Raw genomic sequence first — 115,343 nt, forward strand, 5'->3', positions numbered from 1 at the left:
GCGCTTCGCCGCCCGCCGAAGTCCCGGAGAAGCGGGTCAGAACAGCGGGTCGTGGCGGATGTTCTCGGTGGAGGTGCCGGCCGCCATGAGCCGGAACTTGGTGGTCTGCACCATGGACGGGGCTCCCACGATCTGCACGTCGCGGTCCTCCCAGGAGCCGTGGCTCGCCACGATCTTGCCGATCTGACCGACCACCCGCGGCTGCAGGCCCGGGTATTCGCGGGTCTCCTCGGAATTGTCGAAGTGCCACCACGGGTTCTCGGTGGACTCGGTGACCGGGTGCACGGAGAGCCACTTGTTGGCGCAGGCCAATTGGCTGAGCACCTCGAGGTCGTAGAGGTCGCACGGGTAGTGGCCGCCGACGAACAGGTCCACTTTGGGGTTGGACCGTCGCGTTGTCATGGCCATGAGCTGGGCGCGCAGCGGCGCGATGCCGGTGCCGCAGCCGATCATCAGCATCTTGCGGCGGGTGTTGCGGGGCACGCCGAGACCGCCCAGCGGCGATCCGATCAGCCACTGCTCGCCGACCCGGCTGTGCCCGACCATGGCCGGGCTGACCCAGCCGCCGGTGACGCCGCGGATGTGGAATTCCAGTTCGCCGTCGGCGTTGGCGGGGATGGCCGGGGACAGGTAGCGCCACATGCGGGGACGGGACGGGATCTGCACGCTCATGTACTGACCGGCCGCGTACTGCATGGGCTGATCCAGCTTCAGGCGCACGACCGCCAGGTTGCGCAGCACTTCACGGTGCTCGATGACGGTGCCCGTCCACACCGGCGGGGTGGTCTCGCCGTCGGCGGCCTTGATCATGGTGCCGGCGATGATGCCGATGCCCTCGTCCCAGGCGCGGCCGACCTCGTCGGTCCAGATCTCGGTGCCCGCGTAGGCCTCGAGCGCGCTCTTGAGCGATTTCCCCACGGCCGCATAGTGATCGGCCACCACGCCGTACTTGCGGTGGTCGCGGCCGAGCTGCGCCAGGAAGGGCAGCAGCCGGTCGGGTTCCTCCAGCCGGTCCACCACGTAGGCGATGGCCTTCACCAGCCGGTCGCGCTGGGCGTCCAGGGCTGCGGGGAAGAAGTCCCGCACGTGGGGGTACTCCGTGAAGAGGATGGCGTAGAACGACCGCGCGAGTTTCTCGGGGCCACCTTCTTCCGCAGCAACCGCCTTGAACGTTGTTCTTATCAATGCGACGGTCCGCGAATCCATTTGTGTCACAACCCCATTTCGCAATCGAACGCAGGCGTGACCGGCGAGTGAAGTGCTGCGGGACACTCGACAGCAGCCGTTGCCAAGCAAGTGTAAGCGAGGTTAGCCAGCAACGGAACGGGACGTTTCAATAACAGGCGCTTTATTCCTCGAAAACGTGAACGTTGCGGGCCTTCCGAGCCGAAAACCGACTGATCAACTGGAAAACGCCGTGCGACACGGGTTTTCAGTCGTCGATTATGGCTGATCCGTTTTGCAAGACTCAGGAAAACAGCGATCCCGCCGCAACTACGTCAGGCCATGAATTCCCCTGCAGCATACGGACAAAACTCACGATCGGCAGCAATCAATAACCTACCGGTCCGTTTGTTATAAACAGCCCCACCGGACTTCGCCAATCACACAGTTCTCTGTCGCAACTCAGCACATCGGCCGCAACAATCGCAACCGGGCGAACGTCGGCAAGCGGTATCCGGACAGCAGAAAGGCGGCGCCCACTCGGGACACCGCCTTCCGGCTTGTCTTGCCCTACTGCGGCTTACGCCGGTTTCGGGGCTGCCACACCACGAGAGCGGTGCTGGGCTGAGGGGTCAGGTGCGCGGGCCGGTACCCGGCCCGCAGCCTTTCCGCCTCGGCGGCCAGCTCACTCACCCGCTGTTGCAGCTCGTCCACCTGGTTGGTGAGTTCGATGATCCGTTTGATGCCGGCCAGGTTCACGCCCTCGTCCTGGGACAGGCGCTGCACCTCGCGGAGCAGCTCCACATCCCGGTTCGAGTAGCGCCGCCCGCCGCCCGACGTGCGTTGCGGCGTAACCAGACCCAGCCGGTCATAGGTGCGCAGCGTCTGGGCGTGCATGCCCGCCAGCTGCGCGGCCACCGAGATCAGGAAGTACTGGGCCTCGGTCTGCTTCGGATCGGAACTCATTACGCACCTGCCCATCCCGCACGGGGATCGAATCCACTGGTCTTCTCCGCCTCCGCGTAGCGCCGGAGCGCCTCGGTGGCATCGTCGTCCAGTTTCTGGGGGACCGCGACCTTCACGGTGACCAGCAGGTCACCCGCGCCGCCGTCACGCTTGGGCACACCGCGCCCGCGCACCCGCAGGGTACGGCCGTCGGCGGTGCCCGGCGGCACCTTGACGCCCACGCGGCCGTCCAGCGTCGGCACCGACACCGTGGTGCCCAGCACCAGTTCGGCGTAGGAGACCGGCAGCACCAGGGTCAGGTCGTCGCCATTGCGGCCGAAGACCTTGTCCTGACTGACGTGCACGGTGACGTACAGGTCGCCCGGAGGCGCGCCGCGCAGGCCCGCCTCACCCTGACCGGCCAGCCGGATCCGCTGCCCGTCGCGCACGCCCGGGGGAATGCGCACGGTGATGGTGCGGGTCCGGTTCTGGATGCCCGAGCCGCGGCAGTCGACGCACGGGTCGTCGATGATCGACCCGGTGCCCCGGCAGTCCTCGCACGGCTCGCTGAAGCCGAACGCGCCCTGGTTCCGGCTGACCACGCCGGCCCCGTTGCAGTGCGGGCAGACCCGCGGACTGGTGCCGGGCTTGGCACCACTGCCGTGGCAGGTGGTGCAGGCGGCCGGGCTGGTCATGCGCAGCGGGACGGTCACGCCCTGGGCGGCCTCGCGGAAGCCGAGGGTCGTCTCGGTCTCCACGTCCGAACCGCGCCGGGGACGCGAGGACGCCCGCGTGCCGCCGCGATTGAACAGTCCGCCCAGCAGGTCGCCCAGGCCGCCATCCGCGCCGCCCGCGCCACCGGCGCCGGCCCCGAAGATGTCACCCAGGTTGAACTCGCCACCGGAGAACCCGCCGCCGGGCTGGCCGTAGCCGCCCCCGGGCGGGAATCCGCCGCGGCCGAAACCGCCGCCCGCGAACAGCTTGCGGGCCTCGTCGTACTCCTTGCGCTTCTCCGGATCCGACAGCACGGCGTTCGCCTCGCTGACAGCCTTGAACCGCTCCTCGGCCTTGCTGTCCCCGGGGTTCTTGTCCGGGTGCAGGTCTCGGGCCAGTTTGCGGTAGGCCTTCTTGATCTCGTCCTGGCTGGCGCCGGAGGAAACACCCAGATCCTTGTAGAAGTCCTTCTCGAGCCACTCTCGATTCACCGGGCATCTCCTCCTTTCTGTGTTGTCGGTGACGCCGGAGGCGTCGGTGTTGTCGAGGACGCGGGGTGCGTCCGATTGCTGTTAATCAGTGCCAGCGGCATCGGTGCCAGCGTTCTGCGAATCCGGCTGCGCCGCAGACAGATCCGCCACACCGTCGGTGACGCCGACCAGCGCGTGCCGCAGCACGCGATCGCCGAAGCGGTAGCCCTTGCGCATCACCATGCCCAGCACGGGGTCCGCACCGCTGCCCTCGTGCTGCACGGCCTCGTGCAGGGTCGGGTCGAAAGGCTCACCCTCCGAACCGAATTCCTCGAGGCCCTGCTTCTGCAGGGCGGTGACCAGCTTGTCGGCGACCGACTTGAGCGGGCCGTTGTCCAGGTCACCGTGCGCGCGAGCGCGGTCCAGATCGTCGAGCACCGGCAGCAGTTCGCTGACCACCGCGGCCTTGGCGGTGTCGATGGTGACCTTGCGGTCCCGCTCGACCCGGCGGCGGTAGTTGGCGTATTCCGCGGTCAGGCGCTGCAGATCGGAGGTGCGCTCGGCCAGTTCGGCCGTGATCGCGTCGGCGAGGACGTCCTCGCTGACCTCGGGAGTCCCCTCGGCCCCCGCGGCCGCGGCGGTGTCCGCCGCGGCCTCGAAGACCTCACCCGTGGCCGGATCGACCATGTTGTCCGGGTTCTGGTTCGTCACTTCTTCTCCGGCTCCTCGACCACCTCGGCGTCGACGACGGTGTCATCGGACTCGGGCGCGCCCGCGCCGTTGCCCTGCGCGGCCTGGTCGGCGGCCGAGGCCTCGTAGATGGCCTGGCCCAGCGCCTGCGACTCGGTGGCGAGCTTCTCCACCGCGGTCTTGATGACCCCGATGTCGGTGCCCTTCAGCGCGTCGTCGGCTTCGGCGATGGCCGCCTCGACCTTGGTCTTGACGTCGGCCGGGACCTTGTCCTCGTTGTCCTTGATGAACTTCTCGGTCTGGTGCACCAGCGACTCGGCCTGGTTGCGGGTCTCCGCCTCCTCGCGACGCGCCTTGTCCTCGGCGGCGTGCGCCTCGGCGTCCTTCACCATCCGGTCGATCTCCTCCTTGGACAGGCCGGAGCCGTCCTGGATCTTGATCGTGTTCTCCTTGCCGGTGCCCTTGTCCTTGGCCGTCACGTGGACGATGCCGTTGGCGTCGATGTCGAAGGTGACCTCGATCTGCGGCACGCCGCGCGGGGCCGGCGGGATGCCGGTCAGCTCGAACGATCCGAGCAGCTTGTTGTGCGAGGCGATCTCACGCTCACCCTGGAAGACCTGGATCTGCACCGACGGCTGGTTGTCGTCGGCCGTGGTGAAGGTCTCCGAGCGCTTGGTCGGGATCGTGGTGTTGCGCTCGATGAGCTTGGTCATCACGCCGCCCTTGGTCTCGATGCCCAGCGACAGCGGGGTGACATCGAGCAGCAGGACGTCCTTGACCTCGCCCTTGAGCACACCGGCCTGCAGGGCGGCGCCGATGGCGACGACCTCGTCCGGGTTCACACCCTTGTTGGGCTCCTTGCCGCCGGTCAGTTCCTTGACCAGGTCGGACACGGCGGGCATACGGGTCGAACCACCAACGAGCACAACGTGATCGATGTCGCCGACGGAGATACCGGCGTCCTTGATGACCGACTGGAACGGCTTGCGGGTGCGGTCCAGCAGATCGGAGGTGATCTTCTGGAACTCGGCGCGGGTCAGCTGCTCGTCGAGGAACAGCGGGTTCTTGTCCGCGTCCACGGTGATGTAGGGCAGGTTGATCGAGGTCGACTGCGAGGACGACAGCTCGATCTTGGCCTTCTCGGCAGCCTCGCGCAGGCGCTGCATGGCCATCTTGTCCTTGGTCAGGTCGATGCCCGAGGTGCCCTTGAACTTGTCGACCAGCCAGCCGACGATGCGCTCGTCCCAGTCGTCGCCACCGAGGTGGTTGTCACCGGAGGTCGCGCGGACCTCGACGACGCCCTCGCCGATCTCGAGCAGGGACACGTCGAAGGTGCCGCCGCCGAGGTCGAAGACCAGGATGGTCTGTTCCTTGTCGCCCTTGTCGAGGCCGTAGGCCAGCGCGGCCGCGGTGGGCTCGTTGACGATGCGCAGGACGTTCAGGCCCGCGATCTGCCCGGCCTCCTTGGTGGCCTGGCGCTGCGCGTCCTCGAAGTAGGCGGGGACGGTGATGACCGCGTCGGTGATCTCCTCACCGAGGTACGCCTCGGCGTCGCGCTTCAGCTTCATCAGCGTGCGCGCGGAGATTTCCTGCGGGGTGTACTTCTTGCCATCGATCTCGACCGACCAGTCCTCGCCCATGTGGCGCTTGACGGACCGAATGGTGCGGTCGACATTGGTGACGGCCTGGTTCTTGGCGGGCTGCCCGACGAGCACCTCACCGTTCTTGGCGAACGCGACGACCGAGGGGGTCGTCCGCGATCCTTCCGAGTTGGCCACGACGACCGGCTCGCCGCCTTCGAGAACGGCGATGACAGAGTTCGTGGTCCCGAGGTCGATACCGACCGCACGAGCCATGGTGATTCCTCCTAGTTGGCACTACATCTCAGTGACACTGAGCGTGGTCGGCTCAATCCTGCCTCCGCCGGCGGCGGTGCGCAACTTTAACTTGAGTCCAACTCGCTCAACCTTGCTGACCTGTCCCAACGGGCGGCGCGCGTCATCTATTCCACGAGTCACAGAAAATTTCTTCGGGAGCGGGCGCGGCCCGACGCCCGCGGTCGAGGCGCGGGCTCTGCCATTGTGTCCATACCGGCCGGTCGGGAACCACGGATGGATCCGGATCGTGACCGATCAGGAGGGCCAGTTGAGCATGATCGGCTCACCGGTGGCGGTGACCTTGATGTAGCCGGACTTGGCGCCGTCCACGGCGTACACCGTCACCATCGGCCCGCCGTCCTTCCCGCGCCCGATGATGATGTGACTGATCCGGCCGTTCGGCACGCCCGCCGACTTCGGCGCGCCCGCGAGCAGGCCCGCGATCTTCTTCAGATCCAGGACCGACAGGTCGATGATGTCGGTGCCCGGCGACCGCGGAATGTCGCCGGTGCTCCGGAAACTGCCGTCGTAGCGGTAGTAGTCGTCCCGCGGCGCGTTCGGATCCGCCGGACGCCGCTCGATGACCGCGTAGGTGGGGAACAGGGTGACCTCGTCGGCCTTGGTATCGCCGAAGTGGTCCTTGTAGGCCTCGACGAAACTGGCCAGGCCCTGACCCGTGGTCGGATCCGGCAGATCCGGCTTCGGCGTGGCGACCCGGGCCACGCAGCCCGCGAACGCACCCAGCAGGGCGGCCGCCACCACGATCGCGGCCGCCACCTTCCAGCGGGTGGACGGGCCGCGCCGATTCGCCCGCACCACCGGCGAATTCACCAGATTGGCCGGGATCTGCAGATCGTCGAGTACCGCGTCCAGATCGCCGAAGGTCTTGGCCGCCATGGCTTTCGCGGTCCGGTGCGCGTGTTCGGCCTCGGTGAGCTCGCCCGCGTCGCGCGCCGAATCGAGCAGGGTGCAGGCGTCCACGCGATCGGTGTCGCGGGCCCGGACTCCCCGGGAACGTGCGTCGGCCATGGTCTCGCCTATCCCCCGAACGCCACGGTGCGCGTGACCCGGCCGTCGAGGGCGGCCTCGACGTAGCCGGTCTCCTTGGCCTGGTTGCCGACGTAGATCCGGACCACCGGCCCGGTGCCGCTGCCCTGGATGTCGATGTAGTTGACCACGCCCTGATCGACCTTGGTGAAGGCGGGAGCCTGAGCCGCCAGCGCCGCGACAGCCTGCACGTTCAAGGCCGCCAGGTCCACGGTCGGGGTCTTCGGGTCCCGGGTCTGGGGTTGGTCGGTCTGGTCGAAACCGCCGAAGTAGTTGTAGTGCACCTTCCGATTGGCCTGCGGCGCGCGCGTGAACACCGCGTAGCCGGGGTAGAAGTCCACCTCGTCGAGCACGGTGTCGCCGAACTTCGCCCGGTAGACGTCACGGAAGTAGGAGATGCCCTCGGCCTCGGTGAGTTTCGGCCGGGGCAGCACCAGCGGCTGGATGATGCCGAGGTCCACCGCGGGCGGCCCGGCGGGCGGGGTGGCCGGGCGGGCCACGGCCAGGAAGGTGCCCACCGCCACCGCGATGCTCATCGCCGCGACGCCGGCGGCGAACCAGATCTCGCGCCGCGACTTCGGCGGGACCGGGTCGGGGGCGGCGTCGGCGTGCCGCTGCAGATCGTCGGTGAGCTGGGACAGATCGCCGAGGGTCCGGGCCTCGCCGGCCAGTTCGGTGAGGGTGCGGTGGTCGGCGGTGGTCAGCTGGCCGTCCGCGAGCGCGGCGTCGAGCAGGACGCAGGTGGCCTGCCGATCGGCGTCGCGGGCCCGCGTCCGCGGCGGGTAACCGCCCGAGGCGGGCCGCCGCGACCACTTGCGCGCGGGGGTGAGGTCGGCGGTCTTGGTGCTCGGCTGCAGATCGGCGATGAGCCGCTGCAATTCGCCGAGGGTCTGCGCGGACTGGGCCTGATCGGACCGCTGGTGATATTCGTCGGCCCCGAGCTCACCCTCCGCGTAGGCGGCGTCGAGCAGCGTCCGCGCGTTGACGCGGTCGATGTCCCGCGCCCGCATCCGCCCGGCCGCGGGCGAATCCCCGGCCGATCCGGACGTTTTCGAGCTCACGCGGGGATCGTAGACGGATTCCGGTCCGGTCGCGCGCCTTATCCACGCCCGAATCATCTACGCCCGAGTCGGGTGGCTCATCCGATGCGGAGGTCGTCCTTCAGGCCGTGGTCCAGTGTGACGCGCACCAGGGCCGCGGCCAGTTCGGCGTCGCGGCCGGCCGGAGCCAGGGCGGCGAGGGCGGACGGATCGGTGGGCAGGCCCAGGTCACGCGCGCCGCGACGGGCCCGCTCGTCGAAATAGGGGCGGAGCCAGGTCCAGGTGTCCTGCACCTCGCGCAGGTAGATGTCCGCGCCGACCGGGCCGATGCCCCGGAAACCTTGGAGCAGCTCGGCCAGGGCGGCGGGGTCGTGCCCGGATTCGATTGCGAGCCCGCGCATATCGCCGTGCCACCGATCGATCAGCTCGGCGGCATTGGCGATCAGGCGGGTGGCGTTGGATTCGTCGTAGCGGACGTAATGCGCCCGGCCCAGCGCGGCGACCAGATCGGACCACTCGGCCACGGCGACGTGGTGGGGGGTGGTGTAGCCGGACTCGCGGAGTTCCCGGGCGGCGGCCACCGCGATGCGGGCCGAGATCCGGGTACTGAGCAGCTGGGCCAGCATCAGGAGTTGGTAGAGCGGCGCGGGCTTGTCGGCCAGCCGGATTCCGGCCTCGGCGGCATAACCGGTCCCGGCCCGGGCCAGCAGCGTGCGCACGGTGTCCTGCGCGGTCATCGGCATCGCCTCCTCTCTTCCCGGCATACCCACGGACACGCCCGAGATGCGTGTCGAGGTCCGAAATGCCGGGGTTGCGCTCGGTGGCCCACGAAGATCAGAAGTATGGATTTCCCCTGGTAGAGGAGGTTCTATGCAGGCCCGGTTCGGTATTTCGATCCCGCCCGTCGCGTCCGCGCTGCCGGACGTCATCGACATGGCCCTCGCCGCCGACGCCGAGGGACTCGATCTGGTCGGCATCCAGGACCACCCGTACAACGCGCAGTTCGGCGACGCCTTCGCGGTCATCGGGGCCTGCCTCGCCGCGACCGGTCGGGTCAGCCTCTATCCCGGGGTCGCGAACCTGCCGCTGCGGACACCCGCCATGCTCGCCAAACAGGCCGCCACCTTCGACATCCTCAGCGGCGGACGCTTCGAATTGGGTTTGGGGGCGGGCGCTTTCGAGAGCGGTGTGGTGGCCATGGGCGGCCCCGCCCGCAAAGGCCGGGCCGCGCTCATGGCCATCGCCGAGGGCATCGCCATCATCCGGGCCGAATGGCGGCCCGGACAACCGGTGTCGGTGGTCGGCACCGAATACACGGTGCAGGGGATCGAGGGCGGACCCGCGCCCAGGCATCGGATCGGGATCTGGCTGGGAGCCATGGGCCCGCACGCCCTCGACCTGATCGGGGCGACCGCCGACGGATGGGTTGCGCCACTGCCGAATTGGCTGCCGTGGGAGCAGTGGGCCGCGGCCAATACCCGCATCGACGCCGCCGCCCGCGCGCACGACCGCGACCCCCGCTCCATCGCCCGGCTGGCCGCACTGCCCGGAGTGGTCAGCGACCGCGCGCTGCACCCGAATCCGCAGGGCACCGACCCGATTCACGGATCGCCCGAAGAATGGGCGAGCATCATCGCGAACCTCGCGCACACGGGCGGATTCGACACCTTCATCTACTGGCCGCCCGGGTTCGACGTCGACCAGGTGCAGCGTTTCGCGCGACAGGTGGTGCCTCTCGCGCGAAAGCTTTTGGCGGAGTTCTGATTTGACCCCGCTCGGTTCCGATTCAGTTCTGCGCGGCCGCCGCGGCGGCGGCCTCGGCCTCGACCTGGCCCGGGAACTCGCTGGGCTGGCCGACGCCGGTGGTGACCAGGTCGCGCAGGCTCTCGGTGATGTAGAAGGTCCAGGCCGGGGAGCACGCGTCGTAGCACTCGTAGTCCGGCACCAGGCCGACGTGGGTGAAGGTGAGTTCGGTGCCGCCGTCGGTCGCGGCGATATCGAAGCGCATCTCGGTGTTCACCCATTCGGTCTGGTCCTCGATGAAGGACATGAAATTGTCCTTCACCAGCCAGACCACGCGCTCGTCCGGCACCACCTCGGTCAATTCGATCTCGCTGCGGTGCACACCGGGAGCCTCGAAGACGAAACGGTCACCCAACCGCTCGGTGCCGCCCTTGATACCGGGCGACCACCAGCCGCGGGCGTTCAGGACGGCCGCGAAGACCTCGGCGGGGGTCCGGTCGACGGTGATGGAGGTGGTGAAGTTCTGATCAGTCATGGCAGGTCCCGACTCTTCTCTCAGGGGTCAGCGGGTTGATGAGGACTGTCTCGCGAGAACTTACTTTCATGACGATAGCGTTGTTGCTTGCATCACACAAGCGGATAAGTCACCCTGGAGTCATGTTGGGACGCATGTACGACGGGGAGGTCTGCTCGGCGGCGCGCACGCTGGAACTGGTCGGCGAGCGCTGGAGCCTGCTGATCGTGCGCAATGCCATGTTCGCGGGCATGACCCGGTTCACCGAGTTCCAGCGCGCGCTCGGCATCGCGCCGAACATCCTGACCAAGCGGCTCGCCGAATTCGTCGAGGCCGGGATCTTCGAGCAGCGCACCAACGGCGGCCATCCGGAATACCTGCTCACCGACAAGGGACTCGACCTGAAACCGGTCATCCTGGCGCTCACCGAATGGGGCGACCGCTGGGCCGCGCCGGACGGGCCGCCGGTCACCTACCGGCACACCGGATGCGGCGGGAAAGTCGCCCTGCGCCTGGAATGTTCGGACTGCGACGCCACCCCCGAGCTGTCGGACGTGACCGCGGAACTCGCGCCGTGGGCGTACGAAATGAAGTACGGGACCTCGGCGTCGCTCTCCTGACCGAGCCTCATCCCGGAGCGAACCTCACTCCAGGAGCGGGAACCGGCCCGAGGCCAGCAGCCCGGCGATGGCCTCCATCTTCGCCTGCGGCGCGGCGTAATCCGGGTGCGCGCCCAGCACGGCCGCGGCGTCGTGCAGCCGGATCATCTGCCGCTCCGCCTCCGCCACACTCCGCCCGCCCGGCGTCACCGGGTGCGCGGCGAAGGCCGGGCGCTTCGGATCCACCCGCCCCAGGTCGACGGCCTTCTCCACCCGCCGCGAGCACCGGCAGAACGCCTGCGGATTCGCCAGGCCACACGTCGACCGCAGGAAGTTGCCGAGCCGTTTCTTGGCCCGCTCCACCCGTTTCCGATACGCGGCCGGTGTCGCGCCGACGATCCAGGCCGCCTCCTCCGAGTTCACCTCGAACACATCGGAGAGCACGTACGCGACTCGTTCGTCACGCCCCAGGCATTGCAGCATCGCCTGACTGCAATTGAGGCGGACCTCATGGGTGAGCAGCGTGGCCTCCGGACCGCGATAGTCCTCCTCCGCCAAGCCGTCCCGCAGTCCCTCGCCGAACTCGTCGAGGCTGAGCTGCCGCTGCTCCTGCGGCGTCTGCCGCTTCAGATTCAGCAGATAGTTGACGCCGATGCGGTACGCCCAGGTGGTGAGCTTGGCCTCGCCCCGCCAGCTCGCCAGATTGCCGACCGCGCGCAGCAGGATCTCCTGGGTGGCGTCCTCGGCGTCGGCGGGGCGCCACACCATGCGCAGCGCCAGCCGGTAGATCGGATCCTGCAGCAGCCGAACCACATCCGCGACGGCGGCGCGATCACCGCCGACGGCCCGCGCGACGAGATCGCGCTCGTCGATCTCCGATCCGGTCTCCATACCGCCAGCATAGGGGCCGGGTCCGACATCGCGGGGCCGTCAGGCCGGCCGCCACTCAGGCGACAGCGGGCGCGGTGAGCAGAGCGTGCGCGCGCAACCAACCGGCGACAGCCAGGCCGATGGCGTCGGGCTGATCCTCCGGGCAGTGGTGCCCGGCCGGGCCGATGTTCGCGAGCTCGGCGGACGCGAAGGTGCGCACCGCCCACTCCATCGCCTCCGGCGAACCCAGGCCGACCCCGTCCTTGACGTGCATGAGCAGCTTGGGCACCTCCGGGCTGTCCGCCATCCAGGCGTCGTAGTTCTCGATGATGGCGACCACGTCGGCGGGCTCGCCGTCGAGCGGGAACTCCCTGGGCCACACCAGCATCGGCTTGCGCGACTCCGGCGTCGGGTACGGCGCGCGGTAGGCGTCGAGCGCCTCCGGGGTGAGGGTGCGGGTCGAGGCGGGCAGGTTGAACTCGATGAACATGTTCTTCTCCAGCACCATCTCCTCACCCTCGGGGGAACGGAAGCGGCGGAACAGTTCCGCGCCCTGCGGCGGCATGTCCGACCAGCTCATGGGACGCAGGAAGGTCTCCACCACGGCGATCCCGCGCACTCGCTCGGGATGGCGCGCGGCCCAGTCCATTCCGAGCGCGCCGCCCCAGTCGTGGCCGACGATGACGACCTGGTCCAGGCCCAGAGCCTCGAACCAGGCGTCCAGGTAGCGGGCGTGATCGACGAAGCGGTAGTCGCTGTCCGGCTTGCCGGAGGCGCCCATGCCGATGAGATCCGGTGCGAAGACGCGGGTTTCACCGCTCACGTGCGGGATCACATCGCGCCAGATGTAGGACGAGGTCGGGTTGCCGTGCAGGAAGACGACGGGGACGGTCCCGGCCGCGACGGGACCGCTGCCGGTGTCGGTGTAGTTGATGAACGAGTCCAGAACGTCGATGGTGGCCATCGTGGTGTCCTTCCGGGTGAGTTGCCTACACCTGGTTGGACACGCGCCGGAGCGGCTTGTGACAGCCCTCAGCTGTGACCTGGGTCATACATCGGCAGGGTGCCCGGCTTCATCGTCAGACCTGGGTGGACGCCCGGAGTGAGGCCGTTGCCGACGGCCAGGCGCTGCAGCATGGCCAGCATCCGCGGCCGATCCTCCGGTTCGAGCGGGGCCAGCAACTCGGCGTTCAGCTGTTCGGCGAGTTCGGCCGCACGGGCGATGGCCTCGCGGCCGGCGGGCAGCAGATGCACGGCGTGGGCGCGACGGTCGGCGGGGTGGCGGCGGCGCTCGACCAGACCCCGCTGCTCCAGGGCGTCGATCAGGCTGACCATGACATTGCGGTGGATTCCGAGCGTGTCGCACAGCTGCTGCTGGGTGCGGCCGTCATTGGCCTCGAGCAGCCGCAGTGTGCCGTACTGCGGGGGCTTGATCCCCAGGGGCGCGAGCAGCTGATCGAACCGGTACGCGGAATGCGATCCCAACTGTCCCAAGAGGAATGCGGGACTTTCGAACAGCGGCGAGTGCTGGGGATCGGCATCGGTCACCGGCACAGACTACAGCAATGCCCGAGCCATGATTGCCCTCTTGATTGATAATCACTTCAGGTGCATAGTTTGAAGCGGACCTCCACCCACACCGAATCGAAGAGAGTTCGCAGTGGATACCGACAACACCCCCACCCTCGATCCACGCCGCTGGATCGCCTTCACCGTCGTGCTGGCCGCGGGATTCATGGACCTGCTCGACGTCACCATCGTCAATGTCGCCGTCCCCAGCATCCAGAAGGACCTGGGCGCGGCCTACTCGCAGATCGAATGGATCATCGCCGCGTACGTGCTGTCCTTCGCGGCGGTGCTCATCACCGGCGGCCGTCTCGGCGACATCTACGGCCGCAAACGCCTGTTCCTGATCGGCGTCGCCGGATTCACCGCGGCCTCGCTGGCCTGCGGCCTGGCGACCTCGCCCGGCATGCTCATCGGCTCCCGGTTCGTGCAGGGCGCGATGGCCGGGCTCATGGTGCCGCAGATCCTGGCCATCATCCGGGTCACCTTCCCGAAGGACGAGCGCGCCAAGGCGATCGCCGTGTACAGCGGGGTCGGCGGGTCCGCGTCGGCGGTCGGGCTGTCACTGGGCGGGCTGCTCGTCGAGTGGAATCTGTTCGACCTGGACTGGCGGCCGATCTTCCTGGTGAACGTGCCGGTCGGGCTGCTCGCGCTGGGCGCGGCCGCCGTCGTCATGCGGGATTCGCGGTCCACGCACGCGCCGCGGCTGGACATCATCGGCATGGCGCTGGCCATCTCCGCGGTGCTGCTGCTGGTGTACCCGCTCACCGAGGGCCGCCGATTGGATTGGCCCGCCTGGACTTTCGTCATGATCGGGGCGGCGGCGGTGACCTTCGCGACCTTCCTGGTCTACGAGCGGTGGCGGGCCCGCACCACCGGGTCGCCGCTGATCGACCTGGAGCTGTTCCGGTCGCGGCCGTTCACGGTCGGCCTGGCCAGCTGGCTGCTGTTCTGGATCGGATTCGGCGGATTCTTCCTGATCTGGACCCTGTTCATGCAGGCCGGGCTCGGCTGGTCGCCCATGCGGGCCGGACTCACCTCGGCGTTCTTCGCGGTCGGCGCGGGCATCGGGGCGGGCGTCTCGGTGAGCACCCTCGCGCCGCGGTTCGGCAAGTGGGTGCTGCTGGGCGGCGGGCTGATCACCGCGGGCGGATTCGCCCTCTACGGTGCGCTCGCCACCCGGTACGAATCCGATTTCGCCTCCTGGCAGATGGTGTTCCCGCTGGTGGTGACCGGTATCGGATTCGGCATCGTGGTCGCGCCGACCATCGACATGCTGCTCGGGCAGATTCCCGACCGTGAGGCCGGGGCCGCGTCCGGGCTGCTGAACACCGGACAGCAGCTGGGGCTGGCGCTGGGTGTGGCGCTGGTCGGGATCCTGTTCTTCGGGCAGCTGGATCACGACTCGGCGCGCGGCGTGGATTCCGTTGCGGCACAGACCCGCACGGAGTTGGCCACCGCCGGGGTGCCGGACGGTGCGCGGGAGCAGATTCTCGCGGGCTTCTCCGCCTGCGTGCGGGACCGCTCCGGTGCGGTGGATCCATCGGTGGTTCCGCCCAGCTGCCAGTCGGCTCCCGCGGACCCCGCGATCGGCGGGATCCTGACGCGGGCGGGCGAAGACGCCAATGCGGTCAACTTCGCGCACACCTTCGAGTACACGCTGTGGTGGGGTATCGGGCTGATGGCCCTGGTCTGCGTCGGATTCCTGGCGCTGCCGCGCGACACCCGGCTCGAACAGCACGAGATGGCGGCCGAGGAGGACCTCGTCGGGGTCTGACCGCCACGCGCGCCGGCCGCCGGTTCGGGGAATTCCTCCGACCGGCGGCCGCTTCCGGGGAAGAATTCAGACGAATCACCGACTTCCGACAGGAGCCAGTCATGCGCGCGGCCGTGGTCAGTAAGGGCGAATTCCAGGTCGAGGACCTCCCGACTCCCGTGCCGGGGCCGGGCCAAGTGCTCATCTCCGTCACCCGCTGCGGCATCTGCGGCTCCGACCTGCACGCCCGCCTGCACTGCGACGAACTCGCCGACGTGGCCGCCGCCACCGGCTACGACCGGTTCATGCGGTCGGAACAGCGCGTCGTCATGGGTCACGAATTCACCGGGGAGATCGTGGAATACGGTCCCGGCACCCGGCGGCGCTGGAAGCCCGGCACCCCGGTGGTCGCCCTGCCGATCCTGCGCACCGGGCGGCAGCCCGAACTGACGGGACTGTCCGTGCACGCGCCGGGCGGCTACGCCGAACAGGTCCTGATCCAGGAACCCATGACCTTCCCGGTCCCCAACGGCCTCTCCCCCGACCACGCGGCCCTCACCGAACCCATGGCCGTGGCCTGGCACGCGGTCCGCAAGAGCCGGATCACCAAGGGCCAGACCGCTTTCGTCATCGGCTGCGGGCCGATCGGCCTGGCCGTCATCTCCATGGCGAAGGCCGCGGGCGTCCACACCGTCGTCGCCAGCGACTTCTCCCCCCGCCGCCGGGAACTGGCCGCGGCCTGCGGAGCCGACGTGGTGGTCGACCCTGCCACCGCGTCCCCGTGGGAGTCGACTCCGAAGAAGTCCCGCATCACGGGCGCCGCCGACATTCTCAACCTCGGCTTCGACGCCATGGAACGCCTGCGCCGCATCCCCGCTGTTCCGTGGTGGTACCTGTTCCGCGCGGCCCACACGCTCCAGCGCGGGCCCTCCGGTCCGGTCGTCTTCGAATGCGTCGGTGTCCCCGGCATCATCGACCAGATCCTCACGGCCGCACCGCCGTTGACCCGGGTCGTGGTCGTCGGCGTGTGCATGCAGCAGGACGCGTTCCATCCCGCCACCGCGATCAACAAGGAGATCGAGCTGCGCTTCGCGCTCGGCTACGACCCGGGCGAATTCCGCGACACCCTGCACATGATCGCCGACGGCAAGGTGGACCCGTCACCGCTGATCACGGGCACCGTGGGCCTCGACGGTATCGACACCGCTTTCGCCACCCTCGCCTCCCCCGAGCACCACGCCAAGATCCTCATCGACCCGCGCAGCGACCGCACCGCGCCCTGACCGGGGACGTTATCGGCCGGGGCGCAGGGCCGGGAACGGGGTCGTCGGGGGCTCGTGCAGGATTTCCAGCAGGCCCTCGGCGCTGCGCGCGGCGGTGAGGCAGGCATTCGCGGTGAACTGATCGGCCAACGGGTGGCGGGCCCGGTTCCGCCACTTCTGAACCGCCGCCAAGGCCGCTTCGCGCTGGGTGGGGACGTCGGTGTGGGCGGGCAGGCCCAGGCGGAGGGTGGGGGCCACGCCGGTGCCGCCGATCAGGCGGTTGAGTTCCGCGAGATCCTCCGGGGGCAAAGGGAGTTCGTCGGAGCGGAGGTGCGACAGCAGACGTAGTTCGGCGAAGCCGTGGACGTCGGCCAGCAGGGTGCGGACGCGCGGGAGCAGGACGTCGGCCGGGGAACCTTGATTGGCGGCGAGAATACGGGCCAGCGCGGTCAGCGCCGAGTGGGCCTTCAATTCGTCCGCGCGCTGGGCGAATTGAACATCCAGGACGGTGCGGAGTTCGTCGAGGCCGCTGCGGCTGGAGAGTTCGGCGGCCAGCGCCTGCGAACCGCGGACACCCAGGCGGATCAGGGTGACGGCCAGCCGGATACCGAACAGGCCGAATCGCGCGGCCAAGTGGGCGCGCAGGTCGGCGGGGACCGGGAGGGGCAGGTCGGGGTGGGCGAAACGGTCCGCCGACAGCAGGGCGGTGGTCAGGTCGTCGACGGGGATGGCGGCCAGCGCCTCGAAGGCGTCGTACTCCCGCTGCCGGAGGGTGGCGGCCGCGAAGGCCAGCAGACCCGCCACCGGAATCACCGACTGGCACAGGCCCGTTCGCTCCAGTTCCGTCGCGAAACGGGAGGCCACATCGCGCGCCGAATGCAGGGCGTCGATGCGGCCCGCACCGATCTCATCGGCCCGCGACACCACGCCGACCACACCCAGCGGCCCCGAGAAACCCTGCGGCGCACTGCTATTACCGCTGTGACCGCCGCCGATCCGCTCCAGGAAATCGACATCGGCGGCGTCCAGGCGGCGCAGGAGATAGAGCACGGCGTCGGCGGGCGGCAGCGCCGGACCCGGGCCGCCGGGGGTCAGCAGCCGCGACGTGCGGGCCGACACCTCCCGCGACAGCGACGAGATGCCGGGGGTGTCGATGATGGTGGTCTGCGCCAGTTCGGCCGACGGCCACTCCACCGCCAGCTGATCCACCTCGCGCGGAGCCGGCGAATTCCAGCGCAGCGCCGACAGATCGAAGGTGAGACCGTGCGCGCCGGGCAGCCCCTCGGCCCCGCGGCCACGACGCACCACCACATCGGCGCGGGCGCCGTCCACGCTGTACGCGGTGACCCGGGGCGCGGTCCCATTGCGATACCAGGTGACCAGGCGGGTGCACTCGGTGGCGTCGGTGGGCGCGATGTCCTGCCCGACCAGAGCGTTCAACAGGGTCGACTTGCCCGCCTTGAGCTGACCCGCCAGGGCCACCCGCAGCGGCTCGTCCAACCGCCGCGCGCACTCGTCCAGTTGAGCCCGCACCCGCGGCTGCTCGCCGAGCGCCCGTCTGGCCGCGGCCAGCAGCCCGCGCGTCTCCGGTACCAGCCCGTATCCGACACCGCTCGCGTCGTCCCTCATAGGCTCCCGATTCCGAAGCACACCGCACCTCCACGCATCCGCAAGGCATTCGCCGGGACACGCGGAATCGTTATCAGACCCCGCCGGGTCTCACAGCCGATTCCCAGTCCCGGGCATCGGCCCGCGCCGCCCGGGAACGCGACTCCGTCCGCCACACCCTGATCTTGCCCGGCCCGGAGCGAATCCCCCCGACCCGGCCTCGGTGTGCCGCACCGGCCGGCGCCCGGGCCTCCCCGCGCGCACCAAGCCCCCCTGCGGCTCGGCGCGCGCGACGGGTTCAGCGCGCGGCGGGCGGGAGCTGGGGGTGATTGCCCGGCGGCAGCGCGCCGGGCGACTCCGGGCCGAGGAGCGCGCCCGCGTGGCGGCGGAGTTCCCCCACGACGTGCAGGCGGCGTTCCAGTTCGGCGGCCCGCTCGGTGCGGCGCGCGGCCTCCACGTTGGCGGCCTCCTGGGCGGCGCGCAGGGACTCGTCGATGGAGCGCAGGGTGCGGTCGGCGATGGCGGTGAAATGGTCGCGCAGCAACCGGTGGATGCGGTGCAGGCGGTCCTTGGTCTCCTTGCCGCTGTGGAAGGCGATGTCGTCGAGATAGCGGCGAACCGCCATCTTGGCGTCGGCGCGGCGCTTGGCCAGGCGGGCCTTCTTGTCGTCGCTGAACGCCTTGCCGCCCAGCAGGACTCCCGCGCCCAGTGAGAGCGGATTGATCAGCGCCATCCCCGCCATGGTGCCGACCATGCCCGCCATGATCACGCCGCCGTACGAGCCGCGCACGCCCACCAGCAGCTTGTGGCTCAAGCCCAGATCCGGTTCCAGATCGGCGAGGGTGCACGACCCGGTGCGGGAGTCGTCGTCGAGGGTGTCGCGGACCTCGGGCAGATCCACCGCGCCCAGATCGGTGAAATGGGTGGCGACCCGCTCGGCCAGTTTCACCGCCCGGGTGCCGGTCCACACCAGGTTGTCCCCGACCGCGGAACCGACGGTGGCCGTGAGCCATTCGTCCATGCTGTCCCAGTGCTTGCCGGGATCGTGGTCGTCGATCCAGTCCTCGGCGGTGCGGGAGATGTCCCGCAGCCGGTTGCGCAGATCATGGTCGATATCGCCCGCCAGATCGGTGATGCCGTCGCCGAGGGTCTGCTGCCACGCCGCGGTGTGGCGGTGCAGCTTCTCCGCCTCCGCCTTGGCGGCGTGCAGTTCCCGGATGGCGGCCGCGCCACGGGCCGGATCCCGCAAGGCGACCAGCTCACTGCCCAACGCCAGCGCGAGATGCTCCGCGGCGGAGGAGATGTCGAGGGCGACCGCGCGCTGCATGGCCGCCTGGTCCCGCGCCACCACCTGCTCCCGCAGGAACTGGAAGACCAGACCGAACCCGGACTCGCGGCCGAGCCCCTCGTCCTGCAGGCGCATGGCGTGGGAGCGCAGCACCGCCGAGACCGGCAGGATCGGCATCTCGATCTCATTGGCACGCAGATGCTTCCGGTTCGCCTCGAACACCTGCCGCCAGTGCGGGTACAAATCGATCTTGGTGACCAGCACCGCGACGGCCGGGCACAGTTCCCGCACCTGCCGCAGGAAGTCCACCTCGGGATCGGTCAGCTCGGTGGAGGCGTCGGTGAGCACCAGCACGGCGTCGGCGGCCGGAGCCTGCGCGAGAACGCCTGCCGCGCCGGTGGTTCCGTGCGCGCCCAGTCCGGGCGTGTCCACCACCACGATGCCGTCGGCGAGCAGCTGACTCGGGGCCTCGAGTTCGACGCGGAGCACGGCGCGGCCCTGCGGGCTGCGGGCGGTGAGCGCGGGGACGGCCTCGAACGGCACCGCCTCCCGGGTGTTCTCGCCGCCGTCCGCGCCCGCCGCGACCACCGTCGCGCGCGGCTGCGGACCGTAGGACAGGACGGTGGTGACGGCGGTGGCGATATCGTCGGCGACCGGGCACACATCCAGATTGACCAGCGCGTTGACGAATCGGCTCTTGCCCTGATTCCCCAAGCCCGCCACCAGGATCCGGCGGCGCGGATCGCGCACCTTGCCCGCCACCGTCTCCAGGCGCGCGACCAGGTCGCCGCGTTCCGCGGCCCGCGCCACCGCGATGGTCTCCGAGACCATCGTCAACAGCGGATTCGCCGCCACCATGCCTGTCACAGCTTGCTCACCGACCTGCTCCAGCCGTCCGTGTTCCGAGTGCACCGTCGAGAGACTGTCGCTCACCACGGCGAACCCGCGGTGAGCGACCCCTCGCGTCACGAGTGCAGGATGTCGCCGACGACATCGCCGCCCGCGTGCGCCCCGAGATCCACCCCGGTGTGCGCGCCACCGTCGCCGAACAGCGACGCGTCCGGACCGGTGGTGTGCACCCCGCCGCCGAAGGCCTGCGAAACATCCACTCCGGCCCAGGGATTCGCACCCGCGCCGTGCAGCCCGGCGTCCACCGCGCTGCCGCCGTGCACCCCGGCATCCAGACCGGTCCCGACCTGGGCCCCGCCGCCGACCTGCGTCGCCCCGGTGACCCCGGTGTCGAGCCCGGCCACCGCGTTCCCGACCCCGGTCAGCCCGGTGCCGAGACCCGCGCCGACCTGCGTACCCGCACCGACCGCCGAGTGCACCCCGGCATCCAGACCGGTCCCGACCTGAGTCCCGGCGCCGACAGCGCCGTGGAGGCCGGTGTCGAGCCCGCCCTGCACACCGGTGCCGATTCCGGTCGCCGCACCGCCCACGCCGGAAATGCCTGTCTCCAAACCACTTCCGACCTGCGCGCCGAGCCCGGTACCCACAGTCGCCGCGCCATTGAGCCCGGTCTCGAGCCCCGCGCCGACCTGCGTACCCGCACCAACCGCGGTGTTCAGCCCGGCGTCGAGACCCGTACCCAGCTGCGCACCGGTGTGCAGCCCGGTGTCCAGGCCCGCCCCCAGTTGCGTCCCGAGGTCCGCACCGGTGTGCAACCCGGCGCCCAGGCCCGCACCGAGCTGTGTCCCGAGGTCCGCACCCGTGTGCAACCCGGCGTCGAGGCCCGTGCCCAGCTGCGCACCCGTGTTCAGGCCGGTCTCGAGACCCGCGCCCAGCTGCGTGCCCGCGCCGACCGCGGTGTTCAGCCCCGCGCCGAGACCGCCGCCCAGCTGCGTGCCGAGATCCGCGCCCGCCTGGAGTCCGGTGTTCAGCCCCGCGCCCAGCTGGGTTCCGGCGCCGACAGCGGTGTCGACGCCCGCGCCGAGCTGGGTGCCCGCGCCGAGGAGGGCGTCGGCCGCGCCGGAGAGGCCGGTCTCCAGGCCGGTGCCGACCTGGGTGCCGAGAGCGGCCCCGGTGGTCACCGCGCCGTTGAGGCCGGTCTGCAGACCGACGCCGGTGTTGAGGGCGCCGTTCAGGCCGGTCTGCAGGCCCGCGCCCGCGGTGGTGACGGCGTTGACGGCGGTGGAGAGTCCCGCGCCGAGGCCGGTCTCCAGGTCGGCGGCGGTGGTGATCGCGCCGGTCAGGCCGGTGGCGAGGTCCGCGCCACCGTGGGCGACCGCGTCGAGCGCGCCCTGCAGGCCGGTTTCCAGGCCCGCGCCGGCCGCCAGGCCGCCGGTGAGGGCGGAGGTCAGGTCGGCGGCGGCCTGGGCGCCGAGGACACCGCCCAGATTGGCTTCGACACCGGCCGCGACGTCGGCGGCCGCGCCGAGCGCACCGCCGAGTCCGGCGGTCAGGCCCGCGCCGAGACCGGCGGCCGCGTCCACGGCCGCGCCGACGCTGTTGGCGAGCCCCAGCTCCAGCCCGGCACCGACCTCGGTGCCGAGGTTGACCTGGGTGGCGGCGAGGGTGGCGGCCCCGAGGTTCAGAGCCGCGTTGTCGACGAGACCGGCGCCCACGTTCGCACCGACTCCGGTGGCCGCGCCCACGCCGGCGTTCGCGCCGAGGCCCGCGTCCGCGCCGAGCCCGGCGTCCAGACCGGTGCCGGCGCCGAGGCCGCCGGCCCCGCCCGCGGCGATGATGCTCGACAGCTGCGAACCTCCGGCAACCAGCGCGGATTCCGCCACCATCGGCGCCACGGCCGCGATGTCCTCCGGGGTCACGGTGTCCAGGCCGGCGGCGGCGAGGGCCGCGCCCGGATTGGTGCAATAACTGACGGCGGCCTCGTGGTCGCGCAGCAGGTTGAGGATGAACTCGAGAATTGCGTTGGGGCTCATGATCAATCGTCTCCCTGGTGGGGCGGGCCCCGTTGACCCGCACTGCTCGAATTGACTTTCCTGTTGGGAAGACGAGTTGTTACGCGTGCGGGGTGAACTCCCCCACTTTCCCCATCGACCACCTTGGGGGTCCTGCGAACATTAGGGGAATTTCCCCAAACCTGCCGGGGAATCGGTAACGAGAACCCCCCAGCAACCGACAGGCTCGGTGGGCCGCCCGGCCTAACAGAGGGTTTTCAGACATATCGGACCAAGAGCTTTCGAGCGGCACGCGCAACACCCACCGCGTGTCCGGTAATGACAGGGGAACTCGAATGAGTCAGGGGCTGGCGCTCGGCATCACGGTCGGGTCGTCGAACACGGTTGCCGTGACAACTTCGGGGGGACAACACAAGCTCCATACCCGACCCAGCACGCTGGGCGCGGAGACGGAGGTTCCGGAGAGTTTCCTGTCCCGGGTCGGGGACCCCGTGGACATCCGCACCCGCGACGGCTCCGTCGTCCGGGCCGCGGACCTGGTGGCGACCATCATCGGCCGCGTGGTGACGGATATGGGCCCGGCGGGCGCCTCGGTCGCCTGCTACCCGGCCTGGTGGTCGCAGCACACCGTGGAAACGCAGCGGACCGCGCTGGACGAGGCCGGACTGGGCGAGGTCGCCCTGGTCCCGGAACCGGCGGCGGCCATGCGCTGGCTACAGGACGTGCACGGCTCCAGCCGTGACGGCGCGATGGTGGTGTACGACCTCGGAGCCACCGGGCTGACCGTCTCGGTGGCGCGCACGGGCGCCATGTCGGGCCTGCGCGGCGAACCGGTCCGCAGCACCGCGGTGGCGGGTTCGGAATTCGATCTGCTGACGATGAGATATGTCCTCGCCTATGCGGTCGGCGAAAAAGATTTCGATCCTTTCGACCCGGAAGTGGAACAAGAATTGTCGGCGCTCCGGGAACGCTGCAAAATTGCGAAAGAAACTCTCTCCACAAATACCGCCACCATGGTGCCGGTGCGTTTGCCCATGCTCGGCGTCGCCGATGTGCGACTGGTTCGCGACGATATCGAGGAGCTGCTGCGGGGTCCGCTCCTCGGTTCGACCGACCTGGTCCGCGAGGCGCTGCGCCGCGCCGGACTGACCGCCGCCGATCTGGACGGCTTCCTGCTCACCGGCGGCGGCGCGAGCATCCCGCTGGTAACCGAGGTGCTGTCCACCGAGTTCGGCATCCCGGTCGCGGCCGCCGCCGACCCGGCCCACCTGAGTGCGCACGGCGCGGCCCTGCTGGCCGCCGACCTGCTCGCCGACATCACCGAGACCGAGGCCCACCCGGCCATCGCGATCGGCGGCCCGACCTACGCCGAGGCCGACGGCAGCACCACACTCATTCCGCCCCGGACCGCCGCGGGCGTGCCCCGCCGCATCGGGGGCGGCTCCCTACCCGAACCCGCCGACACCGCTCCGCCTGCGGTCGCCGGACCCGAGACGACGACGGAACCCGCTGTGGCTCCGCGTATCCCGCTGCTGCCCGAACTGCCCGTCGAGGAACCCCGGAGCGGCTTCCGGCACTGGAAGCGGCTGGCCGTGTTCGGCGCGGCCGCCATCGCGGTGGCCGCCGTGGCGACCGGCACGCTGGCCATGGGCACCGGCGACCGGTCCACCCCCGCGAATCCCGCGGGCACACCGGCCCCTTCGACCTCGGCGGTGGCCCTGGACAAGGCCGCGCCGAACGGCGGGGCCACCCCCTCCGGCACGCCCGCCGCAGCCGTGCCGGGCAGTCCGATCGCCGCGGTGAACTCGCCGCAGCAGCCCGGAGCCACCCAGCCGGGCGGCGCCCAGCCCGGCACGCCGGCCGCCGGCGACCCCGTGGGCGCTCCGGCCGCCCCGGGCGGCCAGTCGGATACCCCTGCCCAGCAACAGAATCCGGCACCGGACCAGTCGTCGCAGACCCAGCAGGCGCAGCCGCAACCCGCGCCGCAGACCCAGCCGCAGCCCGCCCCGGCGCAGCAGCAGCCGCCGGTGCAGACCATGCAGCTGCCGCAGCCTCCCGTGCCCGCCCCCGTGCAGGTGCCGGCGCCCCAGCTCCCGACGGGAGCCTTGAACAACGCCGTCGACGGACTCGGGAAAATTCCCGGTACGCACGGCTGAGAGTTGGTTCCTCGTGACAGGCGTTACCCCAGTCGCGCTCGATTCACTTCCGGGCGCGCGAGAGATATTCCGGGACTTGGATTCCGGCGACTCCGGTGCGGTGCTGTACCTCATCCGCGGCCGTTCCGGCACCGGTAAGTCCACCCTGCTGGGCGCGATCCGGGCGCGGCTGCGCGCCCGCGGCGTCACGCTCACCGACCATCCGGCGCAGGCCCCGCGTCCCGGCGGCGCGGAGACCGGCCGCCCCCGGACCGCCCTGGTCGTCGACGACGCGCACACCCTCGGCGCGGCCGAGTTCGATCTGCTCCGCGCCGCAGCCGAATCCGGGGAGTTCCCGGTCGTCATCTCGCTGCGCTCGCGGCCGCACGACGCCCGGCTGCGCGCGCTCACCGATCTGGTGGCCCGCCGCGGCCGCGTGATCGATCTGCGCGCCCTGGGCGCGACCGAGATCGCCCCGTTCGCACGGGAATTGGGCATGATGGTGCCGCGCGGGCTGGCCCAGCACATCCATCGCCAGACCGGCGGCATCCACGGCGGCGTGGTGGCCGCCCTGACCGCCGCCTGCGCGACCCGCCTGGACGCGGGCGTGACGGCCGTCGATCAAGCGGTGACCGCGTGGGCCCGGACCCGGCTCGACGACTCCGACCCGGACCTGCTCGACGCCCTGGTGGTGGCCGCCATCGGCGCGGGCCTGGACACCGGCGAACTGACCGAGGTCCTCGACCTCTCCTCCGCCGACGCCCAGAGTCTGGTGGACCGGGCCCGGGGCAGCGCCCTGGTCACCGATGCCGATCTGCTGCTGGCCCCGGCGGTCGCGCCGCTGCGCACCCTCGTCGGTGACCGCCGTTTCCTGACCGTCGCCCGCCGCCTGCTGCACGCCCGCCTGGACGCCGGACTGCTGCGCGACCACACCGCGCTGCTGCTCGCCGAATCCGGGCTCCGCGACGAGCGGCTGGCCGGGTTCCTGTGCGCCGCCGCGGAACGCGCCGGTGACGAGGCCGTCCGCTACTACGCGTCCGCGGCCGCCGCCGGTGCGGACCCGGAGGCGCTGGCGGTCCGCTGGGCCGACGCCGCGGCCCGCAGCGGCGACGGCGACACCGCGCTGCGCCTGGCCGAACCCAGCCTGGCGAATCCGTCGATCCCGCTCACCGATCTGGCCGTCGCGGTCCGTGTCTGCGCGGGCGTCTGGACCCGGCGCGGTCTGGCCGATCGAGCGGCGCAGCTCTACACCTGGCTCGGGCCCGCCCGGGTGGGCGCGGACTGGGCGGTGGCGGCCACCGTGCTGTGCCTGTCCGGCGATGTCCGAGGCGCACAGGCCCTCTCGGTCAATGCCGGGCAGTGGCCGCCCACCGAGGCGACCTCACGGGCCGCGTCCATCGCGCACGCCCTGTCCGATTCGATCGGATCGCCCGGAGCCCAGACGGCCCAGCGCCCCCACGCCACGCAGCACGGAGTGGCCGCGTCCGGAGCGCTCGGCGGCGGGCGTTCCGGGACCGGACAGCCGTCGCCCGGCGCGGCCGGCAACGGTCGCACCGGAACCGAATACTCCTCGGCGCCCGCGTCTTTCCACCGCCCCGCGCCGGGGACCGACCCGGCCCGCGGCGCGTACGACGCGGTCGCCGCGCGCAATGGCGGACCCGGCGGTGCGGGTGCGCTCGCCGCCGGTGACCACCGCGGCCACACCGTCACGGGCGCCCGACCGCCTTCGCCGGCACCGGTCAGCGACTTCGGAACCGTCTCGGCCCCCACCGGTTTCACCGCGGAGATGCGGGCGGTCCCCCCGGCGACCCTCGCCGGGCAGCGTTTCGCCAATCCGGCGCAGGCCCGCCGCGGTGCGGCCGTGTCGGCGGCATCGGCGCTGATCCACGCGGCGCACTCCGGTCCGGCCCCGGCCGACGACGGCGGCGACCGCTTCCTGCCGTGCTCGGCGGTGTCGATCGCGGTGCTGCTGTGCCTGAGCATGGGCGACCCCCGCCGCGCCGCCGACGCCCTGCGCGGCGCGAGCCCCACGCCGCAGAGCCTGGTGCTCGGCGCCTGGGTGGCCATGCTGGGCGGCGACGAGCATTCGGCCGCCACCCTCATGTCGGAAGTGCCGGTGGCGGAACTGGATCCGCGTGATCGCCTGCTCGCACACGGCGTGATCGTCGGCCTGGCCCGCCGCAGCGGCGACCATGCCGCGCTGGCCCTGGCCTGGCAGCAGGCCTACCCGCTGTTCGACGAGGTCGGCGCGGACCTGCTGGCGCTGCTGCCCATCGGCGAACTGTGGCTGGCCGGAATCCGTTTGCGCGACGAGGCGCGGATGACCGCCCTGGTGACCGGCGCCGACGAACTGCTGCGCCGCCTCGGCGAACCGCCGGTCTGGTCGAATGCCTTCCACTGGTACGCGATTCAGGCCGCCATCGCCCAGGAGAGCCCGGAAGCGCTGCTGCCGCACGCCCATCGGCTGAAGACGGCCGCCTCGGCGGGCGATCCGCAGGCCGCCGTGCTGGCCGACGCGGGCCGCACCTGGGTGCTGGTGCTGCGCGGACAGGTGCTGCGGGATCGGGTCGAGGGCGCGGTGGCGCGACTGGCCGGGCTCGGCTTGCGCTGGGACGCGGCCCGGCTGGCCAGTGAGGCCGCGCTGGCGGCGAGCGACGCCGCCACCGCGACCGCCCTGCTGAAGCTGGCCCGCACGGTGCGCGCGCAGTCCCGGCCGCCGGAATCGCCGGTCCGGGTGCCCGAGCCCGCGGCCCCGCAGGCGCGCCCGGAACCGGTCACCGATACCGTGCTGAGCGAACGCGAACGCGAGGTGGCCGAACTGGTGCTCCTGGGTTTGACGTACCGGGAGATCGGGGCCCGGCTCTACATCTCGGCCAAAACCGTGGAACATCACGTGGCCCGGATGAGACGTCGAATCGGTGCGGGGTCGCGTTCGGAGTTATTGTCAATGCTCCGCGCCATGGGTCACGGTTCACTCCTGGTCTGATCCGGGCGCGGAGAGACCGGACGCACCGAGTGAGGTAACGAGGATGGCCACTGGCGTGGGCCTGCGGATCGCGGACGACGAATCCGTCGTAGCCGTGGTGACCGGCGACGACGCCACGCTCCCGGTGCATTACACCGTGCGTGAATCGGTGCTGCACATGTCCGACGACGGGGACGCCGTGCTGGGCGGGGACGCGCCGGAGGGCTATTCGCACTCCATTCGCGGCTTCGTCGGCGCGGTCGGCGACCCGGCCGGGCTGCCGGTGGACGACGGCGAGGCGTACCGCGCCGAGGACCTGATGGCCACGGCGGTGTTCTGCCTGATCAGTCAAGCCGCCGAACACCTCAACGGGCCCGCCGAGTTCTATCTCGCGCATCCGACCGGCTGGACCGACCCGCACGTGCGCTCGCTGCGCGAGGCCCTGGACTACCTGGGCCTGAAGTCGGTGGTGCTGGTCAGTGAGCGCGACCTACCGCAGGCGGACGCGGAGACCGGCAAGACCCTCGCCTACAACGCGGCCCGTGCGGCCCTGGCGGCGGTGCTGTCCACTCCGGCCGGGCTGACCCCGCCCGATGCCACCGCGTCCGCCGTGAACGCCGCCGACGTCACCGATGTGCTGCCCGCGCTGAAGTCGTCCGAGCCACTGGCGCAGGCGTATTCGGCCGCGGTCGCGGCGGTTCCGGCCGCCACCGCCGCCGAGCCGGTGGTCACCCGGTCGATTCCGGCGGCCGCGGTCACGCACGCGCCCCGGGCCTCCCGGGGCCCGTACATCATCGCCGGGGCGGCCGCGCTGATCGGTTTGCTGCTCGGTGGCGTCGGAGTGGCGGCGGTGTTGCGCCAGGACGACTCCACCCCCGGCCCGCCGCGCGGCGAGGTCCGCAACGAACCGGACGCCACCGCGGGGGTCGCCCCGCCGCTGCTACCGCCGACCGGTTCGCTGCATCCGACCGCGGCCGCGCCCGTCGATCCGGCCGATGCCCCGGTGACCTCCGAGGCGCCGACCACGACGCCGCCGACGACCACTCCGGAGCCGACGACCACCCTGCCGCCGGTTCCGGCGACCACGGTGCCGCCCACCACCACCCGCCCGTATCCGCCGATCTATCAGAATCCGCCGGTACCGACATTCGGCCTGCCGCCGGCTCCGGTGCTGCAAGACCCGTGGGGACAGAGTCAGCGCTGATTTCGTAGCGACCATCCGAGGTTTGTGCCCTAAAGTGGTGCGCTGACCGACCTTCCGGAAGGTAACCCGGAACCTTTCCCCGCCGAAGCCGGTCTGCTGGTGCACTACGAAGGGACTCCATGCGCAAGTTCATGGCGCGCCGCGCCGCGGTCCGAGCAGCCACCGTCGCCGTTGCCTCGACCGTTCTCATCGGGCCCCTTCTGAGCACCGCCACCGCAGACCCGGCCTCCCCGGATCAGCTTGCCGCCGAGAGCCTTCCGGCCGAACTGGTGACCGCCATCCAGCGCGATCTGAAGATGACTCCGGCCGAATACCTGGACCGCGCGGCCAAGGCCCAGCAGTTGCGGGACTACGCCAGCGAATTTCGCACCCAGCGCCCCGACGACTTCGCGGGCGCCTGGATCGGGACCGACGGCAAGCCGGTCCTGGCCGTCACCTCCCTCGACGCCGCCAAGGTCGCCGCGGCCGCCGGATACCAGACCCGGCTGGCCCCGATCAGCGCGGACGGCCTGGAGAACTCGGTCGATCAGCTGAACCAGTGGATCACCACGCTGCCGCGGGAGATCTCGGGCGCGATCAATTCGGTGGCCATCGACTTCCTCAACAGCCAGCTGGTGCTCAGCGTCGCCAACACCCCGGGCGGCCATTTGCTGAATCTGCCCACCCTGATCGCCAATATCAAGGTGATCCTGTCGCCGAACTCCGGTGGCCCGGTGGAGCGGCGGCCGATGGGCGGCGACACCTACATCACCGCGCCGACTCCGCTCGACACCTCGCTGCACGGGGTGGATGTGTGCTCGTTCGGATTCAACAGCGTCGATTCCGCGGGCAATGCGCTGAACATCAGCGCGGGGCATTGCAATCCGAATGTGGACAAGGGCACCGGCGCCGAGGTGTACCTGCCGAATGTCAAAAACCTGTTGTCCAGTCCGAAGGTCGGCACTTTCGTCACCTCGAACCTGGGCGGCAGCAGCGCGCTGGACTATTCGGTCATCAAGCTCAATGACGACGCGGTGAAGGCGGGCATGGATCAGCCGTCGGTGCGCGGCGCCAACGGCACCACCCTCACCATTACCGGTGTGGCCGACCCGATCACGGGCGCGCCGGTCTGCAAGTCGGGCCAGTCGTCCACGTTCACCTGCGGTTTCGTGGTGGCGGACCGGGTCGAGACCCAGCTCTACACCACCGAGGGCAATTCGAAGACGATCCGCGGCTTCGCCTCCAGCGCCTGCACCCTGGGCGGTGACAGCGGCGGCGCCATCGTCACCGGCACCCTGGCGCTGGGCATCACCAGCGGCTCCAACGCGGCGGACGCACCGAACTGCAACGAGGCCAACACGCAGCTCGCGCAGTACGGCGGCACCGCGTCGCTGGGCATCCCGCTGCGCCCGATTCTGAACGAAATCGACGCCAATTCGGGCGGCGGCGTCGGCAGCGGAATTCAGGTGCGGACTCGCTCGCACACGTGAGTGATTCACTTCGTGCGTGATTCATGCCGAGTGACGGATTCGCGGCCCGGTGCGACGGGCCGCGAAAATCGGACATCCCCCGCATTGGGGGGCCAATCTCCCATGCCTGCCGTTTGCTCTGCGAATACCGAAACGTCATCTGGCAATAAGTAGGCATAACGGGCCGGACACCATATAGTCGGGGCCATGCTCCTGCCACGTATGCGCGCCTCCATGCCTGCCGCGGGCCGACGCCCACGGTCCCTTGTCCGAACTGCGGCGATCGCGGCTACCGCGGTTCTCGTCGCCGGACCCTTGGCGGCGAGCGCGCATGCGGAGCCCGAGACCCCCGCGACCCCGAACCTGCCGGCCGAGCTGATCAACGCGATCACCCGTGACCTCAAGATCTCCCCGCAGGACTACCTGAACCGCGCCGACGTCGCGCAGAAGGTGGCCAGCTTCGCCACCACCGCACAGCGCCAGTTCCCGGATGTCTTCGGTGGCGCCTGGCTGGACGAGACCGGCAAGGCGATCGTGGCGATCGCCCCCGGCGACGCGCACGAGCAGGCTCGCAAGGCCGTGCAGGACGCCGGCTTCACCGCCAAGGACGTCGCCAAGAGCGAGACTACCCTGCGTGGCGAGAAGAACGCCTTCCAGCAGTGGCTCAAGGACCAGCCGGAGTCGGTGTCCAAGTCGATCCGCGGCGTGGCCGTCGACACCCTGAACAACAGCATCGCGGTCCGCGTGGACAAGGCCGACATCCCGCTGCCCGGTTTCGTGGACCCGGCGCGCGTCATCGTCATGGCCGCCCCGCCGGTCGGCGGCGAGGGCCAGGACGTCCCGAAGGCCGCGGAGATCGCCGGAGCCGGCCCGCGCGCCATGGCCGCCGGTGACGCCTTCGCCTCGGTGGCCGGTCGCATGTCGCTGCGCTGCTCGCTGGGCTTCAACGGCGTGGACGGCAACGGCAATGTCGTGAACATCACCGCGGGCCACTGCAACCCGAACATCCCCGCCACCGGCGGCGCCAACTCCCCCGGCGTGTTCCAGCTGGTCGGCGAGAGCATGGGCCCGCAGATGGGCTCGTTCCAGAAGTCGGTGCTGGGCAACCAGGACTACTCGATCGTCGGCATCAACGACCAGTTCCGGGACAGCTTCTCCAACCCGCTGGTGAGCGTCCCGAACGCGGCCCCGATCACCGTCACCGGTGTGGCCGTCCCCGTGGTGGGCGCTCCGGTCTGCAAGTCGGGCGCGCGCGCCGGCTTCAGCTGCGGCGTGGTGAACGCCGTCGACCAGACCGTCCAGGTCGGCGACCGCCTGCTCACCCAGTCGTTCTCGTCGAATATCTGCGCCCTGCCCGGTGATTCGGGCGGCCCGCTGGTGACCGGCACCCTGGCTCTGGGCATCTCCAGCGCCTCCTCGGTCGCCGACTACCCGATCTGCGAGATCCCGAACCTGATCGGTCTGATCACCGGCAACACCCCGCAGCTGTTCGCGCAGCCGATCAGCACGGTGCTCTCCGACAACCCGGGTCTGCGGGTGCGCACCAGCTAGGCACAGCATCCTTGGAAAGGCCGGTAGCTCAACCGCTACCGGCCTTTTCGCTTTCTTGGGTACCGGGGGCCCTCCGAGGGGCAGCGATGGGGCGGTGGGTAAGCAGTGGGACGGGAGTGACCGGGCGTGGTCGCGGCCCGGCCGCTTCGGGCATCCTGGAGTCATGTGTTTGGCGTTGCTCGGCTGGCGAGCGCATCCGGACTACCGGTTGATCCTCGCCGCCAATCGGGACGAGTTCTTCACCCGCCCAACGGAATCGCTGCGCCGCTGGGACGAGGTGCCGGGCCTGCTCGCGGGCCGGGATCAGGGTGCGGCCGGTCCGGTGCCCGGCACCTGGCTGGGCGTGCTGCCCGACCGGCACCGCGTCGCCACGGTCACGAATGTGCGGCTACCCGGCGAGTTCCGCACCGACGTCCGCTCCCGCGGCGCGCTGCTGATGGATTTCCTGCGCGGCGACGCGGTGCCGGAGAAGTTCGCGCGCGGCATCGCGACCGCCCCCGACGACTACAACGGCTTCAATCTGCTGGTCTCGGATCTGGAAACGCTGTGGTGGCACAGCAATCGGAGCGAGGGCGGCCCCCGGGAACTGCCGCCCGGCTTCCACGGCGTCTCCAACAACGCACTGGTCGGTTCGCTGACACCGGACGGCACGGTCGTCACCGACACCGATGCCCCCGTGTGGCCGAAGGTCCGCAATGGCGTGCGCGCGCTGGCCGCGGTGCCGCCGGGCGATGTCGCGGGCTACCTCGGGGTGCTGGCCGACCGCACCGCGGCCCCCGCCGCCGAACTGCCCCGCACCGGCCTCGACCGGCTCACCGAACGCTCGGCCTCGGCGCGTTTCGTCAACCATCCCGTGCACGGAACCCGCTGCAGCACAGTCCTTCTGGTGCGCGAGGACGGACGCTACGTGATGACCGAGCGCACCTTCGCCCGCTTCGGCCGCCGCCGCGACACCGTGGTGTTCGAGGGCCGGATGGACCTCCCCGCCTGACAAAGCACCAGGCCCGCCTCCGACGAGCGAGGCGGGCCTGGTGTTCGAACTTGCCGGGGCGATGCCCCGGCGACGTCACTAGTTCGGGGTGACCTGCTGCTGGGCAGCGGGAGCCCACTTGGTGGTGCCGTCCGGCGCCTGCATGGTGTTCAGCAGATCGATACCGGCCGCGACCAGGGTCGGGCCACCCGCGGCGATGGTGCCGAGGATGCCGCCGATGCCGGCGCCCGCGACCAGACCCGGCACGCAGCCGGCGACGATGGTCACAACGCAGCCGATGATCGCGCCGAGGGCGGTGCCCACGAAGCTGCCGATGCCCAGCGCGAGGCTGAACTGGGTGGAGAAGTAGCTCATCGCCTTCTGGTTCTCGTCAGAGGAGGCGATCGGCTTGGCGGAGGCGACCGGCGCGGCGGCCAGCACCTGGGTGCCGGGGTTGAAGTCGGCCGGCTTCTCCGGAACGACCTCGAGCACCTTGCCGTCTTCCTTGACCTCGGACTTGACCGGGATCTGGGTGCCCGCCGCGGTGTAGGACAGCGGGAACGAGATCACGACCGCGCCCTGCTGATCCTTGACGTTGACCACCGTCTGCTTCGGGTCCTCGGGCGTCGCGCCGTCCTGCTGCGCGAGTTCGAAGGTGCCGTTCTTCAGGGTGGAGACGATCGTCTTGCCGTCGACCAGCTTGGTGGAGTAGTTGATTCCAGCAGGCTGTGCAGGAGCGTTGTCGGCGTGAGCGGTCGTCATCCCGATGGTCATTGCGCCGATGACCAGGGCAGCAGCCGCAGTGGTACTGCGAAGCTTCATTTGGTTGGTTTCCAATCCGTCATCAGGTATCCGCTGTGCGCTCTTCGCCACGCGAGGCCCGGCTTCCCTCGGGCCATGCCTCTACGCGCTAGGACGAGTCCTCCCCGAGCATGTGAAGACGCGCACAGCTGTCGGACAGCGTGAGCCTAGTCGATCACATTACGATTTGCGAGATTGGTTTCTTTCTGCACGCCACCATCTTTAGAAGTAAGCCTGCCCTTGGTTAAGGGCGTGATTTGCCGGGATTTACGGTGTGGGAAACCCTGGACAACTAAGTTACCGGTGGGTAACTTACCGTCCATTAGGATACGAGCATCTCGAGGCGTACCAGGCTGCCTCGCGAAACGCTCGGAGAACCGTAAGAGAGGTCGCGACATGAATGCCCTGACAGTGACGCTGGGCACGATTGGGGCGGTGTTCACAGTCTTCTGTTGGGCATCGTTCATCGGAGGCGTGCGAAATATCGCGCGCACCATCATGGTCGGGCAGTCCGCGCCCGATCGCTGGCGGCCGTTCTTCCCCCGCTTCAAGACCATGATGGTGGAGTTCATCGCGCATACGCGCATGAACAAGTTCCGCACTGTCGGCTGGGCGCACTGGCTGGTCATGATCGGCTTCCTGCTCGGCTTCATCCTGTGGTTCGAGGCCTACGGCCAGATCTTCGACCCCGAGTTCCATTGGCCGATCATCGGCGGCTGGGGCATCTACCACCTGGTCGACGAAATCCTCGGCATCGGAACGGTTGTCGGCATCGTCGTGCTGATCGTCATCCGCCAGCTGAACCACCCGCGGGTGCCCGCGCGCCTGTCGCGCTTCAGCGGCTCGAAGTTCGCGCCCGCCTACGTGATCGAGTCCATCGTCCTCGTCGAGGGCCTCGGCATGGTCTTCGTGAAGGCCGGCAAGATCGCGACCTACGGCGAATCTCACACCTGGAGCGACTTCTTCACCGAGCAGGTCGCCAAGCTGCTGCCCGAGTCGATCGCCCTGGTGTCGGTCTTCGCGTTCATCAAGCTCTGCTCCGGCGCGCTCTTCCTGTTGCTGGTCGGCCGCAATGTCACCTGGGGTGTCGCGTGGCACCGCTTCGCCGCGTTCCCGAACATCTACTTCAAGCGTGAGGCCGACGGCGACGTCGCCCTGGGTGCGGCCAAGCCGATGATGTCCAAGGGCAAGCCGATCGAGATGGAGACCGCTGATCCGGACAATGACACCTTCGGTGTCGGCAAGTTCGAGGACTTCTCCTGGAAGGACATCCTCGACGTCACCACCTGTACCGAGTGTGGCCGTTGCCAGTCGCAGTGCCCGGCCTGGAACACGGGCAAGCCGCTCTCGCCGAAGCTGTTGATCATGTCGCTGCGTGATCATGGTTACGCCAAGGCCCCGTACCTGCTGGCCGGCGGCCGCAAGGACATGGGTGGCGACGAGATCGGTCTGGTCGATGCCGAGGGCAAGCCGAACGAGCGCGCGCTGGCGCAGATCTCGGAGGCCGCCCGCGCCGAGGCGGAGCGTCCGTTGGTCGGTGGCGAGGATGTCAACGGCATCATCGATCCGGAGGTGTTGTGGTCGTGCACGACGTGTGGCGCCTGTGTGGAGCAGTGCCCGGTGGATATCGAGCATGTCGATCACATCATCGATATGCGCCGCTATCAGGTGTTGATCGAGTCGGAGTTCCCCTCCGAGCTGGCGGGTTTGTTCAAGAACTTGGAGAACAAGGGCAACCCGTGGGGTCAGAACGCCAAGGATCGCCTGAACTGGATCTCCGAGGTCGACTTCGAGGTTCCGGTCTTCGGTAAGGACGCGGACTCCTTCGACGGCTACGAGTATCTGTTCTGGGTGGGTTGCGCGGGCGCGTATGAGGACCGCGCGAAGAAGACCACCAAGGCTGTCGCGGAGCTGCTGGCGACCGCGGGCACCAAGTTCATGGTGCTCGGGCAGGAGGAGACCTGCACCGGTGATTCGGCTCGCCGCGCGGGCAACGAGTTCTTGTTCCAGCAGTTGGCGATGCAGAACATCGAGTTGCTGAACTCGGTGTTCGAGGGTGTCGAGCAGGCCAAGAAGAAGATCGTCGTGACCTGTGCGCATTGCTTCAACGCGCTCAACAACGAGTATCCGCAGGTGGGTGGCACCTACGAGGTGGTGCACCACACTCAGCTGCTGAACCGTCTGGTGCGGGGCAAGGCGTTGGTGCCGGTGTCGCCGGTCGCGCAGAACGTGACCTACCACGACCCCTGCTATCTGGGCCGGCACAACAAGATCTACAACGCGCCGCGTGAGTTGATGGAGGCCTCGGGCTCGACTCTGGTCGAAATGCCGCGTCACGCCGAACGTTCCATGTGCTGTGGTGCCGGTGGTGCGCGCATGTGGATGGAAGAGCAGCTCGGCAAGCGCATCAACATCGACCGGGTCGACGAGGCGCTCGACACGCTCAAGGGCGGCAACGAGCCGTCGATGATCGCGACGGGTTGCCCGTTCTGCCGGGTCATGCTGACCGACGGTGTGACCGCCCGTAAGGACGGCGGCGAGGTCGGTCAAGGCGTCGAGGTCGTCGATGTCGCGCAGCTGATGTTGCAGTCCATCAACCGTGTGGACGCCGCGACCCTGACCGAGAACTTGAAGGTCATCCAGACCCCCAAGGCCGAGCCCGAGCCGGAGCCCGCTCCGGAGCCGGTCAAGGCCGCGGTCGCGGTCGCGCAGGCTCCGGCCGAAGCCGCCCCGAAGGCCGCTCCGGCCGGTGGCGGCCTGGGCATGAAGGGTGGCCTCAAGCCGCCGGGCGGCGGCAAGGGCCTGGCCATGAAGGGCGGGCTCAAAGCTCCGGGCGCGAAGACCGAGGCTCCCGCCGCCGATGCCGCTCCGGCGGCCGAGGAGACCGCCGCCCCGGCTCCGGCCAAGGGCCTCGCCATGAAGGGCGGCCTCAAGGCCCCCGGCGGCAAGGGTCTGGCCATGAAGGGTGCCGCCAAGGCTCCCGGCGCGAAGGCCGAAACCGCTTCCGCCGCCGCGGCTCCCGCCGAGGCCGCTCCGGCCGAGGCCGCCGCCGCTCCGGAGGCTCCGGCCGCCAAGCCGGGCGGGCTCGCCATGAAGGGTGGCCTGAAGGCTCCTGGCGGCAAGGGTCTGCAGATGAAGGGCGCCGCCAAGGCTCCGGGCGCCAAGCCCGCCGCCGCGGCCGCCCCCGTCGAGGCTCCCGCGGCCGCCGCTCCGGCTCCGGCCGCCGAGGCTCCCGCCGCCCCGGCCGCGGAGGCCAAGCCGTCCATCGCGCCCAAGGGTCTGGCCATGAAGTCGGGTCTGAAGCGTCCCGGCCCGAAGGCTCCGGGCGCCGCCGCTCCGGCCGCCGCCGCGGCGCCGGAAGCGCCTGCGGCTCCGGCCGATTCGGCTCCGGCGGCCGCTCCGGCGCCCGAGGCCGAGCCCGCCGCCCCGGCCGAACCGGCCGCGTCGGAGAGCAATGGCGTCTCGGAGAGCAATGGCGCTTCGGAAGGCAATGGCGCGACGCCGCCCGCCGCGAAGCCGGGTGGTCTGGGCTTCAAGTCGGGCATGAAGGCTCCGGGCCGCAAGAATTAGGCTCCGGCCCGAAACACCGGGCTGCCGAACCTGATTGACCAGGGCGGCGCTACCGAATGGGTAGCGCCGCCCTCGTCGTTTCCGGTCACGGTGTGGCCCGGTTCACGAGGCGTTCACCGCCCAGCGGCTAATCTCGGGCAACAAACTTGGCGGGAGTTCGCCATACTGCAAGGTATGACGGATGCGCGGGCGGTGCGGGTCGAGATCGGGGTGGAGTCTCTGGGCGGGGTCCGGATCGCCGAACAGGCGGGGGCGGCGCGCGTGGAGTTGTGTTCGGGCCTCACGGTCGGGGGGCTCACACCGGGTCCCGCGCTCATCGAGGCGGCCGTGGCCGCGGCCGGGCACACCCAGGTGCACGTCCTGATCCGGCCGCGCCCCGGTGATTTCCGCTATACCCCCGACGAGGTGGCGCTCATGCGCGCCGATGTCGAGCGGGTCCGCGCGGCGGGCGCGCACGGCGTGGTGGTCGGCGTGCTCGACGAGGACGGGCACGTGGACCCGGCCGCCAATACCGAACTGCTGGCCGCCGCCGACGAGCTGGAGGTCACCTTCCACCGCGCGTTCGACGTGTGCGCCGATCCCTACGCGGGGTTCGACCAGCTGCTGGAACTGGGTTTCACCCGGCTGCTCACCTCCGGCCGCCAGGAGTCGGTGCTGGACGGCGCGTCCCTGATCGCGCGCATGGTGAGCCTGTCCGACGGCCGCATCGACGTGATGGCCTGCGGCGGCCTGCGCGCCGACAACGCCCGGCGGGTGATCGAGTTGACGGGCACGCGGGATCTGCATGCGGCCGTGCGCATTCCGGTGCCGGGCCGCCCGCAGCCGGATACCGAGGTCACCTTCGCCGAGTTCGGGGTGCCGAGCGGTTTCGACCATTTCGCCACGGACGCCGACGGAGTCGCGGCGCTGTGTGAAGCGGCGAGAACAGCTGTCTGACCGGGCGCGAACTCCACTGCGATTCAACAAGTTTGCTGCGACACCCCTGAAGTTTGCTACACAAAGGGATAATTCGGTCATCTGAGATAGGACGCTTGACCAAAGCGTTGCCGAGTCATATCTTTTTGAGCACGCTCTTGCTACAAAGTGGTCTGGATCACATCACAGATCCGTCACGGGACAGCACGCCGGCCTCCGCTGCCCCACTCTCTCTAGGGGTTTCACGTTGATAGCTAGAAGAAGTCTGTCCCTGTTCGGGGCCGCCGGCATCGCACCGCTGCTCGTCGCTGTCCTGCCCGCCGCCCCGGCGAGCGCCCACGGTTATGTGGCGTCACCGCTCAGTCGCCAGGCCCAGTGCGCGAAAGGTCTAGTGCCCTGCGGCGACATCCAATACGAGCCGCAGAGCGTCGAAGCGCCCAAGGGCTCGGACAAATGCAGCGGCGGCAACTCCCGCTTCCCGGAACTGGATGACGACAGCAAGCCGTGGAAGGTGCAATCCGTCGGCAGCACAGTGACTTTCACCTGGACGTTCACCGCCCTGCACCGCACCCTGAACTGGGAGTACTTCATCGGCGGCACCCGGGTCGCGGTCTTCGACGGCGGCAACACCCCCCCACCCCAGGACGGCGTCAGCCACACCGTGGACCTGAGCAAGTACAGCGGCCGCCAGAAACTGCTGGCGGTCTGGAACATCGGCGACACCGTCAACGCCTTCTACTCCTGCGTCGACCTCCAGATCGGGGGCGGTGGCGGCGGAACACCCACCACCACAAAGCCTCCCGCCACCACGACGCCCCCTGCCACCACCACGACAGCGCCGACCACCACGCACAGTCACCAGCCGCCGCCCAGCACCACCCACAGCCATCAACCCCCAGCCACCACCACGGCGCCGCCGAGCGCGGGCGCGTGGACGGTCGGCGAACACTACGCGGTGGGCGACGTCGTCACGTACAACGGCAAGCGCTACCGCTGCCTGCAGGCGCACACGGTGTACGACCCGGGCTGGACGCCGACCGCCGCGCCCGCCCTCTGGCAGGCGCTCTAGAACCCCCGCGCCGCGAGTGAGGGGTACGGTGACCGCCGAATCCGAACCCGGAGACGACTCGCGGAACGGGAGAGGGGCGTGTTTCCTCGGAAACACGCCCCTCGCACCATCTTTCGCCCCAGCAGCCCGTTCGATCAGGAGTCGGGCCGCGAATGCCGGCCGCCGCGCGGCGGTTCGGGTGGCGGCCCCGGGTTCCGCGCACCCGGCTCCGACCACGGCTCGTCGGGATGGAACCAGGACGACGTGGTGTACCGCGGCTCCTGGGGCGGCGCCCCGCCCTCGAACCACGACTGCTGCGGCGGCGGCGCGGGCTCGACCGGAGTCGGACCCGGTTGCACCACACTGGTTCTCGGTACCGTCGGATCCCCGTCCCCGGACTCGGCAGGGGCCTGGGGCGGTGCCGGCTGCGGCCCGGTGCGCGGGTCGCCGGTATCCGGTCCGAGCCGCACCACGAACTGCGAACCCGAGCGCGGTGCGTTCGGATCGCCGCCGCGCCGCGCCGTGGGCTGTCCGCCGGTGCGCGGGCCGCCCGCCGGTCCACCGGTTCGCCGCGGCGTATTCCGTTGCGGCCCACCACTCCGTGGACGATTGCCGCCCGTGGCCGCGACCGCGCGCGCCGTACCCGGCGGTCGCGCCAGCAGCACCGCGATGGCGGTGGTCAGTGGCACCGACAGCGCCAGCGCGATACCGCCGACCGCGGAGCGCGCGATCTCGATGCCCACCGCGTCGCCGGTCAGCACGTCGCGCATGGACCGCCCCGCCACGCTGAACAGCATCAGCAACGGCAGCGCGCCACCGGCGTAGGCGAGCACCAGGGTGTAGACGGTACTGGCGATATGGTCCCGCCCGACCCGCATGGCCGCGGCGAAAATCCCGCGCCGCGTGGACTTCTCGTCCAGCGCCGCCAGCTCGAAGGCCGCGGACGCCTGGGTGATCGTGACGTCGTTGAGCACACCCAGCGAGCCGATGATGAACCCGGCGAGCAGCAGCCCGGTGATGCTCACATGCTGCAGATAGGTGGCGACATTGGTGTTCTGCTCTTCGGAGAACCCGGTCAGATGGGTGATCTTCAGTGCCGCCCAGGACAATACGGCCGCCAGCACCATCGCCGACAGCGTGCCCAGCAGCGCCGAGCTGGTACGCAGATTCACCCCGTGCGCGAGATACAGCACCGCGTACAGGATCACCGCGCCCGCGACGAGTGCCGTTGGGATGGCGGGTTTTCCGTCCAGCAGCGCGGGCAGCAGGAACACCACCAGGACGCCGAAGGCGACCACGAGTCCGAGCAGCGCCCGCAGTCCGCGCCACCGCGCGACCGCGATGATGACGACGGCGAACACGATGCCGATGATGGTCAGCGGCAGTCCGCGCGCGTAGTCGTCGAACGAGTAGGTGGTGACCAGGCTGGGGTCGGCGTTCTTGTCGGCCTTCGGATCCACTTGGCGCACGATGCGGATCTTGTCGCCGGCGCGCAGATCGGGTTGACCGGGCCCGGGCGCGATCTCGAAGAGCGTCTTCTCACCCCGGCTGGGTCCGGAGTCGATGGTGACGATGCTGCGCTGGCACGAGTAGCCGTTGGCGCGCGGGGCCTGTGGTTCGTCGCTGAAGACCCGGCCGTTCGAGGGGCTGCCGCAGGGTCCGATGTCCTGCTTGATCACGGTGCCGGCCTCGGTCTGCACCGCACCGCCGCCGCCGTTCTGCATGGGCAGGGGGATGTCGATGTGCTGAGCGCTGGGCCAGAGCCAGATCAGCCCGGCCACGACCGCCACGCCGATCAACGCGAGCAGTCCGATCACGACCTTGGCCGCGTTGGCGCCGATCGCGATGGGTCCCGAGTGGTCGTGATGGTGGTGATGGTGATCGCTCACGCGGAGAGCCTAAACGAAAACCATTTTTGACATGCTGAGAGGTCTCGGCATTGTGCCAGGTGAGGCGGTCGCGATCGCGAGAATTTTTTAGGGGGCGGCGGAGAGCAGGGGGATGTCTCCGCCGCCCGGGGTCAGCGGCCCAGGGGGGGTAGGCCGACTAACCAGGGCCGGACGGCCCAGGGGGGGTAGGCGGTCCGGCCGGGCACTCGAAGTGCCGAGGCCCACTGTACACAAAAGACGGTTCTTTGCGCTAGCTAAGTCTCTAAAAACCCAACTTTTTCGTACCAGCGGTTTGTTTTAGCCAGAGTCCCACCTGCGCCACGCCCCGCGAGGGAGGGTGTCCGCTCCTGGACAAAACCGTATAGGCGCAGGTCGAGAGAGCTCACGGGATACCCCATGAACCCTACCGGTAGATATTTCCGCCCGGAAGTTATTGGCGGTAGCTGGACAGGAAGTTGCCGAATCGTTCGATGGCGACCGACAGATCCCGCGCCCACGGCAGCGTCACGATGCGCAGATGGTCGTGATGCGGCCAGTTGAAGCCGGTGCCCTGCACCATCAGGATCTTCTCCTGCAGCAGCAGATCCAGCACCAGCTTCGAATCGTCGTGGATCTCATGGACTTCCGGATCCAGCCGCGGGAACGCGTACAGCGCGCCCTCCGGCTTCACACACGACACACCCGGAATCGTGTTCAGCTTCTGCCAGGCCACATCCCGCTGCTCCAGCAGCCGCCCGCCCGGCAGCACCAGATCGTCGATGCTCTGATGTCCGCCCAGCGCCACCTGAATGGCATGCTGCGCGGGCACATTCGGACACAGGCGGGTGGAGGCCAGCAGGTCGATGCCCTCCAGGAAGCCGCCCGCGTGATCCTTCGGACCGGTGATGACCAGCCAGCCCGAGCGGTAACCCGCGACCCGGTAGGCCTTGGACAGGCCGTTGAAGGTCAGGCACAGCAGATCGGGGGCCAGCGTGGCCAGCGACACGTGCTTGGCGTCGTCGTAGAGGATCTTGTCGTAGATCTCGTCGGCCAGCAGCAGCAGCTGATGCTTGCGGGCCAGGTCCACCACCTGCTGCAGCACCTCGGCGGAGTACACCGCCCCGGTCGGGTTGTTCGGGTTGATCACGACAATCGCCTTGGTCTTGTCGGTGATCTTGGATTCCATGTCGGCGATGTCGGGCTGCCAGCCGTTGGACTCGTCGCACAGGTAGTGCACCGGGGTGCCGCCGGCCAGCGAGGTCATCGCCGTCCACAGCGGGTAGTCCGGCGCGGGGATGAGCACCTCGTCGCCATTGTCGAGCAGCGCCTGCATGACGATGGTGATCAGCTCGGAGACGCCATTGCCCAGGTAGACGTCGTCCACATCGAATTCCGGGAAGCCCGGCACCACCTCGTAGCGGGTGAAGATGGCCCGGCGCGCCGACAGGATGCCCTTCGACTCGCTGTAGCCCTGCGCGTACGGCAGCGCCGCGATCATGTCGCGCATGATCACGTCGGGGGCGTCGAACCCGAACGGCGCGGGATTGCCGATGTTCAGCTTGAGGATGCGATGCCCCTCGGCCTCCAACCGCGCCGCATGCGCGTGTACCGGCCCCCGGATCTCATAGAGAACGTTCTGGAGCTTGGTGGATTGCTCCAGCATGCGCGGGGACCGATGCGAAGGGTGACTCTGAGGGCTCACCCCGTCAATGGTGCCATTAGCCCGCAACCAGCTTTTTTCAGCGCGAGGTATCGGGCGGCAACACGCTGCGGGCGGCGGTGGAGCCGCAGAACTCCTCGATTCTCTCGTCCAGATCCTGTGCCTCGCCCGCGGCGCGGAACTCCGGGCTGGCGAGGCGCCGGCGGAGGACGGACAGGCGTTCCTCGAGTTGGGCGATGCGTTTGTCCTCGTCCAGTTCGAGCACCGGTTCGAGGGCGGCGGCCGCGCCGTCCAGGCTGCCGTTGATCAGGTGCGCGGCGGCGTTGTCGACCCGGGCCAGCGACTCCGCGCCGTAGGAGCGCTTGTCGGTGGGTCCGTTCACATACAGGTCGATGGCGCGGCGGGTGGCGTCCAGCGCGGGTTCGGCCTGGCCCAGATGGATGTAGGTGGCGCCCGCGTAATAGTGGCTCTTGGGCTGGTTGAAGCCGAAGACGCCGCCGACGTCATCGTGCAGGGTGTCGCTGGAATCGCCGTCGCGGGCCTCGTCGGCGGCGCGGATGCAGCGTTCGGTGTCGGCGGCGCTGCCCAGCCGCGACCAGATGCGGGCCTCGATGTTCAGCAGCCGCACCTTCGAGGTCGCGGATTCGGTGTAGCGCTGGCCGCTCTGGGCCAGCAGCACCGCGCGGCGCGGGCGTTCGGAGCGGTACTCGATGAGCGCCTGCATGCCGCGGGTCCAGGCGCGCAGCGGATTGTGCTCGCACAGTTCGGCGTAAGCCCATGCGGCCCTGGCCTGTTCACCGGCCGCGTCGAAATAGCCCAGATCCGTACTGGCATTCGCCAGCAGCCCGGACAATGTTCCCGCCAACAGATACAAATGCGCCGTATCCGACGGCCGCTGATGGCCTTCCAGCAACCGGTACACGCGCCGCCGGACCCGCAACATCTCCACCATCATCGGCACCGGAGGCATGTGCACGTAGTCGTTGGCGATGCGCGTGACATCGGCATCGAGCTGTTCCAGCAGGGTGGCACCCACATTGGTGCCCTCGGCCCGGCCGGCGTGCTCGCTGGCTTCATGGGCAGCCGCCATGATCAAGTCCCTCTCCGAAATCGCCGCTAACGCATCGCCCCTCATCGCACCCGTGTCGACGAGTGCCAGCAGTTCCGCGTCGCTGGAATAACTGGCCTGCGCCGGTATGCCGCTCCACAGCTCGGAACCGCCTTGGCGCACATCGAAACCGGGAACGGCGGGGCCACTCGAGGGCTGGTCGATCAAGGCCGCGAACCGTGCCCGCACCACATCGTCGGACCTGGCAAGGGATGTATCGAGGGCGGCCTGATTGACGGGGCGGGGATGCACCCGATCGCCCCCGGCCTCCCACTTCGAGACCAGTCGCTCGTGCACGCCCAAGTGGGCGGCGAACTCCCGGATACTCATGCGTTTGGCATCACGGAGGGCACGGGCCTCTTTGCCTGACCAGTGCCGTACCACGGTGCCATCCCTTCCGAACGAACTCCGAACTCCAGGGTACGAGCGGAAACTGGCCGCGGCCACAGCCGAAACCTAGCTGGTACCAGGCTTTATACGTAGCCGCAATAGTGGCGGCGGAAAGGCAGTGGAAGGCGAGTGTGCGGGCGTTTTCCCATCCGGCTCCGGCGCGCGACCCTGGTGACCAGGGGAAGGAGGCGGGGAAGTGAACGCGGACAAGCTCAGAACAGTCGACGACTGGGTCTCCTACTACCGGCACGAGTTCGGGCTGCCGGTCATCGAACGCGGCGGATTCGTCATGCTCCCCGTCACCACGCAGGTCGCGGTCGTGCACCTACCGGTCGCCCGAGCCGAAAAGGTCCGCAGCGCACTGCAACAGCGCCGGGCCGACGGCCCCATGCTGGCACGCCAGATTCGCTGGAGCTTTCTGGCCGAACCGGATTCGCGCCCCGGCGCCCAGATCATGGAGGTGCTGGACCGCCTCGACATCGGCATTCCGACGGTCGGCAGCGCGGTCATGCTCCCCACCGGCCTCGGCCGCTGGACCCGCGAGGGCTGCCACTGGGTACGCCCGCCCGCCCGAGACTCCAAACTCCCACCCCTGTCGGCGATCATCACGACAGCTCTGGCGGTGGGAACGGGAAGCGAGGATTGAACGCAGCCTTTCCTCGCACCGGCGCGCCTCGCGCCGGAACCACCGGGTCCGCCCTCTCCTGGCAGTCGACGGGGGCGGACTCGGTGTTGCATGTGCCCCTCCGCCGCGCTCCGGGGCGGGCTGGTCTACCTGTGCGTCAGCGCGCTTGCTGCTGTTGCGCGGGAGCCGGCTGGAAGAGCGGCGGCAGGGTGGGCACGATCACCGGTGGGAGGCCGGGGATGAGCGTGATGGTGTTGGGGCCGACCGTGGTGGTGGGGGCCTCGGTGGTGGTGGTCGTGTTCTGCGGCTGCGGCGGCCCGGCCAGCGCCTCGTTGGTGGCGTCGGTGGTGCTCGGGGCGACGGTGGCCGGTTCGCTCGGGCGGGTGGTGCTGGTCGGCACCGAGCTGGTGACCGCGTCCTGGCGCTGCGAATCGTGGCTCAGCACTTGGGTTCCCCAGCCCAAGGTGATACCGATGGCGGCCACCACGACCAGCGCGCCCACGGCGACACCGGCGAGGCTGACCTCGCGGCGGCGGCCCGGGCCGTCGGCCGGACCCGCAACCAGCGGCCGGGCCGGGGCGGGCTCGGCGGGCCGCGGCGCGACCTCCTCGCGCGGCGCGGCCGGGAACGGCGCGGGGGCCGGGCGTGGCATGACCGGGCGGGCCAGCATGGCGGCGCCGCGGGTCACCACGGTCTCGGGCGCGGCGGGCACGATCACCGGGACACCCAGCCAGCGCCGCAGAACCTTTGCCACCAGCGGAATCTGGGCGCAGCCGCCGAGCAGGGCGACGGCCTGCACGGGCTGCTCGGAGCGCAGGATGACATCGCGGGTCATGCGCGCGGAGGATTCGACGGCCAGCATGATGAGGGCCTCGAAGTTCTCCTGCGACAGCAGGACCAGCCCCTCGGTGGACGGCAGAGCCACCGCGCTGCTGCCGGAGAGCTGTTCCTTGGCCTCGCGGCACAGCTTGTCCAGGGCGGTGAGGCCGGTGTGATCCGGCGGATGGGCGATGCGCCCGGAGGCGATCTGCTGTTCGCGGATGAGCGCGTCCAGGTAGTCGCCGCTGATATCGCTGGTGCGCTCGGTGAAGCAGACCTGGCGGGTGCCGATGTCGACCACCGTCACGGACAGGCCGGACGCACCTAGGTCGTAGAGCGCGACGGTGCCGAAACCCGGCCCAGGGAGGTGGGGCCGTAGCTCGCCGGAGTATTCGAGGAACTCCAGGGCCGCCACCACATCCGGCACCAGCTCGTAGTTGGTGAACTGCCGCCGCGCCAGCTCGGCGCGGATGGCGCGCGCGTGGTTCTCGTCGCGGTAGGCGATGGCGGTGGCGCTGATCCGGGAGTCGGCGGCCAGCACCGCTCCGACCGCGTCGGCGACCAGCTCGTCGACCCGGCGTTCGCCGACCGGCACGGCCTGCACGTCGAACGCGTCGGGGGGACCGTCGAATCCGCTACGGGCCCGGCCGTATCCGGGCGCGGGCGGGGCGGCGAAATTCCTGGTGGGCTCGGCGGATTCACCGGTGTACGGACGTGCGACGCGAACCGCGCCCGCCCCCACCGACACTCCCAGCACCGAACTCATCGCCAGCCCATCTCGTTCACACCTACCTGTCGTCGCCACCTTACGACGTGCCGGGCCATCCGTACACCCGGCGAACCCGCCCAGCGGACGGCGTAATAGCGCCATTCCATGACGGTCAACTGTCCAGGCAGCGGCCGATTTCCGCCGGACGCCCGGCCGAACCGGCTACCCCGTAATACAACTCACGCGCGCCGGGGTCCGTGGCTCACTGCCGGGCGCCGAAGTTCAGGTAGGCCTTCGACGGCGTCGGCCCGCGCTGTCCCTGGTACTTGGAGCCCACGGTGGCGCTGCCGTACGGGTGCTCGGCCGGACTGGTGAGCCGGAACAGGCACAACTGGCCGATCTTCATACCCGGCCACAGCGTGATCGGCAGGTTCGCGACGTTCGACAGCTCCAGGGTGATGTGCCCGCTGAACCCCGGGTCGATGAACCCGGCGGTCGAGTGGGTCAGCAGCCCGAGCCGTCCCAGGCTGGACTTGCCCTCCAGCCGCCCGGCCAGATCGTCGGGCAGCGAGCACACCTCGAGCGTGGAGCCGAGCACGAACTCACCCGGGTGCAGCACGAACGGCTCGCCTTCGGCGGGCTCGACCAGCGAGGTCAGCTCATCCTGCCGCTGCGCCGGGTCGATATGGGTGTAGCGGGTGTTGTTGAACACCCGGAACAAGCTGTCCAGCCGCACATCGATGCTCGACGGCTGCACCAGCTTCTCGTCGAACGGATCGAGCCCGAGACGACCGTTGGCGATTTCCTTGCGGATGTCGCGATCACTAAGCAGCACGCGCAAGAGCGTATGTCAATGATCGGTCGGCGAGTCGACTGGCCCGGCCTCGATGACCTGCTTCGGCTTGCGCAGACCCCAGGTGGCGTGGGCCTCCGCGCGCATGCGCGGCACCATGTGCGGGTAGTGCAGCTCGAAGGCGGGGCGCTCGGAGCGGATTCGGGGCAGCTCGTAGAAGTTGTGCCGGGGCGGCGGGCAGGTGGTGGCCCACTCCAGGGAGTTGCCGTAACCCCACGGGTCGTCCACCGTCGCCAGTTCGCCGTAGCGGTAGGACTTGAAGACGTTCCAGACGAACGTGACCATCGAGAACCCGAGGATGAACGAGCCGACCGTCGAAATGGTGTTGAGCGTGGTGAATCCGTCGCTCGGCAGATAGTCCGCGTAGCGCCGCGGCATGCCCTCGTTCCCCAGCCAGTGCTGCACCAGGAAGGTGGTGTGGAAGCCGAGGAACGTGGTCCAGAAGTGCAGCTTGCCGAGCCGTTCGTCGAGCATCCGCCCCGTCATCTTGGGGAACCAGAAGTAGATGCCCGCGAAGGTGGCGAACACGATGGTTCCGAACAGCACGTAATGGAAGTGCGCCACAACGAAATACGAGTCCGACACATGGAAGTCCAGCGGCGGCGAGGCCAGGATGACGCCGGACAGCCCGCCGAACAGGAACGTCACCAGGAAGCCGACCGAGAACAGCATGGGTGTCTCGAAGGTCAGCTGACCGCGCCACATGGTGCCGATCCAGTTGAAGAACTTCACCCCCGTCGGCACCGCGATCAGGAACGTCATGAACGAGAAGAACGGCAGCAGCACCGATCCCGTCGCGTACATGTGGTGCGCCCACACCGCGATCGACAGCGCGCCGATGGCCAGCGTCGCGTACACCAGGGTGGTGTAGCCGAACAGCGGCTTGCGGCTGAACACCGGGAAGATCTCGGTCACGATCCCGAAGAACGGCAGCGCCACGATATAGACCTCGGGATGCCCGAAGAACCAGAACAGATGCTGATAGAGGATGGCCCCGCCGTTGGCCGAGTCGAAGACGTGCCCGCCCAGGTGCCGATCGAACTCCAGCCCCATCAGCGCGGCGGTCAGAATCGGAAACGCCAGCAGCACAAGCACACTGGTGACCAGGATGTTCCAGGTGAAGATGGGCATCCGCCACATGGTCATGCCCGGGCAGCGCAGGCACACGATCGTGGTGACCATATTGACGCCGCCCAGGATGGTACCGACGCCGGACACCGCCACGCCCATGATCCACAGGTCCGCGCCCATGCCCGGCGCGTGTTCGGCCAGGCTGAGCGGGGTGTAGGCGGTCCAGCCGAAGTCGGCCGCGCCGCCGGGGGTGATGAATCCGGCGGTGGCCATGAGCGCCCCGAACAGGTACAGCCAGTAGCTGAGCGCGTTCAACCGCGGGAACGCCACGTCCGGCGCGCCGATCTGCAGCGGCAGCACCGCGTTGGCGAAGCCGAACACGATCGGGGTCGCGTAGAACAGCAGCATGATGGTGCCGTGCATGGTGAACAGCTGATTGAACTGTTCCGGGGTCAGGAACTGCATGCCCGGCCGGGCCAGCTCCGCCCGCATCAGCAGCGCCATCAGGCCGCCGATCAGGAAGAACGCCATGGCCGTGAACAGATACATGTTCCCGAGCATCTTGGGATCGGTGGTGGTGATGGCCTTCCACAGGTATGAGCCCTGCGGGCTCTTCCGACGTGGAAACGGCCGCACGGGTTCGAGCTCGGGAACCTCACGAGCGGGCACCGCGGTCATACGTCCTCCTCGACCGCCGAGCAGGAGCACCGAACCAGCGCCAGCTAACGTTCAGCGCATCCAAACTTCCAGTGGTGGACGGGTTTTCGACCCTGCGGGTCAGTGTAGGACCGGCCGCGCACGGAACTCGGTGCTTCGGCGAAAGAGCTACGCGATCTTCGGCGCGTCGCGCCGACACGGGTGATGGGCGGGGGCTGGACGCCCACAACACCGCAGCCTCGAAACCCCGGCGGCCCGGGCCCGTGAATTTGCACCGGCGGAGAAGTGGTCTGATAGAGTCGCGTGCGCAAGCAGGACCGTGCCGGTGTGGTGTAGTGGCAACACGCTACCTTCCCAAGGTCGAATTGCGGGTTCGATTCCCGTCACCGGCTCCGACGACAAGCCCCGCCCGATTCGGGCGGGGCTTGTCGCATGTCAGGGCCCTACTTGGTGCATTCGGTGGCGATCCGCTTGCCGGCCTTGCCCGCCTTGAGCAGATCCTCGGTGCCGAGGTTCACCTTGGTGGGGTTGGCGCCGTTGGCGCTCTCGATGATCTTCTGGATGCCGCTGTCCGACAGGCCTTCCTGGATGTAGATCCCGGCCACGCAGTCGGCGGTCTGCTGGTTGAGTTTGCCCTTGTCCTGCAAGGCTTTCGAGATCTCGGCGGCGGTCAGCGCGCCGAGCGCGCCCGGCGTCGCCGCGATCGAGGACGGGAGGGTCACCCCGGAGGGGAGCGTGGGCAGGCCGGACGGGAGGGTGGTGGGCAGGCCGGACCCGCTGGTCGGCGCCACGGACGTCGGCACACCCGCGGGCGTGGGCGTGGGCGTGGCCGCCTGCTGACTGTTGGCGCAGGCGGACAGTAGGGGCAGCGCGAGCAGCGCCACCACGACGACGGATTTCCGCATGATGTGATCCCTCCCGGATGCCGGGTCGATCCCGGTCGATTCAGAAATTGCACACCGGCACCGGAGAGTTAACAAGGGCGGCGCGGAAACCGCAGGCCGCCAAGGCCCCTGGCGGCCGGAGCCGCCGGGGAGACACCCGCTACTGCTGCTTGAGGCAGTCGGTCACGATCTTGTTGGTGGCCGCGCGCGCCTTCTCCGCGTCCTCCTTGCTCATGCCGAGCGACTCCGGATCGGTGGCGGCCGCCGACTTGGCGTCGTTCTTGATCATGATGCGCAGGCCGTCCTGCGAAATACCCTGATCCACATAGACTTTGGCGGCGCAGTCGGCGAGCTTGGTGTCCTTGAGGCCGCCGTCCTGCAACGCCTTGGAGACGTCCGTCTGGCTGACGTCGGCGGGCTTGTCGCCGCCGCCGCAGCCGGCCAGCAGGGGAAGGGCGACAAGCGCGGCAGCCATCAGGCCTGTGCCGCTCAGAGAAAGACGCACCGGTGCCTCGACTCTCATGATTCGATGGGAGAAATACGCCTGGCACCTTCTCACAGATCCATCGCGGCGCGCAGCGCTGTGTCGATTCGCTCGGCCGTCTCGGTGTCCACCTCGGCGACCCGCTCGGCCAGCCAGCCGCGATAGATGCGGCCCAGATTGCCGGCGTGCACCCAGCCGTGGCCGGGAATCGGGACCGCGAGGATGTCCTGCGGATCGGCGGCCTCGACCTCGGCCGCGATCAGCCAGGGCCGCGGCGACTCGTTGATGCCGTCACTGGAGATGAGAACGATGGTGCGGGTGCGGGTGGTGCCGTGCGGGTGGTAGACCCAGAGTTCACCCCTGCGCACGCAGCTCCTTCTCGGCGGCCAGCATTTCCGCCTCGTCGTCGGCGGCGAGGTCGACCGGATCCGATGCCGGGCCGCACCCCAGCCGCACGGCTTCGCGGCGTGCGGCGCGGGAGATCCACGCCGACGGCGACATGCCCGCGCGGGCGGCAGCGTCCTGGGCATATGACCAGGCGGCTTCGTCCAGCGACAGGGTCACTTTCCGGGTTGCCATACCTTTTATCGTACCGCTGGAGGCCCGTTTTCCAGCCTGTTGGCGACGCGTCAACAACTGTAGGGTGACATCAGCGATCGCGGCCTGGGGAGTGACAGATGACCACGTTGAACCATTACCGGACCGGCAGCGGCGAGCCGCTCGTGCTGGTGCACGGCGTCGGCAGCCGCTGGGAGGTGTGGGAGCCGATCATCGGCACGCTGGCCGAATCCTTCGACGTGATCGCCGTGGACCTGCCCGGCTTCGGCGGCAGCGAGCCACTCGCCGACACCACCGTCACCACCCTCGCCGACACGCTCGCCGAATTCCTCAACGCCGAGGGGGTCGAGAATCCACATCTGGCGGGCAATTCGATGGGCGGCGGCATCGTCCTGGACCTGGCCGCGCGGGGCCTGGCCCGCTCGGCCACCGCCTTCTCCCCCATCGGATTCTGGGACACATCCGGCCGAATCTGGTGCCAGCAGGCGCTCGGGCGTGCGAAACAGCTGCTCACCGCGCTGCGCCCGGCCGTGCCCGCCGTGCTCGGCAACACCGTGGGCCGGTCCGCCACGCTCGGCCTGGTGTTCGGCAAGCCCTGGCAGCTCGACACCCGGGTGTCGACGCAAACCGTCGAGGGCCTGCTCGGCGCGGAGGGCTTCGACGCCGCGCTGGCCTCCTTCACCGACTTCCAGCTCCCCGATCCGGCCGCCCTGGCCGATGTCCCGGTCACCATCGCCTGGGGCAATCGTGACATTCTGCTCACGTACGCCACCCAGGCCCGCCGCGCCCGCGCGCTGCTGCCCGGTGCGCGGCACGTCACCCTGCACGGCAGCGGCCACACGCCGTTCTCCGACGATCCGGCCGGCTGTGCGCGACTGCTCCTGGACCAGCTCGGATAAGGAATGACCGTGAGCCACAACGTTTCCCTGACCATCGCCGGCGACCGGGCGTATGTGGCCCTCGACCGGCCGGACAAGCACAACGGCCTGACCATCGACATGCTGAACGAGCTGGTCCGGGTGGCGGGCGTGATCGGGAAGCGATCGGACGTGCGCGCGGTCATCCTGTCCGGCAACGGGCCCAGCTTCAGCTCCGGGCTGGACGTCGCCAAGGCGATGGGCAATCCGCTCGACGTGGTCCGCAACTTCGTCCCGCTGCCGTGGCGCGGCACCAACACCTTCCAGGAGGCGTGCTGGGCATGGCGGCGGCTGCCGCAGCCGGTGATCGCGGTGGTGCACGGTCGTTGCTACGGCGGCGGACTGCAGCTCGCGCTGGCCGCCGACTTCCGGTTCGTCACACCGGATTCGGAGTTCTCGGTGATGGAGGCCAAGCACGGCCTGATCCCCGACATGACCGGCGCGGCCACGTTGTCGCGGCTCATCGGCATCGATCAGGCGCTGCTGCTGACCATGACCGCCGACCTGGTCGACGCCGCCTACGCCGAGCGCATCGGTCTGGTCACCGAGGTGTCCGCGGACCCGCTCGCGGCCGCGGAGCAGCTGGCCGATCGGATCGCGGCGCGCTCCCCGCACGCGGTCGCGGCCGCCAAGAAGATGTTCGACCGCACGTGGCAAACTTCGGTGCGCCGGACTTTGTCCATCGAACGCGCCACCCAGCTGCCCCTTATCGTTCGACAGGCCCTCGGACGTGATAGGAATGGAAAGTAAGCCAATTCACGGCAAACACACTGGTGTGCAGTCACGATCGACTCGCGATCACTGTTAGCATTTTCACACTTTGCCAACGAGTCGAACGCATTGTGCGGTCCGCCACATACCGTTTGGTCCGCGCATTATTCGGCGAGACCCGGAGGACGCACGCAATTGACCAAGACCGCTCCGCTGCTGCTGTCCGCCGTGGCCGGTGCCACGGCCTTGCTCCTGGCGATGACATCACCGGCCGCAGCGAACCCCAACGCCATCAATCCGATTCCCGTGCTCAACGGCACCAACGGTTTGCCACAGCTGCCCGGCCGCACCAAGGCCGTCTTCCAGGTCACCGGCATGGCGAGCCCCAACAACACCCAGGCCTACAACGTGCTCGGCACCGACCTGGGCATCATGTGGGACAACGGCAACGGCGAACTGCTGACCGCCTTCGGTGACACCGCCGGCCTGGGCCTGCCGAACCTGCTGGTCGGCAGCACCTGGGCCTGGCGTTCCAATATCCTGGTCCGCTCGCACACCCAGGACCCGTCCAACGGCATCTACTTCGACTCGGTGGTGCGCGATATCTTCGGCCAGGCCCGCGACCTGATCCCGAGCCCCAAGATCCCCTTCATCGAGATCAGCCGCATTCCCACCGCGGCCATCTCGGTCGGCGGCACCCAGATCATGAGCCTGATGTCGGTGAAGAGCTGGGACGACGTGGGCCAGTGGACCACCAACTACTCCAGCCTCGCGGTCTCCGGCGACAACGGCGAGAACTGGGTCGAACTGCCCGCCACCCGCCGCGCCGACGACGGCGGCAACTCCAACTTCCAGATGAACGCCTTCGTCAAGCGCGGCGGCTTCCTGTACGACTTCGGCACCGACTCCGGGCGCAACCATCCGGCCTACGTGGCCCGCGTCCCGGAGGGCGCCGCCACTGATCTCGGCGCCTACGAGTATTGGGACGGCGGCCGGTGGCAGAAGGACGTCAATGCCGCGCAGCCGGTGGTGGGCGGCGGCGTCTCCGAGATGTCGGTGATGTGGAACGACTACCTCGGGCAATACATCATGCTCACCACCGACCCGTGGAACTCGGTCGTCATGTACACCTCGCCCAGCCCGGAGGGGCCGTGGAGCCCGCCGTCGGTGCTCATCGACACCCGCGAACTCCCGACCGCGTACGCGCCCTACATCTTCCCGTACCAGACCGGGCGCGACCTGTACTTCCTCACCACCGTCCACAGCCAGTACAACGTGCTGCTGATGCACACGACGCTCTAGCGGAACCCCACTCTCGGGACTCTCCCCCGCTCGACCTGCCGCCCGCGAACGCCCCGCGTTCGCGGGCGGCGTCGTCTCCGCGCGCGACTTCTAAACTCGTTCCCATGGATGCCGCCGCATGGGACGAGCACTACTCCGCCACCGAACTGGTGTGGGGCGCGCCCCCGAACGCCACGGTGGTCGAGCAGGTCTTCGGGCTGGAGCGCCGGGTGCCGGTCGGCGGGTACGGGATCGGCGAGGGCCGGCCCGAGTTGCCGCGGGTGCTGGACCTGGGCTGCGGCGAGGGCCGCAACGCGCTCTGGCTCGCCACCCACGGCTGGCAGGTGGACGCGGTCGACTTCTCCCAGACCGGCATCGACAAGGCCCGTACCGTCGCCGCCCGGCTCTCCCGCTCGGTGCGTGGGCGCATCCGCTGGGTGCACGGCAATGTCACCGATCTGGATCGTGCGGGCATCACCGGCCCCTACGAACTGATCCTGGTCGCCTTCCTGCACCTGCCGCCCGAGGACCGTCGCATCCTGCTGCTGCGCGCGGCCGGGATGCTCTCCCCCGAGGGCACCCTGCTGGTCATCGGCAACGACACCCTCAATCTGGCCGAAGGCTATGGCGGCGAACAGGATCCGGCCCTCACCTTCACCCCGGCCGACATCATCGCCGATCTCGCTGCCGCCGAACCGGCCATTCGCGTCCAGATCGCCGACCGCGTGCACCGGCCCACCGAGGACCGCGACGCCATCGACGCCCTGGTGGTCGCCACCCGTCCGGCGGTCGAGGACCCGGACGCGCCGCGGGCCCTCGAGGTTCCCCAGCCCCCGGCACTGGACATGTTCTGACGGGCGCGCGGCTCGTCAGTATCGACCGTCAGCCCCGTGAGCCGTGCGCTCTCGTCCCACAACCGGGTGCGGCGGGCCGGATCGGTGGTGTGCGCGGCGGTCGCGACCTCCGTGCGGCGCACGAAGAATCGACCGGACACGCCCTCGAGTTCGGGCGCGGTGGCCAGCCAGACCGGCGTATCGGCCCCGGCGTCGGGACCGGGCAGCAGCGGATTGACCCACTGCGACCAGCCGAAGACCCGCAGCAGCCCACGGGCGGACTCTCGGCCCAGCCCGGTGTGCCGGATGATCCCCGGATGCGCGCCGTTGACGGTCACCCCGCTACCCGCGAGCCGCTCGGCCAGGCTGTACACGAACATCGCGTTCATGTTCTTGGTGCGCCCGTAGGCCACGAAAGGCCGGAAACTGGGCGGGAATCCGAGCGCGCGCGGATTCCGGAATCCCAGATCGTCGAGATCGACGGGCACCGGGCGCAAGGCGGTCGGTGACGCCCCGACCACCACCAGTCGCGCGGATCGCCCTGCGTCGGCGAGGTTCTCACCCAGGGTGCGCAGCAGCAGGTACGGCGCGAGGTGATTGGTGGCCAGGGTCGGCTGCAAGCCCTCGGCGGTGCGGTCGGCGATGTCGGCCACCACGGCGGCATTGCTGATCAGGATGTCGATCCGGCTGTCCCGCAGGCGATCCGCGAGCGCGCGCACGTCCGCGACCAGCGAGAGGTCCGCGAGTTCGGCCCGCAGTACGGCGTCGGGCACCGCCGCCGTGATCCGTTCCCGCGCGGCGCGCAACCGGCCCGGATCCCGCCCGACCAGCACTACCTCCGCTCCGGCCGCGGCCAGCTGCCGCGCGATCGCTGCCCCGATGCCGTTCGTCGCGCCCGTGACGACGGCTGTTGTTCCCCGGTCCATACCCGCTCCCATCCAGAGGTTGACAGTGTCAACCTAGGCGCGCTGGTTGACACTGTCAACCTGTGATTACGATGGACCGATGCCGCCGTCCACCCGCACCGTGCTGCTCGATTCCGCCCTCCGCCTGCTCGACGCCGGCGGGGTCGAGGCCGTCACGCTGCGCGAGGTCGGCAGCGGCGCGGGCGTCTCGCACAACGCGCCCTACAAACACTTCGCCAATAAGGACGCGCTGCTCGCGGCGGTCGCCGCGCGCGAATTGTCCGAACGCTCAGCGGATTTCGCGCGCATCGTGCAGGAGCGCCCGGAGCCGGTCGAGATGCTGCGCGGAGTGCTGCACGGCTACATCGCGTGGGCCCTCGAACACCCCGCCCGCTTCAAACTGGTCTTCGGCCACTGGGCCGACGAGACCCCCGAACTCGCCGAAACCGGCCGCAATGCCCAGAACGCGCTGATCGCCCTGGTCGGGCTGGCACAGGAGGCGGGCAGCCTGCCCGGCGGCGACACCGAGCGCATGGCCTCCCTGGTCCGCGCGCTGGCCCACGGGGCGGCCGACCTCGCCTCCTCCGGCCACCTGGACGCGAACGGCAAGGGGCACGCGACGCCGACCGACCTCGTCGACGACCTGCTCGCCTACCTCAGCAAAGCCCGCTGAGCCCGCGGGCGAACCCGGTCGGCGGTACACAACCGCTCAGTTCGCGGACCAGCGCTCCAGCCACGGCTCGATCGCGGCGACGATCTCCTCGAACCCGGCGCGATACGAATGCGCCTGTCCCGCAATGACATGCACCTCGGCCGCATCGGCGGCGTCGGGAATGCCGAAGGGGTCGCGCGCGCCATTGACCACGACGACCTCGATATCGCCGGGCTCGAGCAATTCCTCGCGCCGCGACTTCTCCGGCTTACCCGGCGGATGCAGCGGGAACGACAGCGCGACCACGCCGCGCGCACCGGCCGCCCGCGCGGTCCGGCACGCGACCCGCGCGCCATTGCTCCGCCCGCCCTGGATCAGCGGCGCGCCCCGGACCTTCTTCCGCAGGGCCGCGATGATCTCCAGCCAGGCGGCGTCCTGCACGTCGGCCTTGCCGGGCGCGCGCCGCCCCGCGACCCGATACGGCTGGGTCACCAGCGCCACTGCGCCGCCCCGCGCGACGGCCGAATCCCGCACCGCCAGCAAATCTTTCGCATCGACCCCGCCGCCGGAGCCGTGGGTGAGCACCAGCAGGAATCCGGGCTTGCTCCGCCCAGGCTTGGCGATCTCCGCCTCCGCCGGTCCGGCACTCGTCTCGATCCGCATATACGCACCGTAACCACCGTCACAGACCGGATTCGCGCGGCACACCGGCGGTGTGCGGGAGGGTTGCCCACCCGCCGGGAGCCGACTGTGTCGAGGGCCTCACCTCGCCCCGGCATCGATCTCCGGCAGGGCTTTCACCTGCGACGACGGGATCCCCACGGACTCAACACAACCCCGGCCCCCGGCTACCCGCGTGCTTTCGGTCACATTCGGCCTCGATCGGGTTGGCGGGCCCCCTACCGGTCGGTAACATGGCGCATAAGTTACCCGCTAGTAGCGCTGCTTTACGGTGTCTACCCGGTGGAGACCTTACGGGCGGGAACGGCACACACCGAACCGCACCCATCTCAATGGAGAGTGAGTACGACCATGGGTCACTACAAGAGCAACGTCCGCGACCTCGAGTTCAACCTCTTCGAGTTCCTGGGCATCCAGAAGCTCCTCGACGCGGGCGCCTACGGCGACCTCGACGCCGACACCGTCAAGGAAATGCTGAGCGAGGTCCGTCGCCTGGCCGAGGGCCCGCTGGCCGAGTCCTTCGCCGACGCCGACCGCAACCCGCCGGTCTTCAACCCGGACACCCACACGGTCACCCTCCCCGAGTCCTTCAAGAAGTCCTACCGCGCCCTCGAGGACGGCGGCTGGTCCAAGGTTCCGGTCCGCGAGGAGCTCGGTGGCCTGGGCGCCCCCTCCGTCGTCGGCTGGGCGCTGGGCGAGATGGTCCTGGGCGCCAACCCGGCCGCCCAGATGTACGCCGCCGGTGCGGGTTTCGCGCAGGTCTTCTACAACAACGGCACCGATGAGCAGAAGCAGTGGGCGCAGAAGATCGCCGACCGCAACTGGGGCGCCACCATGGTGCTGACCGAGCCCGACGCGGGCTCCGACGTCGGCGCCGGCCGCACCAAGGCGATCCAGCAGGAGGACGGCTCCTGGCACATCGAGGGCGTCAAGCGCTTCATCACCTCGGGTGACTCGGACGACCTCTTCGAGAACATCATGCACCTGGTGCTGGCCCGCCCCGAGGGCGCCGGCCCGGGCACCAAGGGTCTCTCGCTGTTCTACGTGCCGAAGTTCCACTTCGACTTCGACACCGACACCATGGGTGAGCGCAACGGCGTGTTCGTCACCAACGTCGAGCACAAGATGGGCATCAAGGTCTCGGCCACCTGTGAGGTCACCTTCGGCGGCCACGGCGTGCCCGCCAAGGGCTGGCTGGTCGGCGAGGTCCACAACGGCATCGCGCAGATGTTCGACGTCATCGAGAACGCTCGAATGATGGTGGGCACCAAGGCCATCGCCACCCTGTCGACCGGTTACCTGAACGCGCTGGACTACGCCAAGACCCGCGTGCAGGGCGCCGACCTGACCCAGATGACCGACAAGGCCGCCCCGCGCGTCACCATCACCCACCACCCGGACGTGCGTCGTTCGCTGGCCATGCAGAAGGCGTACGCCGAGGGCCTGCGCGCCGTGTACCTGTACACCGCCGCGCACCAGAACGCCGATGTCGCCGAGCTGGTCTCGGGCGCCGACAAGGACACCGCGTTCCGCGTCAACGACCTGCTGCTCCCGATCGTCAAGGGTGTCGGCTCCGAGCGGGCCTACCAGTACCTGACCGACTCGCTGCAGACCTTCGGTGGCTCCGGCTTCCTGCAGGACTACCCGATCGAGCAGTACATCCGCGACGCCAAGATCGACTCGCTGTACGAGGGCACCACCGCCATCCAGGCGCAGGACTTCTTCTTCCGCAAGATCGCCCGCGACCGCGGCGTGGCGCTGGCCCACGTGGCCGGTCAGATCCAGAAGTTCATCGAGCGTGAGGGTGGCAACGGCCGCCTGAAGGCCGAGCGCAAGCTGCTCGCCACCGCCCTCGAGGATGTCCAGGGCATGGCCGCCACCCTGACCGGGCACCTGATGGGCGCCCAGCAGGACCCGAAGGAGCTCTACAAGGTCGGCCTGGGTTCGGTCCGCTTCCTGCTGGCCGTCGGTGACCTGATCATCGGCTGGCTGCTGCTGTCGCAGGCCGAGGTCGCCATCAACGCCCTCGACGCCGGCTCCACCGAGAAGTTCTACGACGGCAAGATCGCCACCGCGCAGTTCTTCGCCCGCAACGTGCTGCCCGAGCTGACCTCGGTCCGCACCGTCCTGTCGAACCTCGACAACGACATCATGGAGCTGGACGAAGCCGCGTTCTGACGTAGGGTCCCGGGGGCTCCGCCCCCGAACTCCCAGCACACAGCGATGCGGTCCGGATTCTTCCGGGCCGCATCGCTGTTGGTCGTTATTGGCACCGCACGACCGGGATCGGGTCGTACTTGACGGTGCGGGTGTTGCGGGAGATCTCCTTGCCCGTCTTGGCGTCGCGGATCACGCGGGTGTCGGAGGTGGTGAAGCCGGGGCCGCCGCTGGAGGGGACGCAGTCCTTGCCCGCGGGCAGCGTGATGGTCTGGGGCTCGGTGTATTTGGAGCGATCCCCGGTGATCGATTCGACCTCGACGGTCTTGGTGCTCCACATGCGGACGGTCACGGTCGAGTCGTCGGAGGTGGCGTCGATGATCACGCCGTACGGGGTGTTGTTGCGGAACTTCAGGTCGATCGCGCCGTCGAAGACGGTGGCCTCGCGGGCGGCCGGATAGCGCGAGATGTAGTAGCTGTGCTCGGTGTGGCCCGCGTCCTCCATGCCCGCGAAATAGGCGGCGTTGTAGAGGGTGGTGGCGAACTGCGAGATGCCGCCGCCGACCGCGTTGGCGGGGCGGCCGTTGTTGATGATGCCGGACTCCACGTAGCCCTCGGCCAGGCCGCGGGGGCCGGTGAAACCGTTGAGCGAGAACGTCTCCCCGGGCCGCACCAGCGCGCCGTTCACCTTGCGGGCGACCACGCCGATGTTCACCCCGGACGGTCCGCTGAACCCGCCGGTGGTGAAGGAACCGATCACCTCGGTGATGCCGAGCTTGCCCGCCTCCTCGGTGGTCAGCTTGGGCCGCACCTCCCGGTAGGTCACCGGCTTGACCCGCATACCGGGCGAAGTCAGGACTGCCGGAAGGTCTTCCAGTGTCTTGTCCCAGTCGACCAGCAGCCCGGGCACCGCGGGCCGCACACCGGCGCGGGAACCGCTCAGGTCGAAGCTCGCGTCCTGCGGCTTGGTCTCCGTGGCCTGCAACTGCGGGGCCAGGATGGCGATCATCGCCTCCCGGTTGATTGAAAGGCCCAGTCCGCCATGGCCGTCCGGCGGGAAGGAGAGCACGCTCGCGATCTGCGCCGGTTCCACGGTGCCGTCGCCGCCCTGTCCGGTGAATGTGATCGGGGCGCGCACGGCCGGTTCGGCGACCATCCGCACGGTGCGGTCGACGGCATCGGCGGTCACCTTGGCCGGGGTCTCCACCATGGGCAGAGTCACCGTCGAGCCGTCGGCCCAGTGCTCGATCAGCGTGGCGCGGGCGGCCGGGGCGTCGAGGGTCAGGCCGGGCACCGGGCGGACCGCGACGGGCCGCGCGCCCTCGAAGGCGATCCCACCCTCGACCGGACGCCGATCGTGCGCCCGCAGGGCCTCCAGCTGCTTGTCCAGGGCCGCGGCGTCGACGGTGGACGCGGGCTCCACATCACGGGTGGTGAAGAAGGATGCGATCCGGGTGAAGGGGTTGAGCGGCTGACCGCCGATCCGGTCCCACGTGCCGTCCCAGTCGACGTCCAGTCCGGCGGCCCGCGGCACGACGTCGGTGGTGGTGTCGCCGGAGCGGACGGTGACCGGATGGGTCGCCCGCTGTTCGAGCGCGGGTTCCAGCCGGGCCCGCGCGGCCGCCCGGTCCTCGCCGCCGATCTCGATCCCGGCCACCTGCGTACCGCGCGGCACATTTCCGGACGAAACAGACAGATCAACCAGGTATCCGACCGCCGCGGCGGCCACCAGCACACCCACCGCGATCCCGGCGCGACGCCCGGCCTTCGAATTCAGAAGTTGGCGAACACGAGCAATTCCACCGGCCACGAACCATCTCCCAAGCTTTCAGCAAACCTGCTGCAACGATACCGGGCGGGTGATTTCGGACCAGTCCTGAGACGCAAAGAGCTCCGTGCGGTTGCCGGGTCGGGGGTCTGGCAACAGCACGGAGCCACCCGTTCTATCGATACCGGTTCCAGGGTGTTACACACCCATTTCACGAATCGGGAAAAGTTTCCGGCGAGGGCTATCGTCGTCATAGCGAACGCAACATCTGATCTCGAAAGAGGCGGAGGAGCGACACCTATGCAGCTGGGGATGATCGGGCTCGGGCGGATGGGCGCGAATATCGTGCGCCGGATCGTGCGCGACGGGCACACCGCGGTCGGATATGAACGCAAGTCCGAACACATCGAGGAACTCGCCGCGGAACTCGGAGACAAGTTCAAGGGCAGCACCGAACTCCAGAAATTCGTGGCGATGCTCGACACCCCGCGCGTGGTGTGGGTGATGATCCCCGCCGGTGCGACGGGCGCGGTCATCGACAATGTCGCCGAGCTGCTGGAGCCCGGCGACATCATCGTCGACGGCGGCAACAGCCGCTATCACGAGGACATCGCCCGCGCGAACGCGCTGCGGCCCAAGGGGATTCACTACATCGACATCGGCACCTCGGGCGGCGTGTTCGGCCTCGACCGCGGCTTCTGCCTGATGATCGGCGGCGAACCGGAACCGGTCGCGCACCTGGATCCGCTGCTGAGATCCATCGCCCCCGGCGTGGACGCCGCACCCCGCACACCCGGCCGCAGCGGCACTCCGTCCCAGGCCGAGCAGGGCTATCTGCACTGCGGCCCGGCGGGCGCGGGGCATTTCGTGAAGATGGTGCACAACGGGATCGAATACGGCGCCATGGCCGCCTATGCCGAGGGCCTCAATATCCTGCACAAAGCGAATGTCGGCAACGAACGCGACGACGAGCATTCCGCCGAAGTCACGCCGCTCGAACATCCCGAGTACTACCGCTACGACATCGATATCCCCGAGGTCGCCGAGGTGTGGCGGCGCGGATCGGTGGTGGCGTCCTGGCTGCTCGATCTCACCGCCGCCGAGCTCTACTCCGACCCGAATCTCGACTCCTTCGGCGGCCGGGTCTCCGACTCCGGTGAGGGCCGCTGGACCGTGGACGCCGCCATCGACGAGGGCGTGCCCGCACCGGTGCTGTCGGCGGCCCTGTTCCAGCGCTTCGCCTCCCGCGGCGAAGCCCTGTTCGCGGACAAGACGCTGTCGGCCATGCGCCAGGCCTTCGGCGGCCATCACGAGCTGCCGAAGCGGTAAATGGGATAGGGCGGGTGCGAAACGGACCACGGCTCGCGGCTGGCCGCTGAAGTCTCGGAGAGGCGGGGGAGCTACCGTCGAAGATATGCGCCTTGCACCGGGGATCGTCGTCGCGGTAACCGCCCTCGCCCTGACCGCCTGTTCGAGCGGAAAGGACACCAACGACGCCGCGCCGAGCAGCAGCGTCAGCGCGGCAGCGAGCAGCAGCGCCGTCGCGCCGCCGTCGACGACGCCGGGCAAGCAGGACTGCGCGGCCGGGTACCTCTCGGAGTTCACCCTGCGGCAGAAGCTCGCGCAGTTGCTGACCGTCGGCGTGACCGGCGAGGCCGACGCCGAGAACGTGGTGCGGAACGAGCAGATCGGCGGCATCTTCATCGGCAGCTGGACCGACAAGGCGATGCTGGCCCAGCACCAGGTCGACGCGGTGCAGCAGGCGTCGCGGACCCCGCTCATGGTGACCATCGACGAGGAGGGCGGCCGGGTCTCGCGGGCCAAGGACCTGATCGGGCCCGCGCCCTCGGCCCGGGTGATCGCCCAGACCATGAGCCCCGACGAGTTCTACACCTTCAGCCTGGACCGCGCGAAGAAGCTGCGGGCCCTCGGTGTGACCGTGGACTTCGCGCCGGACACGGATGTGAGCGCGCAGTCCGACGACTCGGTGATCGGCGACCGCTCCTTCTCCGACGATCCGGATGTGGTGACGCAGTACGCGGGCGCGCAGATCCGGGCGATGAAGGACGCCGGGCTGGGCAGCGTGATCAAGCATTTCCCGGGTCACGGCTCGGGTTCGGGTGATTCGCACACCGGCGCGGTGCGCACGCCGCCGCTGGATCAGATGCAGACCACGGACCTGGTGCCGTTCCGCAATCTGGTGGATTCGGGCGCCGCCGTGATGGTCGGGCACCTGGACGTGCCGGGTCTGACCACCCCGAATGTGCCGGCGAGTATCAGCCCCCAGGCGATGGCGCTGCTGCGTCAGGGCACGGGTTACGGCGCAGCACCCTTCGAGGGGGTCATCTTCACCGATGACCTGGGCGGTATGGCCGCGATCACCAGCCGGATGAGCATCGAGGACGCGGTGGAGGCCGCGTTGATCGCGGGGGCCGACAACGCCCTGTGGATCACCACGGACGCGGTGCCGAAGGTGCTGGACCGGCTCGTGGCGGCGGTGAACAGTGGCCGCTTACCGGGATCCCAGGTGGATGCCTCGGTCTTGCGCATGGCAAAGTTCAAGGGCTCCGCGCCGCACTGCTGAGATCGACCCAGACGCCGCCGTCCAGGCTTGGCGAATCACCGGCAATTCACACTGGCGGAACTTACCATGGAGTAAGATAAGGGCTTCGGCGCTTGCGATGAGCGCCGACTGTCCGGTCCGAGGAGAGTGAATGGCAGGCGGAACGAAACGGCTTCCTCGCGCGGTGCGCGAGCAGCAGATGCTCGACGCCGCCGTGGAGGTCTTCTCGCGCAAGGGCTACCACGACACCTCGATGGACGCGATCGCCGCCGAGGCGAAGATCTCCAAGCCGATGCTGTACCTCTACTACGGCTCCAAGGACGAACTCTTCCGCGCCTGCATCCTGCGTGAGAGCGCGCGGTTCATCGAGGCGGTCGCGGTCGCGGGCAACCCCAAGCTCACGCCGCACGAGCAGCTGCGCGCGGGCCTGGAGGCGTTCCTCGCCTACGTGGACCAGAATCGGCTGTCCTGGCAGGTCCTCTACCGGCAGGCGCTCGGCCAGCAGCCGTTCGCCACCGAGATCGCCAACAGCCGCGACCGGATCATCGAGCTGACCGCGAAACTGCTGGAGTCCAGCGCCAAGTACGCAGAGCCGGGCACCAATTTCGAGGTGGTGTCGGTGGCGGTGATCGGCGCGGGCGAGGCCATCGCCGACCGGGTCGCGAGCGGGCAGATCGATATGGACGTGGCCGTGAACCTGCTCGACGATCTGGCCTGGCGCGGCCTGTCCGGCAGCAAGAAGCGGGCCGAGCCCGCCTGAGCCGGTCGGCCCACCGGACTTGCCGTCCCGGCGCGCGCCTGCCACAGTTCGCTGCGATCGTGTTGCAGGACGGCCCTTCCGGCCGAGGAGCGGGGACATCTTGTTCGGCTTGCTGAAGCCGTGCGCGCACAGTGCGGCACGGCACGGAATCGACCCCTCGGCGTGGCAGGCGCACATGTGCGGCCTGTGCCTGGGCCTGCGCGACGGCCACGGCCAGCTGGCCCGCGCGGCCACCAATACCGACGCCATCGTGCTCGAGATCCTCACCGAGGCGCAGCAATCGCTGCCTTCGCCTCGCACGGCCGCGGGCCCGTGCGCACTGCGCGGCATGCGCCGGGCGGAGGTGCTCGCCGCGGACGCGCCCGGGGTCCGGCTGGCCGCCACCGCGTCATTGCTGCTGGGCGCGGCCAAGATTCGCGATCACGTGGACGACGGCGACGCCCACCGGCTGGCCCGCCGCCCGCTGACCCGCGTCTCCACCCGCTGGCACGTCCGGGCCCGCTCGGCCGCCGCGCCGCTGGGCCTGGATGTGGAACCCCTGATCGCGGCCATCGAATCGCAGCTGCGCCTGGAGAACTCGCCCGGCAGCTCGCTGGCGGAACTGACCGAGCCGACCCAGGTCTGCGCCGCGGAACTGTTCGCGCACACCGCGATCCTGGCCGATCGCCCCGAGAACGCCGACGCGCTGCGCGACGCCGGATGGCATTTCGGCCGGATCGCCCATCTCGCGGACGCGCTCGAGGATCTCGACGCGGACCGCGCCGAGGGTCGCTTCAATCCGCTGTCCGCCACCGGAACCACGCCCGAGCAGGCGCATGCCCTGGTGGCCGAATCGAATTCGCTGCTGCGCGCCGCCCTGACCCGGGTCGCCCTGGACCGGACCGCCACGGTTCGCTGGGCGCTGCTCGACCCGCTGGGCAGCGTGGTCAAGCGGCTCGGCCGGGCCGCGGGCGTCGTCCACACCTGCGCCACGGGCGCGTGCCGCACCCAGGCCGCCGCTCTGCCGGTGGCCGCCTTCACCCAGCGCCCGGATTCCGATGACCTGATCAAGCAGCCGAGCCTGCTCGAGGGGCTCGGCATCATCTGCACCCAGTACTGCACCGGTTACGCGTGCTGCGCGGAGCACACCGGCCCGTGCAGCGGCCGCCGCAAAGAGCCGTGGATGAACTGCTGCGACGGCTGCGGGAACTGCGGCTGCGACGGCTGTGACGGCTGCGGAGACTGCTGCGACTGTGACTGCGACTGCTGCGACTGCGGTTGCGATTGCAGCTGCTGACGCCCGGATTTCGTACGGCTCCGGAATGGCAAGAGCCGCACGCTGTTCCGTCCCGGATGTAGAAACCCCTGCGTGGCGACATCCGAAATAGGAAACAGCGTGCGGCTCCTCACCCCCATCGGGCGAACCGCGCATCGCGATCCGGCCCGAGTCCGCGGGTGCCGGGCTCAACTCCCTCGCGCCGCGGAGCTGAGACCGCTCCGTGTTGCGAGGATCAGCGCAGCGTAGCCGTCAGGTGCGGATAGCCCTTCTTCGGGTGCTTCAAGGACAAGTCCCACCCACCGGACACCTGGTCGGCGTACACGTTCACGGTGGACGGCAGCAGGATCGGCTTGCCGAACTTCACCGAGTACGTGGTCCGGTCCGGAACCCGGCCCTCGATGGAACCGAGGATGGCGGCCGCCGACCACATGCCGTGCGCGATGGGCTTCGGGAATCCGAAGGCCTTGGCGCCCAACACGGAGGTGTGGATCGGGTTGTGGTCGCCCGAGGCGGCGGCGTAGCGGTTGATCATCTTCTGATCGACCCGCAGCGTGCGCAGCGGCGCGGGCGGCACCTCGTCCGGCTTCGGTTCCGGCTTCGGGCCGCCGGACAGCGAGGTGCGCTGCTGGTGCAGGAAGGTGGTGACCTGCCGCCACACCAGCTCACGACCGACGCTCACCTCGGTGACGGCGTCCACGAGCAGGCCCTTCGGGTGCTCGCGCAGGTTCTCGATGTGGGTGTCGAAGTCCAGCGGCTCGGCGACCGAGATGGGGCGGGTGCGCTCGATGACGTTCTCCGCGTGCACCGCGCCGACCGCCACGAACGGGAAGTCCCGGGCGACGACCAGCTGCATGGCCAGCGGGAAGCTGAGCACGAACGGGTAGGTCAGCGGCAGCGAGTCGCTGAAGCGCAGCCCGGCGGCCCGGCAGTAGGCGGCCAGGTGGTCCGGGTCCACCCGGAAGCCCTCCAGCCGGACGCTGCGGTCGGGCAGGGTCGGCTTGCGGGCCGAGAGTCCGGGCACCGGCAGCGCGCCGAGGGCGGCCTTGACGAACAGGCCGCCGTTCTTCGGCACCTCGGACAGGGTGACGGTCTGCGACATCATGCTCCGATCATGGCCTGGCCGCAGACGCGAACGATGTTGCCGTTCACCGCGTTCGAGGCCGGGGAAGCGAAGTAGGCGATGGTCTCGGCGACGTCCACGGTCTGGCCGCCCTGCAGCAGGGAGGACAGCAGGCGGCCGCCCTCGCGAGTGGCGAGCGGGATGGCGGCGGTCATGGCGGTCTCGATGAAGCCGGGGGCCACCGCGTTGATGGTGATGCCCTTCTCGGCCAGCTTCGGGGCCTCGGCGTTGACCATGCCGATGACACCGGCCTTGGAGGCGCCGTAGTTGGTCTGACCGCGGTTGCCCGCGATGCCCGCGATGGAGGACACGTCGATGACGCGGCCCCCGGCGCGCAGCGCGCCCGCGGCGACCAGGCCCTCGGTGATGCGGTGCGGCGCGGCCAGGTTCACGTTGAGGACCGAGTTCCAGCGACCCTCGTCCATATTGGCGAGCAGCTTGTCACGGGTGATGCCGGCGTTGTGGACGACGATGTCGATGCCGCCGAAACGCTCGGTGGCGAAGGCGGCCAGCTTCTCGGCGGCGTCGGCGGCGGTGACGTCCAGCGCGAGCGCGGTGGCGCCGACCTTGTTGGCGGTCTCGGACAGCGCCTCACCGGCGGCCGGGATGTCGGCGACGATCACGGTCGCGCCGTCACGGGCGAAGACCTCGGCGATGGTGGCGCCGATACCGCGGGCGGCGCCGGTGACCACGGCCACCTTGCCCTCCAGCGGCTTGTCCCAGGAGGCGGGGGCGACGGCGTCGTCGGAGCCGACCCGGAAGACCTGGCCGTCGACGAAGGCCGACTTGCCCGACAGCACGAAACGCAGGGTGGACTCCAGACCCGTTGCGGCGGTGGCGGCTTCGGGGTGCAGATAGACCAGGTTGGCGGTGGCGCCGCGCAGCAGCTCCTTGCCGACCGAACGGGTGAAGCCCTCGAGCGCGCGCTGCGCGATCTGGCCGTCGACCGAACCGGCCAGCTCCGGGGTGGTGCCGATGACCAGCACGCGGCCCGAGGGGGCGATGCTGCGCATGGCGGGCTGGAAGAACTCGAACAGCTGCTGCAGCTCTTCGATGGTCTTGATGCCGGTGGCGTCGAACACGAGCGCGCCGAACTTCACGCCCGGGGTGACGGCGTCGACGAAGGTGTAGTCGCCCAGCAGGTTTCGCACGGCGTCCGCGGCGCGGCCCTTGCCGCCGAGCAGCACGGGGCCGGGGAGGGCGGCTTCGCCCGCCTTGTAGCGGCGCAGCGCCTCCGGCTGCGGCAGGCCCAGCTTCGAGGCCAGGAACGCGCCGGGGGCGGAGTGAACGAAAGATCCGTAGAGGTTGGGAGCGCCCTTGCTCTTGCTGGCAGCCACGTTTCCTACCTTCTCCTTGTCTAGGCCCGCGGACGGTGGATTCTTCAAGAGCGGCATTGCGCACATCTGCGGGGTACGGTGTCGACAAATGAACTTACTCCAGAGTAAGTTTAATGTAAACCGACTGACGTCACCCCTCAGGAGACTCGAGTGACCACCAAAGCCCGTTCGGCGAAGGCCGCGGCCAAGAACACCAAGCAGGCCCGCCCGGTTGCCATCCTCGGCGGTAACCGCATCCCGTTCGCGCGGTCCGACGGCAAGTACGCCCACGCCTCCAATCAGGACATGTTCACCGCCACCCTGAACGGCCTGGTCTCCCGCTTCGGCCTGCAGGGCGAGCGGCTGGGCATGGTCGTCGGCGGCGCGGTGCTCAAGCGCGTCGGCGAGCACGGCATGATCCGCGAGAGCGTGCTGGGCTCGACCCTGTCGCCGTACACCTCGGCCCACGACCTGCAGCTCGCCTGCGGCACCGGCCTGCAGTCCATCGTCACCGTCGCCGACGGCATCGCCCTGGGCCGCATCGAGAACGGTATCGGTGGCGGCACCGACACCACCTCCGACGCGCCGATCGGCGTCAGCGAGGGCATGCGCGAGTGGATGCTCGACGCCAACCGCGCCAAGAAGAACTCCGACTACGTGAAGCTGGTCGGCCGCCTGCGCCCGTCCATGGTCGGCATCGAGATCCCGCGCAACGCCGAGCCGCGCACCGGCCTGTCCATGGGTGACCACGCCGCCATCACCGCCAAGGAGTTCGGCATCTCCCGCGAGGCGCAGGACGAGCTGGCCTACCTGTCGCACAAGAACATGGCCGCCGCCTACGACCGCGGCTTCATGGACGACCTCATCACCCCCTTCCTGGGCCTGACCCGCGACGACAACCTGCGTCCGGGCTCCACCCTGGAGAAGCTCGCCACCCTGAAGCCGGTCTTCGGCACCAAGCTGGGCGACGCCACCATGACCGCCGGCAACTCCACCCCGCTGACCGACGGCGCGTCCGCGGTGCTGCTGGGCTCCGAGGAGTGGGCGGCCTCGCGCAACCTCTCCCCGCTGGCCTACCTGGTGGACTCCGAGGTCGCCGCGGTGGACTACATCCACGGCCCCGACGGCCTGCTCATGGCCCCCACCTACGCGGTGCCGCGGATGCTGGCCCGCAACGGCCTGACCCTGCAGGACTTCGACTACTACGAGATCCACGAGGCCTTCGCCTCCGTGGTGCTCGCCACCCTGCAGGCGTGGGAGTCGGACCAGTACTGCAAGGAGCGGCTGGGCCTGGACGGCGCGCTCGGCAAGATCGACCGCTCCAAGCTGAACGTGAACGGCTCCTCGCTCGCCGCGGGCCACCCGTTCGCCGCCACCGGCGGCCGCATCATCGCCCAGACCGCCAAGCAGCTGGCGGAGAAGGGTGGCGGCCGTGCGCTGGTCTCCATCTGCGCCGCGGGCGGCCAGGGCGTCGTCGCCATCGTCGAGCGCTAGTCGACACCGCGTCATCCCCGCGAAGGCGGTGCGGTTCGAGTCTTCGGATCGCACCGCCTTTCACGTATCCTGGTCTATACGAACAGGTTTCGGGTGCGGCCGGCCAGGTCGGCGAGACCGCTGCCGTCGGTGGTGGAGAGCGCGGCGGCTCCGGTCAGGATGCCCGCCACCGACCCGGCGGTCGCGCTGTTCGAGTCGGTGTCCCAGCCGCCCCGGGCGGTCAGGGTGACGGTCCGGTCGAAATCGCCTTCGCCCCAGAGCAATCCGGCCGCGATGAGGCAGGCGTTGCCGATGGCATGCACCCGGTTGTAGTGGTTGTGGCGGGCGTGGACGGCGGTCACCGCCCGCTCCCAGGTGTCGCCGCGAGCGTGGTCGGCGAGCACCTCGGCCAGGGCGACGGCGAGGCGGGAACGGGCCGGGACGACGGCCGCGGCGGCGGTCAGCGCCGAGGCCGGGACATGGTCGGTGAAGGCGGCCGCGATCAGGGCGGCCGACCACATGGCGGCCCATAAACCGTTGCCCGTGTGGGAGATCGAGGCGTCGCGGGCGGCCGCGCCGGCAGCCCGCCGGGGGTGTCCGGGGTGGGTGTAGCCGTGGATGTCGGCGCGGGCGAGGGCGCCGACCCACTCCCGGTAGGGGTTTCGGTAGGTGGCGGTGTCGGGCGGGGCGAAACCGTCGATGAGATTGCGGTAGGCGACCCGTTCGGCGGTGTAGGTCCGGAGGAACGGCAGGCGCTCGAGCCATTCGGCCGCAACGTCGTCGGGACTGAAGTCGAGGCCGTGGCGTTCCAGCAGGTGCAGGCCGAGCACCGCGTAGTCGACCTCGGCGCCGGCGCGGGATCGGGCGGTGTGGCGGCCGAGCCAGCCGCCGTGGAGGCGGTCCAGCAGTTCCGGTTCCGGCAGCGGTCCGGCCGAATCCTGGTCGCTCCCGGGCGGATTGCCGAGATGCGGCGCGTCGGCCCACTCCGTGTAGGGCCAATCCGCCAGCCGGGGCGCGTGTTCGATCTTGTCCAGGAGTCGGAAGCAGGCCGCGGGAACCGGCCGGTCGGTGTTCGTGAGCTCGTGCACTTCTTCCTCGAAGTCGTCCACGGCGTAACCGGATTCGGTGCGCTGACACCACTCGTAATACAGCAGGGCGCGGGGGTCGGCCTCATGATGGCCGAACATGGCCGCCTCGATCGTCACCTCGATACCGCAGCGGTCACAGCACCGCGCGGGTGGCCGCGACCACCTCGGAGAGCAACGGCAGCGATTCGTCGCGCTGGGGCTCGCGCGCCCACCAGCGACCCTCGTGGGTGTGCCGCCCGAATCCGGTGGGCAGGATGACATTACTGCGGTGCGGGCCGATGTCGACGCTGTTGCGCTCCAGCAGCTCCAGCAGGTCGTCGCCGGGGTAGCCGTCGAAGACCGCGAGGAAGGTGCGGCGCGGCGGCTTGTCGCGCACCAGCACCGGGCCGGGCGTGCCGCGCTCCATCATCTCGTGAAGGATCAAGCCCCCCAAGGGTTCCGGGGTGTTCAACGCCGCGATGGTGTCGTTGAGCGGTAGCACCACGAAGCCGGGGGTGGTCACGTGCACGTAGGGGAGACCGAACAGGGAGCGGTACACACGCGCCCACTCCTGCGGGGTCGTCAGCTCGTCCAACCGCACAATCCACCCCTCGTTCGGGCCCTGCTCCAACGACGGCGATGTCGATCGTCGGCGACAGCCGACAATTTCAGTGAAAACCCGTACCCCCCATCGCACCACCGCTTTGGGTGAATCGTTCGCAAACTGTGGAGAACTTGCGACGTGCCGGGCCTTGCCAAGTCCACTGGACAGCGGGCTCGAGGGGTAGCCTCGGGAGGACAGAGAGGCGTTCCTACCAGGAGGTTCGTCATGCCCTGCGATTTGATGCTGATCGCCTACGACGGCTCCGAGAACGCCCGGCGGGCCGTCGAATACGCGGGACGGTTCCTGGCCGCGAATCGGGCCGTGGTGCTGACGGCGTGGGAGCCGATGGTGCGACAGGCCGCGCGGCTGTCGGGGCTGTCCGGGGTGATGCAGCCGGAGTGGATGACCGACGACGAAATAGAGGACGTCGCGCTCGTGGACGCCCGGAATATCAATGCCGAAGGCGTGCGGCTGGCCAAACTGGCCGGTCTCAACGCTGAGGCGCGCACCGTGGAGTGCGGCACCACCATCTGGACCGCCATCGTCGAGACCGCCGACGAGCTGGATGTGGACATCATCGTGGCGGGCACCCGCGGGGCCACCGGCATCCGCGCCCTCATGCACTCCAGCGTCGCCGACGCCGTGCTCAAGCACTGCCACCGGCCGGTGCTGATGGTTCCGCCGGGCCGCGAACCCGACCCGAAACCCGCCGGTCGGTGAGGCTCCGGCGCCGCTCGGCGCCCCGCTCGCGGGCCGGATCGCACCGCTTGCGGGAAAGATGCTGGGCCGCAGGGTGATCCGTCTCACCACGCCGACGGCCGGGTGAGAGATGCGTCGCTCCCCGGGCTCGAGCGCTCGGGCGCGGGGCTATCGTCGATCCATCATGGACGGATTTCTGCTCGCGACCCCGGACGGTGTGCTGCGCGCCTCCGGCACCCGGGCCACGTTCGACTCGGCGGCGGCCGCGAGCACGGCGCTGCGGTCCGGCGCGGCCGAGCTGATCGTGGGCGCGCTGCCCTTCGATCCGCGCGGGCGGACCGCGCTGACCGCGCCCGAGCAGGCCCTCCACACCGCCGGTCCGTGGCGTCCCGCCGCCCTGCCGGACCTGCCCGGTGTACGGGTCGTCGCCGAAATACCGAGTGCCGCAGACCATGTCGCACGGGTCACCAAACTGGTCGAGCAGCTGGGCGATCCCGCGCAGCCGCTGCGCAAGGTGGTGGCCGCCCGCGCGCTGCGGGTGGCGGCGGAGGCCCCGCTGGAACCCGAGGTGATCGCGGCCCACCTGGTCACCAGGCATCCGCGCGCCGCCGTCTACGCCGTCGACCTGACCGCCGCCGGACGGCCGGGCGACACCCTGCTCGGCGCGACGCCGGAAACCCTGGTGTCGCGGCACGGGCGCGCCGTCACCCTGCGCCCGCTGGCGGGCACCCTGCCCCGGCTCGCCGATCCGGCCGCCGACGCCGAGCAAGCCCGGGATTTGCTGACCAGCACCAAGAATCGCGACGAGCACGCCTACGTGATCGACTGGATCCGGGAACGGCTGACCCCCGTCTGCACCGAGCTATCCATTCCCGACGCCCCCGAACTGCTCTCCACCCCCGAGGTCTGGCACCTGGCCACCCCCATCCGCGGCGTCCTGCGCGACCCGGCCACCACCGCCCTGGACCTGGCCGTTCTGCTGCACCCCACCCCCGCGGTCTGCGGCACCCCCACCGACTTGGCCCTGGACGCCATCGCCGCGCTCGAGGGCGACCGCGGCTTCTACGGCGGCGCGGTCGGCTGGTGCGACGCCACCGGCGACGGCGACTGGTTCGTGGCGATCCGCTGCGCCGAACTCGCCGCCGACGCCCGCACCCTGCGCGCTTCCGCCGGCGGCGGCATCGTCTCGGCCTCCGACCCGGTCGCCGAACTCCACGAGACCACCGCCAAACTCCGCACCTTCCTGGGCGGATTGCACTGCGTGATTCCCGAATAGCGGCAGCGCTGACGCCACCCGTCGCTGGGGTTCGGGGGCGCGGCCCCCGGGATTCATTTCGACCCGGGGTGTGGGGGCGGGCAGCCCCCACGTCAAAACCTGCTAGGTTGGCCGGGTTACGCATGCGTCCGATGTTGGGAGTACCGCGATGAAGTTTGCCGTTCCTGGTGCAGCGAGTGCTGTCGGTGGAGCCCTCGTCGGCCTGGCGGCGGTCCTGGTCATCACGATGGCGGCCTCGCAGGACAAGCGGCCCGATATCGACCGCAGCGGTGACGCCTCGTCGTCGCTGCTGAACAACGTTGAGTACGGCTCGCGCTGACCGGACGACCTCCGAACCAGACCACACCGAAGACTCACAGTCCGCGACCGGTCCGGACGAGGACCGGTCGCCGACTACCGCGCCGCTGGGCCGCCGCTGGCTGCTCGGCAGCGTCATCGCAGCATTCCTGCTGACCTTTCTGCAGGCCCCCGGGCAAACCGTCGCCGACACCAAGTACGACCTGGCGCAGAATCCGCTCGGCTTCCTGTCCCGCGCCTCGCATCTGTGGAGTAGCCAGGCCCCGATGGGCCAGGTGCAGAACCAGGCGTACGGCTACTTCTTCCCGCACGGGGCGTTCTTCTCGCTCGGGCACGTGCTCGGGCTGCCCGCCTGGGTGACCCAGCGCATCTGGTGGGCGCTGCTGCTGCTCGCCGGATTCTGGGGCATCGTCCGGCTCTGCGAGACCCTCGGCATCGGCAGCCGCGGGTCGCGAGTGATCGCCGCGGTCGCGTTCGCGCTGTCGCCCCGCGTGCTCACCACCCTCGGCTCGATCTCCTCGGAGACGCTGCCGATGATGCTGGCCCCCTGGGTGCTGCTGGCCCCGGCCGCGCTGGGCGCGGCGATGCGGCGGGACCGGAACTCCGAACCGCCGCGGCGCGGGATGGCGACGCCCGCCGGCAGCGCCGCGGCCCTGGCCCTGATGGGTTCGGTCAACGCCGTGGCCACGGCGGCGGCTTTCCTGCCCGCGGCCCTGTGGTGGTTGTCCTACAAGCCGAATCGGACGTGGTGGCGGTTCACCCGCGCCTGGATCCCACTGCTGGCGCTGGGCACCTTCTGGTGGGTCGTGCCACTGTTGTTGCTGGGCAAGGTGAGTCCGCCGTTCCTGGATTACATCGAGTCCTCGGGCGTGACCACGCAGTGGGCGTCGCTGGGCGAGGTGCTGCGTGGCACCGACAGCTGGACGCCGTTCGTGTCGCCGGAGCGCATCGCGGGCGCGGTGCTGGTCACCCAGCCCGCCGCGGTGCTGGCCACGGGTCTGCTGGCGGCGGCGGGCATGGCGGGTCTGGCCATGCGGGCCATGCCGAATCGCGGTCGGCTGGTGCTGATCCTGATCATCGGACTCACCGGCATCTGCGCGGGCTACGCGGGCGCGCTGGGCGGGCCGTTCGCCGAGCAGGTGCGCCTGTTCCTGGATTCCGGCGGCGCGCCCCTGCGGAACGTGCACAAGCTGGAACCGCTGATCCGACTACCGCTGGTGCTCGGGCTCGCGCACCTGCTGGCCCGGGTCCCGCTGCCCGCCTCGGTGCCGATGCCGGTGTGGCGCAGGGCGTTCGCGCATCCGGAACGCGATCGGATGGTGGCGGTGGGCGCGCTCATCCTGACCGCGCTGGCCCTGTCCACCTCGCTGGCCTGGACCGGCAAACTCGCACCGCGCGGCAGCTACGACGAGGTCCCGGCCTACTGGCGGCAGACGGCGGACTGGCTGGCGCACAACGCCTCCGACACCCGTGCGCTCATCGTGCCGGGCGCGCCGTTCGCCTCCCAGGTGTGGGGCCTGACCCGCGACGAGCCGATGCAGGCGCTGGCGAGCACCCCGTGGGCGGTGCGCGACGCGGTGCCGCTCAACCCGCCCGGCGCGATCCGCGCCATGGATTCGGTGCAGCGGCTCATCGCCGACGGACGGCCGTCGGCGGGCCTGGCGGCCACGCTGGCCGGACAGGGCATCGGAGTCCTGGTGCTGCGCAACGACCTCGACCCGGAGACCTCCCGATCGACCCGGCCGATGCTGGCGCACCGCGCCATCGAAGGATCACCGGGGATCCGTAAGGTCATCGAGTTCGGGGATCCCATCGAGACCGGCAAGGTGGAGGGCCTGGTCTCGGACGGGGATCTGCGGCCCGGCTACCCGGCGGTCGAGATCTACCGCGTCGAGGCGCCCGCGCCCGGCACGCCCACCAGCGTGCGCAGCGGTGTCGGCGCGCCGGATTCGTTCCCGGGCGCGTTCACGGTTCCGCTCGCGAATCTCCCGGTCGTGCAGGGCGGACCCGAAGCCGTGGAACGACTACGGCGCAATCCGGCCGTACCCGCCGGACCGGTCCTGCTGTCGGCCGACGCGAACACCGCCGGACTGCCGCAGCACGGCGTCACCATCACCGACACCCCGATGGACCGCGAAGCCGACTTCGGGCGCGTCGACAACCACAACTCGGCGCTGCGCGCGCCCGGCGACGCCCGCCGCACCCACAATCTGGTCCCCGACTATCCGGTGCCCGGCGCGCCGCTGGTGGAGGGCGAATGGTCCGGTGCCACCGTCACCGCCTCCAGCGCCGCGGGCGACGCCACCCAGCTGGGCGGGGCCGCGCCCGGCAGCTCCACCGCGGCCGCGGTGGACGGCGACCCGGCCACCGCGTGGATCAGCAATGGCGCCGAACACGCGGTCGGCCAATGGCTTCGACTCGACCTGGACAAGCCGGTGAGCTCGGCGGTACTGCGGCTGACCACCAGCGCGGCCGCCATCGGCAGCCCGATCAAATGGGTCGAGGTCGAGACCGCCAAGGGCACCGTCGCGGGCCGGATCACCGAACCCGGTGCGCCCGTGTCGGTCTCGCTGCCGCCGGGGCGCACCGACTGGATCAAGATCACCGCCGTGCACACCGAGGACGGCAGCGCCGGTGGACAGTTCGGGATCGCCGAATTGAGCCTGGACGACTACGCCGACCGCGAGAACCCGGTCACCGTCGACATCCGGCATCGCACCGTGCTCCCGCCCGCCCCCGCCGGCGCCACCGTCGCGGGCTGGGACCTGGGACAGGAATTCCCCGGCCGCAGTGCATGTTTCGACTCCCCCGACCGGATACGGTGCGGCAAGGGCCTGGCGCTGGCCGCCGAGGAACCGAGCCTGTTCGAACGCACCCTCCAGGTCCCGGAAGCCGTCACCGTGGCCCCGGACCTGATCGTGCACACCCGCCCCGGCCCCGCCCTGGAGGCCCTGCTCACCGATCCGGATCGGCCCATCGCGCGCGGCCGGGCCGATGTCGCGGACCCGCGCGGCTCGGCGCTCGCCGCCACCGACGGCGACCCGCTCACCAGCTGGACCGCGCCCGAGACCACGGTGCGCAACCCCGGCGGGCCCAAACCCACGCTCACCATCGAACTTCCGGCCCCCACCCTGGTGACCGGGCTGACCGTGACGCCCTCGCGCGGCGACCTCCCCGCGCACCCGACGGCCGTCACCGTGAACCTGGGCGACGGTCCGCAGGTGCGGGAGGTGCGGCCGGACTCCGGCGGCACCACCCGCCTGGAGCTGTACCCGACCGTCACCAGCCGCATCGAGATCTCGCTGCAGAGCTGGGACGGCGTACTGGACCGCACCGCACTGGGTTTCGCGCAGGAGCAGCCGCCGGGCCTGGCCGAGGTGACCGTGCTCGGCCCGGACTATCCGGCTCCCGCCGATCCGAATCGGCCCATCACCATCGACTGCGCGCACGGGCCCACCATCGTGGCCGCCGGTCGTACCCTGCACACCACGGTCACCGGGACCGCCGCCGAATTGCGCTCCGGCGCACCGCTGCCCGCCACGGTGTGCGGGGTGGACGACGATGGCGGCGGCGCGTCGGAGCAGCACTCCTTCGAATTCCCCTCCGGGCGTGTGGATGTCGCGGTCGCGCCGACCGATCTGTTCACCGTCGACGAGCTGCGCCTCGACCGCACGCCTCCCCCGCCCGCCGCGGCGGAGGCGACCGAGGCGACCGGCGACCGGGTGCTGGTGCTGCCGCTGTCGACGAATATCGGCTGGCAGGCCACGACGGCAGACGGCACCGCGCTGAAGCCCGTGGTGATCAACGGCTGGCAGCAGGCATGGCTGGTCCCGGCCGGCACGCACGGCCCGATCACCGTGTCCTTCCCCACCGACCGCTGGTACCGGCTGGCCATCTTCGGCGGTCTGGTGCTGCTGATTCCGTTGCTGGCGCTGGCCTTCCGGGGCGCGCGGTCGCCGGTTCGCGCGGACGGCCCGCCGCCGCGCGCCTGGCGCAGCCGGACCGTCGCCGGGCTCGGCCTGGCCGCCGCGGCCGGCCTGATCGCGGGCCCGATCGCGTTGGTGCTCACCGTGTTCGGCTTGATCGGCGATCAGCTGCGGCCGCGCGGCTGGTCGCGCATCCTGATCGCGCTCGCGGGCGGCGGCACCGCCGTGTGCGCTGCCGCGCTGTCCACCGGACCGTGGCGGTCGTTCGAGGGCTATGTCGGCGGTTCGCTGTGGGTCCAGTTCCCGGCGCTGGTCGCGATCATCGCGGTCGGGATCGCGGCCCTCCCGCCGCGGCGCTGAATCACACTCCCGCTCAGCATCACACTGCCGCTCAGCATCACACTGGCGCTCAGCCGAAGCGGCGGCGCGTCCACTGCCGGACCGGCTCCTCGACCAGGGCGAAACTGGCGGCCGCCAGGGGCAGCGTGAAGACGACGGTCAACAGGTAGACCACCACGAAATGCCCGCGGAACGGCACCACGCCGAACACCGGGAACACGATCGACAGCACCGCCAGGTGCCAGATGAAGATGCCGTAGGACCAGCGGCCGAGGGTGGCCGCGACCCGGCCCTCCAGCCACCGGTGCGGCAGGTCCGGCCGGAGCACCAGCGGGGCGATCAGCCCGAAGCCGACGATCGCGCCGAGCGCCATCTTGGCGGCGTACTGCCACGGCTGGCCGTGCACCAGCCCGCGCGGCCCGGCCAGGTCGGTGGTCGCCAGGACCATGGCCGCCACGGCGAGCGGCCACATCAGCCACCGGTTGCCCGCCACCCGCCGCCATGTCGGCGCGGGCTGGTCGGCGAGTTCGGCGAGCAGCATGCCGACCGCGAACCAGGGCAGGTAGCCGGGCAGCCAGTTGTCGGAGTGGATGCCGTCGGGGGTGGGGACGGGGAGGAAGTTCCAGCCGAGACCGATCAGGGCGAGGCCGAGCACCACCGGCACCCGCAGTCGCGCCCGCTGCCCGCGCAACCACACCAGTGCGAACGCCAGCAGCGGCAGCACCAGATAGAAGGCGACCTCCACCGAGAGGCTCCACATCTGGGTGAGCCCGTCGGTCAGCGTGAACGGCACGAACACCTGCAGCAGGCCCAGATTCGACAGCCACACCCGCAGTCCGGCGGTGTGCGCCGCGCTCGGCAGCAGGATCAGCACCGCGCACACGACCACCCAGTAGGCGGGCAGGATGCGGGCCGCGCGGTGCAGCAGATAGCGTCCGGCGCTCGGTGCCACCCCGTGGCCGCGGGCCGCCACGGCGTGCGGCCGCCACAGCAGGAATCCGGACAGTGCGAAGAACACCGCGACCGCGAGATCGAAGCGCTCCCAGATCCGGCCGAGCACCGGCTGTCCGGTGGCGCCGGTCTGGAAGGCGACGTGGGTGAGCACGACCCCCAGGGCGGCGAGCGCGCGCATGCCCTCGAGTGCGGGAACGAAGCGGCCCGGACGGACCGGCGCCGGGTCCAGGTCGGGCGTCTCCGCGGTGGTGAGGGTGGTCGTCGTCATAGGGTCCCAGTGTGCCTTGCGGGTGTTCCGCGGATCATCCGGCTTTTGACTTGGGGGCGTTTCGGGGTGTTTTCCTGCCTCGGCCGCACTCAGGGACCGCTCGGACTGTTAGTGTCTGGGCTCACGAGTGCTGCGCGGCGACCGCAGTACTGGAAGAAACACGCGTTCGACGACGAGGAGAACCTGCATGGCACTCAGTGCCGGTACCAGAAGGACGGTTGCCTGCGTACTCGTGGGGCTCGGCGCGATGCTGCTTGTCGCTGCCATCATGATTCCCACGTACACGGTGAGCCGCCTCGCGAAGACGCCGTTGGATCTGGAGATCACGACCGTCGCGACCAACCCGCAGACCGGGGCGCCCAGTGAGGTGCTGGACTCGAAGTCGCTGACTTCGACGACCGGCTCGGCGAAGGTGGACCAGAACGTCCCGCTCGTCTCGCAGCGCTTCCTCACCGTCGAAAACCCGTCCGACGCTTCGGAAATGACCATTCAGGCCGGTCAGACCCTGCGTCGTACGGACAAGCAGGGCGACACCGGCCTGCTGACCGCGAGCATCGACCGCGTCACGGTGGACCGCAAGACCGGTGAGCCGGTGGAGTCGGTCGACGGCGGCCCGAACGGCGCGATCGCCGTGACGGTCGACAAGAAGGGCGAGTCGGTCATGGACCCGGTGCAGCACAAGGGTCTGCAGTACCGCTTCCCGATCGGCACCGAGAAGAAGACGTACCCGTACTTCGATCTCAACACTCGCAAGACCTACGACGCCCCGTTCGTCGAGGAAACCGAGATCAACAGCCTGAAGGTCTACCACTTCCAGATGACGGCGCCGGTCACCGACCTGTCCACCGTCGCGAACTCGCCGACCAACAAGCTGACCCTGCCCGCCGCCAAGTGGGGCGTGGAGGGCGACGGCGACGTCACCATGGCGCGCTACTACACCAACGTCCGCGACCTGTGGGTCGAGCCGGACACCGGCACCGTCATCAAGGGCCAGGAGCAGATTCACCTGTTCTACGCCCGCTCCGGTGACAAGCCCGAGGTGACCGCGCTCAAGTCGACCCTGGTGTTCGACGAGAACACCATCGAGTCGCAGATCTCGGTGGCCAAGGAGAACATCGACAAGCTGTCGCTCTACGGCCGCACCCTGCCCATCATCCTCGGCGTCCTCGGCCTGCTGTTCCTGATCGCCGGCATCGTGCTCGGCCTGCTCGGCAAGAACGGCGACGGCCGGACCCCGGCCCGCCGCGTCCCCGCCCCCGCGGGCGGCCCGGCGCCCTCGTTCGACGCGCCGACCCAGCAGATCGACATGAACAAGCGCCCCTGACGGCACCCGTTCCCGGCGGCCCAGCACCTTTCTCAGGTGCTGGGCCGCTGTCGTTGACGGACACACGTCCGGGTTGCGCGGGGTGGCGGGCCGGAGGCCGGACCCCGGATGGGAGCATTGCGGGCGTGTCTGTTGTACGCCGTCTGCCCGTGGTCAAGGACCTGACCTTGGTGACGGCGGGGGCCATGACCGCGAATGTCGCGGGGTATCTGCTGCAATTGCTCGCCAGCCGCTGGCTGGGGGTAGCGGGATACAGCTCCTTCGCGAGCCTGCTGGCGATCCAGGTGCTGTGCGCCGTGCCCGCGCTGGCCTTGCAGAACGTGGTCGCGCGCGAAGTGGTTCGCGGCGCACCCGTGACGGCCGTACGCACACTCGCGCTGCGCTGTGCCGCACTGGTCGCGGCGGCCGCGGTCGTGCTGGCGCCGATCGTCGCCCTCGTCTTGAAGGTGAGTGTCGCGGCCGCCGCGGGCGCGCTCTGCTCCGCTCCCCTGCTGGTCCTGCTCGCGGGCGAACAAGGGATTCTCCAGGGTGGCAGCCGATTCCGGCCGCTGGCGTGGGTGCTGGGCGGCGCGGCGATCCTCCGGGTGACTCCGGCCCTGGTCGCGCTCGCGGTCGGCGGCGGGCCCGCGCCCGCACTCTGGGCGGGCGCCGCCGGGGCGGCGGTCGCGGCCGTCGCCGCCCGGCGCGTCGCCGACACGGTCGGCGCCCCGCACCCCGAATCCCCAGTCACGCAGGGGGGATCCTCGGGGCGGACGGCGGCGGGCGGCTCCGGGAACGCGGCGCAGGCTGGTGCGGCCGAGGCGGCGGCTCCGGTCCCATCCGTCGGCGAACGCACGCGTGATGCGGCCCTCGGGGTGGTGCCGGTCTTCCGGGCGGCGCAGGTGCAGGCGGCATTGATGGCGTTGTCGTCGGCCGATCTGCTCATCTCGCGAATCGTGCTCAGCGAGAACGATGCCGGGCGGTACGCACTGGGTGCGATCGCGGCCAAGATCGCGTTCTGGCTGCCGCAGGCCGTCGGCGTGGTGCTGTATCCACAGATGGCGCGGCCCAAGCATTCCGCGCGGGCCATGCGGTCCGCGCTGGCGGTGCTGATGGGGATCGGCGCGGTCACGGTGCTCGGGGCCGCGCTGGCCGCCCCGCTGGCCCCCTTGTTCGCGGGACGCGACTACGCGCCGATCCAAGGGCTGCTGTGGCTGTTCGCGCTCGACGGCGCCCTGCTCGCCGTTCTGCAGGCGGTGCTGTTGTCGGCGATCGCGGCCGACCGCACCGCGCCCGCGGCGATCACCTGGGTCGGGCTGGGCGTCGGGGTGACGGTCATGCTGACCTGTGCCCACTCGGTGCTCACACTGATTCTCATCGCCACGGTCACCGCGGCCGTCACCACCCTGGTCCTGACCGCGGTCACCCTGCGCACCGCCCGCGACGACGCCGAGACCCCTTCGCGGGTCCCCGATCTCGGACCGACCGGAACGTAGGGTGCCGGTGTGAACGCGGTGGGCGGAGAACGGCGGTGGCGCGGGCTGATCCCGGCCGGGTACAGCCTGCTGCTGTCCGTGATCGTCCTGGGCCCGCTGCTCGGCCCCGGCTACCTGCTCCTGCGCGACGCCGTCAGCACCCCGCGCTCGTATCTCACCGACTCCGCGCTCGGGCTCGGTGACGCCGCACCCCGCGCGGTGCCGCAGGACGCGCTGATCGCCACCCTGTCCGCGGTCGTCGACGGCGGACTGATCGTCAAAGCGATTCTCCTGATGGCCCTCTGGCTGTCCGGCTGGGGCGCCGCGATCCTGGCCCGCGACCTGTTGCGGATCTCGCTGGGCCCGCAGCTGGTCGCGACGACCGTCGCCGTCTGGAATCCGTACGTGGCCGAACGTCTGCTCCAAGGACATTGGAGCCTGCTCACGGGCTACGCCGCCCTGCCCTGGATCGCCCTGCTCGCCTGGCGGTTACGCGCGGGCCCGGACCCAGCTCGAGCGAGCGCGGACGTGGCAGCACGCCACACGCGACGCCTCGGCTCCGTGGGCGGGTGGGCCGGGCTGGCGGGCTGTCTGGCCGCGGCGGGTCTCACGCCCACCGGATCCCTGCTCGCCGGTACGGTGACGCTCGTGCTGGTGGGCCGCCGGAATCTGGCCGGCGCGGTGGTGCTCTGGATCCTCTCCGCTGCCCCGTGGCTCACCGCGACCGCGCTCTCCGGCGCCGCCGCGGAACCCTCCGATCCGGCAGGCGTCGCGGCCTTCGCGGCCCGCGCGGAACCGTGGCTCGGCACCCTGGGCAGCCTCGCCGGGCTGGGCGGCATCTGGAACGGCACGGCCGTTCCCGGCTCACGCACAACCTTTTTCGCCCTGGTGGGGACTGCGCTGTTGCTCGCCCTGGTGGCGACCGGCGTGCGTACGGTGGTCAGCCGATCCCCGGAAGAAGCTGCGACCGTGCCGAATACGGGGACCGACCACGGACTCGTCGTTCGCCGCCGACTGGTGTGGTTGGGGCTCGCGGCGATCGTGTTGCCCGCGTTCGGGGCGACCGGGTGGGGGCTGGCGGCGGGCGAGTTCCTGGTGCGTGAGGTGCCGGGAACCGGGCTGCTGCGGGATACCCAGAAGTATGTGGCGCTGGCGGTTCCGGCGTACGCGTTGTGCGCGGCGGCGGGGTGCCTGGTGATGGGACGCTGGATCTCCCGCCTGGTGGTGGACGAAACGAGCGACCGGCCCCGGCGGGCCCGAACCGGCGGGGCCGCGGCGCTTTTCCTAGCGATCCTGTTCCTGGCGCTGCCGGATATGACGTGGGGTGTCGGTGGCGCACTGCGACCGGTGCACTATCCGGACGGGTGGCGGAAGGTCGCCGCCGCGGTGGGCGCGCCCGGTGATGTGGCGGTGCTGCCGGGCGGGATGTTCCGCAAGTTCCGGTATTCGGGGAGCGCGCCGGTGCTGGATCCCGCACCGCGCATGCTGCCGCGAGATGTGTTGCAGACCGGGGAGCTTCCGGTGCGCGGCGGCAGTGTGGCCGGTGAGGGCGCGCGCGCCCGGAACGTGGAGAGCCTGCTGCTGCGCGGTGGGTCCGTGCGCGAGCTGGCCGGCCTCGGCGTTGGCTGGGTGCTGGTCGAGGGTGGTACGCCCGGGCCGTCGGGTGATTCGAAAACCGTTCTGGCCCAGCTGACTCCGGTCTACGCGGATCTGGATGTGCAGCTGTATAAGGTGCCGGGCGAGATCGCCACGCACGAGGCTTCCGCGAGCAGCCGCCGGATCGCCGGGGCCGCGCACCTGCTGTGGGCCGCGCTGCTGACCGGCGGATTCCTCACCGCCGCAGTCTTTTCGGTGCGGCGCGGGTCAGTCCCGCGGGAATCCGAGCGCGAATCCCGCACCGATCACGACAACGCTGATTAGCGCGATGACGACGATGATCCACATGCCTCGATGCCGGGAATCATCACCGCGTCGCGGCGGGACTTCGGCGAATCAGACGCGCGCGGGCGCGATCAGCCCGCTCACCCGCTGACCGCGGGTCACCGCGGACAGCACCTCGTAGACGCCGTTTCCGGTTTGCTCCCAGGAGAATTCACGTGCCCGCGCCCGCGCTTTCTCCCCCAGCACGGTGCGGGCCTCGCTGTCGCGGAGTAGTTCCCCGACGGCCGCGGTGAGCTGGGCGGAGTCGTCGACCAGGAGCCCGGTGACGCCGTCCACGACGGAATCGGTGAGCCCGCGCGAACTCCGGTAGCCGACGGTCGGCACCCCGTGCTGGGCGGCTTCGATGACAGCCAGTCCCCAGCCCTCCTTGCGGGAGGGCAGCACGTGCACCCAGGCGCGGGCCAGCAGGCGATGCTTCTCGTCCTCGTCGACGTGCCCGTGGAAGGTGACCGCGTCGGCGATGCCGAGCTCCCGGGCGTGCGCGCGCAGATTCTCGTCCCACCAGCCGCCGCCGACCACATCCAGGTGCAGGCCGGGGATGCTGTCGCGCAGTCCGGCGACCGCCGCCATGGCGTCCTCGATCTGCTTGTGCGGCACCAGCCGCGAGAGCACCACGATGCTCGGATGCGGGGTGCGGGCGGATTCGTCTCCGGCGGGCACGCATTCGGGGATGGGCTCCGCGCCATTGCGCACCACCGCGATCCGCGGCGCGTCCACGCCGAGCGCGGTGAGCTCTTCCGCGGACGGCAGCGACACCGTGAGGTACTGGTCGCCCCGGTGCACGCGCGGCGAGAGCCGCGATTCGATCCACCACCCGATCCGGCCGACGAGCTTCCCGGCCACCGGCCACTGCTCCCGATGCCCGTGGTGCACCAGCACCACGGTCGGCGCGGCCGTCACGGTGCGAGCGAAGAAGGGGATCCCGTTCTGGGTATCGATGACCGCGTCGGGCCGCAGCCCCTGCAGCGGTCCGAGTCCGACCCGCCCGAGCGCGATGGCGGCCAGCGCCCGCGGGTACACAGTGAACCGTCCCCCGCCGCGACTGATCTCGATCCCGTTGACCGATTCCCGCCGCGCCGCCCCCGGATATCCGGCGGTCCGCAGCGTCACCTTCACGCCGCGCGCGGCCAGCTGCGCGCCGACCTGCTCCAGATACCGCTCACTCCCCCCGCCCTGCGGATGCCCGGTGTCGCGCCAGCACAGCAGCAGCACTTCACGCACGGGCGAATCTCCAGGACAGAGTAGGTAGGCGGACAGACAATGGGCTCAACCGTACCGGTTCCCCCGAACTTCAGTGGACAGCCCGGAGCATTCATCGGATCGCATCCGGTACTCGCGCGACGGAACGACTGGTTTGGCGAGGTGAGAGTAACTACTGGGATACCCAGAATCGGGTTGGGCTCCGAACCCGCCGGCACGGTGCAGGGCGGTGAGCGGATTCCAGGCCGCCCGCTGAAGTCGCGGAGAGGCGGGTTAGCCTTGCCGCCGTGCTTCGAGCCGATCAGACCAGAGTGCGCCGTCCGCGATTCGCCCGCCGGGCGACGCTGCGACGCTCGCTGCGGTTGCTGGGCAGCTTCCGGTTCGAGCAGACCGATCCGGCCGTGTTCTACGGGGGTGTGGCCACCGATACGGCCGAGCTGGTGTCGGACTTCTACCGGGATCTGACCGGGCAGTCGCTGCGCGGCACCGTGGTGCTGGACGTGGGCGGCGGGCCCGGCTATTTCGCGGACGAGTTCGGTCGCGCGGGCGCGCGCTATCTACCGGTCGAACCGGACCCCTCGGAAATGCACGCGGCCGGGTTGCGGGTCGCGGGCGCGGTGCGCGGGTCGGGCATGGCCTTGCCGTTCCGCGACGACGCGGTGGAGGTGTGCGTCTCCTCGAATGTGGCCGAGCACGTGCCGCAGCCGTGGGTGATGGCGGCCGAGATGCTGCGGGTGACGAAACCCGGTGGCCTCATGGTGTTTTCGTACACGGTGTGGCACGGCCCGTTCGGCGGGCACGAGACCGGGCCGTGGCATTACCTGGGCGGGGAATACGCGGCCAGGCGGTATCGCCGCAAGCACGGGCGGGAGCCGAAGAACCGCTTCGGGCGTTCGCTGTTCGCGGTGAGCGCGGCCGAGGGCGTGCGCTGGGCCGCGGCGGCACCGGACGACATCGAGATCCTGGCGGTGTTCCCGCGCTACCACCCGCGCTGGGCATGGTGGGTCGTTCGGGTTCCCGTGCTGCGGGAGCTGCTGGTCAGCAACCTGGTGGTGGTGGCCGCCAAGCGGCCGCGCTAGCCCACCCGGGCGCGCTCAGCGGAGGGAGAAGCCGCGCCGCCACACCCGGCGGAAGCCGGTGCAGGCCTCGGATTCGCCCCACGGTGACTCCTGGGTTGCCAACCCCACGGTCTCCATAGCGGTCAGGCCGACCTGACCGGCGAGGTCGTTCACGGCGGCAACCGCCTCGGCCGCCAGTAATGCGGCGGTGGCTTGCGCTGTGGTGAGGGTCCGGCCGGGTAGAAAGGACACCACCCATCCGCCCGCGCCGACGCTTTTCGCCTGATGCGGCGTGAGATCGCTGGTCATCAGCGCTCTGCCGACCACTTGCACCGCCATGACTCGGACTCCCCTGTGCGGTAACGGTTCATGTTACGAGCGAGCTATCCACGGTAGCTATAAAGCATGCTCGCTATGGCTTCCGAATGCAATAGTGCGTTCGGCGAAAATCGAACCGACAGCTCGGGATTCGATTGTTCGGAGCGCTGACGATTTGCCACAGGTATGCGGAAGTGCTTGCGCCGCTACACGTCCGGCGCGGATCAGTCCTCCGGCATCAGAAGCCGCAGTGCCGGTTGCCCTTTCCGGACAGTCGGATAGGTCGCCTCCACGACCTCCACCCGCCACCCGGACGGCAACACCCGCTGCAATTGGCCCGCCGCGCGCTGCATGGGCGTGCTGATCACCGAAGAGTCGGTATCGGACAACTCATTCACCAGGAAGTCATCGAGCCGCGTATCAGCCATGCGGGGGATCTACCTTTCGAAGAGCTATGGAATAGCAACCGACCGAAGTGGTGGAGAAAGGTGTTCTGACCCGAGCATAGGCCACGGCCGGGCAACCAAGATTTCAAACCGCGTATTACCTCGCCGGTAACAAGGGTGCTTAGAAACCGAGAGGTCCAATTTCAAAGAAAATCCCGGTCAACGGGACGATGGGCCGTCAGGACACGGACAATCCGGGGCAAAAAACTGTAACGTGTTCTCATGGAGTACCAGAGTCTGTTCATCGGTGGCCGCTGGACCGCGCCGGCCGGCCCCGACACCCTGCCCGTCGTCTCGCCCGCAACCCTGGAAACTGTCGGCAGCGTGCCCGTCGTCACCCGCGCCGACGTGGACGCCGCGGTCGCCGCCGCCCGCCGGGCCTTCGACAGCGGGCCCTGGCCCGCCACCCCGCCGGAGGAACGCGCCGCTCTGCTGTCGCGCGTCGTCGCGCTGCTGGACCAGAAGTCCGGGGACATCGCCAACGCGCTCTCCGCCGAGACCGGTGCGCCGCCGATGGTCGCCAGCACCCTCAACTACGTCTCCGGCCGCGCCACCCTCGACTTCTACGCCGGCCTCGGGAAGTCCTTCCCCTGGACCGAGTCCCGCACCGGCCTGTTCGGCACCGCCCGCGTCTCGCGTGAACCGGTCGGCGTGGTCGCCGCCGTCATCGCCTGGAACGTGCCCATCTTCCTGGCCATCAACAAGCTCGCCCCCGCCCTGCTGGCCGGGTGCAGCGTGGTCCTCAAGCCCGCGCCGCTGACCCCGCTGGCCACCAACCTGCTGGCCGACATCTTCGCCGAGGCCGGACTGCCCGAGGGCGTGCTCTCGGTGCTGCCCGCCGAGGCCGACGCCTCCGAGTACCTGGTCTCGCACCCGGGCATCGACAAGGTGACCTTCACCGGCAGCTCCGCCGTCGGCCGCAAGATCGCGAGCATCGCGGGCAGCCAGCTCAAGCGGTGTTCGCTGGAACTCGGCGGCAAGTCGGCCGCGATCCTGCTGCCCGACATGAACATCGAGGACATGCCGAAGCTGGCCTTCTCCGGCCTGATGAACAGCGGCCAGGCCTGCGTGGCCCAGACCCGCATCCTCGCCCCCCGCAGCCGCTACGACGAGATCCTGGAGGCCCTCACCGCATCGGTGGACCTGTTCCCGCTGGGCCTGCCCGACGATCCGGCCGCCCAGCTCGGCCCGCTCATCTCGAAGGCGCAGCGCGAACGCGTCGAAGGCTACATCGCCAAGGGCAAGGACGAGGGCGCGCGTCTGATCCGCGGCGGCGGCCGCCCCGACGACCTGCCCGGCTGGTACGTCCAGCCCACCGTCTTCGCCGACGTGGACAACGGCATGACCATCGCCCGCGAGGAGATCTTCGGCCCGGTCCTGTCGGTCCTCCCGTACGACACCGAGGAGGAGGCCATCGCGATCGCGAACGACAGCGACTACGGCCTCGCCGGTTCGGTGTGGACCGCCGACATCGAGCACGGCGCGACGGTCGCCTCGAAGGTGCGTACCGGCACCTACGCCATCAACTGGTACGCCTTCGACGCGTGCGCGCCCTTCGGCGGCTACAAGACCTCCGGCATCGGCCGCGAGAACGGCCCCGAGGGCCTCGACGCCTACTGCGAGACCAAGTCCCTGCTCATGCCCATGGGCACCGCGTAACCAGCTGAACGAAAAGGCTCGCCCGCACAATCCGTGCGGGCGAGCCTTTTTCGTTCGGTCTTACGCGAGACGCTGCTTGAGAGCCTCGAACTCGTCACGCAGGCCCGAAGGCAGCTTGTCGCCGATGAACTGGAACCACTCCTCGATCGAGGGCAGCTCGTTCCGCCACTCCTCGACGTTGACCGCGAGGGCCTCGTCGACGTCGCCGGCGGTCACATCCAGGCCCTCGAGGTCGAGGTTCGCCGCGACCGGCACATTGCCGATCGGGGTGGCGGTGGCCTCGGAGCGGCCCTCGATGCGGCCGACGATCCACTCCAGCACGCGGGAGTTCTCACCGAATCCGGGCCACAGGAAGCGGCCGTCGTCGCCACGGCGGAACCAGTTGACGTAGAAGATCTTCGGCAGCGCCTGGGCGTCGGCGTTCTTGCCGAGGGTGATCCAGTGGTTCAGGTAGTCACCCACGTGGTAGCCCATGAACGGCAGCATGGCCATCGGGTCGCGGCGGACGGTGCCGACCTTGCCCTCGGCGGCGGCGGTCTGCTCGGAGCCCACGGTCGAGCCCATGAACACGCCGTGCTGCCAGTCGAAGGACTCGGTCACCAGCGGGATGGTGGTCTTGCGGCGACCGCCGAACAGGATGGCCGAGATCGGCACGCCCTGCGGGTCGTCCCACTCGGGGGCCAGGGTGGGGCACTGCGACATCGGGGTGCAGTAGCGCGAGTTCGGGTGCGCGGCGAGGGTTTCCGACTCGCGCTCGTACCAGTCGTTGCCCTTCCAGTCGACGAGGTGGTCCGGAGTGCCCTCGAGGCCCTCCCACCACACGTCGTTGTCGTCGGTGAGAGCGACGTTGGTGTAGACGGTGTTGCCGGCCTCCATGGTGGCCATGGCGTTCGGGTTCGAGCTGCGGTTGGTGCCGGGGGCGACACCGAAGAAGCCGAACTCCGGGTTGACGGCATATAGTCGGCCGTCCGCGCCGAAGCGCATCCACGCGATGTCGTCACCGAGGGTCTCGGCGCGCCAGCCCGGGATGGTCGGCTGGATCATGGCGAGGTTGGTCTTGCCACAGGCCGACGGGAACGCCGCGGCGATGTAGTAGGCCTTGTTCTCGGGCGAGATCAGCTTGAGGATCAACATGTGCTCGGCCAGCCAGCCCTCGTCGTGCGCCATGGCCGAGGCGATACGCAGCGAGTAGCACTTCTTGCCCAGCAGCGCGTTGCCGCCGTAACCCGAACCGTAGGACCAGATCTCGCGGTCCTCGGGGAAGTGGGTGATGTACTTGGTGTCGTTGCACGGCCACGGCACGTCGGCCTGGCCCTCGGCGAGCGGGGCGCCGACGGAGTGCAGCGCCTTCACGAAGGGGCGGTCGGTGCCCAGCTTCTCGAGGGCGGCCCGGCCGGCGCGGGTCATCACGCGCATGGAGACCACGACGTACTCGGAGTCGGTGATCTCGACGCCCAGCTTGGGGTCCTCGGCGCCGAGCGGGCCCATGCAGAAGGGCACCACGTACATGGTGCGGCCCTTCATGGAGCCGCGGTACAGCTCGGTCATGGTGGCGCGCATCTCGGCCGGGTCGACCCAGTTGTTGGTCGGACCGGCGTCGGCCTCGTTCTTGGAGCAGATGTAGGTGCGCGATTCGACGCGGGCCACATCGGAGGGGTCGGAGAGCGCCAGGTACGAGTTGGGCTTCTTCGACTCGTTCAGCTTCTTGAAGGTGCCGGCGGCGACCAGCTGCTCGGAGAGACGGGCCGCTTCCTCTTCGGACCCATCCGACCAGACCACGCGGTCGGGCTGGGTGAGTTCTGCGACCTCCTGTACCCAGGCAAGCAGTTCCTTGTGCTCGGTGGGCGCGGTGCCATCGTGAAGACCAGGAATGGTCGCTGAGGTCATGAAAACTCTCCTGAGATGGGCGGCCCCGATGAGCATCGAGCCGAGGAGCGCGGCTCGCGACACCGAGTGCCACCAATTGCGGCAAGGCTCCCGTCGGTCCCGCACGTGCGCCCATACCGGCTGGACGCATGTACAGGAACTCGGCGGATGCCCTGGTTCCTGCCATAGAGGTTAACGCCATATATCGCGCTGTACGGAATCGGGTTGTCCAGTCGGTACCGGGTCGAAACCTCCGACCAGCTGCTATACGAATTCGAGTGCGACCAGGTCACGTTCGCATGCCTGCACGAGCGCAGGTCGCCGCTGCGCCGCGTGCCGCAATTGCGCCTCCAATTCACCGACCCGCAAATCGGTTTCGACCATGCGGGCGGCGGCACTGCCGAGCACCTCGTCGGTGAGCCGTTCCTCGGCGTCCACCAGGGCGGTGGCGACCCGCTGTTCCAGTCCCGCGCGGGCGTCGACCAGCGCGTCGGCCACCCATTGCCGCAGGTGAGCGCCCTCGGCGAGGCGTCGGCGGGCGCGCACCACCCAGCCCGCGCCCGCGGCACCCAGGACCAGACTGATCGGCATGATCGCGTAGTCGAAGGCCTGCAACAGGGCCAGCGGCGTCACCAGCAGCCGCCCCAGCCCGAACCCCGCCGAGGCCCCCAGCACCAGGACCAGGTGGTCTTCGACGGCCCGCAGCCGCGGTCCCGGCGTCGGCGCGGCGCTCGACGCCCGGTCCGCGGGGGCCGGAAAAGATATATGCCATTCCGCCGCGACGGATTCCTCGACCTGACGGCACAATTCGCCGATCCGGGACCGAATCGACCGATCCATCTCCTGTGTGAGTTTTTCCACACATTCGCCGACGCGCCGCGGAAATTCGGCGAGCGCATTCCGCGCCAACCCGTCGATCTCATCGCGCAGCTCGCCGTGCAAGCCCCGAATCCGCGCCCCGACCTCGTGCAACAGCTCCACCCGAGCCAACTGCGCCCGATTCCGCACCACGCTCATCGCCGCCCCGCGACCCCCGTCCCCCACCGCCAGCAACCGCGCCCGCTCCTCCCGCAACCCCGCCACGTCCCCGCCGTCCCGCACCTTCCCCAACTGCCGCCGAATCCGCTGCCGCGTCTCCTCCAGCACCCGCTCCCGCACGATCGCCATCTGATCCCCCACGGCCCCGGCCCCCGCCGCGGCCACCAGTCGCGCGTGCAACAACCCCACCCCCGACCGATCCACCAGCGCCGCATCCCCTGCCACTCGCCCGACCGCCGCCATCCGCCCCGATACCGGCACGATCTCGTCCCCGCCGGTCCCGGCCGCCTCGAGTAACTCCGCGTCCAGCTTCCGCACCTCCCGCCACTCGCGGTGTGCGTGAATCCCGTCGAGCGCGAACACGATCCGCGTGCCGTCGGCCCGCAATCCCCGCACCCGACCCAGCAGCTCTCCGCCGATCAGCGCACCGGCATCGAGTACGACCAGCGCCACACGGTACGGCCGGGACCTCGGGTCATCGCCATCGTTCCCGTCGGGCGCATCGGTTCCAGCGCTGAGCTTGCCGTCGCCCACCCGGCCACCGTCCGCCGCGGCGCTTGTGATGATGAGGTCGAGACGCGGCTGCAACCGGGCCAGTTCCACCCGCAATGCGGCGGCGAGGGATGTGTCCGCGGCGATGAGCGCGACCGCCGGGGGCGCCGGCGGCTCCGGGACCAGCATTCCGCGCAGCAACGCCAGTCCGTGCGGATTCCAGCGCATGACAACGGATTCCGCGGCCTCGGGCAGCGCTCCCGATACCGGGGCCGGGCCGGCTTCGCCTACCGCGGCCCCGGGACTGCGCCGGCCCTCTGGCAGCTCGGCGATGAGATCGACCTCTTCAGGCTGCCGCTGTCGCTGACTCCGGCGCCCACGGTCACCGTGCGGATCGGGACGCGGCCCGGTCGCGGGTTCGGCCGCCACCGGCGCGTTCGGCTCGCTCGCGGCGGTCCGGATCAACGGCGGCAGGTCGAGGCCACCGCCTCCGGCCGGTACCTGGGCCGTGGGCTGCGCTCCGGGCCCGGTGACCTGCCGGAGGCTCGGGGTCGGGATCGACAGCGGGTCTCGCGTCGCGGAGACCCGCACCGGCGGCGGCAATTCGAGGCCATGGCCCGCGGTCCGGGGGTTCCGCTCGCTCTCGGGGCCCGTTTCGGGCTGCGCCGCAACGGGTTCCGCGACACGGGCCGTCGCCTCGGAGGCTTCTGGGAGGGTATCCGGCTGTGGCAGGTCCGAGTCCGGCCGCGGGAGCGGTGGTTCGGTGGGACGGTGTGCTGGCATCAACACCGCTGATTCGTTCCTGCCGATGCGTTCGGCTTGCCCGGTCGACGCATTCGGCCCCGCCGATCTCGGCGGGGCCACGGCGAGATCGTCCGTCGCGAGGCGGATCATTCGGCCGGTTCGGCTGCAGCGGCTTCGTAGCGGCGGTGCAGTTCGCGGTGGAGCGGGTCGATTCCGCTGGCGCAGTGCAGTATGTGGAGCAGGAGCTGGGCCGGGAGACGTGGCGCGTGACGCAGGGCGGTCAAGGCGCACGAGACGCCGTACAGGTCCCAGCGGTCGAGCAGGGTGTGGCGAGCGTCGCGGCCGGGGGCGACATCCGGGGCCAGGAAGAGGTCGTGGGACAGGGTGAGGGGTGGGTCCGGGTCGTCGCGGTAGCGGCGCAGCGTGGTCAGATCGGTATCGGTGAGGGCGCCCGCGCGCGTGCGCGCGGCGAGGGTGGCGACCACCGGGAAGACCGGCAGGCCGAGGTCGGTGGCGAGGGTCTCGGCGGCGGCGGCCGCGTCGGACCAGCGGATGCCGATGGCGTCGGCCTTGTTCAGTGCGACGAGGGTCCGGGCCGGGGGCAGGGTGGCGAGAATGCGGCGGTCTGCGGGGTCGGCCAGGCCGGGCAGGACATAGAGGAGAAGGTCGGCGTCGAGGATCGGGGCCGGATGCCCGGGCTGGTCAATCGACCGGGTCTCCTCGGCGGTGAGCAGGGAGAGAGCGCGGCAGAGGGTGGTTTTTCCGGCGCGGGCACGGCCGGTGACCTGGATGCGCGGCGTTCGCCGGGGCGGCACGCGGGCAGCGTAGCGGGCGGATGCGGAGGTGGGGGCGGAAAACTCTCACGGAACTCACAATCAAGACCGCGCGGTCGGGGACGCGGGCTCGGAGGCGCCCCGCCACAGGTGGTGGAAATGGCAACTACCGCAAGGTGAGTCACCGTGCGGTCGTCATCGCGCGTGGTCGCGTCGGCGTGTCCGGTGTGGCGTCCGGCCTGGCAGCCGGATTGATCTTGGCCGTCGGAACCCGTGGTCGATTGCTGCGCTAAGGATCGAATACTGGACAATGGACGCCGTGAACGACGCCGCGAACCCCTCTGCCGAGCCAGCTCCCGGGCCGCGGTCCGCCGACCCCGCCGGTGACCCCGGTCACCCGGAGAACGCCGCCGCCGAGTCGGAGCAGACCGCCGGCCGCGAGCGCCCCGTCGGCGGCAACCGGCTCTATCCCCGGGTCACCAGCTTCCGCGCCCGCCGCGGCGCGGTGTCGCCCGCCCGCCAGGACTCCTGGGATCGGGTGTGGCCGGTGATCGGCAAGGACGTGTCCGACGAAAAGCTGGACGCCGACGCCTGGTTCGGCCGCTCGGCCCCGCTGATCATCGAGATCGGCTGCGGCACCGGCACGGCCACCGCGGCCATGGCGCAGGCCGAGCCGGAGTTCAACCTGATCGGCATCGAGGTCTACAAGCCGGGTCTGGCGCAGCTGGTGCAGCGGGTGGAGCGGGAGGGGATCGACAATCTACGGCTGCTGCGCGGCGATGCCGTGGATGTCCTGGAAAATATGATTGCTCCCGAATCGCTGACGGGCGTGCGCGTGTTCTTTCCGGACCCGTGGCCCAAGGCTCGCCATCACAAGCGGCGGCTGTTGCAGCCGGAAACCTTCGCACTCATCGCAAGTCGGCTGATTCCGGGCGGTGTGTTGCACGTCGCGACCGACCATGCGGACTACGCGGAGTGGATCGGCCTGTACGGCAATGCGGAACCCCAGCTCATCGGCATGAACGAGCCCACCGGCGGGGACCCCGACGCGTATCGAAACAAGGCACCGATTGGTTTCGAACGTCCGATTACCAAGTTCGAAAACAAAGGACTCCGCGCGGGTAGCGCCATCACCGAGTTCATCTGGGGGAAGATCGAATCATGAGCGTCAGTGAGATGACCCCGGAGGTCGCGGAAGTTGCCGGAATAATGCACGGCGGCGACTCGACCGGACTACAGGGCACCACCGGGCTCCACGGCAACGCAGCCGTCGCCATTGGCGGCACCGCCACCGACGTACGCCGCGTGCTGTTGGTCTGGGATGCACCGAATCTCGATATGGGCCTGGGCGCCATCCTCGGCGGCCGCCCCACCGCCGCCTACCGCCCGCGCTTCGACGCGCTGGGCCGCTGGCTGCTGGCCCGCACCGCCGAACTGTCGGTGGGCAGCACCACCCGGGTGGAGCCCGAGGCCACCGTCTTCACCAATATCGCGCCCGGCACCGCCGATGTGGTGCGACCCTGGGTCGAGGCGCTACGCAATGTCGGCTACGCCGTCTTCGCCAAACCCAAGATCGACGAAGACTCCGACGTGGACAGCGACATGCTCGGCCACATCGAGCTACGCCGCCGCGGCGCCGGACTGGCCGGGATCATGGTGGCCTCCGCCGACGGGCAGGCGTTCCGCGCGCCCCTCGAGGAGATCGCCGCTTCCGGCGTGCCTGTTCAGGTACTGGGTTTCCGCGAGCACGCGAGTTGGGCCGTCACGTCGGATATTCTCGAATTCATCGACCTCGAGGACATCCCGGGCGTGTTCCGTGAACCGCTGCCCAGGGTCAGCCTCGACTCGCTGCCCGACGAGGGTGCGTGGCTGCAGCCGTTCCGGCCGCTGTCGGCCCTGCTCACCTCCCGCCCCGCTCAAGGAGTCGCTTAGTGTTCACCCGCTGGGGCGACCTGGTCTACAAGCTGCGCTACACCGTCCTGGGTGTGGTCGTCGCCGCACTGCTCTCGTTGGGAGCGTTCGGGTTCGGGCTGGAGGACCATCTCAGCTCCAGCGGATGGGACGACCCGACCTCGGAGTCGACCGCGGCCGCGCAGCTCAAGGACAAGGTTTACAACCGCGACCACAACAGCGACGTGGTGCTGCTCTACACCGCGCCCGACGGCAAGACCGTCGACGATCCGGCGTGGAATCAGAAGGTCATCCAGTCCCTGAACGACCTGCCCAAGCAGCACCCGGAGATCACGCAGGTCAACGCGTCGCCGTGGAAGACCGAGACCGGTCAGCAGCTGGCGCAGGCGGTGAGCCCGGATCGCAAGCATGCCTTCGCGACGGTCGCCATCAAGGGCGACAACGACACCGAGATCATGCGCAACTACCGGAATGTGAAGAGCGCCTTCACCGTTCCGGACGTGACGGTCGAGGTCGGCGGCATGCAGCCGATCGCGGGCACCCTGAACGACACCATGGCGCAGGACCAGAAGCGCATGGAGATCATCGCGATTCCGGTGGTCGCGGTGCTGTTGTTCTTCATCTTCGGCGGTGTCGTCGCGGCCGCGCTGCCGCTGATCATCGGTGGCCTCACCGTGCTCGGCGCGAACGGCATCGTCATGGGGATCACGAAGTTCACCGAGGTGAATTCGTTCGTCTCCCCGGTGGTTTCGATGATCGGCCTGGGCCTGGCCATCGACTACGGCCTGTTCATAGTCAGCCGCTTCCGAGAGGAAGTGGCCGACGGCTACGACACCAAATCGGCGGTGCGGCGCACGGTGCAGACCGCCGGCCGCACGGTCATCTTCTCGGCGACCATGATCATCGCCGCCAGCGCCGGCATGCTGCTGTTCCCGCAGGGCTTCCTGAAGTCCGTGGCCTACGGCACCATCGCGACCGTCGCGCTGGCCGCGATCTCCGCGCTCACCGTCCTGCCCGCGTTGCTGTCCATTCTCGGGCCGCGCGTGGATGCCCTGGGCCTCAAGCGTTTCCGCAAGGAGAAGACCACCGAGGAGATCGAGAACGGCTTCTGGGGCCGGATGACCGCGTGGGTCATGAAGCACCCGCTGAAGGTGGCCATCCCGATCACCATCGGCCTGCTGCTGCTCATCATCCCGGTGAAGAACCTGCAGTTCGGCGGTATCTCGGAGACCTATCTCCCGCCGGACAATTCGACCCGTCTGGCGCAGCAGCACTTCGACGAAGTGTTCCCGATGCGCAAGTCCGATCCGCTGCAGCTGGTCATCATCACCGATGATTCGCGCAGTGTGGGACCGCTGATCAGCGAGGCCAACGCGAATACGCCGGGCCTGCTGGCGAACGGCAAGTTCCAGATCCCGTCGAAGCCGCCGAACGGCTCCAACGTGTGGGTCTCGGAAGGTCGCCTGGAGAAGGGCGCGGACAAGGCCGCCGCCATCGACTCGCTGCGCGCCATGGAGGTGCCCGAGGGCGTCGACATGATGGTGACCGGTCAGCCCGCCATCGAACAGGATTCGATCAGCGCGCTGCTGGACCGCATGCCGTTGATGATCGCCCTGGTGGTGCTGGTGACCACCATCCTGATGTTCCTCACCTTCGGCTCGCTGGTGCTGCCCATCAAGGCGGCGCTGATGAGCGCGCTCGGCCTGGGGTCCACGCTCGGCATCCTGACCTGGATCTTCATCGACGGTCACGGCGCGGGCCTGTTGAACTTCACGCCGCAGCCGATCATGTCGCCGGTGCTGGTCCTGATCATCTCCGTGGTCTACGGCCTGTCCATCGACTACGAGGTGTTCCTGATCTCCCGCATGGTGGAGGCCCGCACACAGGGCGCGAGCACCACCGAGGCGGTGCGCGCGGGCACCGCGCAGACCGGCCGCATCATCACCGCGGCCGCGCTCATCCTGCTGGTGGTCACGGGCGCGTTCGCGTTCTCGGATCTGGTGATGATGCAGTACATCGCCTACGGCATGGTGTCGGCGCTGTTCATCGACGCGACCGTGCTGCGCATGCTGCTGGTCCCGGCCACCATGAAGCTGCTCGGCGACGACTGCTGGTGGGCGCCCAAGTGGATGAAGAAGGTTCAGCAGAAGATCGGCCTGGGCGAGCCCATCCTCGACGATGAGCGGCCCGGCGGCGGCGAGGTGGTGGACCTGGTCAAGACCACCCCGATCACCGACCCGGTCACCATGCAGATCCCGATCGTCTCCGACGGTTCCACGCCCGCGCGCCCGCGCAAGCCGCGCCCGCGCCGCACCGTCGACGTGGACAGCGAGGCCCCGACCCAGCGCATCGACACGGTGACGCCGGCCGAGTCCACGCCGCCCGCCGACAACACGCCGCAGCCGCCGGAGCACACCGCGCAGCAGGCGGAGAGCGCCGCGCCCGCTCCGGAACCGGAGCGCCCCCGAACCGGATTCCCGTCCGCCACAGCGCGTCCCGGCTTCGGCGTCACGCCGTCGACCACCGCGCCCCCGGCCTTCGCCAAGCCCACGGGCATCACCGAACCCAGCACCGAGGCGACCTTCGGCCCGCCGGTCGAGGCCTTCGGGACCGCGCCGGAGACCTACGGCGCGCCCGTGGAGTCGGTTCCGCCGCTGGCCCCGCGCCGGGTGATCAGCGCGGCCGCCGCGGAAGCGCCGACCACAGAACTCGGTTCCGTCCCGCCGGTCGCCCCGGCCGGACCCGCCGAGTCCGCCGCGCCCCGCGGCCCGGTGACCCCGATCGGCGACTTCGCCTCGCCCACACGTGGTTCCGCCCCCGGTCTGCCGCAGCGCAAGCCCGAACAGCCCGCCGCGCCCGCCGCGAGCCAGGCGTACGGCCAGGACGTGAGCTTCACGCCCCCGCCCGCCCCGGTCACGCCGGCGAGTTCGGTGCCGTCGATCTCGCAGCCCGCACCGCCGGTCACCCCGGTGCCGCCGGCGCCGCAGCCCGAGGCGACACCACCCGCGTCCACGGTCGGGTCGGAGCGGGTGCTGCCGCCGCCCGCGCCGAAGATCGCGCCGCATCCGGCCACCCGGGCCCAGTTGTACCAGCCGCAGCCGGAGGGCGAGCAGCCCGCGCCGGAAGCCGCTCCCGCGGAACATCATCCGGCGCATCACGCGGCCGGTGAGCAGCCCGAGGACGGCGCCGGGCGCAGCAGCATCGAGCAGTGGATGTCGGATCTGCGCACCTCCCGTCGTCGTCCCGGCAAGCCGGACGAGGACGACGCCAAGCACCGCGGCGGTGAGGGGCGGCAGGTGAGCGTCAACGAACTGCTGCGTCGCCAGAACAACGACTGATACGCCACGACGCAGGAAGGCCCGGCCGAATTCTCGGCCGGGCCTTCCTTTTTCGCCGCTCTAGGTGCGCGCGTTCAGATCGGCGAAGGCCCGCGCGTAGCGGGTGCCGACCATCAGCAGCAGCACACCCACCACCAGGAACGCGGCCGCGCGCAGCAGGCCGGCCAGGGTGGCCAGGTCGAACAGGAACAGCTTGGCCAGGGCCGCGCCGGTGAGCAGCAGTCCCGCCACCAGCGCTACCTTCGCCTGCGGCGACTTGCGCGAGAGCCGGCGCAGGCCGAACAGCAGGGCGGCGGTGGCCGCGGCCATCCAGATCACCGTGGCGATGCCGTGTCCGGCGAGGAACCCGTCGCGGCTGCCGGTGGCGACGCCGAGCGAGACGGTCAGGGCGGTCACCGCGTACAGCCCGCCGATCCCGGCGAACACCGACAGGACGGCGGCGTCGGACTCCCGGTCGAGCAGACCCAGACGACGCGCGGTCCAGGCCGCGACCGCCAGCACCGCGAGCAGGAACACCGCCGACAACGCGGTCGAAATACTCAGGTGCGCTTCGGCTTCCGCCTGCCCCGCCAGCGTGGCCGGGTCGGCGCGGAACAGGAACGCGACCGCGCCCAGCCCGCCGTAGACCGCGCCGAGCGCGGACGCGAACCGCGATCGCTGCTGTCCGGCCGCCGCCAGGAAGCCCATGGCGACCACGAACAGCGCCGTCGGCAGCGTCTGGACCTCGGTCACGCCGACACACGCTTCGAGCAGCGCGACCGCACCGGCCAGCGTGGACACCACCGCCAGGTGCCCCGGAATTCGCGCGGCGGCACCGAGTTTCGGCACCCACGGCACCGCCGCGACCAGCAGCAGCACCGTCGCGACCGCACCGGCCACCACCGTCGGCCCGGTGCGCCCGGAGAACAGCACGGGCGCGGCCAGCATCGGCACGGTCGCCGCCCCGAAGCTCAGGCTCGCGGTCACGTCACCCGCCCGCAGCCGCCCGGCGAGCACCGCACCGATCAGCCCGGTCACCGCGATGACGATCGCGGCGGCCAGCGCCTGATACCGGTCCGGGCCCGCGCCCGAATCGAGGGCCGTGCCGACCACCGCGAGCAGGGTCACCAGCACCGCCGGAATCGTCCGAATCACGTGCAGCCACGGCCAATCCCGCACCAACTGCACCGGCAGGGCGGCGATCTGCAACACGATCAGGAAGCCGACCAGAAGCATCAACTCCGTCGACACGAACGGCGCGAGCACCGCCGCCCCGGCGGTGACCAGCACGGCCAGACCCTGGGAGTTCCACCGCATGGCGAGCGCCACGCCCCCGGCCGCGATCCCGAACGCCACCACGTACCCCACCACCGGATCCAGCCACCGGTACATCGTGGTCATGGCGACGACATCCAGATATCCCCCGGCGATACCGGTGGCCGCCAAGGCGATTCCCCCGACCCGGCCCCCCGGCTTGGCGAACACCCGTGCCCCGACACCCACCAGTGCGGCCGAGAACAAGCCACCGGCAAGAACTCTCGGCACCGGCCCGAAGAACCCCGCCTGGGCCGCCAGCACCAGCAGCATGACCACACCGATCAACGTGACCGCCACCCCGGCCACGGCCAGCACCCGGCTGATCACGCCTTCCCGCTGCCACCACGGCTCCCGCGCCGGCCGCCCGGCCACCACCCGCCGCTGCCGCGGCAACCCGGGCATCGGCGACAGCGGCTGCGCACCCGGACCAGCCCACCCCGGCCGAGCCGCGCCGACCGGACCTGGAACGGGCTGCCCCACCGGCATTCCCATCGGACCCGCGGGCGGGATCCACCCGGAGGCGGGCGGGATCGGCGCACCCGGCGCACCGGGCATCCCTACACCTGACGCGGGCGGCTGCCCCCACCCGGCCGCCGGAGCGGCCCCGGACACTCCCGGGATCGGAACCCACTGCTGCGCAGGCCATCCCGGCGCACCGACGGGTGGCGGCCCCCACAGGGGCGCGGCCCCGGCCGGACCGGACCCCGGCGCGCTCCGGACCGGAACCTCCTGCCCCGGCGGAACTGTCCCCTGAACGGGCTGTCCGCTCTGCTGAGCAGCGGCAACTCCGTCGAGTGCGCCCGGAACGCCCGGTTCCGGCCGCTGTTCCGTGACGGAGACGGTCGACGGGGCCTCGGAACCGCCCGCTCCGGCAACGCCCGTGCCGGTCGCGGTCTGTGCCGCGGTGCGCATGGATTCGGCGAGGACCTGCGTGTGCAGGGTGTCGAGGTCGCGGCCTAGGATGTTCAGGTGCTCGCCGAGCGAGGTGAATTCGGTCGACAGCCGCGCGATCAGGCGGGGATCGATGGCGGGATTCATGCCCGCAATGCTCCCGACCTGGGGGTTCTGCCACATGAGTAGAAACACCCGGGTAGCGGGCGATTACTACGCGAGTCGCAGCCGAGCGGTCAGGCGGAGTGGGCGGCCGCGCGCGCGATGGTCGCGGTGATCTCGGCGGTGATCAGGTCGGGGGCTTCCAGCATGGGGACGTGGCCCAGGTCCGGGAGCGGGCGGACCCGCACGGCTCCGGTGGGGGTGAGGGGCGCGTAGACGTGCGGCGGCAGCACCCGGTCGTGTTCGGGCAGCAGGATCGTGGTGGGGACGTCGAGCTCGGCCAGACCGGTGAAGCCGACGGGCAACTCGGGGTCGGTCGCGAGGTCGTCGACGATGGCGCATTCGGTGATGGCGGCGGTCATGGCCTTGGCGAGCGGGTTCGGCACGGCGGCGGGCCGGTAGGCGAGCAGCGGCAGCAGCAGGCTGCGCAGCAGCGACGGCATGGTCGGCTGCTGGCCGGGGCCCAGTCCGATGAGCGGCCCGAAGGCTCGGAACCGGCGCAGCAGCGAATCCGCGGCGGCCGGGGTGCGCCACAGTCCGGCGGGCGCGATGGCGGTGCAGGAGCGGGCCCGGCCGCGGGCGGCGAGTTCCAAGGCGATCCAGCCGCCCAGCGAGTTGCCCGCGATATGGACGGCGTCCCAACCGGATTCGTCGAGCAGCCGTTCGCAGTGGTCGACCAGGGCGGTCACGGTGGCGGGACGCGCGGCCTCGGGTCCGCCCCAGTGTCCGGGCAGGGTGGGGGCGAGCACGCTGTGGCTCGCGGCCAGGTCGTCGAGCACGCCGCCCCAGGACTGCCAGGTGAGCAGGACGCCGTGCAACAGCAGCAGCGGTTCGCCGCGGCCGGTTCGATGCACTGCCTCCGGTGCCGGGACGCCTTCCACCATGGGCGTGACCCTACCGTCCGGCTCCGGCTCCCGCCGACCGGTTCACGCCCCGTTGAGGAAGCGCTTCCAGTTGGTCCCGAACGGGTGCTTGGCGGTGACGGAGCTGAATCGCAAGCTCCCGCGCACGATGATGTGCAACGGACCCATCGGCGGCCCGCTGCGCACCTTGGTGTTGGCGCTGGACCCGATCAGGTCGATGGCATTGAGGTCCACGGTCGCCTCGGCGGGCAGGATGAGTTCCAGCGAGCTGCAGGTGTCGTTCACGTGGATCTCCACCACCTGGGTGGACATGACGGCCTGGGTGAAGTCCAGGTGCACGCTGCCCATCATGCTGTTCAGCACGAGGCTGGGCGGCACGTGCCAGACGCCCCTGCGGTGCACGCTCGACATGCGCGCGCGAATCACGTTGCCGGGCACGGGTTGCGGCAGGCGCGGCGGCCCGCTCACGAATCGGGGCTGCGGCGCCACGTAATGCGGTGCGGCCGGGGCGGGCTGCCCGACCAGCCGGACCCCCGGCAGATCGATCAGCACCGCGTTGAGTTCGCCGCGGGTCTTGGCCGCGAGCGCGGTGTCCATGCGCTCGGTGAATTCCCCCAGCGACAGCATGCCCAGCCCGACCGCTCGCTGCAGCAGCCGGCCGACATGTTCGCGTTCTACATCAGATACCCGTAGATCCCGGTCGCCGATCACGGTGCCGGTCTCGAGCGCGGAAACCGCTTCAGGACCTCCCATGTCTTCGAGGCTAGCGAGCCCGGGCCGGTCACCGCATCAGGGCAATCCCTGAACCGCTCCCCTACTCGAGGCCCTGTTCGATGGCGTACCGGGTCAGTTCGACGCGATTGCCGAGCTGGAGTTTGCGCAGCGTGGACTGCACGTGGTTCTCGACGGTGCGGTGGCTCAGCCCCAGCCGGGTGGCGATCTGCCTGGCGGACAAGCCTTTCGCCACCATCCGCAGCACTTCGGTCTCGCGGTCGGTGAGCGCGGGCCGGTGGGGTTCGTCGCGATCTGCGGGGGTGTTGGCGATGCGGCGGAACTCACCGAGGACCAGTCCGGCGAGGCCGGGGGTGAAGACGGCCCGGCCGGCGGCGGTGGCGTGCACGGCGTCGAGGAGTTCGGTGGCCGAGGCGCTCTTGACCAGGTAGCCGGTGGCCCCGGCCTTGATGGCGTCGAGCACGTCGTCGCGTTCGGCCGACGCGGACAGCACCAGCACCCGGGTGCGCGGGGAGACCCGCAGCACCTCGGCGGTGGCGTCGGCGCCGTTGCCGTCGGGGAGCTGCATGTCCATCAGCACGACGGCCGGGCGGACGGCGGCGGCGCGGGCTCCGGCCGAGCGCACGCCGTCGGCGGTGGCGACCACGTCGAACCCGGCCTCGGCCAGGTCGCGGGCGACGCCGTCGCGCCAGATCGGGTGGTCGTCGACCACCATCACGGTGATCCGGTCCGCCGCTGCGCTCATCTCCGCCTCCGCTCTCATTGTGGCCGTCCGACGGGAATCCGGAACTCCCATTCCGCGCCCGGCCCCTCGTCGCCGTCCTCGGGTACCGCCTCGAACAGCAGCTGCGCGGTACCGCCGAGCGCGGCGACCCGGCCTATGATGGAGCGCGAAACACCCATGCGCCCTTGCCCTTCGGCCTCCGCGAGCCGCCCGGGCGGAATCCCCGGACCGTCGTCGCGCACGCTCACGACGATCTCGTCACCCATATCCTCCAGCAGCACATAGGCTTTCGCACCCGGTCCGGCGTGCTGGACCACATTCGCCAAGGCGGCGGCGACGGCCGCGGCGACCTCGCGGGCCGCCCAGTGCCCGAGCAGCACCGGATCGCCGGGCGTGGAGACGAAGACGGACGGCGTGGTCTGCGCGGTGAGCAGCGGCCGCAGGTCCTCGTCCACCCCGCTGACGTCGGCGGGTTCACCCTGTTCGGAGATGAGCACCCGCAGCGCGACCTCCTGCTCCCCCGCCCGCTGCGCCAGTTCCGCTGTCGGCCCGCCGATCTCGTTCCCGCGCCGCTTGATGTAGCTGAGCACTTGGAGGACGCCGTCGTGCACCTGGCGGGCCAGGCGTTCGCGTTCCTGGGCGGCGGCGGTGAGCCGGATGGCCCGCTGCAGCTGCGCGTGGGCGCGGCGGGCGGTGTTGGAGGCCAGCCCCAGGGCCAGGCCCACCGAGATCAGCACCGGCAGCGTGGCGTCGCGCCAGACGTCGACATCCCATTGCGCGCGGGCGGTGATGACGGCGGCCGAGACCACCAGTCCCGAGCAGATGCCGCCGAACGGCCCCCACAGGATCGCCGCGGAGACAACCGCATTGGCGGCCCACAGCGTGGTGGGCAGGGTCTGATGGCCGTGGTACCAATCGTACGGCGCGACCAGCCGGGTGGCGAAGATGAGAGCGATCACCACCACGTGGTCGCCGATCACCACACCGGTGCGCACCCGCGGCTCATGACGGATCCGCCACTGCGATAACAGGATCGCGGAGATGCCCGACCACACCGCCATGACCGCGATCAGCGCCCAGCTCAGCCGCTGATTGGTGTAGTGCGGCACCGAGGCCACCTGCTGGCCGACCGCGTACAGCAGCGTGACCAGCCGGAACGCCTGCACTGCCCGCCACAGCGGCGCGGTCGCGCCCCAGGCGGGGTCGGGCTCAGGCCCCGGGGACATCCTCGGTCCCCGGTGTCGCCGCGCCGCCAGCGGATTTCGGATCGGGGAGCGCCGGGCGATCGCCCTCGCCCGCCGGCAGGGGGATCTTGTACCGGTCGGGGTCGGGTAGGTCGGGTTCGGCGCTGAACATCGGTTTGTCCGGGTCACCGCTGTGCAGTTCCTGATAGAGCTCCTGCGGCGAATCGGCGAGCAGCGAGCGGATGGCGGTATTGAGCACCGCCACGAACGGCACCGCCAGCAGACCGCCCGCCAGCCCGGCCAGCACCACGCCCGCCGCGATGGCCAGCACCACGGCCAGCGGGTGGATGCGTACCGCGCGGCCCATCAGCAACGGTTGCAGCACATGGCCTTCCAGCTGCATGACCGCCACCGTGATGCCCAGCACGATGAGCGCGGTGACCAGACCCTTGGTCATCAGGGCGATGAACACCGCCACCGAGCCGGCGATGAACGAACCCACGATGGGGATGAACGCGCCGATGAAGACCAGCGAGGCCAGCGGAAGTGCCAGCGGCACATTGAGAATGGCCAGGCCCGCGCCGATGCCGATGGCGTCCACCGCCGCCACCAGCACGGTGGCGCGGACGAAGCCGGTGAGGGTGCCGAAGCCGAGCCGTCCCGCGGCTCGCACCCGCGCCCGGTGCGGGGTCGGGACGATGCGAGTGCAGAACTCCCAGATCTGGTCGCCGCCGTAAAGGAAGAAGATGAGGATGAACAGGGTCAGGAACGCGCCGGTGAAGAACTCGCCGATGACGGTGGCGGTGGTGAGCGCCCCGCTGGTGAGCGCGTCCTTGTTGGATTCGACGGTCTTGACGATGGTGTCGCCCGCATTGCGGATCTGATCGTTGCTCAGGTGCAGCGGCCCGTTGATCAGCCAGTCCTGCACCTGGTGCACGGAGGTCTTGAACTCGTCGGACAGCTGCGGCACACCGGAGACGAACTGTTCCACGACGAAGGTCATGATCCCGGCCAGGATCCCGAGCGACCCGATCAGCGCGACCAGCACGCCGATGGCCCGCGGTACCCCGAACCGCTGCATCCAATTGACCAGCGGCGCCATCAGAGCCGCGCCCAGCAGCGCGATGGAAATCGGAATCGTCACCGTGGACAGCCGCCGTGCCAGATACGCGACCGCGACCACCGCCGCGAGAATGAGGAGCAGCCGCCAGCTCCATTCCGCGGTCTGCCGGACGAGCGGGTGCACAGCCTCCGCGTCGCGCCGCCGTACCTGACTCGTTTCCCCGGACCCGCTGGACACCGCCTGCGCCTCACTCACCTGAGCGAGCCTAACGGCCGGAACCTCCGCAGGCATGTACCGGCGATGCAAACGCTAGATTGGAGCTCGTGTCAGCGCCCCTGGAAGCGGTCAAACAGACCATGCATACCCGCTGGCCGCTGTACTTAGCTTCGATGCTCGCGGCCAACGCGTTCGGCGCTGTCCTGGTGTGGGCGTTCATCGAGTACGGGTTGCCGGTGCCGGAGGGCGGCACGAGCGCGACCCGCGAGACCGGGCTGCTGGTGCCCGCGCTGGTCTTCGTGATCGGCGGATTCCTGAGCGTGACGGCGTCGGCGCTGATGCTGCGGCCGGTGATGCGGTGGCAGATGCGGGGCGGGCCGCCGTCGCGGCAGGAGCAGATGGCGGCGCTGCACGCCCCGTTGCGGCAGGCCATCGTGCATCTGGTGTTGTGGCTGATCGGCGGCGCGGTGCTGGCTTCGCTGATCATCGTGCGCACCCCGGAGCTGGCGGCGGCGGTGATCGTCACCGAATGTATGGCCGCCACCATCGTTTTCGGCTTCACCTACATGCTGGGGGAACGGATTCTGCGGCCGGTCGCGGCCGAGGCGCTGACCGTGGGGGCCTTCGACCACACCCTGACCGCGGGTGTCGGCACCCGAATGGCCATGACCTGGGGGATGGGCACCTTCGCGCCGACCATCGCCATCGTGCTGCTGTGCGTCACCCAGATTTCTTCTCGCGTCCAGTTTTCCGCGCAGTCGCTGGCGGTCTCGATTCTCTTGTTGTGCGGCGTGGTGATCATGCAGGCGCTGGCGCTTTCCATGCTCACCGGCTCCTCCATTTCCGATCCGATCCGCCAGCTCAGCCAGGCCATCGACCGGGTGCAGGAAGGCGCCCGGGATGTGCAGGTGGAAGTTTTCGACGGTTCCGAGATCGGGCTGCTGCAGGTCGGCTTCAACCGAATGATGGGCGAGGCCGCGAAACGCCGGGAACTGCAGGAATTGTTCGGTCAGCATGTCGGCGAGGATGTGGCGCGGCGCGCCCTGGAGTACGGCACCGAACTCGGCGGTGAAACCCGATTCGTGGCGGTCCTGTTCGTGGATATGGTCGGCTCGACCGCGACCGCGGCGGAACGCCCGCCGACCGAAGTGGTCAGCCTGCTCAACGAGTTCTTCCGGGTCGTGGTGGATGTCATCGACCGCCATCACGGGCTCATCAACAAATTCATGGGTGACGCCGCGCTGGCCATCTTCGGCGCGCCGCTGGATCGCCCCGACGCGCCGACCGCGGCCCTGGCCGCGGCCCGCGAACTGCGTGAAGCCCTGCGCGAGGTGGTCGGCCTGGATATCGGTATCGGCGTCTCGGCCGGACTCGCGGTGGCCGGGAATATCGGTGGGGCGAATCGTTTCGAATACACCGTGATCGGCGATCCGGTGAACGAGGCGTCGCGCCTGACCGAACTCGCGAAAGACCGGCCCGAACGCGTCCTGACCTCGTCGAGCGCCCTGTTCTTCGCCGACGAGAACGAACAGCGGCATTGGCAGACCGGAGAAGAAGTGCAACTGCGTGGCCGCCGCCGGAAAACCCGGCTGGCGTGGCCGCGGGAAAGCACCGACCCCGCTGCTGCAGACGAGGCGGCGGCGAGTTCGTTAGGCTGACGACGTGACGGCCCATGGTGAGCTGGACGGCGAACCCACGCCGCCCGCGGACAACGCGCGCCGTGGCAGATTCTGGTGGGCCAAATGGGTGCTGGGCGCCGCGCTCGTGGGACTGCTGATTTCCGAGGGCACTTACCTATATCCGCGCCTGCACGAATCCTGGAAGAACCTCACCGAAATACATTGGGGCTGGATCGCCGCCTGCATCCTCATGCAGGCGGTTTCCATGTCCGGGTTCGGTCGCATCCAGAAACAGCTGCTGCACGCCGGCGGCGTGGAGGTGAGTCAGCGCAAGTCGGTGTCGGTGGTGTACGGCTCCACCGGCATGTCGCTGACCTTGCCCGCCGGTCAGGTGTTCTCGACCGCCTTCACCTACCGCCAGACCCGCCGCTGGGGCGCGAGCCCGATCGTGGCGTCCTGGCAACTGGTGATGTCGGGCGTGGTGGCGGCGGCGGGCCTGGCGCTGCTGGGCCTGTTCGGCACGGTGCTGGCCGGGGACCGGGTGGGTCCGGCCAAGGTGATCCTGACGCTGGGCACGGTCGCGCTGCTGATCTGGGCGGTGAACTACGTGTCCCGGCATCCGGACGGGGTGCAGGGCCTGCTGCAGCGAATCCTGCACCTGGTCAACCGGATCAGACGCAGACCCGCGGACGACGGCATGGACAAGATCGAGGAGATCATGTCCCAGCTGGAATCGGTGGACCTGGGCAAACGCGATGGCGCGTGGGTGGCGGCCTGGGCGCTGGTCCACCGGCTCGCCGACGTCGCCTGCCTGGGATTCGCCTGCTACGCGGTGGGCGCGGACCCGCGCTGGGCGGCGCTCATGCTGGCTTTCGCGGCCGGAAAGGCCGTGGGCACCATTCCTTTGGCTCCCGGCGGCATCGTCTATGTGGACGCCACCCTCATCTACTCGCTGACCGCCGCGGCCGGGCTGCCCGCCGCGCAGGCCGTGGCCGCCGCCTTCCTCTACCGGCTGGTGAGCTTCATCCTGGTGGCGATCGTCGGCTGGATCGTCTTCCTGTTCCTGTTCCGCAAGCCGCAGGCCGGTGACGCCGAACTGGAGAAGGAGTTCGAGGAGCGCGGCAATTCGCTGGTCACGGACCGCCGCCGCGCCACACCTCCCGCGGACCCGGGTTCCCCCGCCGCCCCGGATCTTTAGCCTGGTGTCCCTGCACGAGCGTTCGCGGGCGGCCCGATAGCCTGTCCCGCGTGAAGAAACTCGTGCCCTTCGTCGTGGATGTCGCCCTGGTGATCGTGTTCTGCGCGGTCGGGCGGCGCAGTCACGACGAGGCGATCGCCGCGGGCCTGCTGCGCACGTTCTGGCCGTTCGGCACCGGGCTGCTGCTGGGCTGGGTGCTCGCGGTGGCGGTGGCGGCGGGCCGGGAAGGCGTCTCGGCGGCACGGGGTTTCGACGGCCGCACGGTGTGGCCGACCGGCGTGATCGTGTGGCTGAGCACGCTGGCGGGCGGCATGCTGCTGCGCGCGGTGTCGGGTCAGGGCGTCGCGGTCAGCTTCGTCATCGTGGCCGCGACCTTCCTCGGGCTGTTCCTGGTCGGCTGGCGCGCGGCCGCGCAGGCGCTGTCCTCCCGCTGAGCCGCCGCTAGTCCGGGGTGGCCAGCGACTGCAACAGCCGGGCGGCCACCCGCGCGGTGAGGTCGCCGCTGTCGGGATCCTCGATGTGGATGGCGAAGGCCAGGTCCCCGAGGGTCGCGACCAGCCACCCGTTGTTGCCGGTGGTGGCGCTGTAGACCTGGACATCGCGATACCGGCCGAGGGCGGCCATCTCCGGCGCGCCGCCGCCGTCGTGCAGCATGGCGCGCAACCGGTCGGTGGCCTCCGGCGGCAGCGCGGCCAGGTCGGCCTCGGTGGTGGCCGGCTGGCCGATGGCGATCATCGGCTTGGGCACCTGCCCGCGCGCGACCGCGGCCGCCGCGATGGCCATGCCCCAGGGGCTGGCCAGCAGCGAGTCGGCGGCATTGCCGCGTCCGACGTTCTCGGCGGTGTTCTTCCCGGTGGGCAGGCGGCCGGTGGTCTCGTCGAGGCCGGGCACCCGGAAGTCGATGCCGATGCCGAGCAGGCTGGCCGCGTCTGCGGCGTCGCCGACCGAGACATCCTGCGGCGCTTTGTGTTTGGTGACCGCGGCGACATTCTTGAACAGCTCGATCATGCCGCCGACCGGGTACAGCCCGGTGAACGCGATATTGCCGCGCTCACTGGCCTGACTGTTCTGGGCGACCGCGACCAGGGCACCGCTGGAGGGCTGGATGGCGACGATGGAGGTGGGCGAACCGGTGCTCACCGCGGCGTCCTCGGCGGCGCGCTGCAGGTGCTGGTCCATGGTGCCCGGAATGTCGGGTCCGGGCGGGCCCTGCTCCCCGACGAGCTGGGTGACCATGGCCCCGTTGGGCTCGAACAGCTGCACACCCCAGCCGGAGTGGCTGTCGCGGTTCTCGTCCCACACCTTGGTGAGCGCGTCGAGCATGGGCGACCACACCCGGCGGTCGGCGGAGATGAGCTTGGGCTGCTTCTCCAGCACCACGCCCGGGATCGGGGCCATGCGCGGTTCGAGGATGGCGAAGTCGCCGTCGCGCAGGTTGACCGCGGTGATCGGTCTGCCCTGCGCGGCCGAAAGCTGTTGCATCAGGGCCGGTCCGTCGATGAGCGGGGCGACCGGGGCGATGGCGGCGGCGAGCGCGTTGGTCGAGGCGACCGGGTCGGTGATCTTGGCCGGGTCCAGCTTGACCACATTGATGGTCTGCTCGGTCATGAGCGGCTGGCCGACGATGTCGTTCACCCGCGGGGAGGGGTGGGCCTCGGTGCGGACCAGTTTGGCGGTCCGCTTGGCGTCGAGCTGCGGCATGACCAGGGCGGGATCCCACGAAATGCGCCAGCCCACACTGAGTTTGCGGACGGTGCCGTTGAGGTCGTACTTCCAGTTCCGGTTCCCGCCGAAGTTCCAGGCGCCGGTCATGGAGAAGAGGCCGGTCGTACCGTCCAGTTTGATGAACTGGGTCACGCGGTAGTCGGGCTTACCCGACCCCATGCCCTCGAAGACTTGCTTCAGCGTTGCCGAAGCGCCCGCCGGATAGGAGGTCAGTCGCGACGCTCCGTCGTAGTCCTTCTTGTCGATCAACGAGGTGAACTGTTCGACCACGTTCTCCGCGCCCGTCGATTTGTCCCGAAACCCACACGACCCCATCGCGATCGCGACGGCCGCCACACCCGCGAGTGCGATCGCACCCCGAACTCGGAAGCGGCGGGATCCCCACACATCCATATCGCCCACTCTTCACTCTGGCCACATCAGCATCAGGTCCACGGTACCGCGCTCCGAACGCCGCGGCGCCACCTTCTCCACCAGGTGCGCACGTACTGAGCATCACCATAGTGCCGAAATCCTTCAGTAGGGACCAGTTACATGATCACCGGTCGGTTACAGCACTGACGTATTCGAGACTCGGCAGACCGATCGGTTCTCACTGGTGACAGCCCCGCGCGCGATTCGTGACCATGCCTCGAGACCCCGTTCTCCCAGAGCGGAACCCACGCACCCAATTTCGACGTAACGTTGTAATCAGCATTACAACTCCATGCCGTAAGTGAGTGTGACCAACATGAGACACGGACATCGTGGACCCGGCTTCGGACGCACCGGCGGTTGGCAGCAGGCCGACCTCCCTGACGTCTCGGATGCCCCCGACTGGTTCGCTGGCAGATTGCCAGCCGACTGGTTCACCGGTCCCGCAACCCTCGAGGTCGATCGCGACGAAATCGTCGTCCTCGGCGAACTCCCCCTCCCCCCAGCCGAATCCACCCCCGCCGCCGAACCCGGCGCGGACGCCCCCGCCGCCGACGCGGCCCCGGCCGGCGTCCCGCAGGCCACTCGCGAGGGCCTGCTCGCCCGCTTCCGGGAGTCCACCCGGCCCGCCCGCATGCAGATCGCCCAGGAGGCGCAGGCCCGCTACGGCCGCAATGTCGCCTGGGGCGTGCTCGTGGACGGCGAGCGAATCATGTTCACCCATCTGGCCGTACCGGTCATGACCCGATTGCGCCAGCCCGAGCGCAAGGTCCTCGACACCCTGGTCGACGCCGGGGTCGCCCGCTCCCGCTCCGACGCGCTGGCCTGGACCGTCAAACTGGCCGGCAAGCACGCCGAGGAGTGGCTCGGGGAATTGCGCACGGCCATGCGCAAAGTCGACGACCTGCGGACGGAGGGACCGCGCGGCCTGTGATCGCCCGGCCGGCCGATAGAGTGGGCGCATGCCTGCTACCGGTCCGATCCTGGTGCTCAACGGCCCCAATCTGAACATGCTGGGCACCCGTCAGCCCGAGGTGTACGGGGCCGACACGCTCGACGACGTGGTCGAACTGTGCCGCAAGACCGCGGCCCGGTTCGATCGCGAGATCGTGGCGTTCCAGTCCAATCACGAGGGCGCGCTGATCGACCGCATCCACGCCGCCCGCGGTGTGGAGTCCGGCATCGTCATCAATCCGGGCGGGCTCACCCACACCTCGGTGGCGCTGCGGGACGCGCTGGTGATCCCGGAGGTGCCGATCGTGGAGGTGCACATCAGCAATGTGCACGCCCGCGAGGAGTTCCGGCACCACTCGTTCGTGTCCCCGATCGCGACCGCGGTGATCGCGGGCATGGGCGTCCAGGGCTACGCGGCGGCCATCGAGTTCCTCAGCACACGCTGACCCATTCCCCAGCCCGCGCCGACCGGCGCGAATCCTGCGACGAAGGGCCCGGCTCTCTCCAGAGCCGGGCCCTTTTCGCGTTGTGGACAAATAGCTTGAGCACCTCGAAATGTAGTAGTTATGCTACATCCGATCCGGCTTCTACTACGGAGGGGTGTCATGACGGTCGGCGAGGACGTCGTACTCGACGTCGAGAATCTGCGCATGCGCTACGGCACGCGCGACGTGCTGCACGATGTCGGTTTCCGGGCGCATCGCGGCGAGGTGGTAGCCCTGCTGGGCCCCAACGGCGCGGGCAAGACCACCACCATCGAGATCCTCGAGGGCTTCCGCATGCGCTCGGCGGGCCGGGTCGAAGTACTCGGGACGGACCCCGCGCACGGCGGCGAAGCCTGGCGGGCGCGCCTGGGCGTGGTGCTGCAATCGTGGCGCGACCACGGCAAATGGCGGGTCCGCGAACTCCTCGAGTACCTGGGCATGTACTACGCGCCCTACTCCACCCCCGCCATCCGACGGCCCTGGGACACAGACGAACTGATCGCCGCCGTCGGTCTCACCGAGCACGCGGGCGCCAAGGTGATGACCCTGTCCGGTGGCCAGCGTCGCCGCCTGGACGTGGCCATCGGCATCGTCGGCCGCCCCGAACTGCTGTTCCTGGACGAGCCGACCGCGGGCTTCGATCCGCAGGCCCGCCGTGAATTCCACGACCTGGTGCACCGTCTCGCCGACGACGACCACACCACCATCCTGCTCACCACCCACGATCTGGACGAGGCCGAGAAGCTGGCCGACCGCATCCTGATCCTGGCGGGCGGCCGCATCATCGCCGACGGCTCCGCCGATCAGCTCTCCCGCCGCATCGCGGGTGAGGCCGAGGTGAAGTGGACCCGCGACGGGCAGCGCTTCGTGCACACCACCACCGAGTCCACCAAGTTCGTCCACGAGCTGTTCAAGCAGTTCGGCGAGGCCGTGGAGGAGCTGGAGGTGCGCCGCGCCTCGCTCGAGGACACCTACATGACCCTGGTCCAGCGGTTCGAATCCGGCCAGGGCGACATCGAATTGCACAGTCTGGAAGAGGTGGCCCGATGAACCCGACGACCGTGGCGATCCGGGCGGGGCTCCGGCGCGGGCGCATCGAAGTGGTCCAGACCCTCACCAACGGGATGGACATCTTCTCGCAGTTCTTCTGGCCGGTGGCCACCATGGTCGCGGTGTTCTTCATGCGGCACGGCGACTTCGAGGGCACCGGCGTCGGCCTGGGCGCGCTGGCGCTGCCCAGCGTGCTCGGCATGCTGGTCGCTTTCACCGGGATGTTCGGCATCGCCCAGGGCCTGGCCATGGACCGCGAGGACGGGACCCTGTTGCGCGCCAAGGCCACTCCCAACGGGATGCTGGGCTATCTGATCGGCAAGGTCACCGCGGTCTCCGGCGTCACCGTGGTGCAGGTGGCCCTGATCCTCGGCTTCGGCCTGTTCGCCATCGGCGGGGTGAGCCTGGACAGCGTCGGCGCGTGGGCCACCCTGATCGGCATCCTGGCGCTCGGTCTGCTGGCCTGCCTGCCGCTGGGCGCGATCATCGGCTCGGCGTTCGACAGCCCGCGCAGCATCGGCTTCGTCTCGTTCCCCATCATGGGTCTGGTGGCGATCTCCGGAATCTTCTACCCCATCACCGGCCTGCCCGGCTGGCTGCAGGCGGTGGCGCAGGTGTTCCCCATCTATTGGATGGGCCTGGGCATGCGCTCGGCCATGCTGCCCGACAGTGCTTCGGTGGTGGAGCTGACCCACTCCTGGCGGCACCTGGAGACCGTCGCGGTGCTGGGCGCGTGGGCGGTCGCGGGCGTCCTGATCGCGCCGATGGTGTTGCGCCGCATGGCCCGCCGCGAATCGGGTGCGGCGGTGGCGGCCCGCCGCGAGAGGGCCATGGCGCGTGCCTACTAACGGCGAGGTCATCTACAACCGGATCGCCATGTTGCGGGCCGAGCGCGGGATCTCGCGGCGGGAACTGGCCGAGGCTCTGGGCGTGCACTATCAGACGGTCGGCTATCTGGAGCGCGGCGAGTACAGCCCGAGCCTGCACCTGGCGCTGCGGCTGGCGACCTATTTCGAGGTGCCGGTGGAGATCATCTTCTCCACCGCCCCGTTCCCGCGCATCGGCTCCGAAACCGCCTGAGCCATCAGCTCATAGGTCGACACCGGGCTCCCGGCCGCCAGGCTGGCGGCCACCGCCCGGCGCCAGAACGCCTGGGCGGTGTGCGAGAGCGTGGCGTCCACGCCGGCCTCCTCGCTGGCGTCGATGACGTGCTGCGCGCCCGCGTCCATCATGCGCAGCCCCGCCAGGTCGGCCCAGCCGCCGCTCGCGTTCCGCACCGAGAACTGCTCCATGAAATACGGGAAGGCGGCATTGGAGCGCACCGCGAACGGCACGAACTGCGCGATGTCGTGGCCGGCCCGGGCGATCATGGCCGTGGCCTGGTCGAAGGCCAGCAGCCAGGGATGGAAGATGGTGAGCAGGCCCTGGTAGAAGACCTGGGCCAGACCGTCATCCGCGCCCAGGTACTCCTGCGGGCTGAGCGGGCGCAGCAGCTCGGCGTGCGCGTCGAAGACCGCGCGCGGGCCGCTGTAGAAGATGTACGACGCCGGGTGCTCGATATTGTTGCCCGCCGACATGACGCCGCCGGACAGGAATTCGGCGCCGTGCTCCCGCACCCACGCCGCGCCCCGGCGCGCCTGCTCGGGTGAATCCGAGGACAGATTGGCGATCACCTTGCCGCGCAGGCGATCCGCGTCCGGTCCGAGAACGTCGTACATGGCGGCGTAGTGGGTGAGGCTGAGCACCGTCACCTCGTTGGCGTCGAGCGCCTCGGCGACGGTCCCGGCGCGCTGCGCCCCGAGCTCGACCATGGCGTCCGCCTTCTCGGGGCTGCGGTTCCACACCGTCACCTCGACCCCGGCCTTCAGGAAGGCCTTCACCATGGCCCGGCCCATCGGGCCCAGGCCGATGACGGTGACGGATTTGCGCTGATCGGACATGCTGTACCCCTTCGATTTCGGCTGTTCTGCGGTGGCGCGCCGGAATCGATGGTCGTCCGGGATCGGTAGCCTCGGGAAGACCGCACCCGCGGGTGCGGTTGCTTACCTGGAGGTTGGCGATCTGGTCAGGAGGGCGCGATGAGTACCGGTGGTGACGGGGATCACGAGGTGTGCGGCATGTCCATCGCCATCGGCGCGGTCGGCGGCAAATGGAAATTGCACCTGATGTGGGTGCTGGCCGAGGGCACGCAGCGCTTCGGGCAGATCCGGCAGCTGCTGACCGGCGTGAGCGAGAAGGTGCTCACCGAGAACCTGCGGCAGATGGAGGCGAGCGGCCTGGTGCACCGGGAGATCTTCCCGGAAATCCCACCGCGCGTGGAGTATTCGCTGACCGAGCTGGGCCGGGAGCTCAGCGCGGCCCTGCGACCGCTGGAGGAGTGGGGTGACCGCAATCGGAACCGGATTCCCGGCCGCGCGCTCACCCCGTCCGCCTAGGCTCCGCCGATCCGCTCACCGATCCGTTCCAGCAGGTCCGCGGCATCCGCCATGCTGCGGGCCGGGTCGGGCTCCAGTTCCGACAGGGCGTAGGCCGCCTCGAATCCGGCGTCCCGTACCTGGTCCGGGGTCAGCCGCACCCGGCCCGCGACCGCGATGACCGGCAGGCTCGCCGCCCGGGCCGCGCGGCAGACCCCGATCGGGGCCTTGCCGGACAGGCTCTGCGCGTCCAGCGAGCCCTCCCCGGTGACGACCAGGTCGGCGTCCTTCAGCTGGGCCGGGAAGTCGATGAGGTCGAGGATCAGCTCGATGCCCGGGCGCAGCCGCGCGCCGAGAGCGGCCAGCGCCCCGAATCCGGCGCCGCCCGCCGCGCCCGCACCCGCCCGGTCCGCCCATTCCGGCCCGAGCACGGCGGCCCAATTCTTCAGTGCCGCTTCGAGGGCGGCGACCTGCTCGGGGTCCGCGCCCTTCTGCGGGGCGTAGATGGCGGCCGCGCCGCCGGGTCCGAGCAGCGGGTTGTCCACATCGCTGGCCAGGGTCACGGTCGCATCGGCCAGGCCGGGATGCAGATCGCTGCGGTCCACGCGTATGGCGCGCGCGAGAGCCGCTCCCCCGCACGGTAATTCGTGTCCGTCGGC

The 115,343-nt window shown here is 69.9% G+C and carries 93 protein-coding genes, 1 tRNA gene and 2 pseudogenes (1 of these 96 only partly in view); 47 read left to right on the forward strand and 49 right to left on the reverse strand.

Going from position 1 to position 115,343, the window contains the following annotated elements:
- Window positions 1–36: 36 nt before the first annotated feature.
- From ACQPYY_RS32640 to ACQPYY_RS32675, 8 genes are all read right to left on the reverse strand, one after another.
- Window positions 37–1,206, reverse strand: a complete 1,170-nt coding sequence (locus tag ACQPYY_RS32640) for a globin domain-containing protein (protein WP_379102478.1) — start codon at window positions 1,204–1,206, stop codon at window positions 37–39.
- Between the two features lie 528 nt (window positions 1,207–1,734).
- Window positions 1,735–2,130 (reverse strand): heat shock protein transcriptional repressor HspR, encoded by a 396-nt coding sequence (locus ACQPYY_RS32645; protein ID WP_379102480.1) that lies wholly within the window; start codon window positions 2,128–2,130, stop codon window positions 1,735–1,737.
- Window positions 2,130–3,314, reverse strand: coding sequence for a molecular chaperone DnaJ (dnaJ, locus tag ACQPYY_RS32650; RefSeq protein ID WP_379102484.1), 1,185 nt, complete (start codon window positions 3,312–3,314; stop codon window positions 2,130–2,132). The genes ACQPYY_RS32645 and dnaJ overlap by 1 nt, the downstream gene beginning before the upstream one ends.
- An 81-nt stretch (window positions 3,315–3,395) precedes the next feature.
- Entirely contained in the window at window positions 3,396–3,980 is a 585-nt protein-coding gene (gene grpE / locus ACQPYY_RS32655; protein WP_379103688.1) for a nucleotide exchange factor GrpE, read from the reverse strand.
- 20 nt (window positions 3,981–4,000) lie between these two features.
- On the reverse strand, window positions 4,001–5,839 hold the full coding sequence (gene dnaK / locus ACQPYY_RS32660) for a molecular chaperone DnaK (protein WP_433592126.1): 1,839 nt from the start codon (window positions 5,837–5,839) through the stop codon (window positions 4,001–4,003).
- A gap of 276 nt (window positions 5,840–6,115) precedes the next feature.
- Window positions 6,116–6,889: a DUF1707 SHOCT-like domain-containing protein gene (locus ACQPYY_RS32665; protein WP_379102488.1), complete on the reverse strand. Its 774-nt coding sequence runs from the start codon at window positions 6,887–6,889 to the stop codon at window positions 6,116–6,118.
- An 8-nt stretch (window positions 6,890–6,897) separates the two neighbouring features.
- Window positions 6,898–7,968, reverse strand: a complete 1,071-nt coding sequence (locus ACQPYY_RS32670; RefSeq protein WP_433592127.1) for a DUF1707 SHOCT-like domain-containing protein — start codon at window positions 7,966–7,968, stop codon at window positions 6,898–6,900.
- A gap of 77 nt (window positions 7,969–8,045) precedes the next feature.
- Complete coding sequence (locus tag ACQPYY_RS32675; protein WP_433592128.1) at window positions 8,046–8,684, reverse strand: endonuclease; 639 nt, start codon at window positions 8,682–8,684, stop codon at window positions 8,046–8,048.
- 133 nt (window positions 8,685–8,817) lie between these two features.
- Here ACQPYY_RS32675 and ACQPYY_RS32680 point away from each other — a divergent pair, with 133 nt between their 5' ends.
- Entirely contained in the window at window positions 8,818–9,711 is an 894-nt protein-coding gene (locus ACQPYY_RS32680) for an LLM class flavin-dependent oxidoreductase (RefSeq protein ID WP_379102495.1), read from the forward strand.
- Window positions 9,712–9,733: 22 nt separating this feature from the next.
- Here ACQPYY_RS32680 and ACQPYY_RS32685 read toward each other — a convergent pair whose 3' ends face one another.
- The gene (locus ACQPYY_RS32685) at window positions 9,734–10,225 is read right to left on the reverse strand and encodes an SRPBCC family protein (RefSeq protein WP_433592129.1); all 492 of its coding nucleotides are present in this window, start codon (window positions 10,223–10,225) and stop codon (window positions 9,734–9,736) included.
- A gap of 122 nt (window positions 10,226–10,347) precedes the next feature.
- Here ACQPYY_RS32685 and ACQPYY_RS32690 point away from each other — a divergent pair, with 122 nt between their 5' ends.
- A complete protein-coding gene (locus ACQPYY_RS32690; RefSeq protein ID WP_379102499.1) occupies window positions 10,348–10,824 on the forward strand; it encodes a winged helix-turn-helix transcriptional regulator in 477 nt (158 codons plus the stop codon).
- A gap of 24 nt (window positions 10,825–10,848) precedes the next feature.
- Here the strand turns inward: ACQPYY_RS32690 and ACQPYY_RS32695 are convergent, their stop codons facing one another.
- The 3 genes from ACQPYY_RS32695 to ACQPYY_RS32705 are packed head-to-tail and all read right to left on the reverse strand — an operon-like array spanning window position 10,849 to window position 13,221.
- The gene (locus ACQPYY_RS32695) at window positions 10,849–11,694 is read right to left on the reverse strand and encodes an RNA polymerase sigma factor (protein ID WP_433592130.1); all 846 of its coding nucleotides are present in this window, start codon (window positions 11,692–11,694) and stop codon (window positions 10,849–10,851) included.
- 55 nt (window positions 11,695–11,749) lie between these two features.
- Complete coding sequence (locus ACQPYY_RS32700) at window positions 11,750–12,709, reverse strand: haloalkane dehalogenase (protein ID WP_433594782.1); 960 nt, start codon at window positions 12,707–12,709, stop codon at window positions 11,750–11,752.
- Window positions 12,706–13,221 (reverse strand): MarR family winged helix-turn-helix transcriptional regulator, encoded by a 516-nt coding sequence (locus ACQPYY_RS32705; protein ID WP_379102503.1) that lies wholly within the window; start codon window positions 13,219–13,221, stop codon window positions 12,706–12,708. The genes ACQPYY_RS32700 and ACQPYY_RS32705 overlap by 4 nt, the downstream gene beginning before the upstream one ends.
- A gap of 112 nt (window positions 13,222–13,333) precedes the next feature.
- On the opposite strand from ACQPYY_RS32705, the gene ACQPYY_RS32710 reads away from it, so the two are divergent.
- Together ACQPYY_RS32710 and ACQPYY_RS32715 are read left to right on the forward strand one after the other, a co-directional pair.
- Window positions 13,334–15,016: a DHA2 family efflux MFS transporter permease subunit gene (locus tag ACQPYY_RS32710; RefSeq protein WP_433592131.1), complete on the forward strand. Its 1,683-nt coding sequence runs from the start codon at window positions 13,334–13,336 to the stop codon at window positions 15,014–15,016.
- A gap of 101 nt (window positions 15,017–15,117) precedes the next feature.
- On the forward strand, window positions 15,118–16,278 hold the full coding sequence (locus ACQPYY_RS32715) for a zinc-binding dehydrogenase (protein ID WP_433592132.1): 1,161 nt from the start codon (window positions 15,118–15,120) through the stop codon (window positions 16,276–16,278).
- A 9-nt stretch (window positions 16,279–16,287) separates the two neighbouring features.
- Here ACQPYY_RS32715 and ACQPYY_RS32720 read toward each other — a convergent pair whose 3' ends face one another.
- The 3 genes from ACQPYY_RS32720 to ACQPYY_RS32730 form a co-directional block, all read right to left on the reverse strand.
- A complete protein-coding gene (locus ACQPYY_RS32720) occupies window positions 16,288–17,886 on the reverse strand; it encodes a dynamin family protein (RefSeq protein WP_433592133.1) in 1,599 nt (532 codons plus the stop codon).
- 277 nt (window positions 17,887–18,163) lie between these two features.
- The gene (locus ACQPYY_RS32725) at window positions 18,164–20,011 is read right to left on the reverse strand and encodes a dynamin family protein (protein ID WP_433594783.1); all 1,848 of its coding nucleotides are present in this window, start codon (window positions 20,009–20,011) and stop codon (window positions 18,164–18,166) included.
- A gap of 107 nt (window positions 20,012–20,118) precedes the next feature.
- Entirely contained in the window at window positions 20,119–22,035 is a 1,917-nt protein-coding gene (locus ACQPYY_RS32730; protein WP_433592134.1) for an IniB N-terminal domain-containing protein, read from the reverse strand.
- 314 nt (window positions 22,036–22,349) lie between these two features.
- Between ACQPYY_RS32730 and ACQPYY_RS32735 the strand changes: the two genes are divergently transcribed.
- From ACQPYY_RS32735 to ACQPYY_RS32760, 6 genes are all read left to right on the forward strand, one after another.
- Window positions 22,350–24,170: an Hsp70 family protein gene (locus ACQPYY_RS32735; RefSeq protein WP_433592135.1), complete on the forward strand. Its 1,821-nt coding sequence runs from the start codon at window positions 22,350–22,352 to the stop codon at window positions 24,168–24,170.
- 76 nt (window positions 24,171–24,246) lie between these two features.
- Window positions 24,247–27,135 carry a LuxR C-terminal-related transcriptional regulator gene (locus ACQPYY_RS32740; RefSeq protein WP_433592136.1) on the forward strand — a complete coding sequence of 963 codons (2,889 nt, stop codon included), beginning with the start codon at window positions 24,247–24,249 and terminating at the stop codon, window positions 27,133–27,135.
- Window positions 27,136–27,178: 43 nt separating this feature from the next.
- Window positions 27,179–28,318: a hypothetical protein gene (locus ACQPYY_RS32745; RefSeq protein WP_433592137.1), complete on the forward strand. Its 1,140-nt coding sequence runs from the start codon at window positions 27,179–27,181 to the stop codon at window positions 28,316–28,318.
- Between the two features lie 119 nt (window positions 28,319–28,437).
- Window positions 28,438–29,787, forward strand: coding sequence for a S1 family peptidase (locus ACQPYY_RS32750; RefSeq protein ID WP_379102517.1), 1,350 nt, complete (start codon window positions 28,438–28,440; stop codon window positions 29,785–29,787).
- A 186-nt stretch (window positions 29,788–29,973) separates the two neighbouring features.
- A complete protein-coding gene (locus ACQPYY_RS32755; protein ID WP_433592138.1) occupies window positions 29,974–31,317 on the forward strand; it encodes a S1 family peptidase in 1,344 nt (447 codons plus the stop codon).
- A 163-nt stretch (window positions 31,318–31,480) separates the two neighbouring features.
- Window positions 31,481–32,308, forward strand: a complete 828-nt coding sequence (locus ACQPYY_RS32760) for an NRDE family protein (protein ID WP_433592139.1) — start codon at window positions 31,481–31,483, stop codon at window positions 32,306–32,308.
- A 78-nt stretch (window positions 32,309–32,386) separates the two neighbouring features.
- Here the strand turns inward: ACQPYY_RS32760 and ACQPYY_RS32765 are convergent, their stop codons facing one another.
- On the reverse strand, window positions 32,387–33,109 hold the full coding sequence (locus ACQPYY_RS32765) for a hypothetical protein (RefSeq protein WP_357284974.1): 723 nt from the start codon (window positions 33,107–33,109) through the stop codon (window positions 32,387–32,389).
- A gap of 375 nt (window positions 33,110–33,484) precedes the next feature.
- Here ACQPYY_RS32765 and ACQPYY_RS32770 point away from each other — a divergent pair, with 375 nt between their 5' ends.
- The 3 genes from ACQPYY_RS32770 to ACQPYY_RS32780 all read left to right on the forward strand — a co-directional run bounded on the left by ACQPYY_RS32770 (window position 33,485) and on the right by ACQPYY_RS32780 (window position 38,642).
- The gene (locus tag ACQPYY_RS32770; RefSeq protein WP_433592140.1) at window positions 33,485–36,658 is read left to right on the forward strand and encodes a heterodisulfide reductase-related iron-sulfur binding cluster; all 3,174 of its coding nucleotides are present in this window, start codon (window positions 33,485–33,487) and stop codon (window positions 36,656–36,658) included.
- A gap of 174 nt (window positions 36,659–36,832) precedes the next feature.
- A complete protein-coding gene (locus tag ACQPYY_RS32775) occupies window positions 36,833–37,594 on the forward strand; it encodes a copper homeostasis protein CutC (RefSeq protein ID WP_433592141.1) in 762 nt (253 codons plus the stop codon).
- A 226-nt stretch (window positions 37,595–37,820) separates the two neighbouring features.
- A complete protein-coding gene (locus ACQPYY_RS32780) occupies window positions 37,821–38,642 on the forward strand; it encodes a lytic polysaccharide monooxygenase (RefSeq protein WP_433592142.1) in 822 nt (273 codons plus the stop codon).
- Between the two features lie 584 nt (window positions 38,643–39,226).
- On the opposite strand, the pseudogene ACQPYY_RS32785 reads toward ACQPYY_RS32780, so the two are convergent.
- The 3 genes and pseudogenes from ACQPYY_RS32785 to ACQPYY_RS32795 all read right to left on the reverse strand — a co-directional run.
- Window positions 39,227–40,510: pseudogene (locus ACQPYY_RS32785) on the reverse strand (YibE/F family protein); the annotation flags it as partial.
- A 430-nt stretch (window positions 40,511–40,940) separates the two neighbouring features.
- A complete protein-coding gene (locus ACQPYY_RS32790; RefSeq protein WP_357094657.1) occupies window positions 40,941–42,152 on the reverse strand; it encodes a pyridoxal phosphate-dependent aminotransferase in 1,212 nt (403 codons plus the stop codon).
- Window positions 42,153–42,228: 76 nt separating this feature from the next.
- Window positions 42,229–43,239 (reverse strand): ABC transporter C-terminal domain-containing protein, encoded by a 1,011-nt coding sequence (locus tag ACQPYY_RS32795; RefSeq protein WP_433592143.1) that lies wholly within the window; start codon window positions 43,237–43,239, stop codon window positions 42,229–42,231.
- Between the two features lie 604 nt (window positions 43,240–43,843).
- Here ACQPYY_RS32795 and ACQPYY_RS32800 point away from each other — a divergent pair.
- Entirely contained in the window at window positions 43,844–44,293 is a 450-nt protein-coding gene (locus ACQPYY_RS32800) for a hypothetical protein (RefSeq protein WP_379102533.1), read from the forward strand.
- Between the two features lie 136 nt (window positions 44,294–44,429).
- Here the strand turns inward: ACQPYY_RS32800 and ACQPYY_RS32805 are convergent, their stop codons facing one another.
- From ACQPYY_RS32805 to ctaD, 3 genes are all read right to left on the reverse strand, one after another.
- A complete protein-coding gene (locus ACQPYY_RS32805; protein ID WP_379102535.1) occupies window positions 44,430–45,857 on the reverse strand; it encodes an Hsp70 family protein in 1,428 nt (475 codons plus the stop codon).
- A gap of 205 nt (window positions 45,858–46,062) precedes the next feature.
- Entirely contained in the window at window positions 46,063–46,635 is a 573-nt protein-coding gene (gene dcd, locus ACQPYY_RS32810) for a dCTP deaminase (protein ID WP_379102538.1), read from the reverse strand.
- A gap of 15 nt (window positions 46,636–46,650) precedes the next feature.
- Window positions 46,651–48,402, reverse strand: coding sequence for an aa3-type cytochrome oxidase subunit I (gene ctaD, locus ACQPYY_RS32815; protein ID WP_379102540.1), 1,752 nt, complete (start codon window positions 48,400–48,402; stop codon window positions 46,651–46,653).
- 300 nt (window positions 48,403–48,702) lie between these two features.
- On the opposite strand from ctaD, the gene ACQPYY_RS32820 reads away from it, so the two are divergent.
- A tRNA-Gly gene (locus tag ACQPYY_RS32820) sits at window positions 48,703–48,773 on the forward strand.
- Window positions 48,774–48,824: 51 nt separating this feature from the next.
- Here ACQPYY_RS32820 and ACQPYY_RS32825 read toward each other — a convergent pair.
- The 4 genes from ACQPYY_RS32825 to ACQPYY_RS32840 all read right to left on the reverse strand — a co-directional run bounded on the left by ACQPYY_RS32825 (window position 48,825) and on the right by ACQPYY_RS32840 (window position 50,328).
- Window positions 48,825–49,286, reverse strand: a complete 462-nt coding sequence (locus tag ACQPYY_RS32825; protein ID WP_433592144.1) for a hypothetical protein — start codon at window positions 49,284–49,286, stop codon at window positions 48,825–48,827.
- A gap of 139 nt (window positions 49,287–49,425) precedes the next feature.
- A complete protein-coding gene (locus tag ACQPYY_RS32830; RefSeq protein WP_379102544.1) occupies window positions 49,426–49,788 on the reverse strand; it encodes a hypothetical protein in 363 nt (120 codons plus the stop codon).
- Window positions 49,789–49,820: 32 nt separating this feature from the next.
- Window positions 49,821–50,117: a hypothetical protein gene (locus tag ACQPYY_RS32835; protein ID WP_379102546.1), complete on the reverse strand. Its 297-nt coding sequence runs from the start codon at window positions 50,115–50,117 to the stop codon at window positions 49,821–49,823.
- Entirely contained in the window at window positions 50,104–50,328 is a 225-nt protein-coding gene (locus ACQPYY_RS32840; RefSeq protein WP_433592145.1) for a hypothetical protein, read from the reverse strand. The genes ACQPYY_RS32835 and ACQPYY_RS32840 overlap by 14 nt, the downstream gene beginning before the upstream one ends.
- 98 nt (window positions 50,329–50,426) lie before the next feature.
- On the opposite strand from ACQPYY_RS32840, the gene ACQPYY_RS32845 reads away from it, so the two are divergent.
- The 4 genes from ACQPYY_RS32845 to ACQPYY_RS32860 all read left to right on the forward strand — a co-directional run bounded on the left by ACQPYY_RS32845 (window position 50,427) and on the right by ACQPYY_RS32860 (window position 54,070).
- Window positions 50,427–51,206, forward strand: a complete 780-nt coding sequence (locus ACQPYY_RS32845; RefSeq protein WP_433592146.1) for an alpha/beta fold hydrolase — start codon at window positions 50,427–50,429, stop codon at window positions 51,204–51,206.
- A gap of 9 nt (window positions 51,207–51,215) precedes the next feature.
- Window positions 51,216–51,974 (forward strand): crotonase/enoyl-CoA hydratase family protein, encoded by a 759-nt coding sequence (locus ACQPYY_RS32850; RefSeq protein ID WP_433592147.1) that lies wholly within the window; start codon window positions 51,216–51,218, stop codon window positions 51,972–51,974.
- Window positions 51,975–52,130: 156 nt separating this feature from the next.
- Window positions 52,131–53,237, forward strand: a complete 1,107-nt coding sequence (locus tag ACQPYY_RS32855) for a DUF4185 domain-containing protein (protein WP_379102554.1) — start codon at window positions 52,131–52,133, stop codon at window positions 53,235–53,237.
- 104 nt (window positions 53,238–53,341) lie between these two features.
- Window positions 53,342–54,070, forward strand: coding sequence for a class I SAM-dependent methyltransferase (locus tag ACQPYY_RS32860; protein WP_379102556.1), 729 nt, complete (start codon window positions 53,342–53,344; stop codon window positions 54,068–54,070).
- Between the two features lie 359 nt (window positions 54,071–54,429).
- On the opposite strand, the pseudogene ACQPYY_RS32865 reads toward ACQPYY_RS32860, so the two are convergent.
- A pseudogene (locus ACQPYY_RS32865) lies at window positions 54,430–54,987 on the reverse strand (SDR family NAD(P)-dependent oxidoreductase); the annotation flags it as partial.
- 67 nt (window positions 54,988–55,054) lie between these two features.
- Between ACQPYY_RS32865 and ACQPYY_RS32870 the strand changes: the two are divergent.
- A complete protein-coding gene (locus ACQPYY_RS32870; RefSeq protein WP_433592148.1) occupies window positions 55,055–55,627 on the forward strand; it encodes a TetR/AcrR family transcriptional regulator in 573 nt (190 codons plus the stop codon).
- A gap of 36 nt (window positions 55,628–55,663) precedes the next feature.
- Here the strand turns inward: ACQPYY_RS32870 and ACQPYY_RS32875 are convergent, their stop codons facing one another.
- Complete coding sequence (locus ACQPYY_RS32875) at window positions 55,664–56,269, reverse strand: alpha/beta hydrolase family protein (protein ID WP_433592149.1); 606 nt, start codon at window positions 56,267–56,269, stop codon at window positions 55,664–55,666.
- 369 nt (window positions 56,270–56,638) lie between these two features.
- Here ACQPYY_RS32875 and ACQPYY_RS32880 point away from each other — a divergent pair, with 369 nt between their 5' ends.
- Window positions 56,639–58,465, forward strand: a complete 1,827-nt coding sequence (locus ACQPYY_RS32880; protein WP_379102566.1) for an acyl-CoA dehydrogenase — start codon at window positions 56,639–56,641, stop codon at window positions 58,463–58,465.
- Between the two features lie 85 nt (window positions 58,466–58,550).
- On the opposite strand, the gene ACQPYY_RS32885 is transcribed toward ACQPYY_RS32880, so the two are convergent.
- Window positions 58,551–60,254, reverse strand: a complete 1,704-nt coding sequence (locus tag ACQPYY_RS32885; protein ID WP_433592150.1) for a VanW family protein — start codon at window positions 60,252–60,254, stop codon at window positions 58,551–58,553.
- A gap of 258 nt (window positions 60,255–60,512) precedes the next feature.
- Between ACQPYY_RS32885 and gnd the strand changes: the two genes are divergently transcribed.
- The 4 genes from gnd to ACQPYY_RS32905 all read left to right on the forward strand — a co-directional run bounded on the left by gnd (window position 60,513) and on the right by ACQPYY_RS32905 (window position 64,811).
- Window positions 60,513–61,541 (forward strand): phosphogluconate dehydrogenase (NAD(+)-dependent, decarboxylating), encoded by a 1,029-nt coding sequence (gene gnd, locus ACQPYY_RS32890; protein ID WP_433592151.1) that lies wholly within the window; start codon window positions 60,513–60,515, stop codon window positions 61,539–61,541.
- A gap of 85 nt (window positions 61,542–61,626) precedes the next feature.
- Complete coding sequence (locus ACQPYY_RS32895; RefSeq protein ID WP_433592152.1) at window positions 61,627–62,796, forward strand: glycoside hydrolase family 3 N-terminal domain-containing protein; 1,170 nt, start codon at window positions 61,627–61,629, stop codon at window positions 62,794–62,796.
- Between the two features lie 130 nt (window positions 62,797–62,926).
- A complete protein-coding gene (locus ACQPYY_RS32900) occupies window positions 62,927–63,535 on the forward strand; it encodes a TetR/AcrR family transcriptional regulator (RefSeq protein WP_379102574.1) in 609 nt (202 codons plus the stop codon).
- Window positions 63,536–63,635: 100 nt separating this feature from the next.
- Complete coding sequence (locus ACQPYY_RS32905) at window positions 63,636–64,811, forward strand: DUF5685 family protein (RefSeq protein ID WP_433592153.1); 1,176 nt, start codon at window positions 63,636–63,638, stop codon at window positions 64,809–64,811.
- 214 nt (window positions 64,812–65,025) lie between these two features.
- On the opposite strand, the gene ACQPYY_RS32910 is transcribed toward ACQPYY_RS32905, so the two are convergent.
- Window positions 65,026–65,895, reverse strand: a complete 870-nt coding sequence (locus ACQPYY_RS32910) for a MaoC family dehydratase (protein WP_433592154.1) — start codon at window positions 65,893–65,895, stop codon at window positions 65,026–65,028.
- A complete protein-coding gene (locus tag ACQPYY_RS32915) occupies window positions 65,892–67,250 on the reverse strand; it encodes a 3-oxoacyl-ACP reductase (protein ID WP_433592155.1) in 1,359 nt (452 codons plus the stop codon). The genes ACQPYY_RS32910 and ACQPYY_RS32915 overlap by 4 nt, the downstream gene beginning before the upstream one ends.
- Window positions 67,251–67,400: 150 nt before the next feature.
- Here ACQPYY_RS32915 and ACQPYY_RS32920 point away from each other — a divergent pair, with 150 nt between their 5' ends.
- Window positions 67,401–68,723 carry an acetyl-CoA C-acetyltransferase gene (locus tag ACQPYY_RS32920; protein WP_357094168.1) on the forward strand — a complete coding sequence of 441 codons (1,323 nt, stop codon included), beginning with the start codon at window positions 67,401–67,403 and terminating at the stop codon, window positions 68,721–68,723.
- Between the two features lie 74 nt (window positions 68,724–68,797).
- On the opposite strand, the gene ACQPYY_RS32925 is transcribed toward ACQPYY_RS32920, so the two are convergent.
- On the reverse strand, window positions 68,798–69,907 hold the full coding sequence (locus ACQPYY_RS32925; protein WP_433592156.1) for an ADP-ribosylglycohydrolase family protein: 1,110 nt from the start codon (window positions 69,905–69,907) through the stop codon (window positions 68,798–68,800).
- Window positions 69,908–69,923: 16 nt separating this feature from the next.
- A complete protein-coding gene (locus ACQPYY_RS32930) occupies window positions 69,924–70,364 on the reverse strand; it encodes a hypothetical protein (RefSeq protein ID WP_433592157.1) in 441 nt (146 codons plus the stop codon).
- A 234-nt stretch (window positions 70,365–70,598) separates the two neighbouring features.
- Here ACQPYY_RS32930 and ACQPYY_RS32935 point away from each other — a divergent pair, with 234 nt between their 5' ends.
- The 4 genes from ACQPYY_RS32935 (at window position 70,599) to ACQPYY_RS32950 (ending at window position 76,931) form a co-directional block, all read left to right on the forward strand.
- Entirely contained in the window at window positions 70,599–71,093 is a 495-nt protein-coding gene (locus tag ACQPYY_RS32935; RefSeq protein ID WP_379102586.1) for a universal stress protein, read from the forward strand.
- Window positions 71,094–71,256: 163 nt separating this feature from the next.
- Window positions 71,257–72,348 (forward strand): isochorismate synthase, encoded by a 1,092-nt coding sequence (locus ACQPYY_RS32940; protein ID WP_433592158.1) that lies wholly within the window; start codon window positions 71,257–71,259, stop codon window positions 72,346–72,348.
- A gap of 148 nt (window positions 72,349–72,496) precedes the next feature.
- Window positions 72,497–72,667, forward strand: a complete 171-nt coding sequence (locus tag ACQPYY_RS32945; protein ID WP_071812209.1) for a DUF2613 domain-containing protein — start codon at window positions 72,497–72,499, stop codon at window positions 72,665–72,667.
- Between the two features lie 85 nt (window positions 72,668–72,752).
- Window positions 72,753–76,931: an alpha-(1->3)-arabinofuranosyltransferase gene (locus ACQPYY_RS32950; protein WP_433594784.1), complete on the forward strand. Its 4,179-nt coding sequence runs from the start codon at window positions 72,753–72,755 to the stop codon at window positions 76,929–76,931.
- Between the two features lie 49 nt (window positions 76,932–76,980).
- On the opposite strand, the gene ACQPYY_RS32955 is transcribed toward ACQPYY_RS32950, so the two are convergent.
- Window positions 76,981–78,132, reverse strand: coding sequence for an acyltransferase family protein (locus ACQPYY_RS32955; protein WP_433592159.1), 1,152 nt, complete (start codon window positions 78,130–78,132; stop codon window positions 76,981–76,983).
- A gap of 187 nt (window positions 78,133–78,319) precedes the next feature.
- Here ACQPYY_RS32955 and ACQPYY_RS32960 point away from each other — a divergent pair, with 187 nt between their 5' ends.
- The 3 genes from ACQPYY_RS32960 to ACQPYY_RS32970 all read left to right on the forward strand — a co-directional run bounded on the left by ACQPYY_RS32960 (window position 78,320) and on the right by ACQPYY_RS32970 (window position 82,830).
- Window positions 78,320–79,456 carry a DUF3068 domain-containing protein gene (locus ACQPYY_RS32960; protein ID WP_379102593.1) on the forward strand — a complete coding sequence of 379 codons (1,137 nt, stop codon included), beginning with the start codon at window positions 78,320–78,322 and terminating at the stop codon, window positions 79,454–79,456.
- Between the two features lie 185 nt (window positions 79,457–79,641).
- Window positions 79,642–80,931: a polysaccharide biosynthesis protein gene (locus ACQPYY_RS32965; RefSeq protein WP_433594785.1), complete on the forward strand. Its 1,290-nt coding sequence runs from the start codon at window positions 79,642–79,644 to the stop codon at window positions 80,929–80,931.
- 9 nt (window positions 80,932–80,940) lie between these two features.
- Entirely contained in the window at window positions 80,941–82,830 is a 1,890-nt protein-coding gene (locus ACQPYY_RS32970) for a hypothetical protein (RefSeq protein ID WP_433592160.1), read from the forward strand.
- A 72-nt stretch (window positions 82,831–82,902) separates the two neighbouring features.
- Here the strand turns inward: ACQPYY_RS32970 and ACQPYY_RS32975 are convergent, their stop codons facing one another.
- Window positions 82,903–84,072, reverse strand: coding sequence for a glycosyltransferase family 4 protein (locus tag ACQPYY_RS32975; RefSeq protein WP_433592161.1), 1,170 nt, complete (start codon window positions 84,070–84,072; stop codon window positions 82,903–82,905).
- Between the two features lie 266 nt (window positions 84,073–84,338).
- Between ACQPYY_RS32975 and ACQPYY_RS32980 the strand changes: the two genes are divergently transcribed.
- Window positions 84,339–85,130: a methyltransferase domain-containing protein gene (locus tag ACQPYY_RS32980; RefSeq protein ID WP_433592162.1), complete on the forward strand. Its 792-nt coding sequence runs from the start codon at window positions 84,339–84,341 to the stop codon at window positions 85,128–85,130.
- Between the two features lie 15 nt (window positions 85,131–85,145).
- Here the strand turns inward: ACQPYY_RS32980 and ACQPYY_RS32985 are convergent, their stop codons facing one another.
- Together ACQPYY_RS32985 and ACQPYY_RS32990 are read right to left on the reverse strand one after the other, a co-directional pair.
- Window positions 85,146–85,448 (reverse strand): hypothetical protein, encoded by a 303-nt coding sequence (locus ACQPYY_RS32985; RefSeq protein ID WP_379102602.1) that lies wholly within the window; start codon window positions 85,446–85,448, stop codon window positions 85,146–85,148.
- Window positions 85,449–85,651: 203 nt separating this feature from the next.
- A complete protein-coding gene (locus tag ACQPYY_RS32990) occupies window positions 85,652–85,855 on the reverse strand; it encodes a hypothetical protein (protein WP_379102605.1) in 204 nt (67 codons plus the stop codon).
- 240 nt (window positions 85,856–86,095) lie between these two features.
- Between ACQPYY_RS32990 and ACQPYY_RS32995 the strand changes: the two genes are divergently transcribed.
- The gene (locus tag ACQPYY_RS32995) at window positions 86,096–87,532 is read left to right on the forward strand and encodes an aldehyde dehydrogenase (protein WP_433592163.1); all 1,437 of its coding nucleotides are present in this window, start codon (window positions 86,096–86,098) and stop codon (window positions 87,530–87,532) included.
- A 60-nt stretch (window positions 87,533–87,592) separates the two neighbouring features.
- Here ACQPYY_RS32995 and ACQPYY_RS33000 read toward each other — a convergent pair whose 3' ends face one another.
- The 3 genes from ACQPYY_RS33000 to ACQPYY_RS33010 form a co-directional block, all read right to left on the reverse strand.
- Window positions 87,593–89,419 carry a phosphoenolpyruvate carboxykinase (GTP) gene (locus ACQPYY_RS33000; protein WP_433592164.1) on the reverse strand — a complete coding sequence of 609 codons (1,827 nt, stop codon included), beginning with the start codon at window positions 89,417–89,419 and terminating at the stop codon, window positions 87,593–87,595.
- A 243-nt stretch (window positions 89,420–89,662) separates the two neighbouring features.
- The gene (locus tag ACQPYY_RS33005) at window positions 89,663–91,711 is read right to left on the reverse strand and encodes a hypothetical protein (protein WP_433594786.1); all 2,049 of its coding nucleotides are present in this window, start codon (window positions 91,709–91,711) and stop codon (window positions 89,663–89,665) included.
- Window positions 91,712–91,818: 107 nt separating this feature from the next.
- Complete coding sequence (locus tag ACQPYY_RS33010) at window positions 91,819–92,487, reverse strand: GTPase domain-containing protein (protein ID WP_433592165.1); 669 nt, start codon at window positions 92,485–92,487, stop codon at window positions 91,819–91,821.
- A gap of 268 nt (window positions 92,488–92,755) precedes the next feature.
- On the opposite strand from ACQPYY_RS33010, the gene trmB reads away from it, so the two are divergent.
- The 3 genes from trmB to ACQPYY_RS33025 are packed head-to-tail and all read left to right on the forward strand — an operon-like array spanning window position 92,756 to window position 97,694.
- Complete coding sequence (gene trmB, locus ACQPYY_RS33015) at window positions 92,756–93,610, forward strand: tRNA (guanosine(46)-N7)-methyltransferase TrmB (RefSeq protein WP_379102616.1); 855 nt, start codon at window positions 92,756–92,758, stop codon at window positions 93,608–93,610.
- The gene (locus ACQPYY_RS33020; protein ID WP_357094131.1) at window positions 93,607–94,377 is read left to right on the forward strand and encodes an NYN domain-containing protein; all 771 of its coding nucleotides are present in this window, start codon (window positions 93,607–93,609) and stop codon (window positions 94,375–94,377) included. The genes trmB and ACQPYY_RS33020 overlap by 4 nt, the downstream gene beginning before the upstream one ends.
- Window positions 94,377–97,694: an MMPL family transporter gene (locus ACQPYY_RS33025; protein WP_433592166.1), complete on the forward strand. Its 3,318-nt coding sequence runs from the start codon at window positions 94,377–94,379 to the stop codon at window positions 97,692–97,694. Before ACQPYY_RS33020 ends, ACQPYY_RS33025 begins: the two co-directional genes overlap by 1 nt.
- Window positions 97,695–97,754: 60 nt before the next feature.
- Here the strand turns inward: ACQPYY_RS33025 and ACQPYY_RS33030 are convergent, their stop codons facing one another.
- The 6 genes from ACQPYY_RS33030 to ACQPYY_RS33055 all read right to left on the reverse strand — a co-directional run bounded on the left by ACQPYY_RS33030 (window position 97,755) and on the right by ACQPYY_RS33055 (window position 104,792).
- Entirely contained in the window at window positions 97,755–100,028 is a 2,274-nt protein-coding gene (locus ACQPYY_RS33030; RefSeq protein ID WP_433592167.1) for a DUF2339 domain-containing protein, read from the reverse strand.
- An 89-nt stretch (window positions 100,029–100,117) separates the two neighbouring features.
- Complete coding sequence (locus ACQPYY_RS33035; protein ID WP_379102621.1) at window positions 100,118–100,927, reverse strand: alpha/beta fold hydrolase; 810 nt, start codon at window positions 100,925–100,927, stop codon at window positions 100,118–100,120.
- A gap of 42 nt (window positions 100,928–100,969) precedes the next feature.
- Entirely contained in the window at window positions 100,970–101,614 is a 645-nt protein-coding gene (locus ACQPYY_RS33040; RefSeq protein ID WP_379103706.1) for a DUF1707 SHOCT-like domain-containing protein, read from the reverse strand.
- 106 nt (window positions 101,615–101,720) lie between these two features.
- A complete protein-coding gene (locus ACQPYY_RS33045) occupies window positions 101,721–102,383 on the reverse strand; it encodes a response regulator (RefSeq protein ID WP_433592168.1) in 663 nt (220 codons plus the stop codon).
- 14 nt (window positions 102,384–102,397) lie between these two features.
- Complete coding sequence (gene macS, locus ACQPYY_RS33050) at window positions 102,398–103,588, reverse strand: MacS family sensor histidine kinase (RefSeq protein WP_433592169.1); 1,191 nt, start codon at window positions 103,586–103,588, stop codon at window positions 102,398–102,400.
- Window positions 103,572–104,792 carry an AI-2E family transporter gene (locus ACQPYY_RS33055; RefSeq protein WP_433594787.1) on the reverse strand — a complete coding sequence of 407 codons (1,221 nt, stop codon included), beginning with the start codon at window positions 104,790–104,792 and terminating at the stop codon, window positions 103,572–103,574. The genes macS and ACQPYY_RS33055 overlap by 17 nt, the downstream gene beginning before the upstream one ends.
- A 173-nt stretch (window positions 104,793–104,965) precedes the next feature.
- On the opposite strand from ACQPYY_RS33055, the gene ACQPYY_RS33060 reads away from it, so the two are divergent.
- From ACQPYY_RS33060 to ACQPYY_RS33070, 3 genes are read left to right on the forward strand one after another with little or no spacing between them, the layout of a single operon-like run.
- Window positions 104,966–106,483, forward strand: a complete 1,518-nt coding sequence (locus ACQPYY_RS33060; RefSeq protein ID WP_357275868.1) for an adenylate/guanylate cyclase domain-containing protein — start codon at window positions 104,966–104,968, stop codon at window positions 106,481–106,483.
- A 4-nt stretch (window positions 106,484–106,487) separates the two neighbouring features.
- The gene (locus tag ACQPYY_RS33065) at window positions 106,488–107,642 is read left to right on the forward strand and encodes a lysylphosphatidylglycerol synthase transmembrane domain-containing protein (RefSeq protein WP_379102627.1); all 1,155 of its coding nucleotides are present in this window, start codon (window positions 106,488–106,490) and stop codon (window positions 107,640–107,642) included.
- 41 nt (window positions 107,643–107,683) lie between these two features.
- The gene (locus tag ACQPYY_RS33070; protein ID WP_433594789.1) at window positions 107,684–108,076 is read left to right on the forward strand and encodes a DUF3054 domain-containing protein; all 393 of its coding nucleotides are present in this window, start codon (window positions 107,684–107,686) and stop codon (window positions 108,074–108,076) included.
- A 7-nt stretch (window positions 108,077–108,083) separates the two neighbouring features.
- Here ACQPYY_RS33070 and ACQPYY_RS33075 read toward each other — a convergent pair whose 3' ends face one another.
- The gene (locus ACQPYY_RS33075) at window positions 108,084–109,760 is read right to left on the reverse strand and encodes an NTF2-like N-terminal transpeptidase domain-containing protein (RefSeq protein WP_433592170.1); all 1,677 of its coding nucleotides are present in this window, start codon (window positions 109,758–109,760) and stop codon (window positions 108,084–108,086) included.
- Between the two features lie 337 nt (window positions 109,761–110,097).
- Here ACQPYY_RS33075 and ACQPYY_RS33080 point away from each other — a divergent pair, with 337 nt between their 5' ends.
- The 5 genes from ACQPYY_RS33080 (at window position 110,098) to ACQPYY_RS33100 (ending at window position 113,350) form a co-directional block, all read left to right on the forward strand.
- Window positions 110,098–110,715 carry a hypothetical protein gene (locus ACQPYY_RS33080; RefSeq protein ID WP_357097346.1) on the forward strand — a complete coding sequence of 206 codons (618 nt, stop codon included), beginning with the start codon at window positions 110,098–110,100 and terminating at the stop codon, window positions 110,713–110,715.
- A gap of 28 nt (window positions 110,716–110,743) precedes the next feature.
- Window positions 110,744–111,181, forward strand: coding sequence for a type II 3-dehydroquinate dehydratase (gene aroQ / locus ACQPYY_RS33085; RefSeq protein ID WP_379102633.1), 438 nt, complete (start codon window positions 110,744–110,746; stop codon window positions 111,179–111,181).
- A 159-nt stretch (window positions 111,182–111,340) separates the two neighbouring features.
- Window positions 111,341–112,270, forward strand: coding sequence for an ABC transporter ATP-binding protein (locus ACQPYY_RS33090; RefSeq protein WP_433592171.1), 930 nt, complete (start codon window positions 111,341–111,343; stop codon window positions 112,268–112,270).
- The gene (locus ACQPYY_RS33095) at window positions 112,267–113,118 is read left to right on the forward strand and encodes an ABC transporter permease (RefSeq protein ID WP_433592172.1); all 852 of its coding nucleotides are present in this window, start codon (window positions 112,267–112,269) and stop codon (window positions 113,116–113,118) included. The genes ACQPYY_RS33090 and ACQPYY_RS33095 overlap by 4 nt, the downstream gene beginning before the upstream one ends.
- A complete protein-coding gene (locus ACQPYY_RS33100; RefSeq protein ID WP_433592173.1) occupies window positions 113,108–113,350 on the forward strand; it encodes a helix-turn-helix transcriptional regulator in 243 nt (80 codons plus the stop codon). The genes ACQPYY_RS33095 and ACQPYY_RS33100 overlap by 11 nt, the downstream gene beginning before the upstream one ends.
- Here ACQPYY_RS33100 and ACQPYY_RS33105 read toward each other — a convergent pair.
- A complete protein-coding gene (locus ACQPYY_RS33105) occupies window positions 113,278–114,273 on the reverse strand; it encodes an NAD(P)-dependent oxidoreductase (protein WP_433594790.1) in 996 nt (331 codons plus the stop codon). The two genes, ACQPYY_RS33100 and ACQPYY_RS33105, sit on opposite strands and share 73 nt — an antisense overlap.
- A gap of 75 nt (window positions 114,274–114,348) precedes the next feature.
- On the opposite strand from ACQPYY_RS33105, the gene ACQPYY_RS33110 reads away from it, so the two are divergent.
- Window positions 114,349–114,705, forward strand: coding sequence for a winged helix-turn-helix transcriptional regulator (locus ACQPYY_RS33110; protein WP_379102639.1), 357 nt, complete (start codon window positions 114,349–114,351; stop codon window positions 114,703–114,705).
- Here ACQPYY_RS33110 and ACQPYY_RS33115 read toward each other — a convergent pair.
- Window positions 114,702–115,343: the 3' portion of a glycerate kinase gene (locus tag ACQPYY_RS33115; RefSeq protein WP_433592174.1), read on the reverse strand. Its footprint extends 474 nt past the window's final position; the window shows 642 of its 1,116 coding nt (coding positions 475–1,116); the start codon falls outside the window, past its right edge; the stop codon is at window positions 114,702–114,704. The genes ACQPYY_RS33110 and ACQPYY_RS33115 overlap by 4 nt on opposite strands.

The organism is Nocardia sp. CA-145437 (assembly GCF_050956485.1).
GTDB lineage: Bacteria > Actinomycetota > Actinomycetes > Mycobacteriales > Mycobacteriaceae > Nocardia.

Excerpts from the sequence above, each read along its gene's own strand:
- ACQPYY_RS32840 (WP_433592145.1), bottom strand. The coding sequence starts at position 50,328 with ATGGCAACCCGGAAAGTGACCCTGTCGCTGGACGAAGCCGCCTGGTCA.
- ACQPYY_RS32715 (WP_433592132.1), top strand. The coding sequence starts at position 15,118 with ATGCGCGCGGCCGTGGTCAGTAAGGGCGAATTCCAGGTCGAGGACCTC.
- grpE (WP_379103688.1), bottom strand. The coding sequence starts at position 3,980 with ATGGTCGATCCGGCCACGGGTGAGGTCTTCGAGGCCGCGGCGGACACC.
- ACQPYY_RS33000 (WP_433592164.1), bottom strand. The coding sequence starts at position 89,419 with ATGACCTCAGCGACCATTCCTGGTCTTCACGATGGCACCGCGCCCACC.
- ACQPYY_RS32755 (WP_433592138.1), top strand. The coding sequence starts at position 29,974 with ATGCTCCTGCCACGTATGCGCGCCTCCATGCCTGCCGCGGGCCGACGC.
- ACQPYY_RS33110 (WP_379102639.1), top strand. The coding sequence starts at position 114,349 with ATGAGTACCGGTGGTGACGGGGATCACGAGGTGTGCGGCATGTCCATC.
- ACQPYY_RS32935 (WP_379102586.1), top strand. The coding sequence starts at position 70,599 with ATGCCCTGCGATTTGATGCTGATCGCCTACGACGGCTCCGAGAACGCC.
- ACQPYY_RS32875 (WP_433592149.1), bottom strand. The coding sequence starts at position 56,269 with ATGCGGATCGAGACGAGTGCCGGACCGGCGGAGGCGGAGATCGCCAAG.
- ACQPYY_RS32685 (WP_433592129.1), bottom strand. The coding sequence starts at position 10,225 with ATGACTGATCAGAACTTCACCACCTCCATCACCGTCGACCGGACCCCC.
- ACQPYY_RS32995 (WP_433592163.1), top strand. The coding sequence starts at position 86,096 with ATGGAGTACCAGAGTCTGTTCATCGGTGGCCGCTGGACCGCGCCGGCC.
- ACQPYY_RS33030 (WP_433592167.1), bottom strand. The coding sequence starts at position 100,028 with ATGAATCCCGCCATCGATCCCCGCCTGATCGCGCGGCTGTCGACCGAA.
- ACQPYY_RS32730 (WP_433592134.1), bottom strand. The coding sequence starts at position 22,035 with ATGAGCCCCAACGCAATTCTCGAGTTCATCCTCAACCTGCTGCGCGAC.
- ACQPYY_RS32735 (WP_433592135.1), top strand. The coding sequence starts at position 22,350 with ATGAGTCAGGGGCTGGCGCTCGGCATCACGGTCGGGTCGTCGAACACG.
- macS (WP_433592169.1), bottom strand. The coding sequence starts at position 103,588 with ATGTCCCCGGGGCCTGAGCCCGACCCCGCCTGGGGCGCGACCGCGCCG.
- ACQPYY_RS32960 (WP_379102593.1), top strand. The coding sequence starts at position 78,320 with ATGGCACTCAGTGCCGGTACCAGAAGGACGGTTGCCTGCGTACTCGTG.
- ACQPYY_RS32760 (WP_433592139.1), top strand. The coding sequence starts at position 31,481 with ATGTGTTTGGCGTTGCTCGGCTGGCGAGCGCATCCGGACTACCGGTTG.
- gnd (WP_433592151.1), top strand. The coding sequence starts at position 60,513 with ATGCAGCTGGGGATGATCGGGCTCGGGCGGATGGGCGCGAATATCGTG.
- ACQPYY_RS32775 (WP_433592141.1), top strand. The coding sequence starts at position 36,833 with ATGACGGATGCGCGGGCGGTGCGGGTCGAGATCGGGGTGGAGTCTCTG.
- ACQPYY_RS32690 (WP_379102499.1), top strand. The coding sequence starts at position 10,348 with ATGTTGGGACGCATGTACGACGGGGAGGTCTGCTCGGCGGCGCGCACG.
- ACQPYY_RS32725 (WP_433594783.1), bottom strand. The coding sequence starts at position 20,011 with ATGGTGGCGGCGAATCCGCTGTTGACGATGGTCTCGGAGACCATCGCG.
- aroQ (WP_379102633.1), top strand. The coding sequence starts at position 110,744 with ATGCCTGCTACCGGTCCGATCCTGGTGCTCAACGGCCCCAATCTGAAC.
- ACQPYY_RS32940 (WP_433592158.1), top strand. The coding sequence starts at position 71,257 with ATGGACGGATTTCTGCTCGCGACCCCGGACGGTGTGCTGCGCGCCTCC.
- ACQPYY_RS33005 (WP_433594786.1), bottom strand. The coding sequence starts at position 91,711 with ATGCCAGCACACCGTCCCACCGAACCACCGCTCCCGCGGCCGGACTCG.
- ACQPYY_RS33060 (WP_357275868.1), top strand. The coding sequence starts at position 104,966 with ATGCATACCCGCTGGCCGCTGTACTTAGCTTCGATGCTCGCGGCCAAC.
- ACQPYY_RS32900 (WP_379102574.1), top strand. The coding sequence starts at position 62,927 with ATGGCAGGCGGAACGAAACGGCTTCCTCGCGCGGTGCGCGAGCAGCAG.
- ACQPYY_RS32910 (WP_433592154.1), bottom strand. The coding sequence starts at position 65,895 with ATGATGTCGCAGACCGTCACCCTGTCCGAGGTGCCGAAGAACGGCGGC.
- ACQPYY_RS32675 (WP_433592128.1), bottom strand. The coding sequence starts at position 8,684 with ATGACCGCGCAGGACACCGTGCGCACGCTGCTGGCCCGGGCCGGGACC.
- ACQPYY_RS32680 (WP_379102495.1), top strand. The coding sequence starts at position 8,818 with ATGCAGGCCCGGTTCGGTATTTCGATCCCGCCCGTCGCGTCCGCGCTG.
- ACQPYY_RS32860 (WP_379102556.1), top strand. The coding sequence starts at position 53,342 with ATGGATGCCGCCGCATGGGACGAGCACTACTCCGCCACCGAACTGGTG.
- ACQPYY_RS32770 (WP_433592140.1), top strand. The coding sequence starts at position 33,485 with ATGAATGCCCTGACAGTGACGCTGGGCACGATTGGGGCGGTGTTCACA.
- ACQPYY_RS32750 (WP_379102517.1), top strand. The coding sequence starts at position 28,438 with ATGCGCAAGTTCATGGCGCGCCGCGCCGCGGTCCGAGCAGCCACCGTC.
- ACQPYY_RS32985 (WP_379102602.1), bottom strand. The coding sequence starts at position 85,448 with ATGGCGGTGCAAGTGGTCGGCAGAGCGCTGATGACCAGCGATCTCACG.
- ACQPYY_RS32880 (WP_379102566.1), top strand. The coding sequence starts at position 56,639 with ATGGGTCACTACAAGAGCAACGTCCGCGACCTCGAGTTCAACCTCTTC.
- ACQPYY_RS32990 (WP_379102605.1), bottom strand. The coding sequence starts at position 85,855 with ATGGCTGATACGCGGCTCGATGACTTCCTGGTGAATGAGTTGTCCGAT.
- trmB (WP_379102616.1), top strand. The coding sequence starts at position 92,756 with ATGGACGCCGTGAACGACGCCGCGAACCCCTCTGCCGAGCCAGCTCCC.
- ACQPYY_RS32895 (WP_433592152.1), top strand. The coding sequence starts at position 61,627 with ATGCGCCTTGCACCGGGGATCGTCGTCGCGGTAACCGCCCTCGCCCTG.
- ACQPYY_RS32825 (WP_433592144.1), bottom strand. The coding sequence starts at position 49,286 with ATGCGGAAATCCGTCGTCGTGGTGGCGCTGCTCGCGCTGCCCCTACTG.
- ACQPYY_RS32745 (WP_433592137.1), top strand. The coding sequence starts at position 27,179 with ATGGCCACTGGCGTGGGCCTGCGGATCGCGGACGACGAATCCGTCGTA.
- ACQPYY_RS32645 (WP_379102480.1), bottom strand. The coding sequence starts at position 2,130 with ATGAGTTCCGATCCGAAGCAGACCGAGGCCCAGTACTTCCTGATCTCG.
- ACQPYY_RS33090 (WP_433592171.1), top strand. The coding sequence starts at position 111,341 with ATGACGGTCGGCGAGGACGTCGTACTCGACGTCGAGAATCTGCGCATG.
- ACQPYY_RS33095 (WP_433592172.1), top strand. The coding sequence starts at position 112,267 with ATGAACCCGACGACCGTGGCGATCCGGGCGGGGCTCCGGCGCGGGCGC.
- ACQPYY_RS33045 (WP_433592168.1), bottom strand. The coding sequence starts at position 102,383 with ATGAGCGCAGCGGCGGACCGGATCACCGTGATGGTGGTCGACGACCAC.
- ACQPYY_RS33080 (WP_357097346.1), top strand. The coding sequence starts at position 110,098 with ATGAGACACGGACATCGTGGACCCGGCTTCGGACGCACCGGCGGTTGG.
- ACQPYY_RS32830 (WP_379102544.1), bottom strand. The coding sequence starts at position 49,788 with ATGAGAGTCGAGGCACCGGTGCGTCTTTCTCTGAGCGGCACAGGCCTG.
- dnaK (WP_433592126.1), bottom strand. The coding sequence starts at position 5,839 with ATGGCTCGTGCGGTCGGTATCGACCTCGGGACCACGAACTCTGTCATC.
- ACQPYY_RS32765 (WP_357284974.1), bottom strand. The coding sequence starts at position 33,109 with ATGAAGCTTCGCAGTACCACTGCGGCTGCTGCCCTGGTCATCGGCGCA.
- ACQPYY_RS32720 (WP_433592133.1), bottom strand. The coding sequence starts at position 17,886 with ATGAGGGACGACGCGAGCGGTGTCGGATACGGGCTGGTACCGGAGACG.
- ACQPYY_RS32965 (WP_433594785.1), top strand. The coding sequence starts at position 79,642 with ATGACCGCGAATGTCGCGGGGTATCTGCTGCAATTGCTCGCCAGCCGC.
- ACQPYY_RS32665 (WP_379102488.1), bottom strand. The coding sequence starts at position 6,889 with ATGGCCGACGCACGTTCCCGGGGAGTCCGGGCCCGCGACACCGATCGC.
- ACQPYY_RS32640 (WP_379102478.1), bottom strand. The coding sequence starts at position 1,206 with ATGGATTCGCGGACCGTCGCATTGATAAGAACAACGTTCAAGGCGGTT.
- ACQPYY_RS32945 (WP_071812209.1), top strand. The coding sequence starts at position 72,497 with ATGAAGTTTGCCGTTCCTGGTGCAGCGAGTGCTGTCGGTGGAGCCCTC.
- ACQPYY_RS33020 (WP_357094131.1), top strand. The coding sequence starts at position 93,607 with ATGAGCGTCAGTGAGATGACCCCGGAGGTCGCGGAAGTTGCCGGAATA.
- ACQPYY_RS32955 (WP_433592159.1), bottom strand. The coding sequence starts at position 78,132 with ATGACGACGACCACCCTCACCACCGCGGAGACGCCCGACCTGGACCCG.
- ACQPYY_RS33035 (WP_379102621.1), bottom strand. The coding sequence starts at position 100,927 with ATGGTGGAAGGCGTCCCGGCACCGGAGGCAGTGCATCGAACCGGCCGC.
- ACQPYY_RS32795 (WP_433592143.1), bottom strand. The coding sequence starts at position 43,239 with ATGGCGGCTGCCCATGAAGCCAGCGAGCACGCCGGCCGGGCCGAGGGC.
- ACQPYY_RS32790 (WP_357094657.1), bottom strand. The coding sequence starts at position 42,152 with ATGCTGGAGCAATCCACCAAGCTCCAGAACGTTCTCTATGAGATCCGG.
- ctaD (WP_379102540.1), bottom strand. The coding sequence starts at position 48,402 with ATGACCGCGGTGCCCGCTCGTGAGGTTCCCGAGCTCGAACCCGTGCGG.
- ACQPYY_RS32695 (WP_433592130.1), bottom strand. The coding sequence starts at position 11,694 with ATGGAGACCGGATCGGAGATCGACGAGCGCGATCTCGTCGCGCGGGCC.
- ACQPYY_RS32845 (WP_433592146.1), top strand. The coding sequence starts at position 50,427 with ATGACCACGTTGAACCATTACCGGACCGGCAGCGGCGAGCCGCTCGTG.
- ACQPYY_RS33075 (WP_433592170.1), bottom strand. The coding sequence starts at position 109,760 with ATGGATGTGTGGGGATCCCGCCGCTTCCGAGTTCGGGGTGCGATCGCA.
- ACQPYY_RS32870 (WP_433592148.1), top strand. The coding sequence starts at position 55,055 with ATGCCGCCGTCCACCCGCACCGTGCTGCTCGATTCCGCCCTCCGCCTG.
- ACQPYY_RS32805 (WP_379102535.1), bottom strand. The coding sequence starts at position 45,857 with ATGAGTTCGGTGCTGGGAGTGTCGGTGGGGGCGGGCGCGGTTCGCGTC.